Origin of the sequence: Tsukamurella hominis, assembly GCF_965137015.1 — a bacterium.
GTDB lineage: Bacteria > Actinomycetota > Actinomycetes > Mycobacteriales > Mycobacteriaceae > Tsukamurella > Tsukamurella hominis.
This window is the reverse complement of sequence record NZ_CBCRZG010000013.1, coordinates 1-108,743: the sequence shown is the minus strand read 5'-3', so window position 1 is coordinate 108,743 and position 108,743 is coordinate 1. Positions and strand designations below refer to the sequence as shown.

The window sequence follows — 108,743 nt, the reverse complement described above, 5'->3', positions numbered from 1 at the left end:
CCTCGAATCCGACCTCGCCGCGCGGGCCATGCGCCTCATCGCCGACGGGGTGGTCGACCGGTCCGGAGTGACGGGCCTGGCCGCGCGGCTCGGCTACAGCTCCCGGCAGCTCACCCGGGTCCTCACCGTCGAGCTCGGCGCGGGCCCGCTGGCACTCGCGCGGGCACACCGCGCGACCACCGCCCGGATCCTCATCACCGGAACCCCGCTCCCCTTCTCCGACATCGCCTTCGCCGCCGGCTTCACATCGATCCGCCAGTTCAACGACACGATCCGCGAGGTCTTCGCGCGGACGCCGTCGGAGCTACGGGCGCAGCGCGGACCCGACCCGGCGGCACCGTCGACCGGAGAACTGAGCCTGCGGCTCGCGCTGCGCGGACCGTTCGCCACCGGCTGGGTGCGGTGGTTCCTCGCCGCGCACGCCGTGGCGGGCCTCGAGTACGCCGACGGTGACCACTACGCCCGAGTCCTGAGCCTGCCGGGCGGCAACGGGATCGCCACCGTCGACCTGGGTTCCGCGCCGGACGGGTACGTGCGCGCCACGCTGTCGCTCGCCGCGATGAGCGACCTGTCGACGGCGGTGACGCGGCTGCGGCACCTGCTGGACCTGGATGCCGACCCCACCGCCGTGGACGAGGCGCTCGGTGCCGATCCGCAGCTGGCGGCGCTCGTCGCCGCGACGCCCGGCATCCGCCTGTTCGGCACCGTCGACCCCGCGGAGCTACTGCTGCGCACCATGATCGGGCAGCAGATCTCCATCGCCGCGGCGGCCACGCACCAGGCCAGGCTCGTCGAGGCGCTCGGGGCGGAGGTCGACGACCCGTCGGGCAGGGTGCGGCGCGCCTTCCCCACCCCGGCCGCCGTCGCCGAGCGGGGCGGCGAGGTGCTCACCGGCCCGCGGACCCGGATCGCCGCGATCCTCGGCGTCGCGGCCGAGTTGGCCGAGGGGCGACTCGTGCTGCACGGCGGCATGCCCCGGGAGGAGGCCCGCGCGGAGCTGCTGCGGCTCAAGGGAGTCGGGCCGTGGACCGCCGACTACGTGGCGATGCGCCTGCTCGCCGACCCCGATACCCTCCTCGCGTCCGACCTCGTCGTGGTGAAGGGCGCGGAAGCCCTCGGGCTCGACATCACCGAGAACCGGTGGAGCCCGTGGGGCAGCTACGTCTCCCTGCACCTGTGGAACCACTCGCTCACCACCGACCGGAGGATCACCCCGTGACCGCCCACTTCGCCACCGTCGCCACGCCCGCCGGGCCCTTCACCGCCGTCGTCGACGCCGACGGGGCCGTCCTCGCCTCGGGCTGGACCGCGGACCCCGGCGACCTACTGCCCGTCATCCACACGACGCTGCGGCCCACCGCCGTCGACGAGCGCGCCGAGCTCGGCGCCGTCACTCGGGCCGTCGCGGCCTTCCACGCCGGCGAGGTGGCCGCGATCGACGACATCGTCGTGCGCCAGCGCTCCGGCGCCTTCGTCGAGCACGCCTGGGACGTGCTGCGCACCGTCGAACCCGGGCGGCCCGTGACGTACACGGAGTACGCCGACCTGTCCGGCCGGCCGGCGGCGGTCCGGGCCGCGGCGATGGCCTGTGCCCGCAACGCGGCGGCACTGTTCGTCCCCTGCCACCGGGTGCTGCGGTTGGACGGCTCCCTGGGCGGATTCCGGTGGGGACTCGCCGTGAAGGAGTGGCTGTTGGCGCACGAGGCACATACGATCGCGACGTGAGCGAAGAGACGACGACCCCGCCGCCGGGCAAGAAGACCCGCAGCGAGGTCTATGGCGAGGCCGGCCGCTGGCTGGCCACCTGGAGCTGGCGGACCGTCGCGGTCGCGGCGTTGCTGTTCGTGCTCAGCTGGGTGATCGGCGAGTTCTGGTCGATCCTGCTGCCCGTGCTGCTGGCAATTCTTCTCTGCACGGTGCTGTGGCCGCCGGTGCGCTGGCTGCGGAGCAAGGGGCTGCCGCCCGCGCTCGCCACCGCGCTCGTGCTGTTGCTCTCGCTGGGCCTGCTCGGCGGGATCATCGGCGCCATCGCCCCGTCCATCGGCGGGCAGTCCAAGGAGATCGCCGATCGCGCCGTCGAGGGTGTCGGCAAGGTGCAGAAGTGGGCGCAGGGCCCGCCGCTGAACCTGCAGGACGAGCAGATCAGCAAGTTCGTCACCTCGATCACCAAGAAGCTGCAGGAGAGCGCCGAGACCATCGCGACGGGCGTCTTCACCGGCGTCAGCGCCGCGGGCTCCTTCGTGGTGGCGATCGTGATGGTCGCGATGCTGACCTTCTTCTTCCTCAAGGACGGCGACAAGTTCATGCCGTGGCTCAAGCGGCATTCGGGCACGCCGGTCTCGGAGCACTTCGCCGAACTGCTCAGCCGCATCTGGGCCACGCTGGGCGGCTTCATCCGCACGCAGGCGGTCGTCAGCTTCATCGACGCCCTCTTCATCGGCCTCGGCCTGGTGATCCTGCAGGTACCCCTCGCGGGCGCGCTGGCCGTGATCACGTTCCTGGGCGGTTTCATCCCGATCGTGGGTGCGTTCGTCGCCGGCGCACTGGCGGTGGTCGTGGCGCTGGTGACCAACGGCTTCGGCACGGCGCTCGCGGTGCTCGCGGTGGTCATCGCGGTGCAGCAGCTCGAGGGCAACGTGCTCTCGCCGATCCTGCAGTCGCGCTCCATGCAGTTGCACCCCGCGATCGTCCTGCTCGCGATCGCCTTCGGCAGCACTCAGTTCGGCATCATCGGCGCGTTCCTCGCCGTGCCCGTCGCGGCGGCCATCGCGGTGCTGTTCCGATACCTCGGAGAGCTCGTCGACGAGGAGACCGGCGAGACGCCGCCGCCCGAGGAGGAGCCGAAGCCCAGCTTCTGGGACAAGTTCCGGCGCAAGCCCGCGACGCCCGCGGCGGAGCCGGCGAACGAAGCCCCGGCCGAGACGGCCTGAAACTTGTCAGTGGGGGCGGCCATGCTGACGCCATGGACCTCTCGCATCTGATCGTCGCGCTGCTGGCGCTGCTGGTCGGCGGCGCCGTCGGGATCCTCCTGGCCCGGTCCCTGCCCGCGCCGCCCGGCCGGTCCGACGGTGCCGGCCCGCCACCCGACGCAGTGGCCGGACCGGTGAACGCGCTGCTCGCGCCACTGCGGCAGACCCTGGAATCCCTGGGCCACGAGTTCGCCGTCGCCGAGCGCAGCCGGGTCGCGGCCTTCGCGGGGCTGCGGGAACAGATCGGCACCGTCGCGCGCACGAGTGAGGCATTGCGCGCGGAGACCGCCACGCTGCGCTCGGCGATGAAGTCGTCCACGGTGCGCGGCCGCTGGGGCGAGTTGCAGCTCGAGCGGGTGGTGGAGCTGGCCGGGCTGAGCCGGCACTGCGACTTCTCCACCCAGGTGGGCGGCGCGGTCGGGGACACACGGGTGCGGCCGGACGTCGTGGTCCACATGGCGGGCGGCCGCGACCTGGCGGTCGACGCGAAGGTGCCGCTGGACGCCTACCTGCAGTTGCTCGAGGCGCCGCCCGCGGAGCACGCCGCCCTCCTCGCCGATCACGCCCGCCGGTTCCGCTCCCACGTCGTGCAGCTGGCGGGCAAGCGGTACTGGGAAGCCGTCGGCTCGCCGGAGCTGGTGGTGATGTTCGTGCCCGCCGAGGCCTTCCTCGACGCCGCCCTCCAGGCCGACCCCGAGCTGCTCGAGTTCGCCCTCGACCGGAATGTGGTGCTCGCCACACCCACAACCCTCGTCGCGATGCTGCGCGCCGTCGCGCTGAGCTGGCGACAGCACGCGCTCGGCGAGGACGCCGCGCGCATCCAGGCCCTCGGCCGCGAACTGAACGAGCGGTTCGACGTCCTCAACAGCCACTTCTCCTCACTGGGTACGGCGCTGGGCAGGACCGTGGAGGCGTTCAACGCCACGGTCGGCTCCTACAACGCGCGGGTGGGCGTCACCGCGCGCCGCCTGGCCGACCTCGACTCCCTTCCCGACGGTTCCCGCGAGGATCCGCTGGAGCTCGACCGCGCGCCGCGGGCCGTCCCCACGGCGGCAGATTCTCGGTTCTCACAGCCTTAACCGGTACGGTTCACCTGTGTCGAAGTTCCAACCGTCCCGCTCCCAGGTACCGGTCGACGAGCGTTCCGTGCTCGCGACGGTGCCCGGACTGCCGTGGTGGGGCGCTGTCCTGACCATGCTGGTCTTCACCGCGGCGGGCGCCCTCGCCTCGGGTGAGTTCGCGGGCGCGAACGCCGGCGTGCTCGCCATGGCCGTGGGCGCCGTCGTGGCCGTGCTCGCGGTACGCAACCGCGCCCTGTTCACCGCGATGGTCCAGCCGCCCCTCATCATCGCCACCGCGATCCCCCTCTATCGCTGGTTCTCCCTTCCGAGCCCGCGCAAGACCAGCCAGATCCTCACCGACGTGCTGTTCCCCATGATCTCGCTGTTCCCGTGGATGTTCTGGACCACGGTGATCGTGCTGGTCATCGGCGGCGCGCGCCTGCTGCAGTACCGCTCACTCACCGCGACCGCTCGCAGCGCGCAGCGCAGCAGCGCGGCGTCGGGGGCGAAGACGTCCGCCGCCAAGAGCGCCGTCAAGGCCGGTGCGGCGAAGCCGGGCACCGCGAAGCCCGCTGCCGCCGCGGCCGCGGGCGCCGCCGCAGGTGCCGCCGCAGCGAAGAAGCCCGCCGCCGCCGCATCCGCCGGCCTGCCGATCGGCGACCGGATCCGCGCGGCCTTCGCCCGCCTGCGTCCTGAGCCCGCCGCCGGTGCTGTCGGCGCCGCAGCCCTCGCCGGCGACGGCACCGGCCGGTCCGAGCGGCACCAGAGCCGGGCGACCGCGCACCGGTCCAGCCGCGCCGTCCGGGATCGCGCGGACCGCCGCGAGCCGGCCTCCGCCGCGGCCGACACCGCCGCCCGGGGCCGCAGTTCGGCCGCGCGCCGCGAGGACCCCCGTCGCGAGCTCCGCCGCAGCGAGGTGCAGCGGGACGAACAGCGCCGGGATTCGGCGGCGCGCCTCGCGCGGACCCGCGAGGAGATCGCCGCGCGCGATGCCGGCGCCCCCGCCACCCAGATCAACCGCGTGGTCCGGCCGGATTCCGGCCAGATCCCGCGGCCGTCGATGCCCCGGCGCCCCGCCGACGACGGTCGGGCGATGCCACGCGGTGCCCGGCCCCGTCCTGCTGTCGCGCAGGGCGACCGGCCCCGCCCCGGCATCCACGACTCGCGGGAGTTGCGGCACGACGACGAGCGGCGCCGGATCGGCGATCCGCAGCCCCGATGGCGCACCCCGCGCAGCGCGGAGGGCCGCGCGGACGTCCCCGTCGGAAGGGCCGCCGCCCCCGCTGACTCGCGCGACTACCGGCGTGAGGCCGGCGACATCGACCGCGCCCGCGGTATGGAGCCCGCGACGCCCCGCGCCGAGCGGCAGCGGCCGCGGATCCCGCGCGACGACTTCGCGTCGTTGCCTCGCATCTCCGGCAGCCGCGCCGCGCAGCCGGACCTGCCCAGCCTCACCGGCGAGGAGCGGACCGCCCGCCGCGGCGACGCACCGTCGAACCCGGGGCGCTACGAGCACTACCGGCCCCCGCGCTACCGGCCGCTGAGCGAGGACGCACCGGTGGAGACCAACTTCCGCGACGACTTCGCCGAGCCCGCGGAGGAGCCGCGGCCGATCCGCCGGCACCGCTACAAGGACTGACTCCCCCCACAGCACGCGACGAAGGGCGCGCCACCGGATCCGGTGGCGCGCCCTTCGTCCTCGGAGGTGCGGTCAGGCCTTGGCGCGGGGCCGCAGCTCGCGCGGGAGCGCGAAGACGAGCGTCTCGTTCGCGGTGGTGACGGGCTTGACGTCGTGGAAGCCCTCGCCGTCGAGGTACTCGACGACGCCCTTGACCAGGATCTCGGGCACCGACGCGCCGGAGGTGATGCCGACGGTCTCCACGCCGTCGAGCCATGCCGGATCGATCTCGCGGGCGAAGTCGATGAGGTGCGCGGCCCGGGCACCGGCCTGCAACGCCACCTCGACCAGGCGCACCGAGTTCGACGAGTTCCGCGAGCCCACGACGATCACCAGATCGCACTCCGGGGCCATCGCCTTCACGGCGACCTGCCGGTTCTGGGTGGCGTAGCAGATGTCGTCGCTCGGCGGATCCTGCAGCTTCGGGAACTTCTCCCGCAGCCGGCGGACCGTCTCCATCGTCTCGTCGACGGAGAGGGTGGTCTGCGAGAGCCAGACGAGCTTGTCCTCGTCGCGGACGACCACGTTGTCGACCGCGTCGGGCCCGTCGACGAGCTGCACGTGCTGCGGCGCCTCACCGGCCGTGCCCTCGACCTCCTCGTGCCCCTCGTGGCCGATGAGCAGGATGTCGAAGTCGTCGCGGGCGAAGCGCTTGGCCTCCTGGTGCACCTTGGTGACCAGCGGGCACGTCGCGTCGATGGTGCGCAGGCTGCGCTGCGCTGCGCCCTCGTGCACCGCCGGCGAGACGCCGTGCGCGGAGAAGACCAGGAGCGAGCCCTCGGGCACCTCGTCGGTCTCGTCCACGAAGATCACGCCCTTGTCCTGCAGCGTCTCCACGACGTGCCGGTTGTGCACGATCTCCTTGCGCACGTACACCGGGGCGCCGTGCTTCTCGAGGGCCTTCTCGACCGTTTCCACCGCACGGTCGACGCCCGCGCAGTAGCCACGCGGCTCGGCCAGCAGGACACGCTTGCCAGAACTCATGCCTCCAGGCTACGGCACCTGGCGGTGTGCCGGTGGGCCCGATGAGGCACCCTGGACACATGAGCCGTTTACCGTTCGTGGTCCGCGTCGCCGTCGGGGCCGTCGCCCTCGCCGCCGAGAAGGGCCAGGAGATCGTCGGGGGCGCCGTGAGCGCCCCGCTCACCCTGGGCAGCAAGTCCGCGCAGGCCTTCATCCACGTCCAGCAGGACCTCGCCGACCTCGCCATCCGCGGCGACCGCGCACTCGAGGCCGTCTTCCCCGCCAAGGAGGAGGAACAGGCGGCGTGGGCCACCTTCGACGACGACGAGGACGTCGACGTCGATCTGCCCGTCGCACGGCCCGCCTACGGCGAGGTCCGGCCGGCCACCGCTCCCGCCGCCTCGCCCGAGGCCGCGCCGGCCAACGCTGCCGCGCACGCCGAGGACGCCGCTTCGGGCGCCTCGGTCGCCACCGCCCCGCCGGCCGCGGACGAGCAGCCCGCTGCGGAAGAGGCACCGGCGGGCGCGGGTCGGTACGCGCTGTACAGCTCCCCCGCCCCGGCACCGTCGGACCCGGCGGCGCCCGCCGAGACGCCCGACGACCTGCCCGCCGCGGCTGTCCGCATCGACTACCCCGAGCTGACGCTCGCGCAGCTGCGCGGGCGGCTGCCCGGCCTGACCACGCCCGAGGTGGAGTCCCTCGTCGAGTACGAACGCGGCCACAAGGCCCGGCCCCCGTTCCTGACGATGCTCGAGAACCGCATCACGCGGTGACCGGACCGGCTTCGACCAGCGCGACCGGCGGCGCGGGCGGCCCGTCGAGCGCGGAGCACCCGTGGCCGGTGCGCGTGGTCTCCATGAAGATCGCGCAGTGGATCGACCGCCTCGGCGAGGTGTGGGTCGAAGGCCAGATCACCCAGCTCAACCGCCGCGGCGGGGGGACGGCCTTCCTCACGCTGCGCGACCCGTCGGCGAACGTCTCGGTGCAGGTCACGTGCCTGCCGGCCGTGCTCGACCGCTCCGAGGTGCCGCTCAACGAGGGCACGCAGGTCATCGTGCGCGGCAAGTTCACCTACTGGACGGGGCGCGGCAGCCTCTCGCTGCGGATCACCGAGATCCGCGCCGTGGGCGTGGGCGAGCTGCTCGCCCGCATCGAGCGGCTGCGTCAGCTGCTGCACGCCGAAGGCCTGTTCGACCCGCGGCTCAAGCGGCCCCTCCCCTTCCTGCCGCGCACCGTCGGACTCGTGACCGCGCGGGCCAGCGCCGCCGAGCGCGACGTACGGTCGATCGCCGAGGGCCGCTGGCCCGACGTGCGGATCCGCGCCGAGTACGCCACCGTGCAGGGGCCGACGGCCGTTCCGCAGCTGGTGGCGGCCCTGCGCGCCCTGGACGCCGACCCCGAGGTCGACGTCATCATCATGGCGCGCGGCGGCGGCAGCGTGGAGGATCTGCTGCCCTTCTCCGACGAGACGCTGTGCCGCGCCGTGCACGCCGCCCGCACCCCCATCGTCTCGGCCATCGGCCACGAGCCCGACAACCCGCTCTGCGACTTCGCCGCCGACGTGCGCGCCGCGACGCCGACCGACGCCGCCAAGCGCGTGGTGCCCGACGTGGTCGCCGAGCTGGAACGGATCGCCGAGCTGCGCGGGCGCGCGGCGGCGGCACTGCGCGGGTGGGTGCGCCGGGAGGAGCACACGCTGGACGCGCTGCGGTCGCGACCGGTGTTCGCGCACCCGCTACGCCTCGTCGACGACCGCGCCGACGATGTCGCGCGGCTGCTGCGCGACGTCCGGCGGGACGTGCGGCGCACCGTCGAACGGGAATCCGAGCGGACCGCGCACCTGGCCGCGCGGCTCACGTCGCTCGGGCCCGCCGCGACGATGGCCCGCGGCTACGCCGTGGTGCAGAAGGTGACGCCGGACGGCGAGAACCCCGTGGTCCGCGGCATCGACGAACTCGCGCCCGGCTCGCAATTGCGGGTCCGGCTGCCCGACGGTGCCGCCAGCGCAGCCGTCATGGGCGTGACGAAGATCTCCGTACGAACCGAGGATGAGGCATGAGCGACGAGACACCGGTGGCAGAGCTGGGCTACGAGCAGGCCCGCGACGAACTCGCGGTGGTGGTGAAGCTGCTGGAGCAGGGCGGGATCGACCTGGACGAATCGCTGAACCTGTGGGAGCGCGGCGAGGCGCTCGCCAAGCGCTGCGAGGAGCACCTCGCGGGCGCGCGGGAGCGCATCGAGAAGGCGATCGCAGCCGAGGAGTGAGCGGACGGGCCGCTGCCTACCGGGGCGCGGCCGGGGCCGGGGCCGCCGACCGCGGCAGCGGCTGCTGCGACTGGACCGCCGCCGCCAGCTCGGTGAACCGCGGCACGGTGCCGCCGCCGAAGACGACGAGGACGGCACCGTCGACCTGCAGCACCCAGGCGCTGCGGTTCTTGTCGTTCGGGCCGTACACGTCCCAGGTCCGCCCCTCGACGGGGACGGTGCCCGAGGGCTTCGCCTTCGCTCCGTACACGGACTCGAGCACCGCCTCGACGGGCGAGCCGGACTGCGAGAGCTGCAGCGAGTTCTTCTCGGGCGTCACGTAGTTGACGGAGAAGACCGTGCCGCCCACCACGTCGTCGTCGCGAGTCGCGGTGGCCTTCCAGCCCTCCGGCACCCCGTCGACCACGCCCGCGCCGCCGGGCATCCGCACCGGGAAGCCGAGCGTGTCCGCCGACACCTGGAAGACGCCCTTCGGGTTGATCGGCTCGACCGTCTCGTCCTTGGGGTCGGCGCCGAAGCCCAGCTTGAAGTTGCCGGACGCGAACAGCACGATCAGGCACAGGGCGAGCAGCGGAACCATCGTGAGCACCATGTCGCGACGGTTCTGCAGGATCCGGGGTTTGTCAGCCACGTCGTCCAGTATCCCGCGCGCGACGTCCGGCGGTGGAGGCGGGCATGGCGCGACGGGCCGCGGCCCGACCGGCCCCGTCGCCGACCGATAGGGCATGGAAGAATCGAGCGAGGCCCGCCGCGCCCACCCGCGCGCATCGAGATCCGGAGGAATCCATGTCCGATACCCACGCTGAGAAGAACCCCATCGCGCCGGACCGCAACCTGGCCATGGAGCTGGTCCGCGTGACGGAGGCCGGCGCGCTCGCCGCGGGCCGCTGGGTGGGGCGCGGCCAGAAGGAGTCGGGCGACGGCGCGGCCGTGGACGCGATGCGCCAGCTGGTCTCCACAGTGTCGATGAGCGGCGTGGTCGTGATCGGCGAGGGCGAGAAGGACGAGGCGCCCATGCTCTACAACGGCGAAGAGGTGGGCAACGGCTTCGGCCCGTCGACCGACGTCGCCGTGGACCCCGTCGACGGCACGACCCTGATGGCCAAGGGCATGCCCGGCTCGATCGCCGTGCTCGCGGTCGCCGAGCGCGGCGCCATGTACGACCCCTCGGCCGTCTTCTACATGAACAAGATCGCCGTGGGCCCCGAGGCCGCCGGCGTCATCGACATCCAGGCGCCCATCGCGGACAACATCGCCAAGGTCGCCAAGGCCAAGGGCATCAAGGTCACCGACGTCACGCTGACGGTGCTGGACCGCCCCCGGCACGAGCAGCTCATCGCCGACATCCGCGCGACCGGCGCGATCGTGCGCCTCATCTCCGACGGTGACGTGGCCGGCGCCATCGCCGCCGCCCGCCCCGAGGCCAAGACCGACATCCTCGTCGGCATCGGCGGCACCCCCGAGGGCATCATCGCCGCGGCGGCGCTCCGCTGCATGGGCGGCGAGATCCAGGGCACCCTGGCGCCGTCGAACGACGTCGAGAAGCAGCGCCTCGCCGACCTGGGCATCGACCCGAACCAGGTCCTCGGCACCACCGACCTCGTGCGCGGCGACCACGTCTACTTCGCCGCGACCGGCGTGACCGACGGCGACCTGCTGCGGGGCGTCAAGTACCGCGCCGACGGCGCGACCACGCAGTCGATCGTCATGCGCAGCAAGTCGGGCACGGTCCGCACGGTGGACGCGACGCACCGCCTGACGAAGCTGAAGACCTACGCGCAGATCTTCGACTGAGAGTGATCTTCTCCTCGGGCCCTGGGAATGATCCCGGGGCCCGAGTAGGTTTCTAAGGTATGGCTAACACCGCTGATACCCCGGAGACCGAGTACCGCATCGAGCACGACACCATGGGCGAGGTCCGGGTGCCGGTGAACGCGCTGTGGCGGGCGCAGACGCAGCGCGCCGTCGAGAACTTCCCGATCAGCTTCCGCCCGCTCGAACGCGCACAGATCCGTGCCATGGGGCTCCTGAAGGCCGCTGCGGCGCAGGTGAATCAGGACCTGGGACTGCTGGCGCCGGAGAAGGCCGCGGCGATCATCGCCGCCGCGCAGGAGATCGCCGACGGGCTGCACGACGACCAGTTCCCGATCGACGTCTTCCAGACCGGCTCCGGCACCAGCTCGAACATGAACGCCAACGAGGTGATCGCCTCGCTGGCCGGACGCGCCGGCGTGCAGGTGCACCCCAACGACGACGTGAACATGTCGCAGTCGTCGAACGACACCTTCCCCACCGCGACGCACGTCGCGGCCACCGAGGCGGCCGTGACCACCCTGATCCCCGCGCTGGAGCACCTGCAGGCGGCGCTGGCGGCGAAGGCCGATTCGTGGCGCGAGGTGGTCAAGTCCGGCCGCACGCACCTCATGGACGCCGTGCCCGTGACGCTCGGCCAGGAGTTCGGGGGCTACGCCCGGCAGGTCGAGGCCGGCGTCGAGCGGGTGCGGGCCACGCTCCCCCGCGTCGGCGAGGTGCCCATCGGCGGCACCGCGGTGGGCACGGGCCTCAACGCGCCGGAGCGCTTCGGCTCGCTCGTGGTGGCCGAGCTGGTGCGGCTCACGGGAGTCGAGGACATCCGGCTGGCGAAGGACAACTTCGAGGCGCAGGCGGCGCGCGACGGTCTCGTCGAGCTCTCGGGCGCGCTGCGCACGATCGCGGTCTCGCTCACCAAGATCGCCAACGACGTGCGCTGGATGGGCTCCGGCCCGCTCACCGGCCTCGGCGAGCTCGCCCTGCCGGACCTGCAGCCCGGCAGCTCGATCATGCCCGGCAAGGTGAACCCGGTGCTGCCCGAGGCCGTGACGCAGGTGGCCGCGCAGGTGATCGGCAACGACGCCGCGGTGGCCTGGGGCGGCGGCAACGGCGCCTTCGAGCTCAACGTCTACATCCCGATGATGGCCCGCAACGTGCTCGAGTCGATCGCGCTGCTGGCCAACGTCTCCCGGCTGTTCGCGGACCGCTGCATCGAGGGGCTCGTCGCGCACGAGGACCGGCTGCGCACGCTCGCCGAGTCGTCGCCGTCGATCGTGACGCCGCTCAACTCGCTCATCGGCTACGAGGAGGCCGCCGCGGTCGCCAAGCAGGCGCTGAAGGAGGGGAAGACGATCCGGCAGACCGTCATCGACCGCGGGCTCATCGGCGAGAAGCTGACTCTCGAGGAGCTGGACCGGCGGCTCGACGTGCTGGCGATGGCCAACGTCGACCGGGTCAGGTGAGACTGCGGCCGCCGGGTTCGGACGATCAGGTGAGGCTCGCCGCGCCGATGGCGCCGTAGGGCGCCGGGGCGGGCGCGCACTCACCGTCGGTCGCGAGGGCGGAGACGGTGACCGACCGGGCACCGTCGAGCGGGATCGAGAGGGTCTGCGGCGCGTCGTCGCGCACGAGGGTGGCGGCCAGCTTCGTCGCGCCGTCGACGATGAACGAGACGCGCACCCGTAGGCCCCTCGGGGTGTGCGGCTGGAGGCCCAGGACGCCCGTGAGCTTCGTGAACTCGCCGCCGAGCCGGTAGACAGCGGTCGCCGCGGTGCCCTCGCAGCCGATCCAGATCCCCGTCGCGCTGCGATAGGTCTTGCCCGCGAGGGTCGCGGTGAGGGCCTGGCCCGTGTCGCCGACGGCGCTGGAGCTGGCCAGGCGGGCGTAGAGCGGGGTGCCGGTGGGCGTGGAGCCCGCGTCCTCCGCCACGGTGAGCGACGAGGCCGTGGCCGCTGTGGCCTCGACGCTGTGCGAGCCCGGGTGCGTCTCGTTCGACGGTGCCGCCTGTGCGCCGCAGCCCGCGGTCAGGAGGCCGGCTACACAGGTCGCTACGGTGAAACTTGTTCTCAATCTCACCCGCTGAGGATAGCCCGTCGCCGGACCCGGGCACCTCGGGTCAGCGACGATCGACGAGCACGTAGGACGCGCCCGCGGCGATCGCCGCGACGGTGAGTACCGACGGCCACGCGCCGATCTTCTTCGCCAGCGGGTGCGACGCACCGAATCCGCCCAGGTAGACCGCGCCGAGCGCGGCTGCCGTCCCCGCACCGGCCTTGGCGTACCAGCCCTGGCCGGCCGCGGCACCCGCCGCCGCGAGCACGACGCCGCCGAGCGGGCGGATCCCGGTCTCCCGGGCGACGTAGTAGCCGCCCACGAGTCCCGCGGCGGCGATCGGGGCGGTTCCGATCCGGTCGATGATGTCGCTCATTCCTCGACCCTACCCACTACCGCGCGTAGTAGATCCGTGTGGCGCGTCGCACGATCGATTCCCTGCGGTTTCGGCGGCCGAATCGCAGGTCGGCGCCGCCGAAACCGCAGGGAACTGATCGAGGTGCTCTCAGCCGAACAACACTCGTCCCCCGGGGCCCGTCGCGGTAGGCGGAGCGGTACATCCTGGCCCTCGTCTCGATCGAAGAGAGCAACCCCTCGCTGCGCGCCCTCATCGCCAGCCGGGCCCACCGCGCACTACTGCTGCAGCGGAGCGCTCACCTGCGGCTCGATCAACGCGGTCGACGCGAACGGCGAACGGTTCTAGACGCCGTACATCGACTACGGCAACGACCTCGGGGCCGCCTGCTATGCGGTGCAGCACAGGGGCGGAGCGTACGTGCGCACCTTCCGCAACGGCGTCGCGATCGGCGCGAACCCCTGCGGGTAGCTTGGACGGCATGAGCACGCCGCGCTGGTTCACGGACACCAAGGAAGGCCACAGCGAGTGGTACATCGAGCGTTTCCGGACGATGGCGCGGGAGGGCGCGGACCTCGCGGGTGAAGGGCGCCTCGTCGACGCGATGGTGGCCCGCGAGTCGCGGATCCTGGACGCCGGCTGCGGGCCGGGCCGGATCGGCGGGTATCTGCACTCCGTGGGCCACGACGTGACCGGCGTGGACGTCGACCCGAAGCTCATCGCCGCTGCGCAGGAGGATCATCCGGGCCCGCGCTGGCTGGTGCAGGACCTCGCGGAGCTGGACCTCGACGGCACCTTCGACGCGATCGTCTGCGCCGGGAACGTGTTGGTCTTCGTCGCGGAGGGCACCGAGACGACGGTGCTCGCGAACTTCCGGAAGCACCTCACGCCAGACGGATTCGCGATCGTCGGCTTCCACACGAACCGCGGGCTCACGCCGGATCAGCTGGACGCCCACGCCGCCGAAGCCGGGCTGCGGACCGATCTGCGCCTGGCAACCTGGGACGTCAAGCCCTGGCACGACGGAGCCGATTTCGCCGTGTCGATCCTGCGGCCCGCCTGACGGGAAGAGCAGCGCACCGTCGAACCCGGCAACGGTGCGCCGGACGACCTACCGCTCCTTCGAGCGCACCCGGATCCCGCTGAGCGGCAGGGCGACCTCACCCGACGGATCGGTGAAGAAATCGTTGCCCTTGTCGTCGACCACGATGAACGCGGGGAAGTTCTCGACCTCGATCTTCCACACGGCCTCCATGCCGAGCTCGGGGTACTCGATGATCTCCTGCGACTTGATGCAGTCGAGCGCCAGCCGGGCGGCGGGGCCACCGATCGAGCCGAGGTAGAAGCCGCCGTGCGTATCGCAGGCCTGCGTGACCTGCTTGGAGCGGTTCCCCTTGGCCAGCATGATCATCGAGCCGCCCGCGGCCTGGAACTGGTCGACGTAGCTGTCCATGCGGCCCGCCGTCGTCGGCCCGAAGGAGCCCGACGCCATGCCCTCCGGCGTCTTCGCGGGACCGGCGTAGTAGACCGGGTGGTCCTTGAGGTACTGCGGCATGGGCTGACCCGAGTCGAGCAGGTCCTTGATCTTGGCGTGCGCGATGTCGCGCGCGACGACCAGCGGGCCGGTCAGCGACAGGCGGGTCTTCACCGGGTACTTCGACAGCTCGGCGAGGATCTCGGGCATCGGCCGGTTCAGGTCGATCTCGACGACCGCGCCGCCCTCGATGTCCTCCGCCACACCGGCATCCGGCATGTACTGCGCCGGATCGGTCTCCAGCTGCTCGAGGAAGACGCCGTCGGCCGTGATCTTGCCGAGAGCCTGACGGTCGGCCGAGCAGGACACCGCGATCGCGACGGGCAGCGAGGCGCCGTGCCGGGGCAGGCGCACGACGCGCACGTCGTGGCAGAAGTACTTGCCGCCGAATTGAGCGCCGATGCCGAAGGACTGGGTGAGCTCGAAGACCTTCTCCTCCAACTCCTTGTCGCGGAAGCCGTGCGCCGAGATCGAGCCGGTCTCGGGGAGCTCGTCGAGGTAGTGCGCCGAGGCGTACTTCGCGGTCTTGAGCGCGAACTCGGCGGACGTGCCGCCGATGACGATCGCGAGGTGGTACGGCGGGCAGGCCGCGGTGCCCAGCGAGCGGATCTTCTCGTCGAGGAACGTGAGGATGCGGTCCGGGTTGAGGATCGCCTTCGTCTCCTGGAACAGGAACGACTTGTTGGCCGAGCCGCCGCCCTTGGCCATGAACAGGAACTTGTACTCCGGCCCCTTCGGCCCCTGCTCGGTGGCGTAGATCTCCACCTGGGCCGGCAGATTGGTGCCGGTGTTCTTCTCCTCGTACATGGTGATCGGCGCGTTCTGCGAGTAGCGCAGGTTGAGCTTGGTGTACGCGTCGTACACGCCGCGCGAGACCCACTCCCCGTCGTCCACGCCGGTCAGCACGCCCTCGGACTTCTTGCCCATGACGATCGCGGTGCCGGTGTCCTGGCACATCGGCAGCACGCCGCCCGCGGAGATGTTGACGTTCTTGAGCAGGTCGAGCGCCACGAAGCGGTCGTTGCCCGACGCCTCGGGGTCGTCGATGATCTTCCGCAGCTGCTGCAGGTGCGCGGGCCGCAGGTAGTGGCTGATGTCGTGCATCGCCTCCGCGGTCAGCTGCTGCAGCGCCTCGGGCGCGACCTTGAGGAACTTCTGCCCGTCGACCTCGAAGGTCTCCACACCCTCGGCCGTGACGAGCCGGTACGGCGTCGTATCGGGGCCGATGGGCAGCAGGTCGGAATAGATGAATTCGGGGCTGTTCGAAGTCACGTATCGAGAGTATTCCCCGGCCTGACGCCGGTCCGGGTTAGGTTGCCCTACCTGCGGGGATCCGGGCCCGACGATGCCGAACCTGCGGTTCACTCCACGACCATCGCGGCGAGCGCGTCGAGTAACTGCCCCCACCCTGGTTCGAGCCCGGCGACCATGGGCGCGGCCCCCTCGCGGACGTCGGTGACGTGAATCGTCAGGGCGAGGGTCGTCGCCGCACCACCGCTCAGGACGACGGTGTGTCGCGCGGCGAAGTACGGGACGCCGTCGGCGTCGACGGGCGCGAGAGTGAAGACGAGACGGCGCGGTGCCGCAGCCTCGACGACCTGCCCCTCGGAGACGTACCGTGCACCGCCGCCCTCCCGGAGGACGAGCCGGACGGGCGCGCCCGGCGTCGGCGCCACGGCGACGTCCTCGACGGCGAAATGCCTGGGCGCCCACCACGTCGCGGCACACTCAGGATCGGTCCACGCGGCCCACACCCGCTCGATGGGCGCATCAACGACACGGTCGAGGGCGACCGCGCGGATGCCCTCGCCGCGGTCCTCCGCAGCGATCGCGAACGCGTACCGTTCGAGCGCCGTGTCGTCTTCGCCGGTGACCGCGAGCGCGGCGAAGTACTCGGCCAGCCGCCGCATCATCGCGCGGTCGATCCGCGCCACTCGCCGGCGCCCGAGCTTGTGCACCCGGACGACCCCCGCGGCCTCGAGGACCTGAAGGTGCTTGGTGGTCTGTGGCTGCCGCGCGCCGATCGCCGCCTGAACGTCGGAGACGGTTCGCGGGTGTTCCGCGAGGAGGCCGACGATCCGGAACCGAGTGGGCTCGGCGACCGCCGCGAGCGCTCGCTGCAGTCCCTCCGTCACTCCGCTGCGACCAGGGCGACGAGGTTGTCGAGCTCGTTCCCGCGGCCCACGACGAGCCGTTCGGTCCACACGTCGTCGTGCATGGGCTCGACGTGCATGACCACGCGCGTGCCGGCCGGGTCGCGGTGGAGCTCGACGACGGTCAGGTGCTCGTAGGGGTCGCGGCCGGGAACGAAGTCGATGACGGACCGGTAGGACAGGCGCGACGGTTCGTGGACTTCGGCGAAGTACTTGACGGACCGCGTAGCGAGCGGCAGGCCGTTCTGCTCCATGAAGGCGACCTGTTCGGGTGCGATCGCGGTCATCGTGTAGGAGAGTTCGCCGCCGGGCCGGAGATCGAGACGGGTGACGTCGGTGCGGAAGCCCTCCGGGGCCCACCATGCGGAGATCCCGGCCGGAGTGGTCCAGAGTTCCCAGACGCGAGACGGCGATGCGGCGACGATGCGTTCAAGAGTTGTGGTCATAGCCACCAGCATACATTCGTTTAAAGGAATGTATCAAGAGCGGGTTCCCGACGGCTCACCGCAGGGCCGGGAGCACTAGGCCGACCGCGCCGACGACGCACAACCAGGTGCGCACGACGTTCCACTTCCCCCAGGTGCGGGCGTACTCCACCCACTCCACGGTGCCGGCGGTCAGGCGCTGGTTGAGCGGCACGTTGATCGCGATCGTCAGCACCAGGGCCGCGACCGCGCACACCGCACCGAGCACGCCGGCCACCGTCCGGGCGTCGAACTCGCCCGCGACGACGAGCCAGATCGCCGCGATCACGGCGAGGAGCGGGGCCAGCAGGAAGACCGCGAGGAAGGGCGGCCGCTCGACCGCGATGTTCATCCGGCGCATGGCCTCGGCACCGTCGGGGACGGCGCGCTGGGCGGTGATGACGGTGGCATAGGCGAAGTAGAAGCCGGCCAGCACCCCGCTGAGCAGGGCCGCCGATCCGAGGAGGAGTTTGAGTGGCATGGTTCAAGGATCGCGGCCGCCACTGGCGTTTTCCATGGTTCAGACCCCCGAATCCATACGCATTCGTCTAATCTGGCGAAGTGGACCCGCTGTTCCGGATGGTGTCCGGCCTCCGCGCGCACGGCCTGTTCTCGCTGCGCCTGTCAATGGCGGCGCCGTGGTCCGTGGACATCGACGACCGAGCGCCGCTCACCGCGATCGCCGTCGACCGCGGCACCGCGTGGGTCACCGGCGCGGGCACCCGGATCCGGCTCGAGGCGGGTGCCGTCGCCCTCGTCGCGCACGGCCCGCGGTACCGAGTGGCCGACGAACCCGACCGTCCGCCGACGGTGCGCATCGACCCCGGTGGGGTCTGCGTGCCGCTCACCGAGTCGATGCGCTCGACCACCCACCGCGGGCTGCTCACGTGGGGCAACCACGACGACGGCCCCGATCAACTGCTCGTCGGGACCTACGCCTCGGCCTCCCAGGTGGGCCGGCACCTCGTCGAACAGCTCCCGGAGTTCACCGTGCTCCCGCCCGGCGAGGTCGACGAGGCGCTGCTCGGGCTGCTGCGGCGCGAGCTCGCGGACCCGCGCCCCGGACACAGCGTCGTGATCGACCGGCTCCTCGACGTCGTGGTCTGCGCCGCGATCCGCGCGGCGGCGCGCACCGCCCCGACGGGGTGGCTGTCGGGCACCGTCGACGACGCGGTCGCCGGCGCGCTGGACCTGATCCACGAGGCCCCCGAGCTGCCGTGGACGGTCGCCTCGCTCGCCGCCGCGCTGCACGTCTCCCGGGCGGGGCTCGCGGCGCGATTCCGCGCCGGCGTCGGCGAGCCGCCCGGCCGCTACCTCACGCTGTGGCGGCTCACCCTCGCGGCGGACGCGCTGACCTCGTCGGAGGACGGGCTCGAGGTGATCGCCCGGCGCGTGGGCTACGGCTCCGCGTTCGCCCTGAGCGCGGCGTTCAAGCGCCACCACGGCCTGAGCCCGTCGCAGTTCCGGGCCCGCGAGGCCGCCGTCAGCTGAACTCGAACAGCGGCGGGAAGGCGAGGGCGACGACCGCCGCCCACGCCGCGTAGGCGGGCAGCGTGCTCGTCTGCCAGCGCTCGATCGCGGCGAAGTCCCTGCTCCCCCGGACGAATCCGAGCCCGAGCCGGGCCGCGCCGGCGAGGATCACCAGCAGCACCAGGTTCAGGCCCAGCACGGCGGCCTTGTTCGGCGAGGTGCCGAACTCGGCCGTGCGGGTCACCATCGCGACGAGCACCACGAGGTCCACGGCGATCGCCGCGACGACCAGCGCCACCTGCAGCCGGTCGAAGACGTCCGGCCGGCGCCGCGGGTCGCGGGCGGAGACCGCGTACAGCTGCAGCCCGACGACGAGTACGAGGACCACCGTCATCAGGACCAGCAGGTCGCGGTCCGCGCCGATCAGGCCCGGGCGCGACGCGAAGGCGCCGAGCACCACCACGAGCATGACCAGCGTGATCGGGGTGAAGATCCGCGTGAGCACGGGCGCGATGTTCTCGATCACCTCCTGCTTCGCCTCGACCAACCACGCGGCCACCAGCACCGCTCCGCCGACGCACAGCGGCAGCGCCCACTCGGTGACCGGAGACTCCGCGTCCAATCCCACGGCGCCCAGCGCGGCGATCGTCAGGCCCGTGATCGCGCCGCCGCCGAGGGCGATGAGCAGGAAGTAGATGACGAACTCGCCGGTGAACCGCACGAAGTCCATCCGCCGGGGCGCCGAGCGCCATGCGCCGCCGGTGTAGGCGACGCCCACGCCGAACCACAGCACCACCGGCGCGGCGACGACGGCCAGGACCTCGGTCGAGCCGCCGGACTCGAAGGGGTACGCCGCGAGCAGGCCCGCGATCACCGCGAAGGCGCCGAGCACCACCGCCGTCGTCCGCCGGGGCATCGCGCGCTTCCACGCGAAGTACCCGACGAGGAAGGGCGCGACCGCGAAGCCGACGAACCGCGGCGCGGACTCGCCGAGCAGGTGCAGCACCGCGACGAGTGCGAGGCCCGCGGCGGCGCCCAGCGCCAGGACCACCGGCAGCTCACCGCGTCGCCCGGACGCGTCCTCGGCGCTACCCAGCACGAGTTGCTTCCACAGCCGGTCGGAGTGCTCGCGGGCGAACTCGTGCGCGACCGCGTCGGCGGCGCCCATGCGCTTGACCGCGACGAGGAAGGATTCGTCGCCGTCGAGGCCGCGGGCCTCGAGATCGGCGATCGACTCGCGCAGGTGGGACTCGAGCTCGTCCACCTCGTCGGCGCGCATCCGGCGACGTCCCTCCAGGTAGCCGCGCCACTGCCCGATCTGGGCGTCGATCGGGCCGGTCATGCGAGCCCCGCCTGCGGCGCACCGTCGGACCAGAGACCGTCCAGGGCGGCGCTGACGACCCGCCACTGGTCACGACGGTCCGCGAGCGCCTCCCGTCCGGCGGGCGTGATGGCGTAGTGCTTGCGCTTGCGGCCGGTATCGGCGACGCCCCAGCGCGATTCGACGTGCCCGAGCCGCTCGAGTCGGTGCAGCAGCGGGTACAGCATGCCGTCTGACCACTCGAGCCGTCCGCCGGAGAGCTCGCGGACGCGGGTGAGGATCGCGTAGCCGTAGCTGTCGCCGTCGCTGAGGATGCTCAGCACCAGCGGGGTCGCCGAGGCGGCGACCAGGTCCTTGTCGATGTGCATCGCACCTCCATACCTAGAACCACTAGGTACAGGTATACCTTGCGGTTCTAGGTACGACAAGGGCGCGTGGTGCCGCCCGGACCCGGCGACGCGGTCGCGCGCCTCCAGTACCCTGGTCAGACGTGACCGACCTCCCCCAGGTAGCCGCCCGGCAATCGCCGCCGCCCCTGCCGGCGTCCCGCGCAGGCGCCGGCGCGCACACCGGCGGCGAGCGGGTCCCCCTCCCCGAGCGCGAGTTCTTCGTCGAGGAGTTCCGCGGGATCACGATCGTCGTCGCCCTCCCGCAGATCGACGACGCGACCCTGGACGCGGCCAGCCGCACGGTCGACGCCTTCGCGGCCGGCGACACCCGCTTCGTCTTCGTGGTTCCGGCCGACCACGCCGCGGCCACCGTCGACGCGGTCGGCGGCCGGGCGGTGAACGGCGCGTCGACCTGGAACGACGACTTCGTCGCCGACCTCTGGCTCACCGTGACCGACGCGAAGCGCGTCGTCGTCGGGGCGGACCCCGCGACCCTCGCCCACACCGCGGGGGCCGTGTCCGCGAGCGTCCGCGCGTCCAAGATGGTGCTCACCGATCCCGCGGGCGGGTGGGGTGACCCACCCCGCAGCTACGCCGACATCGACCTGCACGGCGAACGCCTCGCGGCCCACCTGGCCGGGCGCGGACTCGACGACTACGCGCCCGCGGCGCAGGCCGCCCTCGTGGGCGGGGCGTACAGCGTCAACCTCTGCCGCGGCGAGGACCTCGACTACGAGCTCCTCACCTTCGATGGTCGCGGCACGGTGCTCACCCACGGGCGGTACCTGCACCTGGCGCCCCTCCAAGTGGACGACTTCGCCCGGATCGAAGCGCTGGTGTCACAGGGCGTCCAGGACGGCATCCTCAAACCGCGCAGCCGGGCCGAGATCGCGCGCATGGCGGCCGGCGGTCTCGGCGCCCGCGTGCTCCGCACCGGTCACCTGGCGGGCGTGGTCGGACTCGAAGTCGATCGATACGCCGGCACGGGCTACGCCGAGGTGTCCGGCCTGATCACCGTCGCCGAGTTCTCCGGGCTCGGCGCCGGAAGTCTTCTGATCGACGGACTGGTGGAGCTGTGCCGCAGCCGGGGACTGACGCACGTCTTCGCCGTGACCGTCAGCGACAGCGCCGCCGACTTCTTCCTCCGGCGGGGATTCCGCGAGGTCGAGCATCAGGACGTACCTGCGGCGAAGTGGGACGGCTACGACGCGGAGCGCCTCGCGGTCGCGCGCTGCTTCCTCCGCGCGATCGAGGCCCGTCCCGCTGCGTAGTCGCCGACGGGCGGCCACCCCGTTCCGAAACCGGGCTCCAGGGACCTCGCGGCGAAGTATTTCCGTCGTGGTCGCGCTGGAGACCGGTTTCGGATCGAGCTACGCGCCGGGCGCGAACTCCTCCAGCATCTCGGTGACCAGCGCCGCGATCGGCGAGCGCTCGGACCGGGTGAGCGTGACGTGCGCGAACAGCGGGTGCCCTTTGAGCTTCTCGATCACCGCGGCGACGCCGTCGTGCCGGCCGACGCGCAGGTTGTCACGCTGGGCGACGTCGTGCGTGAGCACCACCCGCGAACCCGAGCCGAGACGTGAGAGCACCGTGAGCAGCACGTTGCGCTCCAGCGACTGCGCTTCGTCGACGATGACGAAGGAGTCGTGCAGCGAGCGGCCGCGGATGTGCGTGAGCGGCAGCACCTCCAGCATCCCGCGCGACATCACCTCGTCCATCACCTCCGGCGAGGCGAGCCCGTCGAGGGTGTCGTAGACGGCCTGCGCCCACGGCCCCATCTTCTCGTTCTCGGAGCCGGGCAGATACCCGAGGTCCTGGCCGCCGACGGCGTAGAGCGGGCGGAAGACGACGACCTTACGCTGCGTGCGCTTCTCCAGCACGGCCTCCAGGCCGGCGCACAGCGCCAGCGCGGACTTGCCGGTGCCGGCCTTGCCGCCGAGGGAGACGATGCCCACCGACTCGTCGAGCAGCAGGTCGAGCGCGACGCGCTGCTCCGCGCTGCGGCCGTGCAGCCCGAAGGCCTCGCGGTCGCCGCGCACCAGCTGCAGCTGCTTCTCCGCGGTCACCCGGCCGAGCGCGCTGGACGTGCCGCCCAGCAGCCGCACGCCCGTGTTGCACGGCAGCTCGCGCGCGGCGTCGTGATCGACGACCCCGCCCGCGAACAGCGCGTCGATCACCTCGCGCGAGACCTCGAGCTCCTCCATGCCGGTCCAGCCGGAGGTCACCACGTCCTGCGCCCGGTACTCGTCGGCGTCGAGGCCCACCGCGCCCGCCTTGACCCGCAGCGGGATGTCCTTCGAGACCAGCACCACGTCGCGGCCCTCGGCGCGCAGGTTCAGCGCGCACGCGAGGATGCGGGCGTCGTTGGTCTCCGTGCGGAAACCGACCGGCAGCACCGTCGGATCGATGTGGTTCAGCTCGACCTGGACCGTGCCGCCGCCCGGGGTGGGGATCGGCTGGTCGAGGCGGCCGTGCTCGAGCCGCAGGTCGTCGAGCATGCGCAGGGACTCGCGGGCGAACCAGCCGAGCTCGGCGTGGTGACGCTTGCCCTCGAGTTCGCTGATCACCACGAGCGGGAGCACGACGTCGTGCTCGGCGAAGCGGGTGATGGCCCAGGGATCGGACAGCAGGACGGAGGTGTCGAGCACGTACGTGCGGGGGGTCTCACGGAAAGACACGGTGACGCTCCTAGCCTGCGCGGCGCCCGCGCAAGCGTGTAGCTGTGGCCGGCCGGTCCAAACGCCTCGGTGCGTGGTCTACGCCCCGACGACGAGGACCGGGGCCGGCCCTCTCGCGACGATGAGTCGAGTCACGGTTGGAACCTCCCGGGACGAACTGCTTCCCCGCAATCCGTCACCGCCAAACTAACGCCGAACGCGCCGCGCGGCCCGGAGGCTGCGCGGCGCGTTCGTGAACACTTCGTTACGGGCCGGGAACCGTTGTTACAGGGCGAGACCCCAGGTCGCGAGAAGACCGTTCAGGATCTCGCGATCGCGCTCGGGCGAGCTGATGCCGGCCTCGGTGACGATGCGGCGGGCCTCGTCCAGGCCGTCGGCGGTCTCGGCGCCGATGGGCGACGCGAGGCGCGCCTGGCCCACCAGGGCGTCCTTGACGTGCCCCTCGTTGACGTCGAGCGCGACGGTGAGCAGTTCGGTCCAGTACTGCTGCTGCACGCGGTCGTCGTTCGCCACCTTGCGCAGGGTGGTGACCAGGCCGGCCGGGGTGCCGTCGGCCTTCTCGGCGTAGTCGGCGAGGCGGTCGAAGTAGTCGGCGGACAGCGCCTCGTGGACGATCACCATGGCGATCTGCTCGGCCACGTGGATCTCGTCGCGCGTGCCCTCGTACTGCCGGTAGCCGCGGGTCACTGCCTCGAGACGCCACATCTCCAGCTGCTCGACGTCGCAGGTGCGGCTGACCACGACGTGGTCGCGCAGCGCGATGCCGTGGCGGTTCTCCTCGGCGGTCCAGTGGCCGACGAACTTGCCCCAGTCCGACTCGATGAGGTGGTGCTGCGCCAGGAGGCGGTGGAAGGACGGCAGGTGGTCCTTGGTCAGCAGGCCCAGGATGAGGCCGTTGCTGACCACCGCGTCGACCTTGACGTCGGCGGGAACGAAGTCCTCGCCGCCGAGGAAGGCGTAGTTGCGGCCGTCGTCCCACGGGATGTAGTCGTGCGGCTGCCAGGCGTCGCCGGCCTCGACGTAGGCCGCGCGGATGTCCGGCAGCGCCTTGTCGATGGCGAGCGTCAGGTCGTCCTCTGAAGTGCTGGAAGTCACCCGGACACTGTAAGGCAGCGCCCACCCGGCCTTCAAACCACGGTGACGACGACCCCGGCGACCGCGACCACGCCGGGCGAGCGGCCCGTCACCTCGACGTACCGATCGGTCTGGGTGATCCGGCAGCCGTCCGACGCGGCCGCCACTTCCCGATCCGCCAGTTCCACGACCCCGGCGGGACCGACCACGGTGTAATCGGCCGCCCGGCCGGCGAGCTGCTCCGACCGACCGACCCCGAGCGTGATCGCCCGCTGCGCGGGCCGCCCGTCGGGCTGTGTCGTGGGCGTCGCGGTCGCGCGACTGGTGAGGCCCTGTCCGTAGACGACGGCCGGATGGCCCCCGCTGTAGGCGCGGCCGCTGCACTCGACGTTCTCGTCGGACCGGAACCAGGTGAGCAGGACCGCGACGACCGCGACGGCGGCCACGGCGAGGACGGTCGCGATCCCGGCGATCACTCCCGTCCGCTTCATCCGACGATCCCTCCCCCGGCGTCGCCGGTCAGCGCGAGAGCAGGCCCCAGTCCTCGAGGCCCTCGTACAGCGGCACCTCGAGGGCCAGCGCGGAGACGCGGGCGCGCAGCGCGGCGGTATCGGCGGCCTTGCCCTGCGCGAGGGCGGTGCCGATGATGTCGGCGACCTCGGTGAACTCCTTCGCGCCGAAGCCGCGGCTCGCGAGGGCCGCGGTGCCGATCCGCAGGCCGGAGGTGACCATCGGCGGGCGCGGGTCGAAGGGCACCGCGTTGCGGTTGACGGTGATGCCGACCTCGTGCAGGAGGTCCTCGGCCTGCTGGCCGTCGAGGTCGCTGTTGCGGAGGTCGACGAGCACCAGGTGCACGTCGGTGCCGCCGGTGAGCACGGTGACGCCGGCGTCGGCCACGTCCTTGCCGCCGAGGCGCTCGGCGAGGATCTTGGCACCGTCGAGCGTGCGCTGCTGCTTCTCGCGGAACTCCTCCGTGCCCGCGACCTTGAGCGCGACGGCCTTGGCGGCGATCACGTGCATGAGCGGGCCGCCCTGCTGGCCGGGGAAGACGGCGGAGTTGAGCTTCTTGGCCCACTCCTGCTTCGCCAGGATGATGCCGGAGCGGGGACCGCCGAGGGTCTTGTGCACGGTGGAGCTGACCACGTCGGCGTGCGGCACGGGGCTGGGGTGCAGGCCCGCGGCGACGAGGCCGGCGAAGTGCGCCATGTCGACCCACAGGTGGGCGCCCACCTCGTCGGCGATGGAGCGGAAGGCGGCGAAGTCGAGCTGCCGCGGGTACGCCGACCAGCCGGCGACGATCACCTTGGGCTTGGAGTCGAGGGCGATCTTGCGCACCTCGTCCATGTCGACCCGGTGATCCTCCTTGGAGACGCCGTAGAAGACGTTCTCGTAGAGCTTGCCGGAGAAGTTCAGGCGCATGCCGTGCGTGAGGTGGCCGCCGTGTGCGAGGTCGAGGCCCATGAGGGTCTCGCCCGGCTCCATGAGGGCCTGCAGCACGGCCGCGTTGGCCTGCGCGCCGGAGTGCGGCTGGACGTTGGCGAACTCCGCCCCGAAGAGCTCCTTGGCCCGGTTGCGCGCGAGGTCCTCGACGACGTCGACGTACTCGCAGCCGCCGTAGTACCGGCGGCCGGGGTAGCCCTCGGCGTACTTGTTGGTGAGCACGGAGCCCTGCGCCTGCAGCACGGCGCGCGGCACGAAGTTCTCCGAGGCGATCATCTCCAGCGTGTCGCGCTGCCGCGCGAGCTCGCCGTTCATGGCGGCCGCGACCTCGGGATCGAGTTCGGCCAGGGACGCGGAGTTCACGCTGGAATCGCTCATGCGGTCATCCTAAGCCGCGAGCTCCCGCCGCAGCGCAGACGGGGTGAGGGGCTCGTCGAGCAGCCGTCCGAACCGGTCCAGCCGCGCCGGCCCGGAATCGGCACGATCGAGCCAGGCACCGAGCAGCGCGTAGCCCTCCACGTAGGTGCTGATGTACGCCCGCCACAGGGGCGAGCCGACGAAGCGCAGCGACTGCCGCGCGCTGCGCTCGGCCATGAGACCCCAGCGCTGCAGGTGGGCGGCCACGTCGTCCTCGCTCGCTCCGCGATCGTGCAGCAGCAGCGCGGCGTCCTGCCGCACGGGGAGCAGGCCCGACGAGGCCGCCGCGATCCGCTCGGCGAGCTCCCCGTCGAAGGAGAGACCGAGGTCGGCGTAGATCTCCTGCGCCCACGCTCCCCAGCCGGGGCCGATCGCGGCGCCCAGCGCGTGGTCGGCCAGGCCCTCCGCCATCAGGCACTGCGGGGTGTTGACCAGGAAGATGGTCTGCTCGGGTTGGTTCTCCCCCGCGACCAGCAGCTGTTCCTTGCGGCAGTGCTCGGTGTGGTGCCCCGGGTATGCCTCGTGCGCGATGAGGTGCGGCAGCGAGGAGAGGTACTGCGGCAGGTCGCCGTTGACCGCGACCCGCGACCGGTAGTCGCCCAAGTAGTAGTTGAAGCCGGACCACGGCTTGTCGATCTCGATCTCGAACGCGACCGTCTCCGCCTCGGGCAGCGGATACCGCCCGCGCACGACGTCCCGCAGGGCGCCGGCCAGCGCGTCCACCACCTCGGGCACGCGCTCGGCGGGCACCAGGAAGCGGTCGCGCTGGGCCTGCATGCGGGGCTGGAGCGGGCCCGCGCCGGGCAGGAGCTCGTCGAGCGCGGCGTGCGCCGCCTCGTAGTCGGCGGTGTCGCCCATGGCGATGTCGACGTCGAAGTAGGCCTTCACCTCGTCGACGAAGCCGATCGGCGCACCGTCGAACTTGCGCGCCGAGCACTCGAGCGCGGCGACGTGCCCGGCCAGGAACTCGCGGCGCGGCGCGGTGAGCGCCGTATCGGCGGCGACGTCGCGCAGCAGGGTACGGGCCTCGGCGGCGAGGCGGGCGGGTTCGGGCGCGTCCTCGGCCTCCACCGCCCGACGGTGCGCCGGGTCGCCGAAGTAGGCGTCCACGAAACCGGATTCGATGCGGTCGAACCGCAGGCCCAGCCGCAGGTAACGGTCGGTGACGCTCAGTTCCTCCATGCGTGCCAGACTAGAACCCATGTCCGACGCGGGGAGCGGAGTCCGGTGAGCGAACCGAGCCCGTACATCGAGCTCGACCGCGCTCAGTGGCGCGAGCTCCGGCAGTCGACGCCGCTGTCGCTGACCGAGGCCGACCTGTCCGACCTCCGCGGCCTCGGCGAGCAGATCGACCTGGCCGAGGTCGCCGAGGTCTACCTCCCGGTCTCCCGTCTGATCCATCTGCAGGTGGCGGCGCGGCAGCGGCTCTACGCCGCGACCGCGACCTTCCTCGGCGAGCAGCGGCACAACGCGCAGGTCCCGTTCGTCATCGGCGTCGCGGGATCGGTGGCGGTCGGCAAGTCCACCACGGCGCGCGTCCTGCAGGCGCTGCTCGCGCGGTGGGATTCGCACCCCCGGGTTGATCTGGTGACCACCGACGGCTTCCTGCATCCCACCGCGGAGCTGGAACGACGAGGCATCATGCACCGCAAGGGCTTCCCCGAGTCCTACGATCGGCGGTCGCTGTTGCGCTTCGTGACGGCCGTGAAGTCGGGCGCCGAGGACGCGACCGCGCCGCTGTACTCGCACCAGCTCTACGACATCGTGCCCGGCGAGTTCATCCACGTGCGGCGGCCCGACATCCTCATCGTGGAGGGCCTGAACGTGCTGCAGACCGGGCCGCGGCTCATGGTCTCGGACCTGTTCGACTTCTCCGTCTACGTGGACGCGCGGATCGAGGACATCGAGCGCTGGTACGTCGACCGCTTCCTGTCGATGCGGACCACCTCGTTCGCCGACCCGTCGTCGCACTTCCACCACTACGCCGGGCTCTCCGACACCGAGGCCCGCGACCGTGCCGAGGGCATCTGGGCGGGCATCAACCGCCCGAACCTGGTGCAGAACATCCTGCCGACGCGCCCGCGCGCGACGCTGGTGCTGCGCAAGGACTCCGATCATTCGATCAATCGCGTTCGGCTGCGCAAGCTCTGACGGTCCGCGTCCGGCCGCGCACCGTCGGGCCTACGATCGATCACCATGACCCGCCCCGGAGCCTCGCTGCCCGAACTCCTGCTGCAGGCGGGCGCGCACACGGACGTCGACGACGCCGACGCGCACGTCTACCGAGCCGCGTTGCGTGCCCTCAGCCGTGACGGCACCCGTCGCACGACCGTGGAGAAGATCGCCGCCGAGGCCGGCATGAGCCGGATGACGCTGTTCCGGCGGTTCGGCTCCAAGGACGAGATCCTGGCGGCCGCACTGGCGTGGACGCTGGGCCGGCTGTTCACCCAGACGGCCGACGTGGTCGCGACGACCCCCGACGTCCCGACGCGGATCGAGGAGGTGTTCGTGCTGTGCTGCCGGGCGGGGCGCGGCCTCGTGCCCGCGGATCCGCGGGAACGCGCGGAGCTGTTCGCCGACGAGCGCCTCGACACGGTGCGGCACGGCATCCGGTTCGTGCGCGCGATGATCGTCCAGGAGCAGGAGGCCGGGACGATGCCGGGGGACGCGACCGACGTCCGCGCCGACGCCCTGGTCCGCCTGACCACGGCGTGCTTCGCCGTCTCCCCTGCCCCGTTCGATCTGGAGGACGACGACGCCGCGCGTGCCTACGCACGCACGGCGCTCGTCCCCCTCGTGCAGTGACCCGGGCCCTCCGAACTCAGCCGAACGGGCACCGGGCCGCCGGCGCCATCGCGCGCTGCTCCGGCGTGCGCTCGCGCTGGAACGCGGTGAAGTCCGGCAGGTCCCGCTGCTTCATCGCCCGCAGGGCGCGGGCCTTCCCCCGGGCGTAGTACGCCAGCGGCGTGTAGCCCACCCGCTCGGGGATCACCTTGTACGCCTGGCGGATCGCAGCGGTCACGGCGCGGTACGAGTACTCCTCGCGGCGCGTCCACCCCACGCCGAGGATCTCGCGCACCTCGGGGCGCAGCACCCCGACCGTGAGCAGGTACACGGCGCGGTTCACCGAGACGCCGATCGGCTTGAGCGCCGGCTCGATCGCGCGGAGGAACGGGCCCGCCTCCGGCGGCAGCGGCGGGTTGCCGTGCGCGAAGTCGTCGAGGAACTGGAGCGCGCCGGGATGCGCGATCAGCTTGGTGAGCATGTCCTCGTAGTAGCGCGCGAAGGCCTCCGGCTCCCACGGGACGGCACCGTCGGGCACCTGGACGATCGCGGCGAGCTTGCGCGAGTCATCGAAGAGTTCGTGGACCTCCGCGTCGGAGAGCGGGCGACCGAGGCTGCGCGGTAGCGAATCGATGCCCGTGATCGTGCCGGTCGCTATCACCCAGCCGTACGCCTCCGGATTGAGCGCGCTGATGTGCTTGCCCTCGGCGTTGCGCATCTGCAGCGGCTGATGCTGGGCGCGGAGCCGGTAGCCCTCCTCGACCGCGGCGTCCTCGCCGAAGTACCAGCGCTGCACCGAGTCCATCGAGCGGATCGCGCGGCCGACGGGGTCGGTGTAGGCGACGCTGAACTCCCCCACGATGTCGCCGATGACCGGGTGCATCAGCTGCATCACGAACGCGGCGCCGTTGATCGGCAGGAAGGACCACTGCCCCGCCACGGTCCCACCGATTCCCAGCGGGTCGATGAAGCGCGACTCCGGCCCGTACCGCTCGGGCGCGGTCGACACCGCCGGACGTTCCGCGAGTTCCGTCATTCCAACCTCCTGTTACGACTGATAATCGAATCGTAACAGCGTGTGGTGCGCGTCACCAGGGGGCGGTGATAGAAATTTCTCGATCGCCACTCACATGAGCGGTCGACGCAGGTCAGACGGGTTCTACGCCCCGAACCGACGGTGCCGCGCGGCGTAGTCGCGCAGCGCGCGCAGGAAATCCACGCGCCGGAACTCGGGCCAGTAGGCCTCCGTGAACCAGATCTCGCTGTAGGCGCTCTGCCACAGCAGGAAGCCGGAGAGCCGCTGCTCCCCCGACGTGCGGATCACCAGGTCGGGGTCGGGCTGCCCCTTGGTGTACAGGTGCTGGTCGATCCCCTCGACGGTGACCGCGTCCACCAGCTCCTGCCCCGACATCCCGTCGGCGAGCTCGCTGCGCAGCAGCGACTGCACGGCGTCGACGATCTCCTTGCGCCCCCCGTACCCGACGGCCACGTTGACGTGCGTGCCCGTCCGGCCCTTGGTGCCCTCGGCGGCGGCGGTGAGCCGGCGCGCGGCGTCGGGCGGCAGCAGGTCCATCGCGCCGACGATCTTCACCGACCAGTTCTTGTCCGGGCCGGAGATCTCCTCGACGACGTCGGTGATGATCTCCAGCAGCGCCGCGAGCTCATCGGGATCGCGCTGCAGGTTCTCGGTCGACAGCAGGTAGATGGTGGCGAGCTCGATGCCCGCCTCGTCGCACCACTCGAGCATCTCGGCGATCTTCTTGGCGCCCATGCGGTAGCCGTGGCTCACGTCGGTGAACCCGGCGGCACGGGCCCAGCGGCGGTTGCCGTCGCAGAGGACCGCCACGTGGCGTGGCCGCTGCGCTCCGTCGCGATACGCGTTGGTGAGCTCGTTCACCAGCCGTCGCTCGTAGAGCGCGTAGGCCGGCGAGACGAGCTTGCGGGCCGCGTCCGTGGGCAGCGACACGGGCAGTTTGGGGGCACTCACCACGGTGGCAACACTACGCCGCGTGACCTGTGCTCCCGCTGAGGTTCACCCGTGCGCGGCGTAGATCGCGGCGGCGAGCTCCGTACGCAGGGCTTGGAACTCGGGCGTTCCGGTCACCGACGGGTCGCGCACGGTGTCGGGTCCGTCGCCCGGCAGCTCGACCTTGCGGTCGATCACCACGCGGCCCGGGCGGGCGCTCATCACCAGCACGCGGGTGCTCAGGAACACCGCCTCCTCCACCGAGTGGGTGATGAAGACGATGGTCTTGCCCGCCTCCCGCCAGATCTTGAGCAGGTCCACCTGCAGCCGCTCGCGGGTGAGCGCGTCGAGCGCGCCGTAGGGCTCGTCCATGAGCACGATCGCGGGATCGTTGACCAGCACGCGGGCGATCTGCGCGCGCTGCTGCATGCCGCCGGAGAGCTCGTAGGGCCGCTTGTCGCCGAAGTCGCCGAGGCCCACGAGGTCCAGCAGCTTCTGCGCCTGCTCGCGCCGCTCGGTCTTGCCGACGCCGCTCACCTTGGGCCCGAACTCGACGTTGCCGCGCACCGTCAGCCAGGGGTACAGGGTGGGGGCCTGGAAGACCACGCCCCGGTCGGCCGACGGTGCCGTCACCCGCGCGCCGCCGACCTCGACGACGCCCTCGGTGGGGTCCTCGAAGCCGGCGACTAGCCGCAGCAGGGTCGTCTTGCCGCAGCCCGAGGGGCCGACGATGGAGACGAACTCGCCCGGCTCGATCGTGAGGTCCGTCGGCTGCAGCGCGATGGTCTGCCCGCTCGCGGTGTCGTAGGTCTTGCCGACCCCCGTCAGCTCGACGCGTTCGGTCCCGGTCACTTGGAAACCCCCTGTGCGGCGGCGGCGTAGACGCCGTCGGTGTAGTGCTGCGCCGGCGCGACGCCCTGGACCTGCCCCTGCTGGAGCAGGAACTCGGCGGTCCGGCGGATGTCGGCGCCGAGCTGCCCGCCGAGATGGTCGGGGCCGCCCTGCGTCTTCGCGTCGAAGTAGGCGTAGCCCTTGATCTGCGTGAGGACCTGGTCCAGCGGCACGCCGAGCTGGCCCGCGATGTGCTCGGCCGCCTTGTTCGGATCGGTGTTCAGCAGGTTCGCCGCCCAACCCTGCGCGGCGGTCCAGATCTTGAGGAAGGCCGGGTTGTTCTTCACGAAGTCGCCACGGGCGCCCTCGAGGTCGTAGGTCGGCGCGCCCTGCTCGGCGACCTGGGCGCTCGTGGTGAGCACGGTCCCCTTGAGCTGGCTCAGCGTCGGCTCCCAGATGTAGGTCGCGTCGATCTGCCCGCCGCCCCACGCGCCGCGGATGGCGTCCGGGGCCAGGTTGATGACCTGCGCGTCGGTGACGCCCGCCTTGTCCAGGGCGGTGAGCAGGCTGTAGTGCGCGGTCGACGCGAAGGGCACGGCGATGCGCTTGCCCTTGAGGTCGGCGACGGTCTTGATGCCGTCGCCGCGCGCGACGAGCGACTCCGCGGCCCCGATCCGGTCCTGGATCCAGATGACCTTCATGTCGATGTTCAGCGGCGCGCTGAGCGCCTTCGCCGCGGGGGCGCTGCCGAGCAGGCCGACGTCGAGGCTGTTGGCGCCGTACGCCTGGATCACGTCGCCGCCGGAAGCGAACTTGCTCCACACGACGTTCACGTTGGGCAGGCAGGTCTTGAGCAGGCCGGTGTCCTTGACGACGAGGTCGCCGTTCGGGATCTCCTGCCAGCCGATCCGGACGGTGCCCGTCACCGTCGGGTCCGGGTCGACGGGGCACGCCGTGGTCCCGCCGATGGAGCGGGACTGTTCGGCGCGGCCGGATTCGACGATGCAGCCGGTCAGGGTGAGGCCGACGGTGCCGACCACGAGCGCCGTGCGCGCGAGGCGCTTCAGGCGGTTCATGCCTTCCCCTTCCACGGGACGGCCAGCAGGCCGATCCACTTGATGAGCGAGTCCAGCAGCAGCGCGGTGACGCCGATGACGATGATGCAGGCGATCGTCAGCGGGGTGTTGAGCTGCTGGCCGGCGAGGTAGGCGAGGCCGCCGATGCCGGGGATGCCGTTGTTGAGCTCGGCCGCGACGACGGTGGTCCACGCGAAGCCGACGGCGATGCGGATGCCGTTGATGACCTCGGGCAACGTCGCCGGGACGATCACGCCGCGGATGGTCTGCAGCCGGTTCGCGCCGAGGGCGCGGGCCGCGTTGATCTGATCGACGCTCACGCCCTGCACGCCGTTGACCGTCGAGATCGCGATCGCCGGGAAGGCGGCCAGGAAGAGCAGCCAGATCTTCGACGTGTCGCCGATGCCGAACCACACGATGAGCAGGCCGATGTAGCCCAACGGCGGCAGCGCGCGCAGGAAGTTCAGGTAGGGCTCGATGATCGTGTTGATCGTCTTCGAGGTGCCCATGGCGAAGCCCAGCAGCGGTCCGATGATGATCGCAGCGCCGACGCCGGCGAAGATCCGCTGCAGGCTCGCGACCAGGTGCTCCCACAGGAAGTAGTTCTGCTCGCCGAGCACCTCGCGCGGCACGCCCGGCGCCACCTGGTGCCACGTGCTCGCGCGCACCGCGGCGTCCCAGACCGCCTTCGGCGTGGGCAGGAAGGTCTCGTCGATCAGGCGCAGCCCGCTCACCAGCCACCAGACGGCGACGAAGACGAGCAGCGCGATGATGCGGACGAGCCACGACCTGACTGCCAGCGGCAGCGGTTCGATGACGGCGTTCTTGACCCTCAGTAGCGGGGGCTCCCCGGCCATGAATTCCTCTCCGGCGCCCCAGTGGGCACACGAACAGGAAACTCTGTCAGGCCGCGGTTCGCATCGGAACCGTTCGAATCGTGGTGATCGTTAGGTGCGGCGGTGCACGTTGCGGGCGGCGACCTGGTCCCGGGGCATGATCTGGATCGAGTCGATGTTCACGTGCGGCGGGCGGGTGACGGTCCAGGTCACGGCGTCGGCGATGTCGTCGGCCGTGAGGTTGTCGACGCCCTCGTAGATCTTGTCGGCCGCTGCTTGGTCACCACCGAGGCGGACCACGGAGAACTCGGTCTCCACGAGGCCGGGATCGATCTCGATGACGCGGATCGGCTCGCCTTTGAGCTCCAGGCGCAGCACGCGGGTCACCGCGCGGGCGCCGTGCTTGGCGGCGTTGTAGCCGGCGCCGGTCTCGTAGGCCTCGAGCGCGGCGACGGACCCGATGGTCACGACGCTCGCGGCCGGCGACGCCCGCAGCTTCGGCAGCAGCGCCTGGGTGACGCGCAGGATCGACAGGACGTTGATGTCGTACATGCGCGACCAGTCGGCCTCGTCGGCGGTCTCGATCCGGTCGACGCCGAGCGCGCCGCCGGCGTTGTTGACCAGCACGTCGACCTTCTCGATCGCGTCGGTGAAGGCCTTCACCGAGTCCACGTCGGAGACGTCGAGCGGTAGCGCGGTGACGATCCGCTCGGGGTACTCGGCCTCGAGCTGCCGCTTGAGGTCCTCCAGCCGCTCCACGCGACGGGCTCCGATCACCACGTCGAACCCCGCGCGCACCAGGTGCCGCGCGGTGGCGGCCCCGATCCCGCTGCTCGCTCCGGTGACGACGGCGACTTCAGCCATGCGTGTTCTCCATTCCCACGTCGATGCGGTGGTGTTCCAGGTCGTGCAGGGCGTAGACGGCGAAGGACTCGACGGTGAACGCGGAGCCGTTGGAGCGCAGGCCCGTCCGCGCCCAGTCCTCGTCGCCGACGGTGCGATAGGCCGCGGCGAAGGCCGCGGCCTCGGCGGCCAGCTGCGCGGCGACGGTGGCGGGGTCCTGCTCGCCGTAGGCGTCCTCGACGGCCGTCACGTCCTGGTCCCAGTTCGCGAAGGCGGCACCGTCCTGCGCCAGCATCAAGCCCAGGCGCTCGCGCATGATCCGGTGCACGTCGCGCAGGTGGCAGCCGTATTCGAGCACCGACCAGGTCTGCTCGTCGGGCCGGTCCCGCGCATCGGGGCGGGCGAGCGCCGCGTCCCAGCCCTCCGCCGACCGCGCGATGCGGTCGGCCACATCGTCGCGGCGGACCGTCGATGGGTCGAATCCGCAGGCCGGGCAGGCCCGCTCGATGACCCACGTCCAGTCCTTGGTGTCCGGTGTGATCGCCACGCCCACGAATCTACTGCGCGGCCGACGGCTCACGATTTCGGGTTCTGCGCAGGTACACCTGCTCTGACGCACGCGTACCGCACCAGAACACGAAATCGTGAGCCATCCGCTCAGCGCAGCGCGGCGGCCAGGTCGTGCAGCACCGAATCGGAGGTGGCGAAGTCCATGCACTTGTCGGTGACGGACTGGCCGTAGACCAGCGGGCCGGGGCCGGGCTGCTGCGCGCCGGCGACGAGGAAGGACTCGAGCATCACGCCGGAGATCCCCTTCTCCCCCGCGGCGAGGCGGCCCGCGATCTCGCGCGCGACCTCGGCCTGCCGGACGTGGTCCTTGCCCGAGTTGGCGTGCGAGCAATCCACCATCACCGACGGGGCGAGGCCGGCCTTCTCCAGCGCGCCGACGGCGGCGGAGACGGAGGCGGCGTCGAAGTTCGGCCCACCGCGGCCGCCGCGCAGGATGACGTGGCAGTTGTCGTTGCCGACGGTCTCGACCACGGCGGCGGCGCCCTCGTCATCGGTGCCGAAGAAGACGTGCCGGGCGGCGGCCGCCTGCACCCCGTCGATCGCGACGGAGACGTTTCCGTCGGTGGCGTTCTTGAAGCCGATCGGCATCGACAGCCCGGACGCGAGCTGGCGGTGCACCTGAGACTCCGTGGTACGAGCGCCGATCGCGCCCCAGGCGACGGTGTCGGCGATGTACTGCGGGCTGGTCGGCTCGAGGAACTCGCAGCCCACGGGCAGGCCGATCTCCAGGATGTCGAGCAGCAGCTGCCGGGCGGTGCGCAGGCCGCGGGGCACGTCGTAGCTCTCGTCCATGCCGGGGTCGTTGATGAGGCCCTTCCACCCGACGGTGGTGCGCGGCTTCTCGAAGTACACACGCATCACGACGAGCAGCTCGTCGGCCAGCTCGTCCGCGATCGGCTTGAGCCGGCGGGCGTAGTCGAGCGCGGCCTCGGGGTCGTGCACGGAGCAGGGGCCGACCACGACGAGGAGCCGCTGGTCACGGCCCGCGATGACGTCGGCGACCGCGGCGCGATCGGCCTCGACCTGCGCGGCCAGACGGGGTGCGAGCGGCAGCTCGTCGCGCAGCTGCGCGGGCGAGGGGATCGCGTGGAACGCCGAGACCCGACGGTTCGATGTCGACGCCGGTGTATCGAGTTCGATGGTCATGAGAAACCTTCCTGGTGGCGGCACCAGATCCCTTCCGGTGCCATAGAAAAAGGCAGCGAGTGATCTCGCTGCCTTCGGCTCCGGGTTCGTACGGTCGGGATTATCCGCGCATGCGCGCATCACCGCCGGCTCCACCCGGAGCCTCGGTAAAGCGCCAATACGCGTTCATACCCACGAGCCGAACATAGCACAGCTATCGCGCGATCTCTGTGGCGAGCGTCTCACCGTCGGTGACCGGCAGGGAGCAGACGGTGCCGTGGCAGACGTACGCCGCCGCCCGACCGTCGACGGGGCCGCGCCCCTCCAGCAGCGGATGCGAATCTTTAGCTCCGGCAATGACTACCGCGCCGCCGGGGGCGAGGCGGCGCGCCTCCGCCACCAGGGCAGCGGCGCCCGTGCCGTCGGCGACCGCGATCTGGAGCCCCGCCGCCGCCTGCTCGGCGACGGCGAGGTGGTGGCCCGCCCCGCGCGGCACCCGGCGGATGAGCTCTCCGGAGCGGGCCCGGGTGGCCGCGGCGAGCGGGGCGTAGCGCTCCCCGAGCAGCGCCTCCGCATAGGTGAGGGCCTCGGCGACGAGGCTCGCGCCGGCCGGGGTGGCGCCGTCCGCGGGGTCGCGCGGGCGGGTCAACAGCGTCTCGCCGTCCGACGGTGCGTCGTACCAGCTCCCGTCCGCCGCGGGGTCGGCGAAGCGCACGATCGCGGCGTCCAGGATCGCGGCCGCCGCTGCGGCCCAGTCGGACTCGTCCTCCCCGGAGTCGCCCGCGTGCTGCGCCAGCGCGAGCAGCCCGGTGACGAGTGCGGCGTAGTCCTCCAGCATGCCGTCGGCCTCGCCGACCGCTCCGCCGAGCGAGCTGCGACGCAGTCGTGTTCCATCCCAATGGCTCCCGAGCACGTACTGTGCGACGGCCGCCGCCTCGTCGACCCGGCCGGCCTCCGCGAGCGCGGTGATCGCGAGGCCGTTCCAGACGGTGACCACTTTGTCGTCGCGGCCGGGCTGCGGTCGCCGCACCCGGACGTCGTAGAGCCGGCGCCGCACGTCGGCGAGGCGCACCGGGTCGGGCTCGCCCCGCAGCTGCAGCGTCGAGGTGCCGTGCTCGAAGGTGCCGGCCGGGGTGACCGCGAAAACCTCCGCGGCCCAGGCACCGTCGGCCTCGCCGAGCACCTCGACGAGCTGCGCCGGCGTCCACACGTAGGTGGCGCCCTCGACGCCGTGCCCGTCGACGACGGTGTCCGCGTCGAGCGAGGACGCGAGCCCGCCGCCGTCGACCCCGAGGTCGCGGATCAGGAAGTCCGCGGTCTCGTCCGCGACCCGCAGGGCGAGCGGCGAACCGGTGCGCCGCCCCAGGTGGGCGTAGAAGCGGAGCAGAAGGGCGTTGTCGTACAACATCTTCTCGAAGTGCGGCACCACCCAGTCGGCGTCCACGGCGTACCGCGCGAAGCCGCCGGCGAGCTGGTCGTAGATGCCGCCGCGGGCCATCGCCTCGGCGCAGCGCACGGCGACGCCGTAGGAGGCGGGGTCACCGGTGCGCTCGTGGTGCCGCAGCAGGGCCTCGACGGTGGCCGACGGCGGGAACTTCGGCGCGCGGCCGAAGCCGCCCGACGGGTCCTCGTCGGCGCAGATCGCGCGCACCGCCCCGGCCAGGTCGTCGGCGGAGGGGGCGGCACCGTCGGGCAGGCCGGCGGAGGCCTGCCGCAGGTGCGCGGCCACCTGCCCGGAGACGCGGCTCACCTCGTCGCGCCGGTCGCGCCAGGTGTCGGTGATGGCATCGAGGAGCTGCGGGAAGCTGGCCTGCCCGTTGCGGGGCTCCGGCGGGTAGTAGGTGCCGCAGTAGAAGGGCTCGCCGGACGGGGTGAGGAAGCAGGTCATGGGCCAGCCGCCCTGCCCGGTCATGGCGACGGTGGCGTTCATGTAGATCGCGTCGAGGTCGGGGCGCTCCTCGCGGTCGACCTTGATGCAGACGAAGCCGGCGTTCATCTGCGCCGCGATGGCCTCGTTCTCGAAGGACTCGTGCGCCATGACGTGGCACCAGTGGCAGGCGGCGTAGCCGATGGAGAGCAGGATGGGCACATCCCGTTCCGCCGCCTCCGCCAGCGCGGCCTCGCCCCATTCCTGCCAGTGCACCGGATTGTCCGCGTGCTGGCGCAGGTACGGGCTGGTGGACGCGCCGAGACGGTTCATGTCCCCATCCTGCCTCACACCGCCGACCCGGCGCGTGGTCGACGAGCGGCGACTAGCGTCGGCCACATGAAGTGCACGACCTCGATCGAGATCGCCCGGCCGCTGCAGCAGGTCGCTCGGTTGCTCTCCGACCCGGCGCAGCTGCCGATGTGGCTGCGGGGCATGGAGGTCCACGAGCCGGTGCGCGGGGAGCACGGCGAAGTGGGCACGGTGTCGCGCGTCGTGCTGCGGTCGGGGAAGCAGACGATGGAGCTCACCGAGACCGTCACCCGCCGCGAGCCGGCGGACCTCCACGCGATCCCCACGGGCACCGTCGTGCGGTTCGAACGGGAGATCGAGGGCGCGGGGATGTGGAACGCCGCGCGCGAGCGGCTGACGGAGGCCGGCCCGGACCGGACCCTGTGGGAGAGCGAGAACGAGTACCGCTTCCGCAATCCCCTGATGCGGCTGATGGCGCTCCTCATCCCCGGCGTCTTCCGCAAGCAGCAGCTGCGGCACATGGAGGATTTCAAGGCGTTCGCCGAGCACGGGACGGACGTCCGCGACCACGGGGCCTGATCGTCAGGTGACCCGGTACCGGTCCGCGAGGATCTCCGCGCGAGCACGCAGGGCCGCCCGCAACTCTTCGGGCGCGAGCGCCTCAGCGGCGGTGTCGAGCTGCCAGAGGGCCCAGACCGCATGGCGCAGGTCCTCGAAGGACAGGTCGAGTCGGACCCGCCCGTCGGGCTCGACGACTTCGGCGCGCACGGCGCGCGCATGGTTCAGCAGCTCGTCGCGTCGCGCTGCCTCGACGCGGACGAGAACCGGAATGTGGTTCTCCGCGAGGAACTGCGCGCTGCGATCGGCCCAGATCCGGTCGAGGTCGACCTGCGCCGGGCGCTCCGCGGCGTCTGCGAGCACCTCGGCCGCGAGCATGCGCGACACCCGGTAGGTGCGGTCCTCCCCCGCCTTCGCCGCGAGCAGGTAGGTGCGGTCGCGCACGGTGACGAGGCCGATCGGGTCGACGGTGTGCCACCGCGGCTCCTTCTCGGGCGCGCCGTACCGGAAGCGGAGCACCCGGCCCGCGAGCACGGCGCGACGCACCTCGCCGATCACGTGCGGGTCGACGCTCTCGACCGCCGCGCGCCGCGACAGCAGATCCGCCTCGGGCTCGACGAGGAAGCGTGCCGCGGCCCGGTCCAGCTCCGCGCGGTTTCCCTCGGGCAAGGCGTCGACGACCTTGCGCATCGCGGACGCGAGGGCGCCACTGAGGCCGAAGGTCCTGCGCCCCGGGCCCGCCCCCGCGGTGAGAAGCGCGAGGGCCTCGTCGTGATTCAGGCCCGTCAGCTCGGTACGGAAGCCCGGCAGGAGGGAGTAGCCGCCGCGGCGCCCGCGATCGGCGTAGACGGGAACCCCGGCGGTCGAGAGCGCGTCGATGTCGCGCTGCACGGTGCGCGGCGACACCTCCAACTCCGCGGCCAGTTCATCGGCCGTCATCCGCCCGCGCCGGCGCAGCAGGAGCACCAGCGAGACCAGTCGATCGGCACGCATGCCTGACATTCTCGCCGAAAATCACGACACAAGGTGACGTGATTCGTTGCGAACCTGGTCGTACGGGTGTCGACGGGTGGTCACGGGACCGCCGGACGCCCGCCGCACCGATCGGAGAAGTGACATGGAACGTACGGCAGTCAACCCGGTGGCCTGGTCACAGGAGCTGGGGTTCAACCAGGGCGAGCTCGTCAGCGGGCACACCCGGACCCTGTTCGTCTCCGGACAGACCGCCATGAGCCCCGACGGTCGACCCGAGCACGACGGCGACGTCGCGGCGCAGCTCGCGCTCGCTGTGGACAACCTCGAGGCCGTGCTCGACGCGGCCGGGATGTCGCTCGCGAACCTGGTTCGCCTGAACGTCTACAGCACGGACATCGACGAGCTGTTCCCGCATTACGGTGTCCTCGCGGCGCGCCTCGGCGCCGCGGGCGTCGCCCCCACCACCACGATGCTCGGCGTGACGCGGCTCGCGATCCCGGGGCAGAAGGTGGAGCTGGAGGGCACCGCCGTCGCCTAGCCCGACGGTGCCGCCCGCGCCGGTCCCACCGGCGCAGGCGTCCGTCCGGCGTGACCGCCGCCGTGGGCGTCTCCCCCGCGAACCGCTCCGAGCCGCGGTTGATTCGGCTCTCGACCGACGTATCCTCGAAGCAGCCGCATTTCATCCGCGAAGGAGGCGCTCGTGACGGAACTTGTCGCGCCGTCGTGGATGCGCTCGCAGATCAGTGCCGAGCAGTACGACTCCTGGTCCGAGGAGCAGTGCGCTGGCATCGAGATCGTCGACGGAATGGTCGTCGTGAGCCCTAGAGCATCGAAACGCCACAACCGCCTCGCCCGCCTGTTGACGAACGCCCTTGATGCCGCAGCGGGCGAGGAGTGGAACGCCGACACCGATTTCGACGTCCGCCTGCAGGAAGTACCGCTGACCAACCGGCGCCCCGACGTGATCGTCTACCGCGCGGAATCGATCGACGTCTCCCCCACCCGTCCCGCTGACGTCCTGTTCGTGGTGGAGGTCGTCTCCCCGGGTTCGGAGACCACGGACCGCGTGGTCAAGGCGGACCAATACGCCAAGGCCGGAATCCGGTACTACTGGCGCGTCCAGCAGACCGCCGACGAACCCCCGATCGTGTACACCTACGTGCTCGACCCGGCGGCCCAGGCATATCGCGACGGTGACGTGTTCACCGGCACCGTGAACACGTCCCTCCCGTTCGCGGTCACCGTGGATCTCCGAGGCTGAGCGTCAGCCGAAGGGCGAAAGATGAACCGGAGAAGCTCACCGACCGACGTCGAACTTCTCGCCGAGGAGTCTGCGCGGCGGAGCATCCTCGCTGCTATCGCCCTGGCGTTGACCGAACATCGCACAGTGCACGAGCTCCTCTACGCGGCCGAGGACGTCGATACCGCAAAGGTCCGGCTGATGGAAAGATTCGAGTGGACCGAGCACCAGGCCCTTGCGGTACTCGACGTGCAGCACCGCCGCCTTCCCACAGCGGAACGACGCAGGATCTTCGAGGTGCTCGCCGACGTCGACGCGCGGGTAGCCGAATTGACGGCACGAGTGACGCGAGATCACGGCGAATGACTACACCACCAGCTTGTAGACCGTCGCGCTCCCGACCTTCGTGGCGGTGAAGTTCTTCTCCACCCAGCTCTGGATCTCGGACTTCCCGCCGCCGGGGCGGAAGCCGCCGGAGGCGACGTAGTACGAGACCTTCCCCTCCTTCACCCACTGCTGGAACTGCGCGAGTGTGGGCGCGGGGTCGGTGCCGATGAACCCTCCGATCGCGATCACCGGCCGCCCGGAGTTCAGCTGCAGCGACCCCTGGCTCTGCGCGCCGTTGACCGCGGCCGCCCACTGCGTGGTGGTGTCCTTGAGCAGGGCGATCAGCTCGGGGTCGGCCTTCTGCTCGCCGGGCCCCTTGCCCGCGTTGATGTCGTCAGCGCTCACGCCGTCCGGGAGCTCCACGCCCGCGGGCAGCTCGATCTTCGTTCCGCCGCCCGACGGTGCCTTCCCCTCACGCCCACCCGGCCCGCCGAACATGTCGCCGGACTTCGCGGTCTTCACGGCGGTCGGCACGCCGCCACTGTGGGCGGTACCCGCCGTCGAGACGGAGAACGCCGCCGTCGCAACGCCACCGGCGAGCAGCGCGAGCACCAGTGCGGCGGCGACCGCCCGGCCGGAACCGCGCCGGGTCACGACCAGCGCGACGATCGCCGCAGCCATCAGCACGCCCACGACGATTCCCAGCCACGGCCAGGCGTACCCCGCCCGCCACGCTCGGACGATGCCCCAGCCACCGGCGGCCACCACCAGAGAGACCAGCGCGAGCACGCCCGGCACCGTCGACCTGCGGCTCCACGCGCCGGCCGCGCCGCCGCCCACGAGCACCGCGATCGCCGGGACGAGTGCCACGGTGTAGTACGGATGCACGGTGCCACTCATGTAGGAGAAGACCACACCGGTCACCCCGAGCCAGGAGCCGAAGACGGTGAGCCCCAGCGCGAGATCACGATCCAGGCGACGCCGCGCCACCAGCACGAGACCGATCGCCAGCACGAGCAGCGCCGCGGGCAGCAGCCAGGAGATCTCGTTGCCGAACTCATTGCTGAACAGTCGCGCGATGCTGGGTGGCCCTCCGAAGGCGGTGCCCGTCGCGCCCATCCCGCCGGGCATGCCCGTTCCGCCGCCGAAGCCGGAGTCGCCGCCGCTGTTCCCGACGATCCGCGCGAGGCCGTTGTACCCGAGCACCAGGTCCATGAAGGTGCCGTCCTTCGAGCCGCCGATGTACGGGCGCGAGGAGGCGGGCCACAGCACCGTCAGGAGCACGTACCAGCCGGCCGCGACCACCACGGCCACGACACCCAGCACCAGATCCCGCGCCCGCCGCAGCCAGGAGGTCTGCGCGAACAGCAGGTACGCGAGGCCGAACCCGGGCAGCACCAGCAGGCCCTGCAACATCTTGGTGAGGAAGGCGAAGCCGAGCAGCGCGCCGCACGCCACGAGCCAGCGGCACGACGCGGCCTGGCACGCCCGCACGGTGCAGTAGGCGGCCGCGGTCATCAGCAGCACCAGCAGCGCGTCGGGGTTGTTGAACCGGAAGATCAGCACCGCCGCCGGGGTCAGCGCGCACACGGCTCCCGCCAGCAGCGCCCCTCCGGTCGCGATCCGCGACGGAAGCGAGCCGAGGAGCCGGCACGTCGTCAGGTACACCAGCCCGGCGGTCCCGACGCCCATCAGCGCCTGCGGCAGCAGGATCGACCAGGACGAGAGGCCGAAGACGCGCACGAACAGGCCCGTCACCCACAGCGCCGCGGGCGGCTTGTCGACGGTGATCACGTTGCCCGGGTCGAGCGAGCCGAACAGCCAGGCCTTCCAGCTCAGCCCGCCGGCCTGCGCCGCGGCGGCGTAGAACTCGTTGCCGTAGCCGCTGATCGACAGGTTCCAGCAGTACAGCAGCGCCGTAGCGGCGAGCAGGGCGGTCACGGCGCAGCGCCGTGGAGTCATGTACTTCACGGACGCCACCCTCGCGGGCGGAACTGGGCGCACCCGGCCCTGAGCCTGGGAGGTCGCTGTGAAGCCTTAGCGGAGCCCGTCGCCCCCGGCTCCGTCGCCGGTGTCCGACGGTCCGCGGTCGCCCTTGGTGAGCGAGGCCCCGTCGGCCTCGATCCCCGCGTGGTCGGTGCCGCCGGCCTCGTCGCCCTCGCCGGGCGCCTCGTCGTCGAAGGACTCGGGGAGGTTCTTGACGTGCTTGTTCATCGAGCGGATGAGCAGGAAGGTCACGGCCAGGAGCGCGACGATCACCGCGAGGCCGAGCGGGCCCGACTTGCCGAACTCGGGGCCCTTCGGCTTCTGCGGATCCTGCGCGAGGATCGCGACGTCGGTGGCGAGCTGCAGTAGTGGTCCCATCACTTCTCGATCCCGCTGAACAGGTCCTTCTCGGGCATCCTGCTGCTCACAGTGGTCTTCGCCAACTCGTACTCCTCGGTCGGCCACAGGCGCTGCTGCCACTCCATCGGCACCACGAAGAAGGGGCCGTTGGGGTCGATCTGGGTGGCGTGCGCGCGCAGCGCGTCGTCGCGCACGGGGAAGTACTCGCCGCACTCGACCTGCGTGGTCACGCGGGCCATCATGTCGTTCTTCTCGTCCTTCCACCGGGCGAGCCACTCGGTGTAGGGGTTCTCGAGGCCGTTCTTCTCGAACTCGTCCGCGAAGGCCTGGAACTTGCCGCGCAGGAAGCCGTGGCTGTAGTAGACCTTCGAGATCTGCCAGGGCTCACCGGCATCGGGGAACTGCGCGGGATCGGCCGCGGCCTCGTAGGCCGCCATCGAGACGGTGTGGGTCATGATGTGGTCCGGGTGCGGGTAGCCGCCGTTCTCGTCGTACGTGATCATCACGTGCGGGCGGAACTCGCGGATCAGGCGCACCAGCGTCTCCGTGGGCACCTCCACCGGCTCCAGCGCGAAGCAGCCGTCCGGGAGCGGGGGCAGCGGATCGCCCTCGGGCAGCCCCGAGTCGACGAAGCCGAGCCAGCGGTGCTCGACGCCCAGGATGGCGGCGGCCTTGGCCATCTCCTCGCGGCGCACCTCGGGCAGGCGGTCCTTGACACCCGCGACGTCCATCGCGGGGTTGAGGATGTCGCCCCGTTCGCCGCCCGTGAACGTCGCGACCAGCACGTCGTTCCCCTCGGCCGCGTACCGCGCCATGGTGGCGGCGCCCTTGCTCGACTCGTCGTCCGGGTGCGCGTGAACGGCGAGGAGGCGGTATCCGGTCATGACCCCCAGTGTTCCACGATCGGGCGCGGGCCCGCCGCGCCGGGTGTGCTTCGATGGAAGCATGTCGACCGCCCCTGTCCGCCCCTCCGATCGCTACCCCGACGAGCGCGATCCCGCGCGCACGCGTCGCATCGGCCTCATCGGGCTGGTGGTGGTCGTGATCCTCGGCGTGGGCCTCGCGTGGATGGGCTATCAGAAGTTCTCGCGGCAGCCCGTCACCGGCGAGACCGCGGGCTACGAGGTGCTGTCCGATTCGGCGGTGGACGTGCAGGTCACCGTGACCCGCACCGACCCGCAGCAGGCGGTCAGCTGCATCGTCTACGCCAAGAACAAGGCGGGCGACGAGATCGGCCGCCGCGAGTTCTACGTCGCACCGTCGCCGGACCCCGTCGTGGTGGTCAGCAGCGAGGTGCGCACCACCGAACCGCCCGCCGTCGGCGACGTCTTCGGTTGCGGGACGAACGTGCCCGCGTATCTTGACCGTGCGTGAGCACTGAAACCACTCCCGAGTCTGGGCGGCCGGCCCGCAACCGCGGTCCGGCCTTCGCCACGGTCAGCAGTTACTACTTCCCCATGCTCGTCGGCCTGTTCGTCGGCGTCATGATCATCAGCAACATCACGGGCACCAAGGCCGTGCTGTTCGCCCCGTCGTTGCACGTCGAGATCCTCGGCCTGCAGGTCGACGGCATCGCCACCGACGGCGCCTTCTACCTCTTCCCCCTCGCCTACGTCCTCGGCGACGTGATCTCCGAGGTCTACGGCTTCCGCGCCATGCGCCGCGTGATCCTCACCGGCTTCGCGATCCTCGCGCTCGCGGCGCTGTGCTTCTGGGTCACCACCCTGTTGCCGCCCGCTCCGGGGTGGCCCAACGACGAGGCCTTCAAGACCGTCGCCGGCGTCGTCCCGCGGTTCCTCATCGCCGGCCTCGCGGGCTATCTCGTCGGCGAATTCATGAACTCCTGGGTCCTCGTGCGGATGAAGGCGTGGACCGGCGAAAAACACCTGTGGTCGCGCCTCCTGGGGTCCACCGTGGTCGGAGAATTCTTCGACACCCTGGTGTTCTGCTCCATCGCGGCCCCCGCGCTCGGATTCACCAGCCCCGGCCAGTTCCTCAACTACCTGATCCTCGGTTTCGTGTGGAAGACGCTGGTCGAGATCGTCATCATGCCGCTGAGCTACGCGCTGTGCGGCTTCCTCAAACGCCGCGAGCCCACCTACCAGCAGGCACTCCTGGCCGCCTGAACCGAATACCTGTTTCCGTTTCCCATGCTAGAATCAGCGGATACACGGTTCCGCATGGAGCCGTGTATTGCTGCATTTACGGGCCCCGGGCGCCGTTCCGGGGCCGGTCGGCTGCGGGCTGGTGACATCCCGCAGCGGACCGTGCCGACTACGACGAAGGACGAAGAAATGACGGACACTCAGGTGACGTGGTTGACCCCCGAGTCCCACGAGCGCCTCAAGAACGAGTTGGACGCCTTGATCGCCAACCGCCCCGTCATCGCCGCCGAGATCAACGAGCGTCGCGAAGAGGGCGATCTCAAGGAGAACGGTGGCTACCACGCCGCGCGCGACGAGCAGGGCCAGCAGGAGGCGCGTATCCGCCAGCTGCAGGAACTCCTCAACAACGCGAAGGTCGGCGAGGCCCCCACGCAGTCCGGCGTGGCGCTCCCCGGCTCGGTCGTGAAGGTCTACTACGACGGCGACGAGAAGGACACCGAGACCTTCCTCATCGCCACGCGCGAGGAGGGCGGGGGCGACGGTGAGCTGGAGATCTACTCCCCCAACTCCCCGCTCGGCGCGGCCCTGATCGACGCGAAGGTCGGCGAGACCCGCGAGTACACGATCCCCAGCGGCGCGGTCGTCAAGGTGACTCTGGTCAGCGCGGAGCCGTACCACTCCTGAGCTTCCCAGCACCGTCGAAAGCGGGCCCGCCCCCCAGTGGGGACGGGCCCGCTTCCGCGTATCGGGGTCGCTGCTAACCGGCGCGGCTGCTCTGGAGCTGGCTGACGGTGACGAAGGCGTAGCCCTGGTCGCCGAGCTGCGTCATCATGCGGTCCATCGCCGTCGCCGACGAGACGAAGGTGTCGTGCAGCATCACGATCTGCCCCGGCTTCACCTTGAGCAGCACCTGCGTGAGGCCGTCGGGATCACCCTGGTAGTTGTAGTCCATCGAATCCAGGTCCCAGAGGACTTGGGTGAGCCCCAGCCGCTTGCCCGTCTCGACCACCGACGGCGATGTGTGTCCGCCCATCGGCCGGAACAGCGTGGGCGCGCTGCCCACGGAGCTGCGGATCGCGTCGTTGGTCTGCTGCAGCTGCGCGGTGCTGTCGGTCTCGGACAGCGTCGTCATGTCGGGCTGAGTCCACGTGCCGTTCGCGACCTCGTTCCCCGTGCCGGCGATCGCCGTCATGATGTCCGGGTTGAGGCCCACCTGCGCGCCGGTCACGAAGAACGTGCCCTTGGCTCCGTGATTGTCGAGGATCTGCAGGAACTGCCTGGTCGCGGGGCCGGGGCCGCCGGAGAAGGTCAGCGCGACGCACTTGCTCCTGGCGCAGTCGACGCTGCCGTCCGGCAGGTACACGGGCTTGGTCACCGGCTTCGCCGCCGCCTGCGGGGCGGGTGCGGGGCTCGACGCGCCGCCCTGGCCCGACGGTCCGCCCTCGTCGCGGTGCGCGGCGTCGCCGCCCCCGGCGGTGGGCGCGGGCGGGACCGCGGGCGCGGTGGGTCCGGCGACGGTGGGCTGCGGCTTCGTGGGCGCGTTCGGCGGCGGAACCACCACGGTCATCGTGGCCGGGGCCTGCGGAGACGGGGGCGCGGTGGTCTGCCCGGGCGGCAGCGCCCCCGGGTTGACCCCGGCGCCGGGCGCCGCGGAGGCGCCCGACGGGGCCGACGGCAGCGGGTCGAAGGTGAGGCTCGACCCGAGCCGGCTCGTATCGCCGCCGGTCACGCCGCACCCGACCGCGACCGCGGCCGCGATCACGAGGGCACTCCCCGCGACCGCGTAGTTGCGGACCTTCCGGCTCTGCTTCGGCCTCAAGAACTCACTCCAGCCACTTGTGTCACGTTCTACAACAAGAGCCACTTTAGTCCCACGAACCCTGAAGGGGAAGTCGAAGGTTCAGATGGTGACCGAGTCGTTACTCCACGACAAGGAGCCGACAAGGACGGCAGCGGACCATCGTGCCGTGCATCCGAACTGCTTCGAGCCGTGGCATCGGCGCCACCCGGCCGCCTTCGTCGTCCTCACTGTGACGGCGATCGTGCTGGTCATCCTCACGGTGGGCGCCGGGATGCTCCTCGGGCTGGGCGTGCTGTTCGTGCGCGCGCTGTCCGACCCGGTGCCCGTCGACGCCCACGACGAGCGCACGGTGCGAGCACGGTTCAGCATCTACGCCGACGACGTCGACGCGTCGCGCGACGTGTCGGACATGTGGTGCACGCGACTGAAGAACGGTGCCGGGAGCACCCGTTGGTTCCCGCCGGGCCCCCGATCCACCGGCGACGTCACCGTCGACGGCGAGGCCGCCACGATGGTCGTGCACTACTCGCCGCAGGGTGCCCGGAGCGACCCGGACGAGGATCCCGTCCGGGCGAAGACGCTGGTGCAGTTCCGCTACGAGTCCGGGATGTGGCGGTACTGCGGCGTCAGCTGAACGCGTTCTCCAGGTCGGCGACCAGGTCGCCGATGTCCTCGATGCCGACGGACAGGCGCACCAGGTCCTCCGGGACCTCGAGCTGCGAGCCGGCGGTGGACGCGTGGGTCATCGCGGCGGGGTGCTCGATGAGCGACTCGATGCCGCCCAGCGACTCGGCGAGCGTGAAGATCTCGGTCCGCGCGCAGAACCGCTGCGCCGCTTCGCGTCCGCCGGCGAGGCGCACGGAGATCATGCCGCCGAAGCGCTTCATCTGCTTGGCCGCGATCGCGTGGTTCGGGTGGCTCTCGAGGCCGGGGTACAGCACCGTCGACACCTCGGGGCGGCCGGCGAGGAACTCGACGATCTTCTCCGCGTTGTCGCAGTGCCGGTCCATCCGGACGCCGAGCGTCTTGATGCCGCGCAGCGCGAGGTAGACGTCGAACGGGCCGGGCACCGCGCCCGCGCCGTTCTGCAGGAAGGCGAAGTCGGTGTCGAGCTGCTCGTCGTTGGTCACGAGCGCGCCACCGACGGTGTCGCTGTGCCCGCCGAGGTACTTGGTCACCGAGTGGAGCACCACGTCGGCGCCGAGGGCGAGCGGGGTCTGCAAGTACGGGCTGGCGAAGGTGTTGTCCACCACCAGCTTCGCGCCGCCGGCGTGGGCCACCTCGGCGAGGGCCTCGATGTCGCCGATGTTGAGCAGCGGGTTGGTCGGCGTCTCGATCCACACCAGCTTGGTGTTGGGGCGGAGCGCGGCCCGCACGGCGTCGACATCGGTGACGGGCGCCGGGGTGTGCTCGATCCCCCACTGCGAGAAGACCTTGTCGATGAGACGGAAGGTCCCGCCGTAGGCGTCGTCGGGGATGATCAGGTGATCGCCCGGGCGCAGCGTGGCGCGGAGCAGGCAGTCGGTGGCGGCCATGCCGGAGGCGAAGCCGCGGCCGAAGGTGCCCTCCTCGATGGCGGCCAGGTTGGCCTCGTAGGCGCGCCGGGTCGGGTTGCCTGTGCGGGCGTACTCGAAGCCGCCGCGCATGCCGCCGACGCCGTCCTGGGCGAAGGTGGAGCTGGCGTAGATCGGCACGTTGACGGCACCGGTCAGCGGGTCGGGCTCGTAACCGGCGTGGATCGCGCGGGTCGAGAAGCCCTGCGCCGCATGCTTGTCGATGGCGCTCTTCTGCTCACTCATGTCGCTGGCCCTTCTACTTGCCGTGGGAGAGGAAGTTCAGCACGTCGTGCCGGGTGATCACACCGACGGGCTTGCCGTCGTCGATCACCATGAGGGCGTCGGACTCCCGCAGCGCGGTGTTGGCCGCCGAGATCGGCTGGCCCGCACCGATGAGCGGGAACGCGGGGCCCATGTGCTTGCTCACCGGGTCGGCGAGGTTCGCGCGGCCCTCGAAGACGGCCGAGAGCAGCTCGCGCTCGGTGACCGCTCCCGCCACCTCGCCCGCCATGATCGGGGGCTCGGCGCCGACGACCGGCATCTGCGAGACGTTGTACTCGGCGAGGATCTCGATGGCGTCGCGGATGGTCTCCGACGGGTGCGTGTGCACCAGGTCGGGCAGCTCGCCCTTCTTGCCGCGCAGGATGTCGCCGACGAGGGCCTCCTGCTCGTTGGGGTCGAGCGGCGCGCGCAGGAAGCCGTAGCTCGACATCCACTTGTCGTTGAAGATCTTCGACAGGTAGCCGCGGCCACCGTCGGGCAGCAGCACGACGACGACGGCGTCGGGGTCGCGCTCGGCGACGCGCAGGGCGGCGACGACGGCCATACCGCACGAGCCGCCGACGAGCAGGCCCTCCTCGCGGGCGAGGCGACGCGTCATCTCGAAGGAGTCGGCGTCGGAGACGGCGATGATCTCGTCCGGGATGTCGGGGTCGTAGGCGGTCGGCCAGAAGTCCTCGCCCACGCCCTCGACGAGGTACGGGCGGCCGGTGCCGCCGGAGTAGACGGAGCCCTCGGGATCGGCGCCGACGACCTTGACCTTCCCGCCGGAGATCTCCTTGAGGTAGCGGCCGGTGCCGGTGATGGTGCCGCCGGTACCCACGCCCGCCACGAAGTGGGTGATCTTGCCCTCGGTGTCGCGCCAGATCTCCGGGCCGGTGGTCTCGTAGTGCGACGCGGGGCCGTTGGGGTTGGAGTACTGGTTCGGCTTCCAGGCGCCGGGGATCTCGCGGGTGAGCCGGTCGGAGACGTTGTAGTACGAGTCCGGATGCTCCGGCGCGACGGCCGTCGGGCACACGACGACCTCGGCGCCGTAGGCCTTGAGCACGTTGCGCTTGTCCTCGCTGACCTTGTCCGGGCAGACGAAGACGCACTTGTATCCGCGCTGCTGCGCGACGATCGCCAGTCCCACGCCGGTGTTGCCGGACGTCGGCTCGACGATGGTGCCGCCGGGCTTGAGCTCGCCCGACTCCTCCGCGGCGTCGATCATCTTCACCGCGATCCGGTCCTTACTGGACCCGCCGGGGTTGAGGTACTCGATCTTGGCCGCGACCAGGCCCGATCCGGGCTTCACCACGGAGTTCAATCGAACCAGAGGGGTGTCGCCGATCAACTCACTGACGTGTCCTGCGATACGCATGCCTCCATGGTCCCATTCACGCTCCGCGGGGCGTGCGCCCGGTGCCCGCCTCGGTGGGTAGATTGGGCGGCATGGGGTACTCCCGGAGCCGGCTCGCCCGTGACGCGCTGTACACCTCGGCCGCCGCCGTCAGCGGCGCCGGAGCCACCTGGGGCGCCTACGCCCTGCTCACCAAGCAGGCGCGCACCGCGCGCACCGTCATCCCCCACCGCACCGACAAGGCACCGTCGAAGGACGGGATCTACTCCCCCGGCACCGCCGTGGTCGAGCGCCCCGGGCCGCACCATCCCGCCGACGTGAGCCTCATGGTCTTCGGGGACTCCACCGCCGCGGGCCTCGGGGTCGACGATGCCGAGCACACGCCCGGCGTCCTGATCGCGCGCGGCGTCGTGGCCGAGACCGGCCGGACGGTGCGGCTCGCGGTGAAGGCGATCGTGGGAGCGACGTCGAAGGGGCTGGCCGCGCAGATCGAGGCGGCGTTCATCGCGAAGCAGATCCCGGACGTGGCCGTGATCATCGTCGGCGCGAACGACGTGACGGCGCTCAACGCGATCGAGCCCTCGGCGCGGCGCCTCGGCGCGGCCGTGGCCCAGCTGCGCGGCGCGGGTGCCGAGGTGGTCGTGGGCACGTGCCCGGACATCGGCGTCGTGCAGTCCATCCCCCAGCCCCTGCGGTCGGTGATCCGCCGTTACGGGCTCCAGCTGGCGGCCCGGCAGCGGGCGCACGTGCTCGCCGCGGGCGGCCACCCCGTGCCCTTCGCCGACACCCTGACGCCGGAGTTCCTGGAGGCGCCCGAGCGGATGTTCTCGCCGGACAACTTCCACCCGTCGGCCGCGGGCTACGAGCTGGCGGCGCGGCTGCTACTCCCCGAGGTGCTGGCCGCGCTCGGCGAGTGGCACGGCCCTCTCCCCTCGCCGCCGGAGGTGTCCGAGGCGGCCGACGCGAACCGCCTGACCGCTCGCCTGTCCCGGGCATTGCACCGGGACTGAACCGGCCGCGAACGCCGAACGCCCCGCAGCCGGGGCTGCGGGGCGTTCGGACGGTGGTGACTAGTCGCTGCTGTAGAAGTAGCTGAGCAGGCGCAGGATCTCGACGTACAGCCAGACCAGCGTGACGGTCAGGCCCAGGGCCACGCCCCACGCCGCCTTCGACGGTGCGCCGGCGCGGATCAGCTGATCCGCCTGGTCGAAGTCCAGCAGGAAGCTGAACGCCGCGATCGCGATGACGACCAACGAGAAGCCGACCGCGATGACCGGGTTCTCCTGGAAGTTGCGCAGCGGGCCGGGGCCCGATCCGAACATGCCGATGACGGCGCTGCCCAGCATCATGACCAGGACACCGATCATGGCCGCGAAGAGCATACGGGTGAAGCGCGGGGTCACGCGGATGGCGCCGGTCTTGTAGACCACGAGCATGCCGATGAACACGCCGACCGTGGCGAGCACGGCCTGACCGATGAGGGCGCCGGCGCTGATGCCGCTGACCATGTAGTTCGCGAAGACGAACGAGATGGCACCGACGAACAGACCCTCGAGCGCCGCGTACGACAGCACGATGGCCGGGTTGTCCTGCTTGCGGCCGAAGCTCGCGACCATCACCAGGATGAAGCCGCCGATACCGCCGACGAGCGCCAACGGCATCGGGCCGACGATGCCGCCGGCGACGAGTGCGTAGGCCGCGACGGCGAAGGCGATGAGCACGCCGAGCGTGGCACCGGTCTTCGTGACCACGTCGTCGATGGTCATGGTGCCGCCGGCCGTGCCCTGCTGGTACGGGGCCTGCGGCGGCTGCTGGTACTGCTGGAACTGCATGCCCTGGGCGGCGCCTGCGGCACCCATCCCCAGGTTCATGCCCTGCGGGTATCCCTGCTGCTGACCGTAGCCCTGCTGCGGGTAGCCCTGCTGATAGCCGGCGGGCGCCTGCTGGCGGTTCTCCTTGGTCAGCCCGCGGAAGATCGGGTTGCTGCTTTCGCGCACCGTGGGGTCCTTTCCCTGGTCGTGCACCTGTACGTACTGTTCAACGCTCGAGTCCGCGGATGCGTTCCCGGTTTCGGCGACGTTCTTTACGAACAGCTTAACCGTGTCGGGCCGGATGCGCAGGTGCCTATGCCGCGGGACGGTCGAGCAGGTCGTAGAGGCGGCTCCGCAGCTCGTCGCGCGGCACGACGGATTCCACGGCCGCGAGCGAGTCGGCGTCGTCGCTGCGCAGTACCCCGAGCAGCATGTGGGCGCTCTTGATGCTCCGATCCTTGCGGTGCGCCGCCTCCCGCACCGCGAGCTGCAGTGTCTTCTTCGACGCGGGATCGAACGGGATGTGTCCGGCGCGGAACTTCTTGCGGATGGGCCGCAGGATGTCGAAGCCGAAGCGCTTCTCCACGGCGTCCGCGACCGCGCCCACGTCGATGCCGATACCGCGCAGCGCCTCGGCGTCCTTGTCGCTGAGCACGCGCCCGGCGGCGGAGGCACGCACCGCGTCGGGCGTGAGGCCCACGTCGGTCAGCTCGCGCTGCAGCGGACCGTCAACGGTGCCGAGCACGCCGAGCAGGAGGTGGGTGGGCGTGATCTTGTCGGCGCCGCCGTCGCGCGCCTCTTCCTGAGCGAGCACGACCGCGACGCGGGCGCTCTTGGTGAACCGTTCGAACACAGCAGTCCTGTTCCCGGCTTACTTGCCGTACTTCTTGTGCACCGCCTGGCGGCTGACCGCGAGGTGTTCCGCGATGTCCTGCCAGGACCAGCCGAGATTCCTGGCATTGGACACCTGGACCGCCTCGAGTTGGTCGGCCAGCTTCCGCAGTGCGACGACGGCCCTGAGACCCTCCGCGGGGTCCTCCGATGCCGCCGATCCGACGAGGGTGGGTGGTGAGCTCACGCCTGTCAATCTACGTTGACATCGTCAGGCTGTCAACGCATGTTGACAGGTTCGACGGTGCGCTGCCGCGCTAGGCTTCCTCACGCGCCCCTATAGCCCAATTGGCAGAGGCAGCGGACTTAAAATCCGCCGAGTGTCGGTTCGAGTCCGACTGGGGGCACCGATCAAGCGCAGCCGAACGCCCGTTCCACCGTGATCGAGCCTGCCAAAGGTTGCATTCCTCGCTGATACGGACTGACTGTCGGTTTCACGCTCTAGCATCGACATGAGCCGTCTACCCCCCCGGAGGATCCATGCTGCTAACTCGTGTGCTGGTTCGCTTCTACCGATCATTCAACTTCGACCAAGAAGCCAAGGCCGTCCGCGGCAAGGCGTATGACTGGGAGGTTATCGAGGGACGCGGATGGTTCCCATTCGTGGAAATTGACATCGACCCCGCGGTGACAGCGGTGGTTGGCGCCAACGAGTCCGGCAAGAGCCACCTGATCGGCGCGACAATACGCGCCCTGTCGGGCACAAGGATCACGTCTGCGGACTTCTGTCGTTACTCACAGCTGTATTCGGTTGAAGTCGGAGAGATTCGTAGCCCTGACTTCGGAGCGGAGTTCATGGTCACGACCCAGGAGGACGTCGAAGCGCTTGGCGCGGCCGGCGCAACGCTCGCGGTCGACGATCGGTTCACCCTCTTGCGGATGGGCGGCGGAGAGAACGTCATCGTTCGGAAGGACCAGGCACCACTACCGCTCGATGTTGACGCCCTCGCGAAAGTACAAGCAGTACTGCCCGTGCCGTACCAAGTAGAGACGCGAGCGAGAATCCCAGACATCATGTCGTTCGACGCTCTCTTGGGAAGAGAGCCTGGTCTACTCAGCCGCCGGCGTGATCGATTCGACTTTGACGAGAGTCTGCGAAACGGTGGGATCGCTTCATGGTCACAGCTGGTATCCGGTATCGGCGCCTTGGCGGTACCAAGTCAAGAACCGGAAGAACGCGCTGATGAGTCCGTGATTAAGTCCGAGCAACTGGGACGGGACCTGCTGCTCAACGTAGCCCGAATCTCACCCAGCAAGTTCGCCGAACTTGAGAGCGCAATCCGAGACGGTAAGGAAGGACAGGTTGGTGCGCTGATTGAGCAGATGAACCGCTCACTTGCGCTCCACCTAAATTTTCGTCGCTGGTGGCGCCAAGATCGCGACTTCGAACTGCGTCTGGCACCGCGGGAGCGAGAGGTAGCCTTCACTATTCGCGACAAGACTGGGACGGACTACTCCTTCAGCGAACGGAGCCGGGGACTCACGTACTTTCTCGGCTACTACGTGCAACTGCGGGCGCACCAGCGTTCGTTGACTCAGCCCGAGGTTCTCCTCATGGACGAGCCCGATGCGTACCTGTCGAGTGCCGCGCAGGCGGATCTCCTGCGCGTGTTAGACGACTTTGCGAGGCCAGAGGGCGGCTCCCGTGTCGACCAGGTCATCTACGTAACACATTCACCGTTCCTGATTAACAAGAATGCCGGTCACCGGATCCGCGTCCTGGACAAGGGAACTGACCAAGAGGGTACTCGTCTTGTGCGAGACATCGTCAACAATCACTACGAGCCCCTCCGAACGTCGATCGGTGCGCATGTTGCAGAGACAGCCTTCATTGGCGGCACAAACCTACTTGTTGAGGGGCCAACGGATCAGATCCTCATCACAGGCGCGCTAGCCGTCCTGCGGAGACGCGGCCTCCCGCCGAGCGAGTTGATCGACTTGAACGAGGTGACGATTGTTCCATGCTCCTCAGCTAGCCACGTCCCATACATGGCCTACCTCGCCAGGGGCCGGGACACCTTGAAGCCACCTTGCATCGCACTTCTCGACGACGATGATGCAGGGCGCGAGGCCATCGCGAAGCTGGCTCGTGGCGAGGCCGACGGGAAACGTATCCTTCAAGACCGTCACATCATCAACCTCGGAGAATGGGCACGCGGAGCCGACGTGACGGTCGCTCCAGAACTTGTGGTGACCGAACCAGAAGACCTGATACCGGCGCCTGTGGCAGTCGAAGGTGCGCGGTTATATGCTCGCCGCTTTCTGGGCATCCCCGAAGCGGAAGTACACGCGCTTCGGCCGGAAGACGTCACTGACGCGTTGAAGAGCAGCGGGGGAAGCTTATTTGCTGCTCTTCAGACGGCATTTTCAGCCGCATTCGGAGGCAGGAAGCTTCAGAAGGTCGGTTTCAGCAAGGAACTTGTTCACTTCCTCGAAAACGCAGTCACCGTCACCCCGAGACCAAACGGACTGCTCGCTTTTGAGGGCAACTTCGCGCTGTTGGTTCAGCATCTGAGTGAGGTCCTTGACGACGCTGCCTCGGCAGAGTCGAACGTTCGTGACCTGGACCGCGTTGAGCGCCTCGTCAAGGCCTTCACTCGTGATCATGCCGACGGAATGACACGTGATACGGCCGCTCGCCTGCTGCGCGACATTGACGCTGTTCTGGACGATAGCCGGGAGCATGATCCGATCCGCCAGCGCACTGCCGAACTGCGCCGCCATCACAAATTGGCCGTCGACCCGCTCACGGCCGTCCAGGACGGCGACGGCTTCCTCGAAGCGCTGCCCGGCCTCATGAAGTTGCCAAGGCAGTACTTCCGTGAGCAACTCGCGGTGCAATCGAACTCTTCTTCGGCCAGACCAGGTGGCCCTAGGGGGCGAAAGCGCGCGCAAGACAAGACGGCTTCCGGCAGCTAGCGGTTGGGCAGGCGGTGTTGACGATCTGAATCGGACTGGGTTGGTTGGAGCATCTGAAATTCGACGATGATTCGATCGTCCGCGGACACAAAGAGATTTGCAACCGTACTTGTAAAGAACTCGAACAGTTGGGAACCTTTCGGATGTCGATCGCGTCAGCGCAGCACGCGATAGTGCACGAAATCGACGCCGCAGGAGAAGGATCGGCCGCCCACCCGCTCCAAAGCTGTGGCGATCCCCTGCTGCGGGAAGTACGGGATGCCGCCACCGACGAGCACCGGGTAGACGCGGACGCGGTACTCGTCGAGCAGGCCCAACCTCGCGGCCTCAGCAGCCAGGCCGGCGCCGCCGACGCCGATGTTGCCGTCGCCGGGTTCGGCTCGCAGCCGCGCGATCTCCTCCGCGAGGTCGCCGTCGGCGAGGCGGGTGTTCGCGCCCTGCACCTCGGCGAGCGTGGTGGAGAAGACGACCTTGGGCAGGTCCTTCCACAGCGCGGCGAAGACGCGTTCGTCGGCGTCCAGCGGCTGGGTCTCGGCAGCGGTGTCCCAGTAGAGCATCGTCTCGTAGAGCTTGCGCCCCATCAGGTGCACGTCCAGCCCGCGCACCTCGTCGGTGGCGAAGCGGAACACCTCCTCGTCGGGCTGCGACCAGTCGAACGCCCCGTCCGGACCCACGATGTACCCGTCCGCCGACGTGCTCAGGGAGTAGGTGACGCTGCGCATCCGTCCATGATGACCGAATCGCCCGGTCCCCGCGGCACTCCCGGCAGAGACCCAGGTCAGTCCTGCACCCCGGCGGCCACCGGGAGTCCGCTGCGGTAGGGCGGGGCGATGTCGTGCTCGTCGAAGGCACGCAGGATGCGGCGGCGCAGCTCGCGCTCCACCGCCCACTGCCGGTTCGCGCGCACCCGCACGGTCAGCCGGATACTCACCCGGTCGGCGGTGGCACCGTCGACGCCCAGCATGTCGGGCGCGCCGAGGACGTCGTCCGACAGCGGCTCCTCGGCCACGGCCTCCAACGCCGCCTCGAGCGCGACGCGGCACGCGAGATCGACGTCGGCGGAGTACGAGATGGGCAACTGCAGGAAGGCGACCGCGTAGTCTTGACTGAAGTTGGCGACCCGCATGATCTCGCCGTTGCGGACGTACCAGAGCGTGCCCTGCACGTCGCGCACCGTCGTGATCCGCATGCCCACGGTCTCGACGGTGCCGGTGACCTCCCCGAGGTCCACGACGTCGCCCACGCCGTACTGGTCCTCGATCAGCATGAAGATGCCGGAGATGAAGTCCCGCACCAGGTTCTGCGCGCCGAAGCCCAGGGCGACGCCGACGACGCCGGCGGAGGCGATGAGCGGGGCGACGTTCACCCCGAGGATCGCCAGCGACTGGATCACCACCCAGATCAGCACCAGGAAGGACACAGCGGACTTGAGCACCGAGCCGATCGTCTCGGCCCGCTGCGCCCGCCGGGCCCGGGCCTCCCGGTCGCGCTGCGCCTTCGCCGGATCGTCGACGGTGCGCCTCCGCACCGCCGGCAGTCGACTACCGCCGAGCCTGCCGCGGAGTCTGTCGAGGCCGAATCGCCGTGGGGCCGAATCTCCGTCGCGCCGGTTGCCTCGGACCAGCCGATCGATGCCGCGGTGCAGCAGGTATCGGACGACAACGGCGAGGACGACGTAGAGGCCGATCTCCAGGGGCGTGTGGATCAGCCACTGTCGTCCGTTCTCATTGAGCTGGAAGGCTAGATCGGACATGCCTCCGACGGTACGGACGAGCGCCACACGCGCAAGTTCCCGAAACCGGGGATGCGCGGCGAACCGGTCAGCGAATCACGTCGTAGATCGCCTTGAGCACGCCGTTGGGATACGCCTGCGATTCCCGCAGCCGCAGCGCCGTGGCGTCCCGATCCTCGCGGCCGAAGATGCTCTTGCCCGCGCCCAGCAGGTACGGGAAGACCAGCAGGTTGTACCGGTCGATGAGGCCGGCGTCGGCGAGGTTGCGCGCGAGCTCGCAGCTGCCGTGGATGAAGATCGCGCCACCGTCGGTCTCCTTGAGCGCGGCGACGTCGTCCGCCGACCGCAGGATCGTGGTGCCGCCCCACCCCTCCACGAGCTCGCCGTCGCCGATCGTGGTGGACGCGACGTACTTCGGCAGGTCCCGGTAGGCGGCGTGGTCCTCGGATTGCGGCCACACCGCGCCGAAGGCCTCGTAACTGCGGCGCCCGAAGAGCAGCGCGGTCGTCTCCCCCAGCTCCTCGCCCTTGAGCGAGAAGGCCTCGGGGAGGAAGTCGTGCCGCGCCACCCAGCCGCCGCTGCGATGCCCCTCGACTGTCCCGCCGGGCGAGTCCGCCACCCCGTCGAGCGAGATGAATCCCGTGTACACCAATTCGCGCGTCATGCCGCTCACAGTAGTGCGCGGGTCAGATTCGTCACCGCCACTTGACCACCGAACCCCGTCGAGTAATCTGGTTGTCGTCGCGAAGGACATCCGGACGAGGCGCACCGTACCCGGCGAGCGAAAAGACGGTGCGAACCTGAGGAGGTTCGCATCATGGCATGGATCGTTCTGATCGTCTCCGGCGTTCTCGAGGCCGTCTGGGCCACCGCACTCGGCAAGTCCGAGGGCTTCTCCAAACTCACGCCGTCGATCGTCTTCGGCGTCGCGCTCGTCGCCAGCATGGCCGGGCTCGCGTACGCCATGCGCGATCTGCCCACCGGCACCGCCTACGCGGTCTGGGTCGGCATCGGCGCCACCCTCACGGTGGTCTACGCGATGGCCACAGGCGAGGAGTCCGCGTCGCTGGTCAAGGTCGTCTGCATCATGGCGATCGTCGGCGGCGTCGTCGGCCTCAAGCTGGCCCACTGACCGTCGCGCGGGCGTGCTCCCGCATCCGGGCGGTGCCGCCGTACGTCGCCACCCGCAGCACCCATTCGACGGGGCCGTACCGGAACCGCCCGGTGTACCAGCGCGCGACGGCGAGCTGCAGGACGAAGACGGCCGCGGCGAAGGCGAGCACTGCACCGTCGGACCACCTTCCGGCCTGCGCGAACCCGTAGCCCGTGAAGACGACGGCCGCGATCAGCGACTGCGACAGGTACACGGTGGCGCTGATCCGGCCGGCGGGCGCGAACGCGTCGGACACCACCGGGCGTGCGTGGATGATCCGCAGGAAGGTGGCGGCGTACGCGGCTGCGAGCAGGGGGCCGGAGACGTAGCCGAGCGCCTCGGTGTGCGGGATGCGCAGCAGCACCGGGAGAATCGAGAGCGGTAGGCCGAGTCCGAATCCGATCGCCTGCGCCCGCGGCAGGTGCGGGAGGTAGCGGGCCGGGTCCTCGAACAGGCGCACCTTTCCGGCGGCGAGGCCGACGAGGAACAGCGGCAGCACGTTGAGCAGGCCGAAGACCACCATCGGGGCCAATCCCGAGAGCCAGTAGTCGAGCCGGTACGCGGCGGCCCGCCCCCATCCCGCGCGGATCGCGTCGAGCGCTGCGGCGTGCCCCTGGTCCGCCGAGCCCGTGACGACCCGGGCCACCGTGAGGCCGGTGAGAAGGAGCAGGCAGCCCGCGTACAGCGCCGTCGCCAGTCGGAGGGCGGAGCGTGGGCGTATCCGGCTGAGCGCCAGCAGGGCGATCCCGATGACGCCGTAACCGAACAGCACGTCACCCGTGAACAGCAGGACCGCGTGGAGTGCGCCGATCACCGCCAGTGCCGCGAGCCGGCGGGCCGTTCGGGCCCGCGCGCTCGCCCCGTCGCGCTGCGCCGACCGGAACTGCAGGGTCAGCGAGTACCCGAATAGAAAGGAGAACAGCACGTAGAACTTGTGGTGGAAGAGCACGTCGACGAGGTCGCGAACGACGCCCGGTCCGAAGCCCTCGGGGTCCGCCATGAGGCCGATGTTGACGACGAAGATGCCACCCAGGGCGAAACCGCGCAGCGCGTCCAGCGGCGCGATGCGGTCGTCCGCCTCGGTGATCGTCGACATGCCGTGACCGTACGGTCCGGCAGGCGGGCGCCGCCTCCGTGAAGACCCGGAGATCGACCCCCACGTCGGCTCAGGCCGCGCGTGCCGCCAACCGGCCGGCCGGATCGAGCACGGTGTCGACGGTGCCGTGGCGCGCCTCGGCGCGGTCGACGGCCGTCGCCCACTGCTCCGGATCGGCGAGGTCCGCCACGAGCGCGTAGACGTCACCGGAGAGCACGGAGACCACGTCCCGGAAGTTGGTGCCCACCGCGGTCACCCGGTTTCCCGCCGCGGAGAGCTCAGCGACCAGTCGTGCCGTCGCGTCGGTGCCGTCCAGCACCACGATCACGCATTCGGTTGCCTTCGTCATCATCGACTTCCTTTCGCCGTCTGACGAAGACGTTAGGCTGCGAAACCGCTTCGTGCGCTGCCGAAAGGCTGTGAGTTCGTCAACAGTGCGTTAATTCCCGGGTTCGGCGAGCCCCATGGCCACGCCGTCGAGGATGTCGTGCTCGGAAACGGTGAGCTCGGTCACGCCGACGGTGGCCAGCCGCTCGGCGAGCCGCATCGCCACCAGCGCGCCGCCGCCGATCACGTCGGCGCGACCGGGGTGCATCGGGCCCAGAGCCAGGCGCTCCGCGGAGGTCATCCCCACCAGCCGGCGGCACAGCGCGACGAGATCGCCGAGCGGCACCCGCGAGCCGTGGATCAGTGCGGGGTCGTACTCGGTGAGGCCGTGTGCCAGCGCGGCCAACGTCGTGAAGGTCCCGGCCACGCCGATCCAGGTGCGGACGCCGTCCAGCGGCACGACGGCGGTGGCCTCGTCGAGGGCGGCGTCGATGTGGAAGGTCGCCTCCGCCACCTCGGCGGCGGTCGGCGGGTCCGCGTGCAGCGCACGCTCGGTGATCCGCACGCAGCCGATGTCGGCCGAATAGGCGCGCGCGACGGCGCCTCCGGAGCCGACGACGAGCTCCGTCGAGCCTCCGCCGAGGTCGACCACGAGGGCCGGGTCGTCGGCCGACAGCCCGGCGGTGGCGCCGCGGTAGGAGAGCTCCGCCTCCTCGGTGCCGGCGATCACCTCGGCGCGCGCACCCGGCGTGATCCGGCCCAGCGCGGCGGCGGTGAGGTCGAGGAACGCATCACGGTTGGACACGTCGCGGGCGGCGGAGGTGGCGACCATGCGGACCCGGGTCGCGCCCAGTTCCAGTGCCGTGGAGACGTAGTCGTCGAGCGCCACCCGGACGCGCTCGAGTGCCTCGGCGGCGAACTCGCCCGTGGCGTCCACGCCCTGACCGAGCCGGACGATCCGCATGTCGCGGTGCAACTCCACGAGTCCCGCGTCGGACGCGCGCGCGACGTACAGGCGGATACTGTTGGTACCGCAGTCGATCGCCGCGACGATCAGGGGATTCACTCACCACCCCAGGGGAACCGGGGCTCCGGCCAGTCGGCCGGGATCGCGCTCCCCCGCAGGCCCGCTGCCGCCGCGAGGGCGACGGCCTCGTCGCCCAGCCAGACGACCCCGGGACCCTCGGCGAGCGCGTAGGCGATGAGCACGTGCAGGCACTTCACCCGGTCCGGCATGCCGCCGCCGGTAAAGTCGGTGCCCAGATCCTCCAGGGCGTTGCGGGATTCGAGGTAGTGCCGGTGCGCCGCGCCGTAGTTCTCGGCGATGGCCTCGTCGGAGGCGAGCAGTGCCTCCATCTCGCGCATCACGCCCGCGCTCTCCTGCCGGCTGGCCTCGGCGGTGAGCCGCGGATCCGTGAGGTAGTAGAGCGTGGGGAAGGGCGTACCGTCGGGCAGCCGCGGCGCGGTCTTGACCACCGCGGGCTCGCCGTCCGGGGTGCGGTAGGCGATGGCGAGCACGCCGCGGGGCTCCCGGCCCAGCTGCGCGGCGACCCGGTCCAGATCCTCCTGAGCTACTGCGTCGCTCATCAGTGCGGCACCGCGATCGTGCGCCAGACATTGGTGTACCAGGGGTTCTGCTTCGCCTGCTCGGCCTCCACCTGCTCGGGGGTCGGCTTCGGCGCGCCGGGCACCTGCACGCGGTAGGGCGTCTCACGGGGCATCACGTACTGCAGCCGGATCCGGGCCTGCGCCTTGACGTACTCCGGATCGTCCTGCAGGCGCTTCTGCTCCTCGAGCCGCGCGATGTCGGCGATCAGCTGAGCGTGCTCGGCCGCGACCTTCTCCTCGCGCGCCTGCTCGGACATGTACGTCCGGACCGGCACCGCGAGGGTGAGGGCGAGGACGCACAGCACGAGGAACAGCACGACGGTCCGCCCCGCGCTCCGTCCGTCCGCACGGGCATCGCCGCCCGACGGGCTGCGCACGAGGCGGGACCTACTGCTCACTTCGGCTGTGCTCCTTCGACTCTCGGTGTACTGCGGGGACTAGCTGGTGAACTCGAAGCGGGGGAAGGCGGTGTCGCCGGCGTACCGTGCGGCGTCGCCCAGCTCCTCCTCGATGCGCAGCAGCTGGTTGTACTTCGCGACCCGCTCCGACCGCGCCGGGGCACCGGTCTTGATCTGGCCCGAGCCCACCGCGACCGCCAGGTCGGCGATGGTGGTGTCCTCCGTCTCACCCGAACGGTGACTCATCATGCTCTTGTAACCGTTGTTGTGCGCCAGCGCCACCGCGTCCAGCGTCTCGGTGAGGGTGCCGATCTGATTGACCTTCACCAGCAGCGCGTTCGCCGCACCGCGGGCGATACCGTCCTCGAGCCGCTCCGGGTTGGTGACGAACAGGTCGTCGCCGACGAGCTGAATCTTGTCGCCGATCGCGTCCGTCAGGTCGACCCAACCCTCCCAATCATCCTCCGAGAGCGGATCCTCGATCGACACCAGCGGGAACTCCCCGATCAGCTTCGCGTAGAACTCGCCCATCTCCGCAGCACTGAGCACCTTGCCCTCGAACCTGTAGCCCTCCGGCGTGTAGAACTCCGTCGCCGCCACATCCAGCGCCAGCGCCACATCCGAGCCGAGCGTCAGCCCGGTCTTGGCGATGGCCTCCGAGATCAGCTCCAACGCCTCCCGGGTGCCGGCGACCGACGGCGCGAAACCACCCTCATCGCCCAGGCCCGTGTTCAGCCCCTTGCTCTTGAGCACCGACTTCAGCGCGTGATACACCTCCGTGCCCCAGCGCAGCGACTCCTTAAAGGTCTCCGCACCGATCGGCGCGACCATGAACTCCTGCACATCCACACCACTATCGGCATGCGCGCCGCCGTTGAGGATGTTCATCATCGGCACCGGCAGGATGTGCGCGTTCGGGCCACCGATGTACCGGAACAACGGCAGCGCCGCCGACTCCGCCGCCGCCTTCGACGCCGCCAGCGACACCCCCAGCAGGGCGTTCGCCCCCAGCCGGCTCTTATCCGGGGTGCCGTCCAGATCCAGCAGGGTCTGGTCGATGATCCGCTGCTCATCCGCGGGGATGCCGATCACCTCCGGGGCGATCACCTCCAGGACGCCCTCAACGGCCTTCGTCACACCCTTGCCGCCGTACCGCTCACCACCATCCCGAAGCTCCACAGCCTCATGCTCACCGGTCGACGCACCCGAAGGCACCGCCGCACGGGCGAAGCTGCCATCGGCCAACACGATCTCCACCTCCACCGTGGGGTTACCACGGGAATCGAGGATCTCGCGGGCGCCTACCTGGATGATTTCGGACACGGTCTCTCCTTATGCACTGGCCGAGCTCGGGGGCAACTCAGCAGCCAGCCTAGTGCCCGGCACCCGCGACACGAAGCCCGGCGCGCACGAAGTCCCGATCACACTGATCGGATCCACTCATACCTGGAGCGGACGGCGCTACCCTGCGGTCATGTCCGTCCCGGTGCTCGACCTCGCTCTCCTCGACACCGACCCCGCGCAGTTCGACGGTGCCGTTCGCGCCGCCGCGCACGACGTCGGCTTCTTCTACCTGACGGGCCACGGGCTGCCGCCGGAGCGCATCGACGAGGTACTGGACGTCGCCCGCGCCTTCTTCGCGCTTCCGCAGGCCGAGAAGGACGCGATCGCGATGACGAACTCGCCGCACTTCCGCGGCTACACCCGCCTCGGCGGGGAGTTCACCCGCGGCGAGGTCGACTGGCGCGAGCAGATCGACCTGGGTCGGGAGGATCCGGCACCGTCGGGCCCCGGGCCGGACTACCTGAACCTGCTCGGCCCGAACCAGTGGCCGGCGTCCCTGCCCGAGCTGCGCGCGGTGATGGAGCGGTGGGACGCGGACCTGTCGCGGATCTCACTCGCGCTGTTGCGGGCGTGGGCGCGCTCGCTCGGCGCCGATCCGCACGTCTTCGACGAGGCCTTCGCCGATCGGCCGGCGACGCTGATCAAGGTCGTCCGCTACCCCGCGGGGACGGACACCGAGCAGGGAGTGGGGGCGCACAAGGACTCGGGAGTGCTGACCCTGCTGCTGGTGGACCCCGCGTCGCAGGGGCTGCAGGTGCTGCCGCCCGGGGCGGCCGAGTGGGTGGACGTGCCGCCGCTGCCCGGCGCGTTCATCGTCAACATCGGGGAGATGCTGGAGGTGGGCTGCGACGGCTACCTGCACGCCACCGAGCACCGGGTGCTGAACCGGAGCACCGGCGCCGATCGGATCTCCGTGCCGTACTTCTTCAACCCGTCGGTCACGGCGCGCATGCCGCACCTGCCGCTCCCCGCGGACCTGCGGACGGGCGTCTCCGTCGATCCGGACAATCCGATCTTCGACACCTACGGTGAGAACGCCTGGAAGAGTCGCCTGCGAGCGCACCCGGACGTGGCGGCGCGGCACTACCCGCAATCCGCTTCGTAACCCGACCGGCGTCCCTATCGTGGGGACCATGACCGGCGCTGCCCCGCTCGTCCTCGTCTACAGCTCCAACGCGCGGCACCGCGCGGAGATCACGGCCGCCCTGGGTTCCCGCCCCGCGCCGGACAGACCCCCGATCACGGTCCTCGAGGTCGCGACCGCGCCGGCCGTGATCGCCCGGCTCGACGAGGGCGGCGTCGCCCTGGTCGTGCTCGACGGGGAGGCCGCCCCGGCCGGCGGGATCGGACTGGCCCGGCAGGTGCGCGACGAGATCGAACCGTGCCCGCCCCTGCTGGTCATCACGGCCCGGCGCGCCGACGGCTGGTTGGCACGGTGGTCCCAGGCGGACGACTGGGTGAGTCACCCGCTCGACCCGTTCGAGCTGGCGGGCGCCGCCGGGCGGCTGCTCGCGACCGCGACGCTCTGAGAATCAGACACGCTCGCCCCAAAAGCCCACCCCGATCACACGTTGGACATATAGTCGTGATGTAGCTCACAACTTCACTCAGGGGAGCCTAACCGGTTCTGCTGACGGGGATTTCGCATACACCGCGAAGGGAGCACCGCCGTGAACCTGTACGTGCCCATCCTGGTACTCGGGGCGATCGCGGCCGCCTTCGCGGTGTTCTCCGTGGGCGTCGCCCGGTTCGTCGGGCCGCGCCGGATCAACCGCGCGAAGCTCGAGGCCTACGAGTGCGGCATCGACCCCTCGCCCACGCCGGCCTCGGGCGGCGGCCGGTTCCCGGTGAAGTTCTACCTGACTGCCATGTTGTTCATCATCTTCGACATCGAGATCGTCTTCCTCTATCCGTGGGCAGTGCACTTCGACGTGCTGGGCACGTACGGGCTGCTCGCGATGGCGCTGTTCCTGGTGAACGTCACGGTCGCCTACGTGTACGAGTGGCGTCGGGGGGGACTCAGTTGGGACTAGAAGACAAGGTTCCCGGTGGTTTCCTGCTGACGACGCTCGAGGGCGTGGCGGGGTACGCGCGGAAGGGATCGCTGTGGCCGGCCACGTTCGGCCTGGCCTGCTGCGCCATCGAGATGATGGCCACCACCGGTCCCCGCTTCGACATCGCCCGGTTCGGCATGGAGGCCTTCCGCGCCTCGCCCCGGCAGGCCGACCTGATGATCGTCGCGGGCCGGGTCAGCCAGAAGATGGCGCCGGTGCTGCGGCAGGTGTACGACCAGATGGCGGAGCCGAAATGGGTCCTCGCCATGGGGGTCTGCGCCAGCTCCGGCGGCATGTTCAACAACTACGCGGTGGTGCAGGGCGTCGACCACGTGGTGCCCGTGGACATCTATCTCCCCGGCTGCCCGCCGCGTCCGGAGATGCTGCTCAACGCTCTGCTGGCGCTGCACGAGAAGGTGGCCGAGACGCCGATGGGCGTGAACCGCGAGACCGCGCGCCGCGCTGCGGAGGAGGCGGCGCTCGCCTCGCGCCCCACCATCGAGTTCAAGGGCCTGTTGCGATGACCGACTCCCCCGAGCTGCCCGAGCCCGGCGGCACCGTCGAGCCCGCGGCGCCGCCGCCCGACGTGGTGCGCACCCGCACCGGCATGTTCAGCGGCGGCACCGGCGACACCTCCGGCTACGGGCGGATCACCCGCCCCGTCGCGATGCCGGGGCCCGGCGAGGAGCCCCTCCCCGAGGGGTACGACGGGGTCGTCGCGGGCCTGCGGTCGGCGCTGGACCGGTCCGACGGTGCCTCCTTCGCGGAGTACGTCCGCGCGGTGGTCGTGTACCGCGGCGAGGTGACGCTCCGGGTCCCGCGCGAGCACGTGGTGGCGGTGGCGCGGCTGCTGCGCGACGAGCCCGCGCTGCGGTTCGAGATGTGCCTGGGCACCTCGGGCGTGCACTTCCCCGAGGACGCCGGCGCGGAGCTGCGCGCGGTCACGCACCTGCAGTCGATCACGCACGGGCGCCGGCTGCGCCTCGAAACCTCCTGCCCCGATGCCGATCCGCACATCCCGTCCCTGTTTCCCGTCTACCCGACGACGGACTGGCACGAGCGGGAGACGTACGACTTCTTCGGCATCGTCTTCGACGGGCACCCGTCGCTGACCCGGATCGAGATGCCGGACGACTGGGAGGGCCATCCGCAGCGCAAGGACTACCCGCTGGGCGGCATCGGCGTCGAGTTCCACGGCGCCGAGGTCTCCGCGCCCGACACCCGGAGGTCGTACTCGTGACCACCGACTACACCGAGTTCACCGCCATGGGGTCCGACTGGGACGACATCGCCGCCGAGGCGATCGGCCAGGAGCGGATCGTGGTGAACATGGGCCCGCAGCACCCGTCGACGCACGGGGTGTTGCGCCTGGTACTCGAGCTCGACGGGGAGACGGTGACGGAAGCGCGGTGCGGGATCGGATTCCTGCACACGGGCATCGAGAAGAACCTCGAGTTCCGCACCTGGACACAGGGCACCACTTTCGTCACCCGGATGGACTACCTGGCCCCGCTGTTCAACGAGACCGCCTATTGCCTCGCCGTGGAGAAGCTGCTCGGCATCACCGAGGAGATCCCCGAGCGCGCGACGGTCATCCGGGTGCTGCTCATGGAGCTCAACCGCGTCACGAGCCACCTCGTCGCGCTGGCCACGGGCGGCATGGAGCTGGGCGCGGTCTCCCCCATGCTGCGCGGCTTCGAGATCCGCGAGCAGATCCTCGACGTCTTCGAGACCATCACCGGACTGCGGATGAACCACGCCTTCATCCGTCCGGGCGGCGTCGCGGCCGACCTGCCCGACGAGGCGATCCCGCAGATCCGCGAGCTGCTGCGGACGCTGCCGCCGCAGCTGGCGTCCATGGCGTCGATGCTCACCGAGAACCCCATCTGGATCGCGCGCACCAAGAACATCGGCTACCTGGACCTCACCGGCTGCATGGCGCTGGGCATCACGGGACCGGTGCTGCGGTCGACGGGCCTGCCGCACGACCTGCGCCGCAGCGAACCCTACTGCGGCTACGAGGACTACGAGTTCGACGTGATCACCGACAGCGGGTGCGACTGCTACGGCCGCTACCTGATCCGGGTGCTGGAGATGACCCAGTCGCTGCGCATCGTCGAGCAGTGCCTCGACAAGCTGACGCCCGGGCCGGTGATGATCGAGGACGCCCGGCTCGGGTGGCCGGCGGACCTGAAGGTCGGCCCCGACGGCCTGGGCAACTCGCGCGCGCACATCGCGGAGATCATGGGCGAGTCCATGGAGTCGCTGATCCACCACTTCAAGCTGGTGACCGAGGGCTTCGCCGTTCCGGCCGGGCAGGTGGCCGTCTCGGTCGAGGCGCCGCGGGGCGAGCTGTTGGTGCACGCCGTGAGCGACGGCGGCACCCGGCCGTACCGCGTGCACTTCCGCGACCCGTCGTTCACGAATCTGCAGGCGGTGGCGGCGATGTGCGAGGGCGGGATGGTCTCCGACGTCATCGCGGCCGTGGCCAGCATCGACCCGGTGATGGGAGGGGTGGACCGATGAGCGAGCCCGTCTTCCTCGAGTTCGGCGCGCGGCCGCAGGAGAAGGTGCAGCTGTACCGGGCGGGGGCGCCCACCGAGTACCCCGCGGCCGTCGCCGAGCGCCTCGCGGCGGACGCCGCACAGCTCATCGCCCGGTACCCCGAGAAGCGGTCGGCGCTGCTCCCCCTGCTGCACCTGGTGCAGTCCGAGGACGGCTACATCACCCCGGCGGGCATCGAGTTCTGCGCGGCCGCACTGGACCTCACCGCTGCCGAGGTGGTCTCCGTGGCCACCTTCTACTCGATGTACCGGCGCGGCCCCACCGGCGAGTACCTGGTCGGCGTCTGCACCACCACGTTGTGCGCCGTCCTCGGCGGCGACGCGATCCTCTCGTCGCTGTGCGAGCACCTCGGGATCGACCCCGGCGGCACCACGCCCGACGGTCGGGTCACCGTCGAGCGGATCGAGTGCAACGCGGCGTGCGACTACGCCCCCGTCGTCATGGTCAACTGGGAGTTCTTCGACGACCAGACGGTGGCGAGCGCCCGCGACCTCGTCGACGCGCTGCGCTCCGGCCGGCCACCGTCGCCGACGCGCGGCGCCCCGCTCGTCTCCTTCCGCGAGACCGCCCGCCTGCTGGCCGGTTTCGACGATACCCGGCCCGGGGCGGTCTCCGCCTCCGGCGCCGGCGGCGCCCCGACGATGGCCGGCCTGCAGGCCGTGCGGGAGGCGGAGTCATGACCGCGCACCTCACCCCCGTGCTCTCCGCCCGCTGGGGCGACCCCGAGCCCTGGACCCTCGCCTCCTACCGTGCGGCGGGCGGGTACGAGGGGCTCGACCGAGCGCTCGCGATGACGCCCGACGAGGTGATCGGGCTGGTGAAGGACGCGGGCCTGCGGGGCCGCGGCGGCGCCGGCTTCCCGACGGGCCTGAAGTGGAGCTTCATCCCCCAGCTGCGCGACGGCGAGGCCCCCAAGCCCGGCGCCGACAAGCCGCACTACCTCGTGGTGAACGCCGACGAATCCGAGCCCGGCACCTGCAAGGACATGCCGCTCATGTTCGCCACGCCGCACACGCTGATCGAGGGCGTCATCATCGCCTCGTACGCGATCCGAGCACGTCAGGCGTTCATCTACGTCCGCGGCGAGGTGCTGGGCGTGCAGCGACGGCTGCGCGCTGCCGTCGCCGAGGCGTACGCGGCGGGCTACCTCGGCAAGCCGATGGGCCCCAGCGGATTCAGCCTGGATCTCGTCGTGCACGGCGGCGCCGGCGCGTACATCTGCGGCGAGGAGACGGCGCTGCTGGACTCGCTGGAGGGCCGGCGCGGGCAGCCCAGGCTGCGGCCGCCCTTCCCCGCCGTCGCGGGCCTCTACGCCTCGCCCACGTGCGTGAACAACGTCGAGTCGATCGCCAGCGTGCCGGCGATCCTCGCCCGCGGCGCCGAGTGGTTCCGCACCATGGGCAGCGAGAAGTCGCCCGGGTTCACGCTGTACTCCGTCTCGGGGCACGTCGTGCGGCCCGGGCAGTACGAGGCGGCGCTCGGGGTCACGCTGCGCGAGATGCTGGAGCTCGCCGGCGGCGTCCGCCCCGGGCACGAGCTGAAGTTCTGGACGCCCGGCGGCTCGTCGACCCCCCTGCTCACGGCGGAGCACCTCGACGTGCCGCTCGACTACGAGGGCGTGGCCGGCGCCGGGTCGATGCTGGGCACCAAGGCCCTCCAGGTCTTCGACGACACCGTCTGCGTCGTCCGGGCGGTGCTGCGCTGGCTCGAGTTCTACGCGCACGAGTCCTGCGGCAAGTGCACCCCGTGCCGCGAGGGCACGTACTGGCTGGTGCGGCTCCTGCGCCGGCTGGAGGAGGGCGAGGGACGCGCCGAGGACCTGGACACCCTCGCCGAGGTGGCCGACGGTGTGCTCGGCAAGGCCTTCTGCGCGTTGGGCGACGGTGCCGCGAGTCCCATCCAGAGCTCGCTGCAGTACTTCCGCGAGGAGTACGAGCGGCACGTCGCCGAGGGCGGCTGCCCCTTCGACCCCGCGGAGTCGATGCGCGAGGCCCCGGTCCCCGGAGGTGCGCGATGACCGCCCCCGAGCCGGTGAAGGCCACCATCGACGGCATCGAGATCGAGGTCCCCCCGGGCACTCTCGTGATCCGCGCCGCCGAGGAGCTGGGGATCGCGATCCCCCGGTTATGCGACCACCCCCTGCTCGCCCCGGCGGGGGCCTGCCGACAGTGCCTCGTGGACGTGGAGGGCCAGCGCAAGCCGCTCGCCTCCTGCACCACGACGGTGACCGACGGGATGGTGGTACGCACGCAGGCCACCTCCGCCGCCGCGGCCGGCGCCCAGCGCAGCGTGATGGAGCTGCTGCTGGTGAACCACCCGCTGGACTGCCCGGTGTGCGACAAGGGCGGCGAGTGCCCACTGCAGAACCAGGCCATGTCCGCCGGCCGCGCCACGTCGCGCTTCCCGGCCGCCGACAAGCGCACCTATCCCAAGCCGATCCCCCTCTCGGCGGAGATCGTGCTCGACCGCGAGCGGTGCGTGCTGTGCGCGCGCTGCACCCGCTTCTCCGACGAGATCGCCGGCGACGACTTCATCGAGCTCATGGATCGCGGTGCGCTGCAACAGGTGGGCGTCGCGGGCGACCAGCCGCTCGACTCCTACTTCTCCGGCAACACCGTGCAGATCTGCCCCGTCGGAGCGCTCACCAACACCTCCTACCGATTCCGGGCGCGGCCCTTCGACCTGACCTCCACCCCGTCGGCGTGCGAGCACTGCGCGAGCGGCTGCGGCCTGCGCGTGGACCACCGCCGCGGGGAGGTGCTGCGCCGCCTCGCCGGCGACGATCCCGAGGTCAACGAGGAGTGGAGCTGCGACAAGGGGCGCTGGGCCTTCACCTACGCCGCCGCGCCGGACCGGCTCACCACGCCCCTGGTGCGCGGCGCCGACGGCGTCCTCGCCCCGACCTCGTGGCCGCAGGCGATCGCGGCGGCGGCGGAGGGGCTGACCGGCCGGGCGGCGGGTGTGCTCACCGGTGGGCGCGGCACCGTCGAGGACCTGTACGCCTACTCGGCCTTCGCGCGCATCGCGCTGCGCACCAACGACATCGACTTCCGGATCCGGCCGCACAGCGCGGAGGAGGCGTCGTTCCTGGCCTCCGGCGTGGCGGGCGGGGTCTCCTACGCCGACCTCGAGACCGCGCCGGTCGTGCTGCTCGCGGGCTTCGAGCCCGAGGAGGAGTCGCCGATCGTGCACCTGCGGCTGCGGAAGTCGGTGCGGGCCGGCGGCACCCGGGTGTTGTCGATCGCCCCGTTCGCCTCCCGCGGCCTGGGCCGCCTCGACGGCGAGCTCCTCACGTGCGCTCCCGGCGGCGAGGCCGCGACCCTCGCCGAGCCCACGCTGGCGCAGCGATTGTCGGCGCCCGGCGCCGTGATCCTCGTGGGCGAGCGGCTCGCCGAGACCCCCGAGGCCCTCGCCTCGGCGGCGGCGCTCGCGGCAACCTCCGGCGCCCGGCTGGCGTGGATCCCGCGCCGCGCGGGCGAGCCCGGCGCGATCGCGGCGGGGGCGCTGGCCGGGATGCTGCCCGGCGGCCGCCTCACCGCGAACTACGCCCACCGCATGGAGGTCGAGGCGCTGTGGGGCGTCACCCTGCCCGACGGCCCCGGCCGCGACACCGCCGGGATCCTCGCCGCCGCCGCGTCCGGCGACCTGCCCGCCCTGGTGTGCGGGGCGGTCGACATCGGCGACCTGCCCGACCCCGACGGGGCGCGCCGCGCCCTTGACGCCGCCTTCGTGGTGAGCCTCGAGCAGCGGGAGTCCGAGGTCACCGCCCGCGCCGACGTGGTGCTTCCCGTCGCCACTGTGACGCAGCGCGCCGGCACCTTCCGCAATTGGGAGGGCCGCGACCGCTCCTTCGCGGCGGCGCTCCCCTCGCCCGGTGCCCTCACGGACGCGCGGGTCCTCGCCGTCCTCGCGCAGTCGATGCGCGCCGACCTGGGCTTCACCGACGCCGACGGTGCCGCCGCCGCCCTCCGCACGCTGGGCTCGGTCCGGCCGCCACGCCGCCCCGTCGCCGGGCGCCCCGGCACCGTCGGCGTCCCCGGCGACGGCGAGGCACTGCTCGCGACGTGGCGGCAGCTGCTCGACCTGGGGCGCGGTCAGGACGGGGAGCCCGATCTCGCGGCGACGGCGAGGCGGCCCGTCGCGCGGATGTCGGCGGCGACGGCGACCGGCATCCTGGCCGCGGACGGCGCCGACGTGTCCATCTCCACCGACCGCGGCACGATCACGCTGCCGCTCGAGGTGACCGACATGCCCGACGGGGTGGTGTGGGTGCCGCGGAACTCGCCCGGCAGCGCCGTCGGCGAGACGCTGGGCGTCGGATGGGGCGCCGTGGTGGGGATCGGGGTGGCGCGATGACGCTCGCCCTCGGACCGCACGACCCCGTCGACCTCTCCACCTTCGGCCGCGATCCGTGGTGGCTGATCCTGGTCAAGGCGGTCGCGATCTTCGCCTTCCTGGTGCTGACGGTGCTCGCCGCGATCCTCATCGAGCGCAAGGTGATGGCCCGGATGCAGCACCGGTACGGGCCGAACCGGGTGGGCCCCTTCGGCATCCTCCAGTCGCTCGCGGACGGCATCAAGCTGGCGCTCAAGGAGGGCATCACGCCCTCCGGGGTCGACAAGCCCGTCTACCTCCTCGCACCGATCATCGCCACCATCCCCGCGTTCATGGCGTTCGCCGTGATCCCCTTCGGCCCGCAGGTCTCGGTGTTCGGGACGTGGACGCCGTTGCAGCTCACCGATCTTCCGGTGGCGGTGCTGTACGTCCTCGCGATCACCAGCATCGGCGTGTACGGCATCGTGCTGGCCGGCTGGTCCTCCGGCTCCACCTATCCGCTGCTCGGCGGCCTGCGCTCCACCGCCCAGGTGATCAGCTACGAGGTCGCGATGGGCCTGAGCTTCGCCGCCGTCTTCCTGTACGCGGGCACGATGGCCACGTCGGGCATCGTCGCGCGCCAGGAGGGCACCTGGTACGTCTTCCTGCTGCTGCCCTCGTTCGTCGTGTACGTGGTCTCGATGGTCGGTGAGACGAACCGCGCGCCCTTCGACCTGCCCGAGGCCGAGGGCGAGTTGGTGGGCGGCTTCCACACCGAGTACAGCTCGCTGAAGTTCGCGATGTTCATGCTCGCGGAGTACGTCAACATGACCACCGTCTCCGCACTCGCCACCACGCTGTTCCTCGGCGGCTGGCACGCGCCGTGGCCGCTGAACATGTGGGACGGCGCGAATTCCGGCTGGTGGCCGGTGGTCTGGTTCGTGGGCAAGGTGTGGTGCTTCCTGTTCGCCTTCATCTGGCTGCGCACCACGCTGCCGCGGCTGCGCTACGACCAGTTCATGCGGTTCGGCTGGCAGCTGCTGATCCCGACCGCGCTGGCCTGGGTGCTGGTCGCCGGCGCGGTGCAGGCGTGGGCCCTCGCCGGGCACTCGACGACGGTGCTGGCGCCCGCCGTCTCGCTGCTCTTCACCCTCGCCGTGCTCGCCGTCCTGGTGGTGCGGCACCGTCGGCAGAAGGCTCCCGAGCCCGGCCCGGATCCCGAGACCTTCTCGCTGCCCTTCGATCCGATGGCCGGCGGCTTCCCCGTGCCGCCCCTGCCGGGCCAGTACCTGTCCGAGCCCGCCCGGCGAGCCCTGCCGCGCGAGGCCGAAGCGAAGGAGGCCTCCCATGGCTGATCCCCTCGGGCTCAGCGGATTCGGCGTGACCCTGCGGACCATGTTCACCAAGCCCGTCACCGAGAACTATCCGGAGGAGCGCTCGCCCACCGCCGGCCGGTATCACGGGCGGCACCAGCTGAACCGGTACGCCGACGGGCTCGAGAAGTGCATCGGCTGCGAGCTGTGCGCGTGGAGCTGCCCCGCGGACGCCATCTACGTGGAGGGCGCCGACAACACCGAGGAGGAGCGGTACTCCCCCGGCGAGCGCTACGGCCGGACGTACCAGATCAACTACCTGCGGTGCATCGGCTGCGGCCTGTGCGTGGAGGCCTGCCCGACGCGCGCGCTGACGATGACGAACGACTACGAGATGGCCGACCGCGATCGCGGCGCGCTGATCTACGACAAGGACGACCTGCTCGCCCCGCTGCACGAGGGCGAGGTGCCGCCGCCGCACGCGATGCGCGAGGGCCTCACCGCGACGGACTACTACAGGGGGGCGGTGGACGAATGACCGGGGAGGAGTGGGCGTTCTGGATCGTCGCGGTGCCCGCGGTGGTCTTCGCCCTGGGCGTGGTGCTGGCCTCCAAGGCCGTGTACTCGGCGTTGTGCCTGGCCGCCACCATGATCCTGCTCGCGATCCTCTACATCTCCCAGGGTGCGACCTTCCTCGGCGTCGTGCAGATCGTGGTCTACACCGGCGCGGTGATGATGCTGTTCCTGTTCGTGGTCATGCTGGTCGGCGTCGACTCCTCCGACTCACTGGTGGAGACCCTGCGCGGGCACCGGATCGGCGCCGCCGTCGCCGGTCTCGCCTTCGGAATGCTGCTCATCGGCCTCGTGGCCCGGGCCTCGCTCCGGGACGTCGGCGCCGGGGCCGGGGCCGCGCAGGGAGCGGGATCGGGCGAGTACCCGCCGAACTCCGTGGAGGCCCTGGCCGACACCGTCTTCGTGCGCTACCTGTGGGCCTTCGAGCTCACCGCCGCGCTGCTCATCACCGCCACGCTGGGCGCGATGATCCTCGCCCACCGGGAGAAGCTGGCCACCGCGCTCAGCCAGCGCGAGCAATCGATCCGCCGGTTCCGCGAGGGCCGCCGCGCCACACCGCTGCCCAACCCCGGCGTCTACGCGCTGGGCAACGCCGTCGACCTGCCGGGCCGGCTGCCCGACGGATCGCCCGCGCTCGACTCCGTCAACCACACGCTGGCCCCGCGCGTGCCGGGCGAGCGGCGCGCGCTCCCCGACCGGTCCCCGTCGCTCGACGACGACGTTCCGCACGCGCTCCGCGACGAGGAGGTGACGCCGTGAACCCGCATCTCTACCTGTACCTCGCCGCGCTGCTGTTCGCGATCGGCTCCGCCGGCGTCCTGCTGCGCCGCAACGCCATCGTGGTGTTCATGTGCGTCGAGCTGATGCTCAACGCCGCGAACCTCGCGCTCGTCAGCGCGGGCCGGATGCACGCCGTGCCGCACGGGCAGGTGCTCGCCTTCTTCACGATGGTCGTGGCCGCCGCCGAGGTGGTGGTGGGCCTGGCGATCATCATCGCGATCTTCCGGGTCCGCAAGTCCGTGTCCGTCGACGAGCCGCACCTGCTGAGGCGGTGACCGGTGACCGTACTCATCGCGGCTCTGCCGCTGATCCCCCTCGCCGGAGCGGCGGTCCTGCTGCTCGGTGGGCGGCGGACGAACGCCTGGGGGCACCTGTTCGGCACCGCGGTGGCGGCGCTGTCCTTCGTGGTCGCGGCCGTCGCCTTCGGCCTGCTCCTGGCCCGGGACGGCGCGGACCGATCGGTGGGCACCGTGCTCTACCACTGGTTCTCGGGCGGCGACCTCTCGGTGGACCTGGCCTTCCGCCTGGATCAGCTGTCGGTGTGCTTCGCGCTGTTGATCACCGGCGTCGGCACGCTGATCCACGTCTACTCGATCGGCTACATGGAGGCCGACCCGGGCCGGCGCCGGTTCTTCGGCTACCTCAACCTGTTCCTCGGCGCGATGCTGGTGCTGGTCCTCGCGGACGACCTCGTGGTGCTCTACCTCGGCTGGGAGGGCGTGGGTCTCGCGTCGTACCTGCTCATCGGCTTCTGGCAGCACAAGCCCTCGGCGGCGACGGCCGCGCGGAAGGCCTTCATCGTGAACCGCGTCGGCGACATGGGCCTGGCGCTGGCGGTGGCGGTCACCCTCATGACCTTCGGCACCACCACCTTCGGCGAGTTCCTCCCCCGCGCCGGTGAGGCCGGCGAGGGCGTGCTCACGTGGCTCGGGCTGCTGCTCCTGCTGGCCGCGTGCGCCAAGTCGGCGCAGGTGCCGCTGCAGAGCTGGCTCGGCGACGCGATGGAGGGCCCCACTCCGGTCTCGGCGCTCATCCACGCCGCGACGATGGTCACCGCCGGCGTCTACCTCATCGTGCGCACCGGCCCCGTCTTCGAGGCGGCACCGGTGGCGCAGGGCTTCGTGCTCGCCGTCGGCGCGGTGACGCTGCTCTTCGGCGCCGTGATCGGCTGCGCGAAGGACGACATCAAGAAGGCCCTCGCAGCGTCGACCATGAGCCAGATCGGCTACATGGTGCTCGCCGCCGGGCTCGGACCCGCGGGCTACGCCCTCGCGATCGCGCATCTGTTGGCGCACGGCTGCTTCAAGGCCGGCCTGTTCCTGGGCGCGGGCTCGGTGATGCACGGGATGAACGACGAGACGGACATGCGGCGGTACGGCGGCCTCGCGAAGGTCATGCCGGTCACGGCGGTCACTTTCGGCCTCGGCTATCTCGCGATCATCGGCGTCCCGCCGCTGTCGGGCTTCTTCACCAAGGACGGGATCATCGAGGCCGCGCTGGGCCGCGGCGGCTTCTGGGGCGTCGTGCTGGGCGGCGCCGCGGTCCTCGGCGCGGGGATCACGGGCTTCTACATGACGAGGGTGATGGTGCTGACCTTCTTCGGCGCGCGCCGATGGCGCGAGGGCACGCATCCGCACGAGTCGCCGCGGGTGATGACGGGGCCGATGGTCGTGCTGGCGCTCGGCAGCGTCGGCGCGGGCGCGCTCCTGGTGATCGGCGGCACGCTCTCCGACTTCCTCGCTCCCGCCGTCGGATCCGCGCCCGAGGCGCACCACGCGATCCCCGCGTGGGCGGTCACGCTGCTGGTCCTCGGCGCCGTCGCGATCGGCGTCGCGGTGGCGGTCCGCCTGACGCGGACGGTGCCCGTGGAGGCACCGCCGGCGGTGAGTGCCCTGACGCGCGCGGCCCGCAAGGACCTGTACGGCGACGCCCTCAACGAGGCCGTCTTCATGCGCCCCGGGCAGGCCGCCACGGACGCCCTGCTCGTGGCGGAGCGCAAGGGCATCGACGGCGCGGTCGACGCGATCCCCGCGGGCGTGCACCTCGGCTCTCTCCTGCTGCGGCGGTCGCAGACCGGGTACGCGCGCAGCTACGCGCTGACCATGCTGGCCGGGACGGCGGTGCTCGTCGGCGCCGCGGCGGTGTGGCTCTCATGAGCGCGCCGTGGCTGACGCTGCTCTGGGCGGCGCCCGCGGTCGGTGCCGTCGCCGCCGCGGCCGTGCCCCGCGCCGCGCGCTGGATCGGGCTGGCGGCGGCACTCGTCGCGCTGGTGATCGGCATCGGGCTGGCGTTCGCCTTCGACCCCGCGGGCGGCTTCCAGTTCGTCGAATCGCATTCCTGGATACCGTCCTTCGGCGCGGGCTACCGCCTCGGGCTCGACGGGACCGGGCTGGTGCTGGTACTCCTCACCGCCGCCCTGCTGCCGGTCCTGCTGCTCGCCGCCTGGCGCGAGACCGCGCCCGAGAGCGCACGCGCCGGCACCTACGTCGCGCTCACGCTCGCGGTCGAGGCGATGGTGCTCGTCAGCTTCGTCACCACCGACGTGCTGCTGTTCTACCTGGTCTTCGAGGCCATGCTGATCCCGCTGTACTTCCTGCTGGCCGGGTTCGGCGGCACGGAAAGCGATACGGCGGTCCGCACCCACGCCGCCGTGAAGTTCCTGCTCTACAACCTCGCCGGCGGACTCGTGATGCTGGCCGCGGTGGTCGGGCTGTACGCCGCGTCCGGCACCTTCGACCTGCGCGCCCTGCTCGACGGTGCGCGGCCCGGCCCCGGCATCGCACAGGACCTGATGTTCCTGGGCTTCCTGTTCGCCTTCGCGGTGAAGGCGCCGCTGTGGCCGCTGCACACGTGGCTGCCGGGCGCGGCGGTGCAGACGAATCCCCCGACGGCCGTGCTGATGATGGCGATCGTCGACAAGGTGGGCACCTTCGCGATGCTGCGCTACTGCCTCACGCTGTTCCCCGACGCCGCGGCCCGCTTCGCGCCGTGGGTGGCGGCGCTCGCGGTGATCGGCATCGTCTACGGCGCGATCCTCGCGATCGGGCAGTCCGACGTGATGTCGCTCATCGCGTACACGTCGATCAGCCACTTCGGCTTCATCATCCTCGGCGTCTTCGCGCGCACCGGCGACTCGCAGGCCGGTTCGGTGCTCTACATGGTCAACCACGGCGTCGCGACGGCGGCCCTGTTCCTCACCGCCGGCGTCCTGGTGGCCCGCCGCGGGAGCCGCCGGATCGGCGACTTCGGCGGCGCCTGGTCCCGGGCGCCGAAGCTGGGGGCGATCTTCCTCATCGCGGGCCTCGCGACCCTGTCGCTGCCCGGGCTCGGGCCGTTCGTGTCCGAGCTCCTCGTCGTGGTCGGCACCTACCCGCGGTGGGCGGTCGCCGCGATCGTCTCGGTGGTCGCGCTGGTGCTGTCGGCGATGTATGTGCTGTGGACCTACCAGCGGATGTTCACGGGGCCCGTGCCGGAGGAGGTGGAGCGCACCGTCGACGATGCGCGGCCGGGTGAGCTGGTCGTGCTGGTCCCGCTGGTCGTCGCCCTGTTCCTGCTGGGCTTCTTCCCCGGACCCGCGCTGGACGCGATCAACCCGTCGGTCTCGCCCACGGTCGCGGAGGTCGCCCGATGAACCCGTCGATCGAGTACGCGCAGATCGCGCCGGCGCTCATCGTCTTCGTGGCCGCGATCGTCGGCGTGGTGGTCGAGTCGTTCGCGCCCGCGGCGGTCCGCGCCCGGGTGCACGCGGTGCTCGGCGGGAGCGCCGTGCTGGCGGCGCTGATCGCCGTGGCGGTGCTCGCGGACACCGGCGAGCGCCCGCGCGCGGTGCTCGCCGGTGCGGTCGCCGACGACGGCCTCTCCCTCGCGCTGCAGGGGTTGCTCCTGATCTCGACGCTCCCGGCGCTCGCGCTGATGGTGGCGCGCTACGACTCGTTGACGCACACCGAGGCGGTGCCGCTGACGCTGTTCGCGCTCGGCGGCATGCTGGCGTTCGTCTCGGCGCAGGACTGGCTGACGCTGTTCGTGGCGCTCGAGGTCTTCTCGCTGCCGCTGTACCTGCTCTGCGCGTTGGCGAAACGGCGCGGGCTGCTGCCGCTCGAGGCGGCGCTCAAGTACTTCCTGCTGGGCGCGTTCAGCTCGGCGATCCTCCTGTTCGGCATCGCCCTGCGCTTCGCGGCGACCGGCTCCACGTCGATCGCGGCGGTCCCGCGGGACGCGGTGTTCGGCACCCTCGGGGCGGCGCTGATCGGCGTGGGCCTGCTGTTCAAGGCCGGCGCCGTGCCCTTCCACTCGTGGGTGCCGGACGTCTACCAGGGCGCGCCGACGCCGGTGACCGCGTTCATGGCGGCGGCCACGAAGATCGCGGCGTTCGGCGTGATCGTGCGGCTCACCCTGGTCGCCTTCCGGGACGTGCCGTGGCGCCCGGTGGTCGCGGCGGTCGCCGTCGTCACCGTCGTGGTCGGTTCGGTCATCGCGGTCACGCAGTCGGACGTCAAGCGCCTGCTCGCCTATTCGGCGATCGCACACACGGGCTTCCTGCTCATCGGCGTCTTCGCGGGGACGGTCCGCGGGACGGGCGCGGTCTGCTTCTACCTCGCGGTCTACGGGCTCAGCACGGTCGGCGGGTTCGCGGTCGCCGCGGCCGTCCGCGAGACCCGGGCCGACGGCACCACCGCCGAGGTGGCGGAGCTGGACCGGTGGGCCGGCCTGGGCCGGACCCGCCCCCTGCTGGCGGGCGCTATGGCCCTGTTCCTGCTCTCGTTCGCCGGGATCCCGCTCACCGGCGGGTTCGCGGGCAAGTTCGCGGTGTTCGCGGCGGCGGCGCAGCGCGGCGGCGGGTGGCTCGTCGTAGTGGGTGTGCTCGCCAGCGCGCTGGCGGCGGTCTTCTACATCCGGGTGATGATGACCATGTACTTCGCACCCGCCCACGAGTTCGCGCCCGATGTGCCGCGGGTGGATCCGCTCACCGGTTTCGCGATCGGGCTCGGCGTAGTGGCGGTGATCGCGCTGGGTGTCTTCCCGCAGCCCCTGCTGGACCTGTTCGCCGATCTCACGGTGTTCACCGGGCGGTAAGTAGAATCGTCACTCATGAGTGACAAGCCGCTTCCGTTCAGCAACGGCCTGCAGTTGAAGTCGATGGGCGCCGTCCTGCTGCTGGTGCTCGGCGTGCTGATCTGGCGGCTGACCGATGCGACCACGACGACCGCGCGCGTGCTGTACATCGCCGCCATCGTCTTCGAGCTGCTGTTCTTCGTGGGCCTGATCTTCGCGAGCCGGTTCATCAAGAACCAGCACGACAAGGCCGAGGCCGCGTACCGGGCGCAGGTGGCCGCGCAGGCCGAGGCCGCGCGCAAGCCGTCCGGGGAGGACGGGGCCGCGCCCGAGCCCGGCCCGACGGACGCTCCGTGACCTCCTCCGCGGCCAAGCCGAACCGCGCGCCCGGCGCGCCGGTGCGGAAGCGGATGCCCGCCGCCGAACGCCGCAACCAGTTGGTGGACACGGCGCGCTCGGTGTTCGCCGACCGCGGCTACGAGGCGGCGACGATCGAGGAGGTCGCCTCGAAGGCGGGCGTCTCCAAGCCCGTCGTCTACGAACACTTCGGTGGCAAGGAGGGCCTGTACGCGGTGGTCGTGGACCGCGAGATGGAGATGGTCCTCGAGGTCTTCTCCCGGGCCCTGCTCGAGGACCGCTCCAAGACGCGGATCGAGCAGATCACCCTCGCGCTGCTCACGTACGTCGAGGAGCGCGCCGACGGCTTCCGGATCCTCACCCGCAACAGCTCGGCGGAGCACACCGGCGGCTATTCGACGCTACTCAACGACCTGGTCAGCCAGGTGGAGATCCACTTGGAGAGCGAGTTCGAGAACAAGAACCTCGACCCCGGCCTCGCACCGCTGTACGCCCAGGCCCTGGTCGGCATGGTCGCCATGACCGCGCAGTGGTGGCTGGAGGTCCGCGACCCGCCCAAGGAGGCGGTGGCCGCCCACATCGTCAACCTCTCCTGGTACGGCCTCATCGGCCTCAAGGAGAACCCCGTCGCCATCGAGCCGAGCCAGCTGGGCGGGCCCGACACCGTCGAACCCGCCCCCGGGGACTGACTACCGGGGCCCCGCCCCGATCGGCGCGCCGACCAGCGAGGCGAGGACGGTGCCGATGGCCTGGCCGAAGGTGCCGATCGCCGCGGGCTCGAGCCCGCTGCTGAAGACGTTGCGGATGTCGCAGCCCGACGGTGCCGGGCCGGTCGAGTCCATGCGCTGCTTGAGCCAGTCGAACGCGCCGCCCGCGCCGGTCACCACGACGGTGCCGTGCGTGGTCATGAGCTGCTTGACCGGGTTCGGCGGGAACTCCTCGCGGCGGTAGGTCACGGACGCCCCGCCCCTGCAGTAGGAGTTCACGAGCTTGTCGGTCCCCGTGATCGGGGCGACCTCCTCCGTGATGCCGTTGTAGACGTACGCGGGCACGGTCGGGACCCGGCCGCTCACGCCGCGCTCGCGAATGGTCTTGGCGATGATCGGGATCCGCAGCACCTCGTCGACCGGCTTGGTCAGCATCCGGTTGTAGTCGAACCACAGGTTGGCCACGACGTTCTGCGGCATGCAGTGCCGGCGGGTCTCGTTCACGCGCGCCCGGCCCTCAGGGGTGAGCACCTTGTCGAGGGCGCCGCGGAACTCCTCGGAGTCCTTACCGAGCGCGGAGAGGGCGAGCGGAATGAGGCCCGCGAGCAGCGACGTGTTCACGGCCTTGAGCGAGGCCTCGAGGTCGCGCTCCGGCGCACCGAAGGCGGCTCCGCGGATGTTGAGCTCCGGCGCGTAGGTCGGGTGCTCCTCGATGGTCCAGCTGCTGGCGATCGCGCCGCCCGAGTAACCCCACAGCGTGACGGGGGTCTTCGCGCTCAGCCCGAGGCGGGAGAAGTTCTCCACCGCACGGATGCCGTCGAGCACGGCCCAGCCCGGCTGGCGCGGGGTGAGGAAGCGGTCGTCGCCGCCGCCGTGGTCGGGCATCGCGACGGCCCAGCCCTCTTGCACGCCGAGGCCGGCGAAAAGCAGCTCGGCGGCGGGCATGCCGAAGGTGAGCGGGCCCTCCTTCGCGGCCAGGTCGATGGGGCCGCCCTTGGTGGTCGAGTACGAGGACTGGCAGATGCGCAGCGTCGAGTCGGCGGCCGCCTGATAGGAGAGCAGCTTGGTGGGCTTCTTGCCGCGCGGCACCATCACCGTGGTCACGCTGAGATCGGGCTCGCCGTTCATGCCCGTGGTCCGGTAGGCGAGCTGCCAGGCGTCCACGTTGAGGGGCATCACCTGCAGCGAGCGGATCGACGTGGTGCGGGTGCGCACGATCTCGCCGGGCTTGAGTGACGCCAGGTCCGCGGGGCGGTCGTAGAAGGCGTCGGCGGGCGGTGCCGGTTCGACGAGGGGCGGCAGCGCCCGGGCACTCGGGGCCGTCGCGAACCCGGTCGCGATCACGAGGACGGCGCCGATCAGCGCCGCGAGGGCACGCGATCCCATCCGGAACGCTGATGTTTCATTCACCACAAGCAAGGAACTTAAAGTGACCCCCGTCACCTGTCAAGGGGTGCTGTGACTCAGCTCAGGCGGCGCTCGAGGTGAACCGTGATCGCGTCGCCCTCCTCCTTGCCGATCTCGCGACGGATCTTCGCGGCGACCGGGAGCTTGTGCGTCCCGTCGCCCAGGGCCATGAAGGAGCTGGTGAACGGCACTCCGTCCATGGTCCCGGAGACCTTGACGAGGCCACGGGTGCCGAAGAACTCGGCGGACCCGTCGAGCACGACGTACGTCCACCCGCCCTTGGCCTCGCTCCGCCGGAGCACGGCGGTGAAGGTGGTGTCGAGCGGACCTGCGGTGGCGGACATGGCGTTTCCCTTCAATCAGTGGAGAAGGCCCAGCGCAACGGCGATGAGCACGAGCTTGAGGAGCCAGTCGCCGGCGTGGATCGCCGCGGTCTGCCACGGCACGCGCTCCCAGATGATCGATCCGGTGAGCAGCACGACGGGGAACGCGATCCAGAGCACGAGAGCGAGCGCGAGAGCGCCCGGGAGCCCGAGGAGGTCGGATCGCTCGGCGATCCAAGCGAACCCCGCTGCGACGACGACGGTGCGGACCAGTTCGGCGGCGACCTTCGGCGGCCCCGGCTTCCCGCGATCGAGAGCCCGCTCCCCGAGCGCCCGCTGCTCCACCGGCGAGAGGAGCACGTAGTAGACCGAGCTCAGAACGAATGCCGCGAACGCGGCGACGACGATACCTGCGACGATCACGACGTCCTCCTTTTAGTACTAATGAGTACCCTACGCCCGCGTCCGAGTACTGTCCAGTACTATTTCGGCATGAACACGGCACAGGGCACACCCCGGCTACGCGGTCGCCCGGGCGGCCGCAGCGGCGCCGACCTGCTCGCCGTCGCGCGGGACCTGCTCCTCGACCGCGGCTTCGCGGGCACGACGATGGACGCCGTCGCCGCCGGTGCCCGCATCTCCAAGCAGACCCTCTACCGGCAGTACCCGTCGAAGGACGACCTGTACGCGGCCGTCGTCCGGGATTGGGTGGACCGCGGCCGCGACGCGATGCGGCCGCACCTCGACGCGCTGATCTCGACCGACGACGCCGCCCGCGGGCTGCGCGCCCTCGCCGGCACTCTGCAGGCGGGCGTCCTCAGCGGCCCCGTCCTGCGGATGCGCGCCCTGGTCGCGGCCGAGGCGGAGCGCTTCCCCGAGGTCGCCGACGACTACGTGCGGCGCAGCTGGGATCGCAATCAGGAGCTCCTCGCCGACGCCTTCGCACGCCTGGCCGCCCGCGGCCTGCTGCGCATCGACGATCCCGCCGCCGCGGCCGAGCAGTTCACCTGGCTCGTCCTGGCGGCGCCGCTCAACCGGCTCACCCTCACCGGCGGCCGGTCGCGCCCTACGCAGCAGGAATTGGACGCCGTCGCCGACGAGGCGGTCGCGACGTTCCTGGCCCGCCACGCGCCGGCCGGCGCCGGTGCCTGAGCGGGCGCTCGGGCCCGTCGGCGCGTGTCGGACCGCGCCAATACACTGGATCGGTGCCTGACGCCGCCCCCTCCCCCGTCCCCGCCCTCGCCGGACTGACCAGGGCGGTCGCCGCCGATCCGGACATCGCCGCCTTCGCGGAGGCGGCGGGCAGGCCCGACCTCACCGTCACCGCGGTCGACGGTGCGCGTCCCTTCCTCGTCTCGGCGCTCGCGGACCGCGCGCCCGTCCTCGTCGTCACGGCCACCGGGCGCGAGGCCGACGACCTGACCTCCGAGCTGCGGGAGATGCTGGGCGACGGTGCCGTGGCCCAGTTCCCGAGCTGGGAGACGCTGCCGCACGAGCGCCTCTCCCCCGGCGCGGACACCGTCGGCCGGCGGCTGCAGGTGCTGCGCCGCCTGGCCCACCCGGAGGACGCGCAGTACGGCGAACCCCTGCGGGCCGTGGTGGCGACGGTCCGCTCCCTGGTGCAGCCGATGGCCCCGGGCCTGGGCGACGCACCGTCGATCACGCTGCGCGAGGGCGTCGAGCACGACTTCGACCAGCTCATCGAGACCCTCGTGGAGCTCGCCTACACGCGGGTCGACATGGTGGGCAAGCGCGGCGAGTTCGCGGTGCGCGGCGGCATCCTCGACGTGTTCCCCACCACCACGGATCTGCCGGTGCGCGTGGAGTTCTGGGGCGACGAGATCACCGACCTGCGCGCATTCTCCGTCGCCGACCAGCGCTCCCAGCCCGAGGTCGAGGTGGGCACCGTGCACGTCTACCCGTGCCGCGAGCTGCTGCTCACCGCCGAGGTCCGGGAGCGGGCAGCGGCCCTGAAGGCCGATCACCAGAACGATGCCGCCCTCCTCGAGATGCTGGAGAAGCTGTCCCAGGGCATCCCGGTGGAGGGCATGGAGGCGCTGATCCCCGCGCTCATCCCGGGCGAGCTGCAGCTGCTGACCGACGTCCTGCCCGCGGGCGCGCACACGCTGCTCCTGGATCCCGAGAAGATCCGCACCCGCGCAGCCGATCTCGGCCGCACCGGCCAGGAGTTCCTCGAGGCCTCCTGGACCGCGGCGGCGCTCGGCTCCGCCGCGCCGCTGGACCCGTCGGGGATGAACCTGGGCGCCAGCGCCTACCGCGCGCTCGACGAGGTGCACGACTCCGTGTCCGCCGCCGGGCGCCCGTGGTGGACAGTCTCGCCGCTGGCGGCGGGGCCGGACGAGGGACCGGACCACCTCACCGTCCGCGCCGAGCACGCCCCCGCGCCACGGGGTTCCGAGTCCGAGGCGGAGAAGCTGTTCGCGACGCTGCGCGCCCACGCCGCAGCCGGCGGCTCCGGCGTCATCGTCGTGGCCGGTCAGGGAACCCGCGCCCGCATCCTGGAGCGGCTGCGCGAGGCGGAGGTCCCCGCCACCGAGCTGGACGCGGGCGCCGCCCCGAAGCCGGGCACCGTCGGGGTGCTGCGCGGCAGCCTGCAGACGGGCCTCACCGTGCCGGCCGAGAAGCTCGTGCTGCTGGCCGAGCCCGACCTCACGGGCAACCGGGTCGCCGGCGTCGGCGACGGCCGGCGGCTGCCGGCCAAGCGCCGCAACCAGGTCGACCCGCTGGCCCTGACCGCCGGCGACCTCGTGGTGCACGACGAGCACGGCATCGGCAAGTTCGTCGAGATGATCGAGCGCACCGTCGCCGGCGCCCGCCGCGAGTACCTGGTGATCGAGTACGCCCCCGGCAAGCGCGGCCAGCCGGGCGACAAGCTGTTCGTCCCGATGGAATCGCTGGACCAGCTCTCCCGCTACGTCGGCGGCGAGATGCCGGCGCTGTCGAAGATGGGCGGCAGCGATTGGCAGAACACCAAGCGCAAGGCGCGCAAGGCCGTCCGCGAGATCGCGGGCGAGCTGGTGCAGCTCTACGCGGCCCGCAACGCCGCACCCGGCCACGCCTTCGCGCCCGACTCCCCGTGGCAGCGCGAGATGGAGGACGCCTTCCCGTTCACCGAGACCGTGGACCAGATGACGGTGATCGGCGACGTGAAAGCCGATATGGAGAAGGCGGTCCCGATGGACCGCGTGGTCATCGGCGACGTCGGCTACGGCAAGACGGAGATCGCGGTGCGCGCCGCCTTCAAGGCCGTGCAGGACGGCAAGCAGGTCGCGGTGCTCGTGCCGACGACGCTACTCGCGCAACAGCATCTGAAGACCTTCGAGGAGCGGATGCAGGGCTTCCCCGTCACGGTCAAGGGCCTGTCCCGGTTCACCGACAAGCTGGAGACGCGGGCCGTGCTCGAGGGCCTCGCCGACGGCAGCGTCGACGTGGTGGTGGGCACGCACCGGTTGCTGCAGACCGGCGTGCGCTGGAAGGACCTGGGCCTCGTGATCGTCGACGAGGAGCAGCGCTTCGGTGTCGAGCACAAGGAGCACATCAAGGCGCTGCGCACCAACGTCGACGTGCTCACCATGAGCGCCACGCCGATCCCCCGCACGCTGGAGATGAGCATGGCGGGCATCCGGGAGATGTCTACCATCCTCACCCCGCCCGAGGAGCGCCATCCGGTGCTCACCTACGTGGGCGCGTACGACGACAAGCAGGTCGCGGCCGCCATCCGTCGCGAGCTGCTGCGCGACGGCCAGGTGTTCTACGTGCACAACCGGGTCAGCTCGATCGACCGGGCCGCCAAGCACATCCGCGACATGGTGCCCGAGGCGCGCGTCGTGGTGGCGCACGGCCAGATGGGCGAGGAAGCCCTGGAGAGCACCGTGCAGGGCTTCTGGAACCGCGAGTTCGACGTGCTCGTGTGCACCACGATCGTCGAGACCGGCCTGGACATCTCGAACGCCAACACCCTCATCGTGGAGCGGGCCGAGAACCTCGGCCTCTCGCAGCTGCACCAGCTGCGCGGGCGGGTGGGCCGCTCCCGCGAGCGCGGCTACGCCTACTTCCTCTACCCGTCGGAGAAGCCGCTCACCGAAACCGCCTACGACCGGCTGGCGACCATCGCGCAGAACAACGACCTCGGCGCCGGCATGGCGGTCGCGATGAAGGACCTCGAGATCCGCGGCGCCGGCAACGTTCTCGGCGCCGAGCAGTCCGGCCACGTCGCCGGCGTCGGCTTCGATCTGTACGTGCGGCTCGTCGGCGAGGCGGTGGAGGCCTACCGCGCCGCCGCCGACGGCAAGCCGATCACCGTGCCCGAGGAGCAGAAGGAGGTGCGCATCGACCTGCCGGTGGACGCGCACATCCCGCCCGACTACGTCACCAGCGACCGGCTGCGCCTCGAGGCGTACCGCAAACTGGCCGCCGCGCACGACGATACGGCCGTCGCCGAGGTGCTCACCGAGCTCACCGACCGCTACGGCCCGCCGCCGGTGGAAGTGGAGCGGCTCGCCGCGATCGCGCGGCTGCGCTCCCTCGCGCGGGACGCGGGCGTCACCGAGATCACCGTGACCGGCACCAACCTGCGGATCGCACCGATGGAACTGCTGGACTCGCAACAGATGCGGCTCAAGCGGCTCTACCCCGGCGGCTCCTACCGCGCCGCGACCCGCACCATCACCTTCCCGCTCCCCCGCGTGGGCGGGGGCGGCGTCGGCAGCGAGCGGGTGCGCGACATCGACGTGCTGCAGGCCGTCGCCGACTTCCTGGCCGCCATGGCGGGCAAGGGCGCCGGCTACTGGCGGCTCGACCAGCCGCCCCGCGCCGTCGCGGCGGCGGAGGCCCCATGAGCGGCGGACGCGGCACCGTCGTGCTGCTCAACCCCGCTGCGCCCACGCTGCTGCCCGTCGCGGCCCTGGGCCGGCTCACCGGCCCCGTGCACTACACGGAGGAGCTGCCGGTGCGGCTCGCGTGGCACCTGCCCGACGGCCGTCCCGTGCTCGGCGCGGAGGCCCCGGCGGGCGCGACCCTGCTCACCTCCGACGAGGCGCATCCCGCCGCGGCCGCCCTGCGGGCGGCGGGCGCCGACGTGATCGTCGCGCCCCGGCCCGCCGGGCTGGCGGTGCTCGACACCGTCGACCTGATCGACCGGCTGCGGCGCGAGGGCCCGTGGGAGTCGGAGCAGACGCACGCGAGCCTGCTGCGCTACCTGGTGGAGGAGACGTACGAGGTGGCCGACGCCGTCGCCGCGCTCGACGCCCCCGAGGACGGCGCCGCCGCCGCGGCCGAACTGCGCAGCGAACTCGGCGACCTGCTGCTGCAGGTGGTCTTCCACTCCCGGATCGCCGAGGAGGGGGCGCACCCCTTCGACATCGACGACGTCGCCCGCACCCTTGCCGCCAAGGTCCGTCGGCGCACGCCGCACCTGGCCGACGGTGCCGAGGTCGACGTGGCGACGCAGGCCGAGAACTGGGAGCGGCAGAAGCGGCTCGAGCGCGGCGAGCGCGCCTCCGTCCTCGACTCGATCTCCCTGGCCCAGCCCGCGTTGGCGCTGGTGGCGAAGGTCTTCGAGCGCCTGCGCACCGTGGACTTCCCGGCCGAGCTGGTCCCGGACGACGTGCGCACCGTCACCGTCGACCCGGCGGAACCCGACGCGGCGTACGAGCTGGACTACCGGCGGCGCGTCCTGGCGTTCATGGATCGGGTGCGCGAGGCCGAGGCCGTGATGGCCGCCGACGGGGTAGAATCGTGGGTCACCGCCTGGGGCGACGGCCACGCCGGGAACCCCGAGGCACAGCCCGGACGTTGAGATCGCGTCCCCAGTTTTCGGCGAGAGAGTTCACGGCGAGGTCATGGTCAGTTCCCGTATGCGCGCGGCGTTCGTCGTCGGTGTCGCGTCGACGGTGCTCGCCGGGTGCGGCGCGATCGACCCGCGCCCCGAGATCCCGCAGGGCATCCCGCCGGGCGCGGGCGCTCCCGTGCCGCTGATCAACGTGAACGGCCCCGGCCGCACGTCCGATCTGCTCCGCGACTGGGCCACGCCCATCAGCGTCGCCACCGGCATCCCGGTGATCTCGCTGGAGGCGTACGGCAACGCGGCCGAGGCGCTGCGCCAGCGCACGCCCGAGTGCGGGATCGCGTGGACCACGCTGGCCGGCATCGCCTTCATCGAGAGTAAGCACGGCACCTACCACGGCGCGACGATCGCGCCCGACGGCAAGGTCTCGCCGCCCATCCGCGGCGTGCCGCTCGACGGGACGAACGGGAACATGGAGATCCGGGCGACCGGGACCGACCCGCACCGCCCGAACGCGAAGTTCGACGCGGCGATGGGGCCGTTCCAGTTCATCCCGGAGACCTGGCAGCGGTTCGGCGTGGACGCCAACGGCGACGGCAAGGCCGACCCGGACAACATCGACGACGCCGCGATGACCGCGGCGCGGTACCTGTGCGTCTCGGGCAAGGACCTGACCACCGCGAGGGGCTGGGAGAAGGCCGTGATGGTCTACAACCAGTCCCGCCAGTACGTCCTGGACGTGCGCGACGCAGCGGCCGCGTACTCGGTGAACGTGCAACCGTAGCCGCTAATCGGCTGCTACCCGGGTGGATTCGAGTTCCGCACGCAGGGCTGCGCACTCGTCCTCGAGGGCCAGGATGCGCTCGACGCCCGGGAGGTTGACGCCCGTGGCGACGAGCTCCGTGATCCGGCGGATGCGGGCGATGTCGTCCTCGCTGTAACGGCGGGTGCCGCCCGCGGTGCGCTGTGGCCGGATCAGGTGTCGCCGCTCGTACAGGCGCAGCGTCTGGAGGCCGACCTGAGAGAGCTCGGACGCCACGGAGATGCTGTACACGCCGAGATCGGAGCGCACGCGATGCGTCTGGGTCATCGCACTCCTCCTTCGCACCCGTCTGCGTCCCGCTCCCACTACTGTGTCACGCGGGAGCGAAAACCTGATGCCTTCACTGTAGATCCTGCGGGCCGCCGCCGGTGGGACCACCCGCCGTCCCCCGCGGATCCGATCCACGGGGGACGGTCAGGTGTGCGGGACCTCGGCCAGGGGCGGCAGGTCCCCGACGGCGGCGTCGAAGGCGTCGATCAGCCACGCCGCGGAGCGGTCGGCGATCAGCACGGCCGCACCGTCGTCCAGGGCACCGTCGAAGAACCGGACTCGCCACGGCGCTCCGGCGTCCTCGTCAGCGAGGCCGATGACGGCGTCCGTGTTCGTCGCGAGCAGGTACCGCCCGAGTTCGAAGTCGACGCGCAACGCGTACTGACCGTCGAGGTTCTCGACCCGCGCGCTCCGCTGCGTCGACACCTCCAGCGCGTGCAGCGCGTCGGTGTAGCGCCCGGTGAACTCTGGCCTGCGGGGCACGGCGTCTCGATTCTGCTCGACCTACCGCGGCCGCGATCCGGGCCGGGCGGCCCACGTTACGCGACCCGCGCGCGCTTCTTCCTGTCCGCCACCGCGGCGGACGCCTCGTCCCGCAGGGCGTGCAGGCGATCCCCGGCCTTCTCGGCGAAACCGGCGGCGGCGTCCGCCGCTTCGGCGAGCACCGGCCGCGCGCGGTCGACGGCGTCGTCGACCACCGGCTTGACCTTCTCCGCCGCGTCGGCGATCGCGGGCCTCGCCTTGTCGACGGCGTCGGCGATCGCCGGTTTCGCCTTCTCGACGGCGCCCGTGACCGCGGGCTTCGCCCTGCCGATCGCAGTGGCGCCGTATTCCTGGGCCGCGTGCGCGCGATCCTGCCAGGTGGCGGGGTCGTCGTGGCCGCCGGGCGTGATCGCCGCGACGGTGTCGGAGACCCGCTCGGAGGCGCGTTCCGCGGCGCGGCGGGCACGCCACGTGACGCCCGGCCTGCCCTCGGTGTCGAAGCCCGCGATCAGCAGGCCGCCGAGCAGTGACAGGTTCTTCACGAAGTGCAGCTGCTGCTCGCGCCGGGCCTCCGGGTCCGACTCGGCCCAGAACGGGTGGTCGACGGCGGTCGCGGGCACCAGGGTGCCCGCGAGGGCCAGCGCGGCGGCCCGCGGAGCCCGCCCGGTGGCGAGCAGCAGGCCGCCGCCGAGCTGGACACCCGCATTGATCCGCACCCAACTCCGGGCGCTCGTCGGGATCGCCGCCGAATCGGGCAGGGACTCAGTGGCCTTCTCCACCAGCGGGGCGACGGTGTCCGCCTTCCGCCCCGGGTCGCTCGTCAGGCCGGTGTACCCGGTGTAGACGAAGATCGAACCCAGCAGGGGTCGCGCGATCCGTCGAATCATGTCCAGCTCCCATCGTCGGTCTCGGGCCGTCACTTGCCCGAGAGCTTGTCCTTCACCTCGTCGACGCCCTCCTTGACCTTGTCGGCGGCGCCGGCGATCTTGTCCTTGATCGAGGCCTCGGCCTGGTCGCCGCGCCCCTCCTGCTTGAGCTCGGGGTCGTCGAAGGCGGTGCCGACGGTCTCCTTGGCCCGGCCCTTGATGTCCTGTGCCTTGTTCTTGGCGTCATCGGCGAAGCTCATCGTGCTCTCCTTCATGTCGGGGATTGCCTGTGCTGCTCGACGGCCGGATCAGCCGATCGGGGCGGCTGCCGTGTACAGGACGAGGGGAACCATCAGCCCCAGCGCCAGTAGCAGCAGTGCCACGATCACGACCCCACCGCGGGGGTGGACGACCAGCGGCGGAGCCGCCTCGACGGGGTGGCGCGGGACTCGTGCCGGGGTGGCTCGGAGGTCGTTCATCTCGCACTCCCATCTGAAAATCTATGTCGTGTCGAACAGATTTCACGTTATGGGCGATGCCTATTCCTGTCAACGGTTGCACCAGAAAAGACGATTCAACGCCGGCAGAACGCGCCGCCACCTGCGGTTTGTCGACGATGTGCGCCTCGTCACACGGCCTGACAGCGCAGTCCCACGGCCCTGGCACCGGATCCCCAGGTTCGGGGCGCACCGTCGAACCATGACCATCAGCCGAAAGACCCTCGCCGCGGCCGGATTCCTCGCGATCTCGGCCCTCCCCCTCAGTCCCGCCGTCGCCTCCGCCGACACTCCATCGATGTACGACACGTGCTCCGCCGAACAACAGGGACGGGACATCACAACCGCCGACGGCGACACGCTCCGGTGCGTGAACATCGACTCGGGCTCCGGCTACTACTGGGAGGAACCCAACTGACCTGATCGCCGCGCTCCCGTCCCCCGGCGCGCGATCCCGCCGAGGCGCGGGCCGCTAGACCTCGAGTCCGGCGGCCCGCGCCTGCTGCTTGATGCGGCTCATCTCGGAGACGTTGCCGATGATCGCGATCCAGTTGTAGACCAGCAGGGAGATCAGTCCCCACCAGCCCGCAAGCAGGTTGTGGGTCTGCGCCGCTCGGTAGGCGGCCCGGATCTGCTCGTAGTCGCCGGTGGCGTAGGAGTCCTGCCACTGCGCCAGGATGAGCAGCCCGGTGTGCTTGCGGAACTTCGCCTGGAAGACGGGGCCCTGCGGGTAGGTCTGCGGTTGGGCGTAGGGCTGCTGTGGATGCCCCTGCTGGGCGTAGGACTGCTGGGCGTAGGGCCGGCCGGCGGGCTGCTGCGCCGGGTTCTGCTGGTACGGATTCATGGACTCATCACGCCACGTCGGACTTGCGGTCGCCTTGCGCCGGGGTTGGTGCGCGGGACATTTCGGGCGAACCGGCACCGGTTCCGGAACCCGTTGCGGGCCGGATAGCGTGGAGCCATGCGCATCTGGTCCGTCCACCCCCGCTACCTCGACCGGCAGGCACTCATCGCGTGCTGGCGCGAGACGCTGCTCGCGCAGGCGGTGCTCGCGGGCCGCACCAAGGGTTACACGCGGCACCCGCAGCTGGAGCGCTTCCGCGCGACGCCGGATCCGCTCGCCGCGGTCGGTGCGTACCTCGCGGCCCTCGCCGACGAGGCCGACGCCCGCGGCTACACCTTCGACCGCACCCGCATCGACGAGCCGGACGCGACCGTCGCACCCATCGACGTGACCGACGGGCAGCTGGACCTCGAGTGGGCGCACTTGCGGGCGAAGCTGAAGACGCGGAGCCCCGAGGTGGCGGAGCGGTGGGCTGCGGTCGAATCACCGGAAGGGCACCGCAGCTTCCGGACGGTGCCGGGCCCCGTCGAGCCGTGGGAGCGGGCACAACTGCCCTGACGCCGCGTACTGCTCTCCCGCCAGGACTCGAACCTGAAATGTCTGAACCAAAATCAGAAGTGTTGCCGATTACACCACGGGAGACCGGGCCCGGGCTGGCGCGCGGAACCGTCGCCCAGCATTGTGCCACGGACGCTCCACCGCGGCGGTTCTCGTAGGATTGCGCCGACTCTCGACGCGAACGCACGACACGGACGACACCTCAGGAGCAGCGATGGCGAACGGAACAGCGGTGGTGATCCTCGCCGCGGGCGCGGGAACGCGGATGCGGTCGAAGACACCGAAGGTGCTGCACGCGATCGCGGGCCGCACCCTGCTGGGGCACGCGCTGCACGCCGCCGCGGGCACGAAGCCGGAGCACCTCGTCGTGGTCGTCGGCCACGACCGGGACCGGGTCTCCGAGGCCGCCCTGGCCACCGCCGGTGAGTTGGAGCACGAGATCCTCGTCGCGGTGCAGGAGCAGCAGCGCGGCACCGGCGACGCCGTCCAGGCGGGCCTGAGCGCCCTCCCCGCCGACTTCGCCGGCACCGTCATCGTGACGGCCGCCGACGTCCCCCTCCTCGATGCCGCGACGCTGCGGGAGCTCCTCGCCACACACACCGGCGGCCACGGCGCGGCGGTCACCGTGCTGACCACCGCGGTCGCCGACCCGTCCGGCTACGGCCGCGTGCTGCGTACACAGGACGGGCAGGTCACCCAGATCGTCGAGCAGAAGGACGCGACGCCCGAGCAACTCGCGATCACGGAGATCAACTCCGGCGTGTACGCCTTCGACCACGCGCAGCTCGTCGCCGCGCTCGCCCAGCTTCGACCCGACAACTCGCAGGGCGAGCTGTACCTGACCGACGTGATCGGCATCGCCCGCGCGGCCGGCCAGCTGGTACGCGGCGACCACGTCGACGACGACATGCTCGTCGCCGGCTGCAACGACCGGATCCAGCTCTCCCAGCTCGGCCGCGAACTGAACCGGCGGATCGTCGAGCGGCACCAGCTCAACGGGGTCACCGTCGTCGACCCCGCGAGCACGTACATCGACGTCGACGTCGAGATCGCGCCCGACGTCGTGATCCAGCCGGGCACGCACCTGCGCGGCGCCACCGTCGTCGCCGAGGACGCGGTGATCGGCCCCGACACCACGCTGGTCGATACCGAGGTGGGCGCCGGCGCGACGGTGCTGCGCAGCGAGGTGCACCTGTCGGTCATCCGCGAGAACGCGACCGTCGGGCCGTTCAGCTACCTGCGGCCGAACACCGACCTCGGCCCGAAGGGCAAGATCGGCGCCTTCGCCGAGACCAAGAACGCGCAGATCGGAGCGGGCAGCAAGATCCCGCACCTGAGCTACATCGGCGACGCCACCATCGGCGAGGGCAGCAACATCGGCTGCGCGACGGTGACGGTGAATTACGACGGGGTGAACAAACATCGAACGGTGATCGGCGACCACGTGCGCATCGGATCCGACACGATGCTCATCGCGCCGGTGGAGGTCGGCGACGGCGCGTACAGCGGAGCGGGTACCGTGATCAAGCGCGACGTGCCGCCGGGAGCCCTGGCGGTCTCCGCCGCGGATCAGCGGAACATCGAGGAATGGGTCCTGCACCGGCGTCCGGGCACGAGCTCGGCCGAGGCGGCCCAGCAGGCTATCGCGAGGATTGACGAGCAGTGAGCAACTGGATCGATAACCAGAAGAACCTGATGCTGTTCTCGGGGCGTGCCCACCCCGAGCTGGCGCAGCAGGTCGCCGACGAGCTCGGTGTGCAGGTCACCCCGCAGACGGCTCGCGATTTCGCCAACGGCGAGATCTTCGTGCGCTTCGAGGAGTCGGTGCGCGGCAGCGACGCCTTCGTCCTGCAGAGCGCCCCGTACCCGGTCAATCAGTGGATCATGGAGACGCTGATCATGATCGACGCGCTCAAGCGCGGCTCGGCGAAGCGGATCACCGCGATCCTGCCGTTCTACCCGTACGCCCGCCAGGACAAGAAGCACCGCGGCCGCGAGCCGATCTCGGCGCGCCTGATCGCGGACCTGTTCAAGACCGCGGGCGCCGACCGGATCATCACGGTCGACCTGCACACCGACCAGATCCAGGGCTTCTTCGACGGCCCCGTCGACCACATGCACGCGCAGACCATGCTCGCCGACTACGTGCGCGAGCACTACGGCACCGAGAACATGGTGGTCGTCTCCCCCGACGCCGGCCGCGTCAAGGTGGGCGAGAAGTGGGCCGACGCCCTCGACGGTGCGCCCCTGGCCTTCGTGCACAAGACCCGCGACCCCAACGTCGCGAACCAGGTCAAGAGCAACCGCGTCGTCGGTGACGTCGCCGGCCGCACCTGCGTCCTGATCGACGACATGATCGACACCGGCGGCACCATCGCCGGCGCCGTGGGTGTGCTCAAGGAGGCCGGCGCGAAGGACGTGATCATCGCGACCACGCACGGCGTCTTCTCCGAGCCCGCCACCGAGCGCCTCGCGAACTGCGGCGCGCGCGAGGTCATCGCGACCAACACGCTGCCGATCCCGCCGGAGAAGCACTTCGAGACGCTGACCGTGCTCCCGATCGCGCCGCTGCTGGCCCGCACCATCCGCGAGGTCTTCGAGAACGGCTCGGTCACGAGCCTGTTCAACGGCAACGCGTAACGACTCGTTCGAGGGCGGCGGTCACGGGATCATCCCGTGACCGCCGCCTTCGTTCGTCACGGACTAGATTGGCCGGTATGGACGCGACGATCTACCACAACCCCCGCTGCACCAAGTCCCGCCAGGCGCTGGCCCGGCTGGAGGAGGCCGGCGCGACGGTGACGGTGGTCAAGTACCTCGACCAGGTGCCGTCGAAGGCGGAGCTGACGAAGCTGATCGCCGACGCGGGGCTCACCGTCCGGCAGGCCGTCCGCACCCGCGAGGCGGAGTACAAGGAGCTCGGCCTCGCCGACGCGACCGACGACGCCCTGCTCGACGCGATGGTCGCGCACCCGAAGCTCATCGAGCGCCCCTTCGTGGTGACCGCCAAGGGCACGCGCATGGCGCGGCCCACCGAGGCCGTCGACGAGATCCTGTAGCGAAGGGCGATGCTCTTCCGGCAGCTCGAGTACTTCGTCGCCCTCGCGCGCGAGCGGCACTTCGCGCGCGCGGCCAGCGCCTGCTACGTCTCCCAGCCGGCGCTGTCCGAGGCGATCCGCAAGCTCGAGCACGAGCTCAAGGTGCCGCTCGTGCTGCGCGGCTCCTCCTTCGAGGGACTGACCCCCGAGGGCGAGCGGCTCGTGCCCTGGGCGCGCCGCATCCTCGCCGACCGCGACGCCCTGGAGCACGAGGTCACCGCCCTGCGCACGGGCCTCACCGGGGAGCTGAGCCTCGGTGTGATCCCCGCGGCCGCCACCTCCGCGGCGCTGCTCACCGACCCGTTCTGCGCCGCCCACCCGCTGGTCCGGGTCCGGGTGTGGGCCGGCCTGCGCTCCGCCGACGTGGTCGAGCGCATCCGCCGGTTCGAGCTGGACGCCGGCATCATCTACCCCGAGGGCGTCGACGTCCGCGATCTGTCCGTGACGACGCTGTACACCGACCGGCTCGCCCTCCTCGCGCGCGAGGATCTCCTCCCCGACGGTGACGGACCTTGTTCGTGGGCGGACGCCGCGCAGCTGCCGATGTGCCTGCTGCACGAGGGCATGCACGGGCGCGACCTCGTCGACGCCGCAGCGCGGGCGCACGGGGTGCGGCTCTCGCCGCGGCTCGAGGCGGACTCGGTGGCGACGCTCCTCGCCATGGTGGGCGCCGGTCGCTGGGCGTCGATCGTCCCGCGCGCGTGGATCGCGACGTACCGCGCACCGTCGGGGACGCGGACCGTCGAGCTGGAGGGCACGGAGGATCTCGCCACCTCCGTGGCCCTGGTGCGGAGCGCGAGCGAACCGGAGTCGCCCCTCGCGCGCGCCCTGGCGGAGAGCGCGCACCGCGCCGACTGAGCGCCCGCCTGCGGTGATCGGCGGCGCCTATCGGGCGAGCGGATCCCCGTATTGGACGCGCGCGACGGGACGCGCGACAGTGGATGCAGAGGGACGAAATCCATTCTCCCCCTCGCCCATTCAAGGAGTAGTCATGGCGAAGATCCTGTGTGTCCTGTACCCCGACCCGGTGACGGGCTACCCGCCCGAGTACGCCCGCGATTCCATCCCGATGATCGAGGCCTACCCCGGCGGGCAGACCATCCCCTCCCCCGCCGCGATCGACTTCACGCCGGGCGAGCTGCTCGGCTGCGTCTCCGGCGAGCTGGGCCTGCGGAAGTACCTCGAGGCGGCCGGCCACGAGCTGATCGTCACGTCGGAGAAGGACGGCCCCGAGTTCGAGCGGCACCTGGCCGAGGCCGAGGTCGTCATCTCGCAGCCCTTCTGGCCCGCGTACCTCTCCGCCGAGCGCATCGCGAAGGCCCCGAACCTCAAGCTGGCGCTCACCGCAGGCATCGGCTCCGACCACGTCGACCTGGACGCCGCCATCAAGGCCGGCATCACCGTCGCCGAGGTCACCTACAGCAACTCGATCAGCGTCGCCGAGCACGCCGTGATGCAGATCCTCACGCTGGTCCGCAACTTCGTGCCCTCGTACAAGTGGGTCGTCGAGGGCGGCTGGAACATCGCCGACTGCGTCGAGCGCGCGTACGACCTCGAGGGCATGGATGTGGGCATCATCGCCGCCGGCCGCATCGGCCAGGCCGTCATGCGACGCCTCGCCCCCTTCGGCGTGCGGCTGCACTACTTCGACACCCGCCGCCTGCCGCTGGAGCTCGAGCAGGAGTTGAACCTGACCTATCACGAGTCGGTGGAGTCGCTGGTGCGCTCGGTGGACGTCGTGGACATCCACGCCCCGCTGCACCCGAAGACGTACCACATGTTCGACGCCGAGTTGCTGTCGACGATGCGCCGCGGCTCGTACATCGTGAACACCGCGCGCGCCGAGATCGTGGTCCGCGACGACGTCGTCGCCGCGCTCGAGTCCGGACAGCTCGCGGGCTACGCCGGCGACGTCTGGTTCCCGCAGCCGCCGGCCGTCGATCACCCGTGGCGCACCATGCCGCACCACGCCATGACCCCGCACGTCTCCGGCACCACGCTCTCCGCGCAGGCCCGGTACGCCGCGGGCACCCGCGAGATCCTCGAGGACTTCTTCGCGGGGTCGGCGATCCGCGACGAGTACCTCATCGTCGATGGCGGCGCACTGGCGGGCGTGGGCGCGAGCTCGTACACGTCCGACGGTTCCGCGAGCCCGGGCGCGCAGGTCTGATCGCCGACGGTGCGCGGCCCCGGCCCGGGCGGCGGCTCAGCCGCGCCGCTCCGCCGGGCTGCGCACCAGGAGCGCGACGGCGACCCCGACCACCACGCCGATCACGGTGTCGACGCCGCGGTAGAGCAGCATCCGCACCGGATCGGTGGGGTCGGCCAGCTCGGTCATCAGCATGATCAGCGGGGTGAAGAAGCCGATCGCGACGGCGTAGTGCCGCGCCATGTAGAGCTCCGTCGGGAACAGCAGCGCGATCGCCACGAGCGCCAGCGCGGTGGGCCCGGGGTCCAGCGCCAACAGCGCCGCGGCCACGGCGAGCCCCACGAAGGTCCCGATGGTGCGGTGCGTCGCGCGGGTGATCACCAGCCCCGTCTCCGCGTCGGAGGGCCGGCCCGCGTCGATCACCGCGAGCGGGACGGCGGCGGCGGCCATCGCCCAATTGGCGTGGTCGACGCCGATCAGCACGCCCGCGGTGCCCGCGATGCCGACGGCGAGGGCGTAGCGCAGCGCGTGGATGCCCACCCCGGGCGCGGGGCGCCGGAGGACCATCGCGATGCCGTCCCACCAGGGGCGGCCCCGGAAGGGATCGGGCCGGCCGATCGCGCCGACGACGATGGCGAAGACCACCGTCGCGGCGCAGATCGCCAGCGCCTGCCAGGGCGGGGCGAGGCCCGCCGGGAGGGTCGCGGTCGCGCCCATCGCGAACAGGAAGAAGAACGGTCCGGCGGGGCGCAGCCGCACCGCATCGGACAGGACGGAGCAGACGGTGGCGAAGACGACGCCGACGGCCACCAGCACCCAGGGTGGTGCCTGATGGTGCGCCAGGGTGATCCCGAGCGCCTCCCCGGCGATGAGCAGGCCGCCGGCCTGCACCTGGTGCACGATCCGCGGCCGGCCCTGCTCGCCCCGCCCGTACATGCCCGCGAAGGCACCGAACTCGGCGTAGATCAGCAGCTCGGGACGCCCCCAGGCGATGAGCACCAGGCCCGGGACGAGGAGCGCGATCGCGACACGGAGGGCGTGGCCGCCGTCGCGCAGGTCCGGGCGGTAGCGCTCAGGAAGACTCATCCGAGCCGGACGCCGCACGCGGGGTCAGGCGTACGCGGCGAACACCGCGGCGAGGATCGCGCACACGGCGGCGCCGCTGACCGCGCCGGCGGCGAGGAGCGCGTTGGTGGTGTAGGTGGCATCCGAGGCGGGCCGGCGGGGCGTGGAGATCACGCACGCGGCGACGACGCCCGCGAGCGCTGCCACCGCCAGTACCACCACTACGATCCACGTCATCTTCGACTCCCTCCGGTCCTGTGAACACCACCCATTACCGTCGAATCGGATTCGACGACGGGGCACGGACCATCATCGCACGCGCGGCTTTTCGCGTCCCGCTGCGCCGATCGTTCTTCCCCACCGCACCGTCCAGACCTGAGTTAGGGTGAAAAACGTGGTCCCGAATCAAGTAGTGATCTCGCCGTTGACCCAAGCCGCGATGTTCGTCGTGGTGACGATCGAGCGGGGCCGCGAGGGCGACGTCCACGACGCCCTCGACAACCTCTCCGGGCTCACCCGCTCGGTGGGCTTCCGGTACCCCGAGAAGCTTCTCTCGCTCACCACCTCGTTCGGCTCCGACGCCTGGGACCGGCTGTTCTCCGGGCCCAAGCCGAAGGGCCTGCACCCGTTCGCCCCGCTCGACGGTCCGCGGCACCGCGCACCGTCGACCCCCGGCGACATCCTGTTCCACGTCAAGGCGAGCACCCTGGACATGTGCTTCGAGCTGTCCTGGCGGATCCTCGAGGCGCTCGGCGACGCGGTCACCGTGGTCGACGAGGTGCACGGCTTCCGGTTCTTCGACGACCGCGACCTGCTCGGCTTCGTCGACGGCACCGAGAACCCCGCCGGCGCAGCGGCCGTCGCCGCCACCGCGATCGGCGACGAGGATCCCGATTTCGCCGGCGGCAGCTACGTGCACGTGCAGAAGTACCTGCACGACATGGCCGCGTGGCGCGCGCTCTCCGTCGAGGAGCAGGAGCGCGTGATCGGGCGGAGCAAGCTCGAGGACATCGAGATGGCCGACGACGTGAAGCCGGCGAACTCGCACATCGCGCTCAACGTGATCGAGGACTCCAGCGGTGAGCAGCTGCAGATCGTGCGGCAGAACATGCCCTTCGGCGAGCTCGGCAAGGGCGAGTTCGGCACCTACTTCATCGGCTACTCGCGTGACCCCGGCGTCACGGAACAGATGCTGCACAACATGTTCATCGGCTCCCCGGCGGGCAATACCGACCGGATCCTCGACTTCTCGACCGCGCACACGGGATGCCTGTTCTTCACCCCGTCGGGCGACTGGCTGGACGCGCCGCCCGACCTCCCCGCCGCCGACGGCGCACCGTCGGCGGAACCGACCGCAACGACCATCTCCGCCCATACCGAGGGCTCGCTCGGCATCGGCGGCCTCAAGGAAGGCACACGATGAACAACCTGCACCGTCACCTCGCACCCGTCACCCCCGAGGCCTGGGAGGAGATCGAGACCGAGGCCTCCCGCACGTTCAAGCGGAACATCGCCGGCCGCCGCGTCGTCGACGTCACCGGCCCCGACGGGCCCGAGGCCGCCGCGGTCGGCACCGGTCGCCTGCTGCCGGTCGACGGCCCCGCCGAGGGCGTGCAGGCGCAGCTGCGCGAGAGCCGGCCGCTGGTGCGGCTGCGCGTCCCCTTCACCGTCTCCCGCGACGCCGTCGACTCCGTGGAACGCGGCGCGCAGGACGCCGACTGGGACCCGGTGAAAGCCGCCGCGAAGCAGCTCGCCTACGCCGAGGACCGCGCCGTCTTCGAGGGCTACGCCGCCGCGTCGATCGCCGGACTGCGCGCCTCCTCGTCCAACAAGGCCATCGCGCTGCCGAGTGACCCGATCGACGTGCCCGACGCCGTCGCGAGCGCGCTGGAGGACCTGCGGCTCGCGGGCGTCGACGGGCCGTACTCGGTGCTGCTCTCGGCCGACGTCTACACCTCGATCAGCGAGACCACCGACCACGGCTACCCGATCCGCGAGCAGCTCAAGCGGCTGGTGGACGGCGAGATCATCTGGGCGCCCGCGATCGACGGCGGCTTCGTGCTCACCACCCGCGGCGGCGACTACGAGCTGCGGCTGGGCACCGACGTGGAGATCGGCTACCTCAGCCACGACGCGACGACGGTGCAGCTGTACCTGCAGGAGACCTTCACGTTCCTGGCCTACACCGCGGAGGCGTCGGCCCCGCTGACCTCCTAGAACACCGCTCCACCCTCCCCACCGATAACCGAAGAAAGGCACCCCCATGAGCGAACTCGACGGCGTTTTCGACGACATCTTCCAGCGGTTCTTCGGCAATTCGGTGGGGAGGCCCGCGACGGCGCGCGTGGACCTGAACCGCCTGCTCAACGAGCAGGCGAAGACTCTGCTCGCCGAGGCGCAGGTGGCGGCGTCCGACTGGGACACCCCGGAGATCACCCCCGAGCACCTGCTCTACGCGGCCGCGATGAACGAGCCCACGCGGGACGTGCTCGTCCGGCTCAAGCTGGACCCCGACAAGGTGGCCGCCGCGATGCAGGCCGCCGCGCAGGCGAGCGCGAACCCGTCCACCATGGACGGCGCACCGTCGCTGAGCCCCGCGTCGCGGCGAGCGCTGCGGGTGGCGCAGCAGCACGCCGCGCAGAACGGGCAGTCCTACGTCGGGCCCGAGCACATCCTGCTCGGCATCGCCGACAACCCCGACACCGTTGCCGCACAGGCGCTCTCCGGCGGGGGCATGGCCGCCGGCCAGACCCCGGGCAAGCCCGGCAAGGCGGGGAAGCCCGGCAAGGCCGGCACCGCCGGGCAGGCCCCGCAGCAGGAGAGCACGACGCCGACGCTCGACGAGTACGGTCGCGACCTCACCGCCGAGGCCCGCGCGGGCAAGGTCGATCCCGTGGTCGGCCGCGCCGAGGAGATCGAGCAGACCATCGAGATCCTCTCCCGCCGCCGCAAGAACAATCCGGTGCTCATCGGCGACCCCGGCGTCGGCAAGACGGCCATCGTCGAGGGCCTGGCGCAGCGGATCGTCAACGACGACGTGCCGAAGACGCTCGCCGGACGGCGCGTGATCGCCCTCGACGTGAGCTCCATGGTCGCGGGCAGCAAGTACCGCGGCGAGTTCGAGGAACGGCTGACCAAGGTGCTCGACGAGGTGCGCGAGCACTCGGACGAGCTCGTGGTGTTCATCGACGAGCTGCACACCATCATCGGCGCGGGCGGTGGCGGCGAGGGCTCCATGGACGCCGGCAACATGCTCAAGCCCGCGCTCGCGCGGGGCGAGCTGCACGCCATCGGCGCCACCACCATCGACGAGTACCGCAAGTACATCGAGAAGGACGCCGCCCTCGAACGCCGCTTCCAGCCGGTGATGGTCAGCGAGCCCTCGGTGGACGACACCATCGAGATCCTGCGCGGCCTCATCGACGTCTACGAGGAGCACCACCAGGTGCGCTACGAGGACGCCGCCCTCGTCGCCGCCGCGGAGCTCTCGGACCGCTACATCACCGACCGGTTCATGCCGGACAAGGCGATCGACCTCGTCGACCAGGCCGGCGCACGGGTCCGCCTGCGCACCAAGACCCCCGACGCCGACACCCGCTCGATCGAGGACGAGCTCGGCGCGCTGCGCCGCGAGAAGGACAGCGCCGTCGAGGGCGAGGACTACAAGGCCGCCGACGAGCTCAAGGAGAAGATCGCCGACGCCGAGGAGCGGCTCGCGGCCGCGGGCGGCGGCGAGGCCGAGCCGGAGGTCACCGTCGTCGACATCGCGGAGGTCGTCTCGCGGCGCACCGGCATCCCCGTGGCGGACCTGACCTCCGAGGAGCGGGAGAAGCTGCTGCGCCTCGAGGACGACCTGCACGACCGCGTGATCGGCCAGGACGAGGCCGTGCTCGCCGTCTCCGAGGCCGTGCGCCGCGCCCGCGCCGGGCTCAAGGACCCCGGCCGGCCCATCGGCTCTTTCCTGTTCCTCGGCCCGACGGGCGTCGGCAAGACGGAGCTCGCGAAGGCGCTGGCCGCCACCGTCTTCGGCGACGAGGACCGGCTGATCCGGTTCGACATGAGCGAGTTCCAGGAGAAGCACACCGTCTCGCGCCTCGTGGGCGCCCCTCCCGGCTACGTGGGCTACGAGGAGGCCGGGCAGCTCACCGACAAGGTGCGGCGCCAGCCCTACTCCGTGATCCTCTTCGACGAGGTCGAGAAGGCCCATCCGGACGTCTTCAACGTGCTGCTGCAGCTGCTCGACGACGGCCGCGTAACCGACGCGCAGGGCCGCACCGTCGACTTCAAGAACACGATCGTGATCCTGACGTCGAACATCGGCGCCGACCTGATCCTGGACGCGCCGGAGGACGACTTCGAGTCGGTCATCCCCCAGGTCAAGGACCGGCTGCGGGCGCACTTCCGGCCGGAGTTCCTCAACCGCATCGACGACACGGTGATCTTCCACCGCCTCGACAAGGCGCAACTGCGCAACATCGTGGAGCTGATCCTCGACGGCACCCGACGCCTGCTGCGCGCCCAGGACGTGGAGCTGGACGTGACGACGACGGCGGAGGACTGGCTGGCCGACGAGGGCTTCCAGCCCCAGTTCGGCGCGCGCCCGCTGCGCCGCACGGTGCAGAAGGAGCTCGACAACCGCCTGTCGTCGATGCTGCTGCGCGGCGACGTCCGCACCGGAGACACCGTCCGCGTGGACGCCGACGACGACGGCCTCGTGCTGTCGGTCGTGGAGAAGCACGCCGACGGGTCGGTGTCCGAGGGCTCCCTGCCCGCGGACGACGCGAAGGAATCGGAGAAGGAGAAGGCATGAGCGACAACGACGATCTGTCCTCGCTGGCCGAGACGCCGGACGAGGCCGCCGCCGAGGCGCAGCAGGCGGAGCTCGACGCCCGCGAGGCCGTGGGCGCCGACCTCGATGACGACGGCGAGAACGTCATCGCCGAGGAGGAGGGCATCTCCTAGGGGTGAGCTGGTTCGACGCGTGGTGGCGGCTCGAGGTGATCGGCGCCGGGAAGGGGCCGCTCCTACTGAGTTTCGTCGCGTTCGTGGTGACCTTCGTCGCGACGCGGTCCGTCACGCGGATGATCCGCGCCGGTCGCGGTCCGTTCCACAACCTGAGCAGCGGCGGGGTGCACCTGCACCACTCCACTCCCGGGATGGTTCTGCTCGTGGCCGGCGCGTTCACCGCCGTGGGCGCCGCCGGGCGCGCGCCGTGGGCCTACCTCGCCGCGCTGCTCGTCGGCGTGGGCGCGTCGCTCGTGCTCGATGAGTTCGCGATGATCTTCCACCTCAAGGACGTGTACTGGTCGCAGGAGGGGCAGCTGTCCGTCAACGTGGTGACGCTGGCGGCGGCCTGCGTCGGGCTGGCCGTGGTCGGGGTCTCCCCCGCGAACGTCCCCGGGCTGGGCGACACCGAGCGGTGGGTTCGGGGCGGCGTCGCCACGCTGCTCGTGGCGCACCTGTTGCTCGTCGCCGTGACCGCGCTCAAGGGCAAGTACCCGACGGCCCTCGTCGGGCTGTTCGCCTGGCCGGTGGCGTGGGTCGCCGCCGCCCGGATCGCCCGCCCGACCGCACCCTGGGCCCGGTGGTTCTACTCCCCCGCGAAGACGGACCGGGCCCGGCGGCGTGACCGGGAGTTCGCCGCGCGCTGGGGTCCCGTCCGGCAACGCTGGGACGACCTCATCGGCGGGCGGCCGTCCAGCTAGCCCGAGGGGTGGTCGTCGCGATGGACGGTCGTGCGGCCGCCACCCGACTCCTTGCTCCGCCGGAGGGAACCGTCCGCCGACTCGATGACCGAGACGAAGAACCTGCTCCGGTCGTCGAAGGTCCGTAACACCGCGGGCTCCGGGAGCAGTACCGAGGCGATGCCCGCGCTGAACGACATCCGTTCGCCGCCCGCCAGCGTGGGCAGTCGCTCCTGCACGTCGTGCAGGACCGCCGCCACGGCGGGCGCACTCAGGGGCGACACGACGGCGAATTCGTCCCCGCCGACTCTGGCGACCAACGACTCCCGGAGGGCCGATCGCTGCAGCGCGACCGCCACCGCCCGGAGCGCGGCATCGCCCGCCAGATGCCCGTAGGCGTCGTTGACGTGCTTGAACCGGTCGACGTCGATCATGCACACCGAGAACCGCCCGACCGTCGACCGCATCAGCTCATCGACCGAATCCCGGAACCCGGTCCGGTTGAGCAGTCCGGTCATCGCGTCGGTCGACGAGGCCGTCAGGCTCGCCCGGATCAGTTGCTTGAGCTGCCAGGTGTACAGGTAGTTGAGGATCACGACACCGCCGATCCCGAGGATGCTCACCGCGACCTGGGCGCTCACGGCGAGCGGGGTCGCGCCGTACACCTGGATCACACGAATCCCCAGGTAGATGATGACGATGCTGGAGAAGGCGAGATGCAGCGCCAGGGCGCGCGTCGTCAGGAAGTGCGCCGCGTAGGCGCCGACGGTCGCGAACAGCACGGTTCCCGCCAGCGCCGCGGCCGGGCTCTCGTACAGGACCAGGATGCTGGACACCACGACGTCCGCGTACAGGACGAACACCCTGCTGATCATCTTCCGGCGCGGGCACGGATTCCACCACAGGGACGTGATCGGAAAGCGACTGACGGCGATGGCGGCGGGGACCCCCGTCAGGCAGAGCAGGGCGAGCGCGACCGCCCGGGCGGTCGAGTCACCCGCCCCCTCGGGGGTGAAGATCATGACGGCGCCGAAGACTCCGACGCACAGGGTGAAGCCGGCCACCGAGTAGCGCCAGACGACGTCGCTGACGACCGCGTGACGCCTCAGCCGATTGAACGCCAGCCCGAGCTCGTCGGCGTTGCCGTCGGGGTGGCTACCGGAGGTCTCCATGATGGCGCCGAGGGTAGCAAAGGTAAACGCTTGGTAATGACACGTAAAAGTTTTCTTGACCGTTATGGGAAGGTTCGCCCGACCAGCGGGAACCTGTCACGGCCGACTCAGACCAAGGTGTCGCGGAAGAGCTGGATGACGTCGTCGAGGGCCTGGCGGGTGGGCTGGCCGGGCTCGTCGATGAGGTGCTCGGTGAGCACCGAGTGGGGCGGCGTCAGGGCTTCGGGGTTGGCGTCCGCGTCGTCGATCTCGACGGCGATGAAGCCGTCGCCCAGCTGCTCTCGGAGGAAGTCGAAGCGCTCGCCGGGCACCATGAAGTCGCCCTTGAACCGCAGGCCCATCACCTTCAGCCCCTGCTTCGCGCACCGAACCTTCACGGTGTCCAGGTCCTGCGGCGAGATGTCGATGGTGCGGCCGGTTCCGGGGATGGGCCGGAAGGGCAGCGACGGCTGGCTGAGCACGGGAGCGAGCATGACGTCGTCGACGGCCATGCCGAGCGCGAAGCCGCCGGTGAAGCACATACCGACCGCGCCCACGCCCCGCCCGCCGCAGCGCTCGTGTTCCTGCCGCGCGAGGGCGCGCAGCCAGGTCACCACGGGCGAGGACTTACCCGTGGCGAGGATGGTGAACTCGCGGCTGACGCACAGGTTCGCGGCGAGCTTCGCCATGCTCTTCGCGGTCCCCGCGTAGCCGATCGCCTTCGGGTTCGCGGCATCCAGGCCGGGCGTGCCGAAGAGGTGCGGCAGCACGGCCGTGAATCCGGCGTCGACGACCTTCCGGGCGAAGTCGAGCACCTTGGGGGTGATCCCGGGGATCTCGGCGATCACGATCACCGCCGGACCCGTGCCCTTCCGGTAGACGTCGTGGGTCACCCCGACGTCGGTGAACGACTCCTTCGTGAAGTCGGTGAGGTTGGCGGCGGCTTCTGCTTTCAGGTCCACCGCACCATCGTGCCCGACTGTCAGAGAAGACGCTGCGCGACGGCCTCCAACGCCGGCCACGGGTCGTCGCCGAGCGCCTGGACGGCGACGTGGTCGGCGCCGGCGTCCAGGTGCGCGCGCACGCCGGCGGCGACCGTGTCGCCGTCGCCGTGCACCGCGAGGACGTCGACGAGGCGGTCGCTGCCGGGCCGCTCGAGGTCGGCATCGTCGAATCCGAGGCGCCGCAGGTTCGCGACGTAGTTCTGCAGCCGGAGATAGAAGTCGACGGTCTTGCGGCCCAGCTCGCGGCCGCGGGCGTCGTCCTCGTCGAGCACGATCTTCTGCTCGGGAGCGAGGAGCACCCCGTCGCCGAGGATCTCGCGCGCGCTGCGCGTGTGCTCGGGCGAAGTCAGGTAGGGGTGGGCACCGGCGGTGCGGTCGGCGGCGAGCCGCAGCACCTTCGGGCCGAGGGCCGCGAGCACCGTCTGCGCCTTCGGCACGCCCTCGGCGGCGAGCACGTCCAGGTAGTCGACGAGCGCCTGGTACGGGGTGCGGTAGTCGGCACTGGCCTCGCGGTGCCCGGCGCCGATGCCGAGCACGAACCGGCCCGGATACTTCTTCTCGATGCGGTGGAAGGCGGCGGCCGCGGACCGCGCGTCGTCCTGCCAGATGTTGAGGATGCCCGTCGCGACGACGAGATCCTCGGTCGCGTCGAGGAGCGGGTCGACCACCGCCAGGTCGCCGCCGGGCGAGCCGCCCAGCCACAGCGTGCCGTAGCCCAGTTCCTCGGCCCGCGCCGCGAAGGCCCCGTCGACCAGTGCGGCGCCGCGCCAGATCCCCAACTCACCGAAAGCCGTCATGGCCGGTGCAACACCACCCACGGCGGGATCCATTCCCTCTCGGATCACGGCGCGTCAGATCACGGCGCGCGGCAGGGTGGGCCGGGCGCCGTGATC

117 protein-coding genes, 2 tRNA genes and 1 riboswitch (1 of these 120 running past the window's edge) are annotated in these 108,743 nt (G+C 71.1%); of the genes, 61 read left to right on the top strand and 58 right to left on the bottom strand.

Translation table 11 applies throughout. The features are described 5' to 3' along the window. The 5 genes in view from ACM9LD_RS16505 to ACM9LD_RS16485 are tightly spaced (at most 32 nt apart) and all read left to right on the top strand, a layout consistent with a single transcriptional unit that may run on beyond the window. A protein-coding gene (locus ACM9LD_RS16505) for an AlkA N-terminal domain-containing protein (RefSeq protein ID WP_415677665.1) crosses the window boundary here: on the top strand, positions 1 to 1,219 show its 3' portion. The gene continues 254 nt to the left of window position 1, outside the view; the window shows 1,219 of its 1,473 coding nt (coding positions 255-1,473); its start codon lies off the left edge, out of view; it ends in the stop codon at positions 1,217 to 1,219. Beyond that, positions 1,216 to 1,725: a methylated-DNA--[protein]-cysteine S-methyltransferase gene (locus ACM9LD_RS16500; protein ID WP_415677664.1), complete on the top strand. Its 510-nt coding sequence runs from the start codon at positions 1,216 to 1,218 to the stop codon at positions 1,723 to 1,725. The genes ACM9LD_RS16505 and ACM9LD_RS16500 overlap by 4 nt, the downstream gene beginning before the upstream one ends. Further along, positions 1,722 to 2,930, top strand: coding sequence for an AI-2E family transporter (locus ACM9LD_RS16495; RefSeq protein ID WP_415677663.1), 1,209 nt, complete (start codon positions 1,722 to 1,724; stop codon positions 2,928 to 2,930). Before ACM9LD_RS16500 ends, ACM9LD_RS16495 begins: the two co-directional genes overlap by 4 nt. Positions 2,931 to 2,962: 32 nt before the next feature. Then, positions 2,963 to 4,048 (top strand): DNA recombination protein RmuC, encoded by a 1,086-nt coding sequence (locus ACM9LD_RS16490; protein ID WP_415677662.1) that lies wholly within the window; start codon positions 2,963 to 2,965, stop codon positions 4,046 to 4,048. A gap of 16 nt (positions 4,049 to 4,064) precedes the next feature. Then, positions 4,065 to 5,669, top strand: a complete 1,605-nt coding sequence (locus ACM9LD_RS16485) for a DUF6542 domain-containing protein (RefSeq protein ID WP_415677661.1) — start codon at positions 4,065 to 4,067, stop codon at positions 5,667 to 5,669. Between the two features lie 72 nt (positions 5,670 to 5,741). On the opposite strand, the gene ACM9LD_RS16480 is transcribed toward ACM9LD_RS16485, so the two are convergent. Then, positions 5,742 to 6,692 carry a 4-hydroxy-3-methylbut-2-enyl diphosphate reductase gene (locus tag ACM9LD_RS16480; protein ID WP_415677660.1) on the bottom strand — a complete coding sequence of 317 codons (951 nt, stop codon included), beginning with the start codon at positions 6,690 to 6,692 and terminating at the stop codon, positions 5,742 to 5,744. 59 nt (positions 6,693 to 6,751) lie between these two features. Between ACM9LD_RS16480 and ACM9LD_RS16475 the strand changes: the two genes are divergently transcribed. From ACM9LD_RS16475 to ACM9LD_RS16465, 3 genes are read left to right on the top strand one after another with little or no spacing between them, the layout of a single operon-like run. Further along, complete coding sequence (locus ACM9LD_RS16475) at positions 6,752 to 7,444, top strand: lipid droplet-associated protein (protein ID WP_415677659.1); 693 nt, start codon at positions 6,752 to 6,754, stop codon at positions 7,442 to 7,444. Then, complete coding sequence (gene xseA, locus ACM9LD_RS16470; protein ID WP_415677658.1) at positions 7,441 to 8,730, top strand: exodeoxyribonuclease VII large subunit; 1,290 nt, start codon at positions 7,441 to 7,443, stop codon at positions 8,728 to 8,730. Before ACM9LD_RS16475 ends, xseA begins: the two co-directional genes overlap by 4 nt. Then, complete coding sequence (locus tag ACM9LD_RS16465) at positions 8,727 to 8,936, top strand: exodeoxyribonuclease VII small subunit (RefSeq protein ID WP_068532691.1); 210 nt, start codon at positions 8,727 to 8,729, stop codon at positions 8,934 to 8,936. The genes xseA and ACM9LD_RS16465 overlap by 4 nt, the downstream gene beginning before the upstream one ends. Positions 8,937 to 8,952: 16 nt before the next feature. Here ACM9LD_RS16465 and ACM9LD_RS16460 read toward each other — a convergent pair whose 3' ends face one another. Then, positions 8,953 to 9,567, bottom strand: coding sequence for a DUF4245 domain-containing protein (locus ACM9LD_RS16460; RefSeq protein WP_415677657.1), 615 nt, complete (start codon positions 9,565 to 9,567; stop codon positions 8,953 to 8,955). A 155-nt stretch (positions 9,568 to 9,722) separates the two neighbouring features. Here ACM9LD_RS16460 and glpX point away from each other — a divergent pair, with 155 nt between their 5' ends. Continuing rightward, entirely contained in the window at positions 9,723 to 10,730 is a 1,008-nt protein-coding gene (gene glpX / locus ACM9LD_RS16455) for a class II fructose-bisphosphatase (protein WP_415677656.1), read from the top strand. A gap of 59 nt (positions 10,731 to 10,789) precedes the next feature. Next, on the top strand, positions 10,790 to 12,208 hold the full coding sequence (locus tag ACM9LD_RS16450) for a class II fumarate hydratase (RefSeq protein WP_415677655.1): 1,419 nt from the start codon (positions 10,790 to 10,792) through the stop codon (positions 12,206 to 12,208). 25 nt (positions 12,209 to 12,233) lie between these two features. Here the strand turns inward: ACM9LD_RS16450 and ACM9LD_RS16445 are convergent, their stop codons facing one another. Together ACM9LD_RS16445 and ACM9LD_RS16440 are read right to left on the bottom strand one after the other, a co-directional pair. Then, a complete protein-coding gene (locus ACM9LD_RS16445) occupies positions 12,234 to 12,821 on the bottom strand; it encodes an NPCBM/NEW2 domain-containing protein (protein WP_415677654.1) in 588 nt (195 codons plus the stop codon). Positions 12,822 to 12,861: 40 nt separating this feature from the next. Continuing rightward, positions 12,862 to 13,173, bottom strand: a complete 312-nt coding sequence (locus ACM9LD_RS16440; RefSeq protein WP_415677653.1) for a hypothetical protein — start codon at positions 13,171 to 13,173, stop codon at positions 12,862 to 12,864. A 460-nt stretch (positions 13,174 to 13,633) separates the two neighbouring features. Here ACM9LD_RS16440 and ACM9LD_RS16435 point away from each other — a divergent pair, with 460 nt between their 5' ends. After that, a complete protein-coding gene (locus tag ACM9LD_RS16435; RefSeq protein ID WP_415677652.1) occupies positions 13,634 to 14,215 on the top strand; it encodes a class I SAM-dependent DNA methyltransferase in 582 nt (193 codons plus the stop codon). A gap of 48 nt (positions 14,216 to 14,263) precedes the next feature. Here ACM9LD_RS16435 and ACM9LD_RS16430 read toward each other — a convergent pair whose 3' ends face one another. The 4 genes from ACM9LD_RS16430 to ACM9LD_RS16415 form a co-directional block, all read right to left on the bottom strand. Continuing rightward, positions 14,264 to 15,958: a fumarate hydratase gene (locus ACM9LD_RS16430; RefSeq protein ID WP_415677651.1), complete on the bottom strand. Its 1,695-nt coding sequence runs from the start codon at positions 15,956 to 15,958 to the stop codon at positions 14,264 to 14,266. A gap of 89 nt (positions 15,959 to 16,047) precedes the next feature. Beyond that, positions 16,048 to 16,821 carry a metalloregulator ArsR/SmtB family transcription factor gene (locus tag ACM9LD_RS16425; protein WP_415677650.1) on the bottom strand — a complete coding sequence of 258 codons (774 nt, stop codon included), beginning with the start codon at positions 16,819 to 16,821 and terminating at the stop codon, positions 16,048 to 16,050. Further along, positions 16,818 to 17,285 (bottom strand): SRPBCC family protein, encoded by a 468-nt coding sequence (locus ACM9LD_RS16420; protein WP_415677649.1) that lies wholly within the window; start codon positions 17,283 to 17,285, stop codon positions 16,818 to 16,820. The genes ACM9LD_RS16425 and ACM9LD_RS16420 overlap by 4 nt, the downstream gene beginning before the upstream one ends. Before the next feature lie 55 nt (positions 17,286 to 17,340). After that, positions 17,341 to 17,784: an anthrone oxygenase family protein gene (locus tag ACM9LD_RS16415; RefSeq protein WP_415677648.1), complete on the bottom strand. Its 444-nt coding sequence runs from the start codon at positions 17,782 to 17,784 to the stop codon at positions 17,341 to 17,343. A gap of 80 nt (positions 17,785 to 17,864) precedes the next feature. On the opposite strand from ACM9LD_RS16415, the gene ACM9LD_RS16410 reads away from it, so the two are divergent. Next, on the top strand, positions 17,865 to 18,794 hold the full coding sequence (locus ACM9LD_RS16410; RefSeq protein ID WP_415677647.1) for an AraC family transcriptional regulator: 930 nt from the start codon (positions 17,865 to 17,867) through the stop codon (positions 18,792 to 18,794). Here ACM9LD_RS16410 and ACM9LD_RS16405 read toward each other — a convergent pair. Both ACM9LD_RS16405 and ACM9LD_RS16400 read right to left on the bottom strand, forming a co-directional pair. After that, positions 18,787 to 20,115 (bottom strand): permease prefix domain 1-containing protein, encoded by a 1,329-nt coding sequence (locus ACM9LD_RS16405; protein ID WP_415677646.1) that lies wholly within the window; start codon positions 20,113 to 20,115, stop codon positions 18,787 to 18,789. The two genes, ACM9LD_RS16410 and ACM9LD_RS16405, sit on opposite strands and share 8 nt — an antisense overlap. Next, positions 20,112 to 20,462 carry a PadR family transcriptional regulator gene (locus tag ACM9LD_RS16400; RefSeq protein WP_415677645.1) on the bottom strand — a complete coding sequence of 117 codons (351 nt, stop codon included), beginning with the start codon at positions 20,460 to 20,462 and terminating at the stop codon, positions 20,112 to 20,114. Before ACM9LD_RS16400 ends, ACM9LD_RS16405 begins: the two co-directional genes overlap by 4 nt. A gap of 122 nt (positions 20,463 to 20,584) precedes the next feature. On the opposite strand from ACM9LD_RS16400, the gene ACM9LD_RS16395 reads away from it, so the two are divergent. After that, positions 20,585 to 21,754, top strand: a complete 1,170-nt coding sequence (locus ACM9LD_RS16395) for a GNAT family N-acetyltransferase (protein ID WP_415677644.1) — start codon at positions 20,585 to 20,587, stop codon at positions 21,752 to 21,754. A gap of 99 nt (positions 21,755 to 21,853) precedes the next feature. Here the strand turns inward: ACM9LD_RS16395 and ACM9LD_RS16390 are convergent, their stop codons facing one another. From ACM9LD_RS16390 to ACM9LD_RS16370, 5 genes are all read right to left on the bottom strand, one after another. Beyond that, the gene (locus ACM9LD_RS16390; RefSeq protein ID WP_224645860.1) at positions 21,854 to 23,161 is read right to left on the bottom strand and encodes a PhoH family protein; all 1,308 of its coding nucleotides are present in this window, start codon (positions 23,159 to 23,161) and stop codon (positions 21,854 to 21,856) included. A 264-nt stretch (positions 23,162 to 23,425) separates the two neighbouring features. Further along, a complete protein-coding gene (locus tag ACM9LD_RS16385; protein WP_415677643.1) occupies positions 23,426 to 24,256 on the bottom strand; it encodes an acyl-ACP desaturase in 831 nt (276 codons plus the stop codon). A 32-nt stretch (positions 24,257 to 24,288) separates the two neighbouring features. Beyond that, positions 24,289 to 24,726: a hypothetical protein gene (locus ACM9LD_RS16380; RefSeq protein WP_415677642.1), complete on the bottom strand. Its 438-nt coding sequence runs from the start codon at positions 24,724 to 24,726 to the stop codon at positions 24,289 to 24,291. Between the two features lie 28 nt (positions 24,727 to 24,754). Further along, positions 24,755 to 26,053, bottom strand: a complete 1,299-nt coding sequence (gene glyA, locus ACM9LD_RS16375) for a serine hydroxymethyltransferase (protein WP_415677641.1) — start codon at positions 26,051 to 26,053, stop codon at positions 24,755 to 24,757. Positions 26,054 to 26,062: 9 nt separating this feature from the next. Further along, positions 26,063 to 27,274, bottom strand: a complete 1,212-nt coding sequence (locus tag ACM9LD_RS16370) for a DUF885 domain-containing protein (protein WP_415677640.1) — start codon at positions 27,272 to 27,274, stop codon at positions 26,063 to 26,065. A gap of 45 nt (positions 27,275 to 27,319) precedes the next feature. Between ACM9LD_RS16370 and coaA the strand changes: the two genes are divergently transcribed. Continuing rightward, positions 27,320 to 28,243, top strand: a complete 924-nt coding sequence (coaA, locus tag ACM9LD_RS16365; protein ID WP_415677639.1) for a type I pantothenate kinase — start codon at positions 27,320 to 27,322, stop codon at positions 28,241 to 28,243. 45 nt (positions 28,244 to 28,288) lie between these two features. Continuing rightward, positions 28,289 to 28,897, top strand: coding sequence for a TetR/AcrR family transcriptional regulator (locus tag ACM9LD_RS16360; RefSeq protein WP_415677638.1), 609 nt, complete (start codon positions 28,289 to 28,291; stop codon positions 28,895 to 28,897). A gap of 16 nt (positions 28,898 to 28,913) precedes the next feature. Here the strand turns inward: ACM9LD_RS16360 and ACM9LD_RS16355 are convergent, their stop codons facing one another. From ACM9LD_RS16355 to ACM9LD_RS16315, 9 genes are all read right to left on the bottom strand, one after another. Further along, entirely contained in the window at positions 28,914 to 29,912 is a 999-nt protein-coding gene (locus ACM9LD_RS16355; RefSeq protein ID WP_415677637.1) for an oxygenase MpaB family protein, read from the bottom strand. Between the two features lie 123 nt (positions 29,913 to 30,035). Then, on the bottom strand, positions 30,036 to 30,836 hold the full coding sequence (locus tag ACM9LD_RS16350; protein ID WP_415677703.1) for an isoprenyl transferase: 801 nt from the start codon (positions 30,834 to 30,836) through the stop codon (positions 30,036 to 30,038). A gap of 72 nt (positions 30,837 to 30,908) precedes the next feature. Further along, positions 30,909 to 31,694, bottom strand: a complete 786-nt coding sequence (locus ACM9LD_RS16345; RefSeq protein ID WP_415677636.1) for an ABC transporter ATP-binding protein — start codon at positions 31,692 to 31,694, stop codon at positions 30,909 to 30,911. Next, the gene (locus ACM9LD_RS16340; protein ID WP_415677635.1) at positions 31,691 to 32,749 is read right to left on the bottom strand and encodes a taurine ABC transporter substrate-binding protein; all 1,059 of its coding nucleotides are present in this window, start codon (positions 32,747 to 32,749) and stop codon (positions 31,691 to 31,693) included. Before ACM9LD_RS16340 ends, ACM9LD_RS16345 begins: the two co-directional genes overlap by 4 nt. Continuing rightward, positions 32,746 to 33,606 (bottom strand): ABC transporter permease, encoded by an 861-nt coding sequence (locus ACM9LD_RS16335; protein WP_415677634.1) that lies wholly within the window; start codon positions 33,604 to 33,606, stop codon positions 32,746 to 32,748. The genes ACM9LD_RS16340 and ACM9LD_RS16335 overlap by 4 nt, the downstream gene beginning before the upstream one ends. A gap of 90 nt (positions 33,607 to 33,696) precedes the next feature. Continuing rightward, positions 33,697 to 34,449, bottom strand: a complete 753-nt coding sequence (locus ACM9LD_RS16330; RefSeq protein ID WP_415677633.1) for an SDR family NAD(P)-dependent oxidoreductase — start codon at positions 34,447 to 34,449, stop codon at positions 33,697 to 33,699. Further along, positions 34,442 to 34,975: a DinB family protein gene (locus ACM9LD_RS16325; protein ID WP_415677632.1), complete on the bottom strand. Its 534-nt coding sequence runs from the start codon at positions 34,973 to 34,975 to the stop codon at positions 34,442 to 34,444. The genes ACM9LD_RS16330 and ACM9LD_RS16325 overlap by 8 nt, the downstream gene beginning before the upstream one ends. A gap of 110 nt (positions 34,976 to 35,085) precedes the next feature. Next, a complete protein-coding gene (locus ACM9LD_RS16320; protein ID WP_224645844.1) occupies positions 35,086 to 36,144 on the bottom strand; it encodes a 3-deoxy-7-phosphoheptulonate synthase in 1,059 nt (352 codons plus the stop codon). A gap of 193 nt (positions 36,145 to 36,337) precedes the next feature. Beyond that, a complete protein-coding gene (locus tag ACM9LD_RS16315; protein ID WP_415677631.1) occupies positions 36,338 to 38,323 on the bottom strand; it encodes a thioredoxin domain-containing protein in 1,986 nt (661 codons plus the stop codon). A gap of 66 nt (positions 38,324 to 38,389) precedes the next feature. Between ACM9LD_RS16315 and ACM9LD_RS16310 the strand changes: the two genes are divergently transcribed. Beyond that, positions 38,390 to 38,881: an SRPBCC family protein gene (locus ACM9LD_RS16310; protein WP_415677630.1), complete on the top strand. Its 492-nt coding sequence runs from the start codon at positions 38,390 to 38,392 to the stop codon at positions 38,879 to 38,881. A 3-nt stretch (positions 38,882 to 38,884) separates the two neighbouring features. Here the strand turns inward: ACM9LD_RS16310 and ACM9LD_RS16305 are convergent, their stop codons facing one another. Beyond that, positions 38,885 to 39,853, bottom strand: coding sequence for a helix-turn-helix transcriptional regulator (locus ACM9LD_RS16305; protein WP_415677629.1), 969 nt, complete (start codon positions 39,851 to 39,853; stop codon positions 38,885 to 38,887). A gap of 124 nt (positions 39,854 to 39,977) precedes the next feature. On the opposite strand from ACM9LD_RS16305, the gene ACM9LD_RS16300 reads away from it, so the two are divergent. From ACM9LD_RS16300 to ACM9LD_RS16290, 3 genes are all read left to right on the top strand, one after another. Further along, positions 39,978 to 40,373, top strand: a complete 396-nt coding sequence (locus ACM9LD_RS16300; protein WP_415677628.1) for a RidA family protein — start codon at positions 39,978 to 39,980, stop codon at positions 40,371 to 40,373. A 162-nt stretch (positions 40,374 to 40,535) separates the two neighbouring features. After that, on the top strand, positions 40,536 to 41,096 hold the full coding sequence (locus ACM9LD_RS16295; RefSeq protein WP_415677627.1) for a Uma2 family endonuclease: 561 nt from the start codon (positions 40,536 to 40,538) through the stop codon (positions 41,094 to 41,096). A gap of 21 nt (positions 41,097 to 41,117) precedes the next feature. Then, positions 41,118 to 41,441, top strand: coding sequence for a hypothetical protein (locus ACM9LD_RS16290; protein WP_415677626.1), 324 nt, complete (start codon positions 41,118 to 41,120; stop codon positions 41,439 to 41,441). Here the strand turns inward: ACM9LD_RS16290 and ACM9LD_RS16285 are convergent, their stop codons facing one another. The 3 genes from ACM9LD_RS16285 to mca form a co-directional block, all read right to left on the bottom strand. Then, positions 41,442 to 43,364, bottom strand: coding sequence for an ArnT family glycosyltransferase (locus ACM9LD_RS16285; protein ID WP_415677702.1), 1,923 nt, complete (start codon positions 43,362 to 43,364; stop codon positions 41,442 to 41,444). A 75-nt stretch (positions 43,365 to 43,439) separates the two neighbouring features. After that, a complete protein-coding gene (locus ACM9LD_RS16280; protein WP_415677701.1) occupies positions 43,440 to 43,766 on the bottom strand; it encodes a hypothetical protein in 327 nt (108 codons plus the stop codon). Further along, entirely contained in the window at positions 43,766 to 44,632 is an 867-nt protein-coding gene (mca, locus tag ACM9LD_RS16275) for a mycothiol conjugate amidase Mca (protein ID WP_415677625.1), read from the bottom strand. The genes ACM9LD_RS16280 and mca overlap by 1 nt, the downstream gene beginning before the upstream one ends. Before the next feature lie 61 nt (positions 44,633 to 44,693). Between mca and ACM9LD_RS16270 the strand changes: the two genes are divergently transcribed. The 3 genes from ACM9LD_RS16270 (at position 44,694) to greA (ending at position 46,537) form a co-directional block, all read left to right on the top strand. Then, the gene (locus tag ACM9LD_RS16270; protein WP_224645833.1) at positions 44,694 to 45,122 is read left to right on the top strand and encodes a DUF4307 domain-containing protein; all 429 of its coding nucleotides are present in this window, start codon (positions 44,694 to 44,696) and stop codon (positions 45,120 to 45,122) included. Continuing rightward, positions 45,119 to 45,874, top strand: a complete 756-nt coding sequence (locus tag ACM9LD_RS16265; protein WP_415677624.1) for a queuosine precursor transporter — start codon at positions 45,119 to 45,121, stop codon at positions 45,872 to 45,874. Before ACM9LD_RS16270 ends, ACM9LD_RS16265 begins: the two co-directional genes overlap by 4 nt. Before the next feature lie 168 nt (positions 45,875 to 46,042). After that, positions 46,043 to 46,537, top strand: a complete 495-nt coding sequence (gene greA / locus ACM9LD_RS16260; RefSeq protein WP_415677623.1) for a transcription elongation factor GreA — start codon at positions 46,043 to 46,045, stop codon at positions 46,535 to 46,537. Between the two features lie 73 nt (positions 46,538 to 46,610). Here the strand turns inward: greA and ACM9LD_RS16255 are convergent, their stop codons facing one another. Then, entirely contained in the window at positions 46,611 to 47,672 is a 1,062-nt protein-coding gene (locus tag ACM9LD_RS16255) for a polysaccharide deacetylase family protein (protein ID WP_415677622.1), read from the bottom strand. Between the two features lie 148 nt (positions 47,673 to 47,820). On the opposite strand from ACM9LD_RS16255, the gene ACM9LD_RS16250 reads away from it, so the two are divergent. Beyond that, positions 47,821 to 48,288 carry a hypothetical protein gene (locus ACM9LD_RS16250; RefSeq protein ID WP_415677621.1) on the top strand — a complete coding sequence of 156 codons (468 nt, stop codon included), beginning with the start codon at positions 47,821 to 47,823 and terminating at the stop codon, positions 48,286 to 48,288. Here the strand turns inward: ACM9LD_RS16250 and ACM9LD_RS16245 are convergent. Together ACM9LD_RS16245 and ACM9LD_RS16240 are read right to left on the bottom strand one after the other, a co-directional pair. Then, positions 48,281 to 49,453 (bottom strand): cystathionine gamma-synthase, encoded by a 1,173-nt coding sequence (locus ACM9LD_RS16245; protein WP_415677620.1) that lies wholly within the window; start codon positions 49,451 to 49,453, stop codon positions 48,281 to 48,283. The two genes, ACM9LD_RS16250 and ACM9LD_RS16245, sit on opposite strands and share 8 nt — an antisense overlap. A 13-nt stretch (positions 49,454 to 49,466) precedes the next feature. Continuing rightward, the gene (locus ACM9LD_RS16240) at positions 49,467 to 50,849 is read right to left on the bottom strand and encodes a cystathionine beta-synthase (RefSeq protein WP_415677619.1); all 1,383 of its coding nucleotides are present in this window, start codon (positions 50,847 to 50,849) and stop codon (positions 49,467 to 49,469) included. Positions 50,850 to 50,920: 71 nt separating this feature from the next. On the opposite strand from ACM9LD_RS16240, the gene ACM9LD_RS16235 reads away from it, so the two are divergent. Further along, positions 50,921 to 51,838 (top strand): SGNH/GDSL hydrolase family protein, encoded by a 918-nt coding sequence (locus tag ACM9LD_RS16235; protein WP_415677618.1) that lies wholly within the window; start codon positions 50,921 to 50,923, stop codon positions 51,836 to 51,838. Positions 51,839 to 51,898: 60 nt separating this feature from the next. Here ACM9LD_RS16235 and ACM9LD_RS16230 read toward each other — a convergent pair whose 3' ends face one another. From ACM9LD_RS16230 to ACM9LD_RS16220, 3 genes are all read right to left on the bottom strand, one after another. After that, entirely contained in the window at positions 51,899 to 52,825 is a 927-nt protein-coding gene (locus tag ACM9LD_RS16230; RefSeq protein WP_415677617.1) for a Bax inhibitor-1/YccA family protein, read from the bottom strand. Positions 52,826 to 52,952: 127 nt separating this feature from the next. Further along, the gene (locus ACM9LD_RS16225; protein WP_415677616.1) at positions 52,953 to 53,492 is read right to left on the bottom strand and encodes a Clp protease N-terminal domain-containing protein; all 540 of its coding nucleotides are present in this window, start codon (positions 53,490 to 53,492) and stop codon (positions 52,953 to 52,955) included. Between the two features lie 18 nt (positions 53,493 to 53,510). Beyond that, complete coding sequence (locus ACM9LD_RS16220; protein WP_068524404.1) at positions 53,511 to 53,717, bottom strand: RNA polymerase subunit sigma-70; 207 nt, start codon at positions 53,715 to 53,717, stop codon at positions 53,511 to 53,513. Positions 53,718 to 53,803: 86 nt separating this feature from the next. On the opposite strand from ACM9LD_RS16220, the gene ACM9LD_RS16215 reads away from it, so the two are divergent. After that, positions 53,804 to 53,877 (top strand) — tRNA-Leu (locus tag ACM9LD_RS16215). Between the two features lie 133 nt (positions 53,878 to 54,010). After that, a complete protein-coding gene (locus ACM9LD_RS16210) occupies positions 54,011 to 56,449 on the top strand; it encodes an AAA family ATPase (RefSeq protein ID WP_415677615.1) in 2,439 nt (812 codons plus the stop codon). A 155-nt stretch (positions 56,450 to 56,604) separates the two neighbouring features. Here ACM9LD_RS16210 and ACM9LD_RS16205 read toward each other — a convergent pair whose 3' ends face one another. The 3 genes from ACM9LD_RS16205 to ACM9LD_RS16195 form a co-directional block, all read right to left on the bottom strand. Next, positions 56,605 to 57,171 carry a dihydrofolate reductase family protein gene (locus ACM9LD_RS16205; RefSeq protein ID WP_415677614.1) on the bottom strand — a complete coding sequence of 189 codons (567 nt, stop codon included), beginning with the start codon at positions 57,169 to 57,171 and terminating at the stop codon, positions 56,605 to 56,607. A 56-nt stretch (positions 57,172 to 57,227) separates the two neighbouring features. Continuing rightward, positions 57,228 to 58,202 (bottom strand): mechanosensitive ion channel family protein, encoded by a 975-nt coding sequence (locus ACM9LD_RS16200; RefSeq protein ID WP_415677613.1) that lies wholly within the window; start codon positions 58,200 to 58,202, stop codon positions 57,228 to 57,230. A 67-nt stretch (positions 58,203 to 58,269) separates the two neighbouring features. Next, entirely contained in the window at positions 58,270 to 58,845 is a 576-nt protein-coding gene (locus tag ACM9LD_RS16195; protein ID WP_415677612.1) for a dihydrofolate reductase family protein, read from the bottom strand. Between the two features lie 68 nt (positions 58,846 to 58,913). After that, a riboswitch (guanidine-III (ykkC-III) riboswitch) is annotated at positions 58,914 to 58,980 on the top strand. A gap of 18 nt (positions 58,981 to 58,998) precedes the next feature. On the opposite strand from ACM9LD_RS16195, the gene ACM9LD_RS16190 reads away from it, so the two are divergent. Continuing rightward, positions 58,999 to 59,313: a DMT family transporter gene (locus ACM9LD_RS16190; protein ID WP_068524399.1), complete on the top strand. Its 315-nt coding sequence runs from the start codon at positions 58,999 to 59,001 to the stop codon at positions 59,311 to 59,313. On the opposite strand, the gene ACM9LD_RS16185 is transcribed toward ACM9LD_RS16190, so the two are convergent. The 6 genes from ACM9LD_RS16185 to eno all read right to left on the bottom strand — a co-directional run bounded on the left by ACM9LD_RS16185 (position 59,297) and on the right by eno (position 64,086). Continuing rightward, positions 59,297 to 60,430, bottom strand: a complete 1,134-nt coding sequence (locus tag ACM9LD_RS16185; protein ID WP_415677611.1) for a DUF418 domain-containing protein — start codon at positions 60,428 to 60,430, stop codon at positions 59,297 to 59,299. The genes ACM9LD_RS16190 and ACM9LD_RS16185 overlap by 17 nt on opposite strands. A 70-nt stretch (positions 60,431 to 60,500) precedes the next feature. Next, the gene (locus ACM9LD_RS16180) at positions 60,501 to 60,779 is read right to left on the bottom strand and encodes a hypothetical protein (protein WP_415677610.1); all 279 of its coding nucleotides are present in this window, start codon (positions 60,777 to 60,779) and stop codon (positions 60,501 to 60,503) included. A 90-nt stretch (positions 60,780 to 60,869) separates the two neighbouring features. Continuing rightward, a complete protein-coding gene (locus ACM9LD_RS16175; RefSeq protein WP_415677609.1) occupies positions 60,870 to 61,823 on the bottom strand; it encodes a Ppx/GppA phosphatase family protein in 954 nt (317 codons plus the stop codon). Further along, positions 61,820 to 62,344 (bottom strand): DUF501 domain-containing protein, encoded by a 525-nt coding sequence (locus ACM9LD_RS16170; protein WP_415677608.1) that lies wholly within the window; start codon positions 62,342 to 62,344, stop codon positions 61,820 to 61,822. The genes ACM9LD_RS16175 and ACM9LD_RS16170 overlap by 4 nt, the downstream gene beginning before the upstream one ends. Next, complete coding sequence (locus tag ACM9LD_RS16165) at positions 62,344 to 62,763, bottom strand: FtsB family cell division protein (RefSeq protein ID WP_415677607.1); 420 nt, start codon at positions 62,761 to 62,763, stop codon at positions 62,344 to 62,346. The genes ACM9LD_RS16170 and ACM9LD_RS16165 overlap by 1 nt, the downstream gene beginning before the upstream one ends. A 39-nt stretch (positions 62,764 to 62,802) precedes the next feature. Then, positions 62,803 to 64,086: a phosphopyruvate hydratase gene (gene eno, locus ACM9LD_RS16160; protein ID WP_415677606.1), complete on the bottom strand. Its 1,284-nt coding sequence runs from the start codon at positions 64,084 to 64,086 to the stop codon at positions 62,803 to 62,805. 151 nt (positions 64,087 to 64,237) lie between these two features. On the opposite strand from eno, the gene ACM9LD_RS16155 reads away from it, so the two are divergent. From ACM9LD_RS16155 to ACM9LD_RS16070, 18 genes are all read left to right on the top strand, one after another. Beyond that, positions 64,238 to 65,212 (top strand): isopenicillin N synthase family dioxygenase, encoded by a 975-nt coding sequence (locus ACM9LD_RS16155; RefSeq protein ID WP_415677605.1) that lies wholly within the window; start codon positions 64,238 to 64,240, stop codon positions 65,210 to 65,212. Positions 65,213 to 65,240: 28 nt separating this feature from the next. Beyond that, positions 65,241 to 65,636, top strand: a complete 396-nt coding sequence (locus tag ACM9LD_RS16150) for a DNA-binding transcriptional response regulator (RefSeq protein ID WP_415677604.1) — start codon at positions 65,241 to 65,243, stop codon at positions 65,634 to 65,636. Between the two features lie 141 nt (positions 65,637 to 65,777). Beyond that, entirely contained in the window at positions 65,778 to 66,140 is a 363-nt protein-coding gene (locus ACM9LD_RS16145) for an NADH-quinone oxidoreductase subunit A (protein ID WP_068524392.1), read from the top strand. Continuing rightward, the gene (locus ACM9LD_RS16140) at positions 66,131 to 66,685 is read left to right on the top strand and encodes a NuoB/complex I 20 kDa subunit family protein (protein ID WP_415677603.1); all 555 of its coding nucleotides are present in this window, start codon (positions 66,131 to 66,133) and stop codon (positions 66,683 to 66,685) included. Before ACM9LD_RS16145 ends, ACM9LD_RS16140 begins: the two co-directional genes overlap by 10 nt. Next, positions 66,682 to 67,401: an NADH-quinone oxidoreductase subunit C gene (locus ACM9LD_RS16135; RefSeq protein WP_415677602.1), complete on the top strand. Its 720-nt coding sequence runs from the start codon at positions 66,682 to 66,684 to the stop codon at positions 67,399 to 67,401. Before ACM9LD_RS16140 ends, ACM9LD_RS16135 begins: the two co-directional genes overlap by 4 nt. 26 nt (positions 67,402 to 67,427) lie before the next feature. Further along, on the top strand, positions 67,428 to 68,687 hold the full coding sequence (locus tag ACM9LD_RS16130; RefSeq protein WP_415677700.1) for an NADH-quinone oxidoreductase subunit D: 1,260 nt from the start codon (positions 67,428 to 67,430) through the stop codon (positions 68,685 to 68,687). Beyond that, positions 68,684 to 69,406: an NADH-quinone oxidoreductase subunit NuoE gene (nuoE, locus tag ACM9LD_RS16125; protein WP_415677601.1), complete on the top strand. Its 723-nt coding sequence runs from the start codon at positions 68,684 to 68,686 to the stop codon at positions 69,404 to 69,406. Before ACM9LD_RS16130 ends, nuoE begins: the two co-directional genes overlap by 4 nt. Then, positions 69,403 to 70,743, top strand: a complete 1,341-nt coding sequence (gene nuoF, locus ACM9LD_RS16120) for an NADH-quinone oxidoreductase subunit NuoF (protein ID WP_415677600.1) — start codon at positions 69,403 to 69,405, stop codon at positions 70,741 to 70,743. Before nuoE ends, nuoF begins: the two co-directional genes overlap by 4 nt. After that, a complete protein-coding gene (locus ACM9LD_RS16115; RefSeq protein WP_415677599.1) occupies positions 70,740 to 73,082 on the top strand; it encodes an NADH-quinone oxidoreductase subunit G in 2,343 nt (780 codons plus the stop codon). Before nuoF ends, ACM9LD_RS16115 begins: the two co-directional genes overlap by 4 nt. After that, positions 73,079 to 74,395 carry an NADH-quinone oxidoreductase subunit NuoH gene (gene nuoH / locus ACM9LD_RS16110; RefSeq protein WP_415677598.1) on the top strand — a complete coding sequence of 439 codons (1,317 nt, stop codon included), beginning with the start codon at positions 73,079 to 73,081 and terminating at the stop codon, positions 74,393 to 74,395. The genes ACM9LD_RS16115 and nuoH overlap by 4 nt, the downstream gene beginning before the upstream one ends. Then, positions 74,388 to 74,891 (top strand): NADH-quinone oxidoreductase subunit NuoI, encoded by a 504-nt coding sequence (gene nuoI / locus ACM9LD_RS16105; RefSeq protein ID WP_415677597.1) that lies wholly within the window; start codon positions 74,388 to 74,390, stop codon positions 74,889 to 74,891. The genes nuoH and nuoI overlap by 8 nt, the downstream gene beginning before the upstream one ends. After that, positions 74,888 to 75,685: an NADH-quinone oxidoreductase subunit J gene (locus ACM9LD_RS16100; protein WP_415677596.1), complete on the top strand. Its 798-nt coding sequence runs from the start codon at positions 74,888 to 74,890 to the stop codon at positions 75,683 to 75,685. Before nuoI ends, ACM9LD_RS16100 begins: the two co-directional genes overlap by 4 nt. Next, positions 75,682 to 75,981 carry an NADH-quinone oxidoreductase subunit NuoK gene (gene nuoK, locus ACM9LD_RS16095; protein WP_415677595.1) on the top strand — a complete coding sequence of 100 codons (300 nt, stop codon included), beginning with the start codon at positions 75,682 to 75,684 and terminating at the stop codon, positions 75,979 to 75,981. Before ACM9LD_RS16100 ends, nuoK begins: the two co-directional genes overlap by 4 nt. A gap of 3 nt (positions 75,982 to 75,984) precedes the next feature. Further along, positions 75,985 to 77,862, top strand: coding sequence for an NADH-quinone oxidoreductase subunit L (nuoL, locus tag ACM9LD_RS16090; RefSeq protein ID WP_415677594.1), 1,878 nt, complete (start codon positions 75,985 to 75,987; stop codon positions 77,860 to 77,862). Next, a complete protein-coding gene (locus ACM9LD_RS16085) occupies positions 77,859 to 79,337 on the top strand; it encodes an NADH-quinone oxidoreductase subunit M (RefSeq protein ID WP_415677593.1) in 1,479 nt (492 codons plus the stop codon). The genes nuoL and ACM9LD_RS16085 overlap by 4 nt, the downstream gene beginning before the upstream one ends. After that, a complete protein-coding gene (nuoN, locus tag ACM9LD_RS16080; RefSeq protein WP_415677592.1) occupies positions 79,334 to 80,779 on the top strand; it encodes an NADH-quinone oxidoreductase subunit NuoN in 1,446 nt (481 codons plus the stop codon). Before ACM9LD_RS16085 ends, nuoN begins: the two co-directional genes overlap by 4 nt. A 15-nt stretch (positions 80,780 to 80,794) precedes the next feature. Further along, complete coding sequence (locus tag ACM9LD_RS16075) at positions 80,795 to 81,115, top strand: hypothetical protein (protein ID WP_415677591.1); 321 nt, start codon at positions 80,795 to 80,797, stop codon at positions 81,113 to 81,115. A gap of 53 nt (positions 81,116 to 81,168) precedes the next feature. Beyond that, positions 81,169 to 81,804 carry a TetR family transcriptional regulator gene (locus tag ACM9LD_RS16070; RefSeq protein WP_415677699.1) on the top strand — a complete coding sequence of 212 codons (636 nt, stop codon included), beginning with the start codon at positions 81,169 to 81,171 and terminating at the stop codon, positions 81,802 to 81,804. Here ACM9LD_RS16070 and ACM9LD_RS16065 read toward each other — a convergent pair whose 3' ends face one another. The 3 genes from ACM9LD_RS16065 to ACM9LD_RS16055 form a co-directional block, all read right to left on the bottom strand. Next, entirely contained in the window at positions 81,805 to 83,208 is a 1,404-nt protein-coding gene (locus ACM9LD_RS16065) for a lipase family protein (protein ID WP_415677590.1), read from the bottom strand. 77 nt (positions 83,209 to 83,285) lie between these two features. Beyond that, complete coding sequence (locus ACM9LD_RS16060; RefSeq protein WP_224645800.1) at positions 83,286 to 83,573, bottom strand: DUF1905 domain-containing protein; 288 nt, start codon at positions 83,571 to 83,573, stop codon at positions 83,286 to 83,288. Positions 83,574 to 83,588: 15 nt separating this feature from the next. After that, a complete protein-coding gene (locus tag ACM9LD_RS16055; protein ID WP_415677589.1) occupies positions 83,589 to 83,975 on the bottom strand; it encodes a DUF1761 domain-containing protein in 387 nt (128 codons plus the stop codon). Positions 83,976 to 84,044: 69 nt separating this feature from the next. On the opposite strand from ACM9LD_RS16055, the gene ACM9LD_RS16050 reads away from it, so the two are divergent. From ACM9LD_RS16050 to ACM9LD_RS16035, 4 genes are read left to right on the top strand one after another with little or no spacing between them, the layout of a single operon-like run. Then, positions 84,045 to 84,704: a TetR/AcrR family transcriptional regulator gene (locus ACM9LD_RS16050; protein ID WP_415677588.1), complete on the top strand. Its 660-nt coding sequence runs from the start codon at positions 84,045 to 84,047 to the stop codon at positions 84,702 to 84,704. 53 nt (positions 84,705 to 84,757) lie between these two features. Next, the gene (gene mfd, locus ACM9LD_RS16045) at positions 84,758 to 88,411 is read left to right on the top strand and encodes a transcription-repair coupling factor (protein WP_415677587.1); all 3,654 of its coding nucleotides are present in this window, start codon (positions 84,758 to 84,760) and stop codon (positions 88,409 to 88,411) included. Beyond that, positions 88,408 to 89,370, top strand: coding sequence for a nucleoside triphosphate pyrophosphohydrolase (locus ACM9LD_RS16040; protein ID WP_415677586.1), 963 nt, complete (start codon positions 88,408 to 88,410; stop codon positions 89,368 to 89,370). The genes mfd and ACM9LD_RS16040 overlap by 4 nt, the downstream gene beginning before the upstream one ends. Positions 89,371 to 89,413: 43 nt before the next feature. Beyond that, a complete protein-coding gene (locus tag ACM9LD_RS16035; protein WP_415677585.1) occupies positions 89,414 to 90,142 on the top strand; it encodes a lytic transglycosylase domain-containing protein in 729 nt (242 codons plus the stop codon). Positions 90,143 to 90,145: 3 nt separating this feature from the next. On the opposite strand, the gene ACM9LD_RS16030 is transcribed toward ACM9LD_RS16035, so the two are convergent. From ACM9LD_RS16030 to ACM9LD_RS16010, 5 genes are all read right to left on the bottom strand, one after another. Further along, entirely contained in the window at positions 90,146 to 90,448 is a 303-nt protein-coding gene (locus ACM9LD_RS16030) for a MerR family transcriptional regulator (protein ID WP_415677584.1), read from the bottom strand. Between the two features lie 147 nt (positions 90,449 to 90,595). Beyond that, positions 90,596 to 90,934 carry a hypothetical protein gene (locus tag ACM9LD_RS16025; RefSeq protein WP_415677583.1) on the bottom strand — a complete coding sequence of 113 codons (339 nt, stop codon included), beginning with the start codon at positions 90,932 to 90,934 and terminating at the stop codon, positions 90,596 to 90,598. A gap of 56 nt (positions 90,935 to 90,990) precedes the next feature. Further along, positions 90,991 to 91,821 carry a DoxX family membrane protein gene (locus ACM9LD_RS16020; protein WP_415677582.1) on the bottom strand — a complete coding sequence of 277 codons (831 nt, stop codon included), beginning with the start codon at positions 91,819 to 91,821 and terminating at the stop codon, positions 90,991 to 90,993. A gap of 29 nt (positions 91,822 to 91,850) precedes the next feature. Beyond that, on the bottom strand, positions 91,851 to 92,060 hold the full coding sequence (locus ACM9LD_RS16015; protein WP_415677581.1) for a CsbD family protein: 210 nt from the start codon (positions 92,058 to 92,060) through the stop codon (positions 91,851 to 91,853). A gap of 48 nt (positions 92,061 to 92,108) precedes the next feature. Continuing rightward, entirely contained in the window at positions 92,109 to 92,279 is a 171-nt protein-coding gene (locus ACM9LD_RS16010) for a hypothetical protein (protein WP_415677580.1), read from the bottom strand. Between the two features lie 220 nt (positions 92,280 to 92,499). Here ACM9LD_RS16010 and ACM9LD_RS16005 point away from each other — a divergent pair, with 220 nt between their 5' ends. After that, positions 92,500 to 92,715 carry a hypothetical protein gene (locus ACM9LD_RS16005; RefSeq protein WP_415677579.1) on the top strand — a complete coding sequence of 72 codons (216 nt, stop codon included), beginning with the start codon at positions 92,500 to 92,502 and terminating at the stop codon, positions 92,713 to 92,715. Between the two features lie 54 nt (positions 92,716 to 92,769). Here the strand turns inward: ACM9LD_RS16005 and ACM9LD_RS16000 are convergent, their stop codons facing one another. Beyond that, the gene (locus tag ACM9LD_RS16000; RefSeq protein ID WP_415677578.1) at positions 92,770 to 93,141 is read right to left on the bottom strand and encodes a hypothetical protein; all 372 of its coding nucleotides are present in this window, start codon (positions 93,139 to 93,141) and stop codon (positions 92,770 to 92,772) included. A 117-nt stretch (positions 93,142 to 93,258) separates the two neighbouring features. Here ACM9LD_RS16000 and ACM9LD_RS15995 point away from each other — a divergent pair, with 117 nt between their 5' ends. Then, on the top strand, positions 93,259 to 93,699 hold the full coding sequence (locus ACM9LD_RS15995) for a pyrimidine dimer DNA glycosylase/endonuclease V (protein WP_415677577.1): 441 nt from the start codon (positions 93,259 to 93,261) through the stop codon (positions 93,697 to 93,699). Between the two features lie 12 nt (positions 93,700 to 93,711). Here ACM9LD_RS15995 and ACM9LD_RS15990 read toward each other — a convergent pair. Beyond that, a tRNA-Gln gene (locus ACM9LD_RS15990) sits at positions 93,712 to 93,783 on the bottom strand. A gap of 130 nt (positions 93,784 to 93,913) precedes the next feature. On the opposite strand from ACM9LD_RS15990, the gene glmU reads away from it, so the two are divergent. The 5 genes from glmU to ACM9LD_RS15965 all read left to right on the top strand — a co-directional run bounded on the left by glmU (position 93,914) and on the right by ACM9LD_RS15965 (position 98,967). Next, positions 93,914 to 95,365, top strand: a complete 1,452-nt coding sequence (gene glmU / locus ACM9LD_RS15985; protein WP_415677576.1) for a bifunctional UDP-N-acetylglucosamine diphosphorylase/glucosamine-1-phosphate N-acetyltransferase GlmU — start codon at positions 93,914 to 93,916, stop codon at positions 95,363 to 95,365. After that, positions 95,362 to 96,339 carry a ribose-phosphate diphosphokinase gene (locus ACM9LD_RS15980; protein ID WP_415677575.1) on the top strand — a complete coding sequence of 326 codons (978 nt, stop codon included), beginning with the start codon at positions 95,362 to 95,364 and terminating at the stop codon, positions 96,337 to 96,339. Before glmU ends, ACM9LD_RS15980 begins: the two co-directional genes overlap by 4 nt. Before the next feature lie 77 nt (positions 96,340 to 96,416). After that, positions 96,417 to 96,758, top strand: a complete 342-nt coding sequence (arsC, locus tag ACM9LD_RS15975) for an arsenate reductase (glutaredoxin) (RefSeq protein WP_415677574.1) — start codon at positions 96,417 to 96,419, stop codon at positions 96,756 to 96,758. 9 nt (positions 96,759 to 96,767) lie between these two features. Further along, a complete protein-coding gene (locus ACM9LD_RS15970) occupies positions 96,768 to 97,655 on the top strand; it encodes a LysR family transcriptional regulator (protein WP_415677573.1) in 888 nt (295 codons plus the stop codon). A gap of 133 nt (positions 97,656 to 97,788) precedes the next feature. Continuing rightward, positions 97,789 to 98,967, top strand: coding sequence for an NAD-dependent formate dehydrogenase (locus tag ACM9LD_RS15965; RefSeq protein ID WP_415677572.1), 1,179 nt, complete (start codon positions 97,789 to 97,791; stop codon positions 98,965 to 98,967). A gap of 36 nt (positions 98,968 to 99,003) precedes the next feature. On the opposite strand, the gene ACM9LD_RS15960 is transcribed toward ACM9LD_RS15965, so the two are convergent. After that, positions 99,004 to 100,032 carry an FUSC family protein gene (locus ACM9LD_RS15960; protein WP_415677571.1) on the bottom strand — a complete coding sequence of 343 codons (1,029 nt, stop codon included), beginning with the start codon at positions 100,030 to 100,032 and terminating at the stop codon, positions 99,004 to 99,006. Between the two features lie 24 nt (positions 100,033 to 100,056). Beyond that, positions 100,057 to 100,248, bottom strand: coding sequence for a hypothetical protein (locus tag ACM9LD_RS15955; RefSeq protein ID WP_415677570.1), 192 nt, complete (start codon positions 100,246 to 100,248; stop codon positions 100,057 to 100,059). A 148-nt stretch (positions 100,249 to 100,396) separates the two neighbouring features. On the opposite strand from ACM9LD_RS15955, the gene ACM9LD_RS15950 reads away from it, so the two are divergent. The 5 genes from ACM9LD_RS15950 to ACM9LD_RS15930 are packed head-to-tail and all read left to right on the top strand — an operon-like array spanning position 100,397 to position 105,716. Continuing rightward, positions 100,397 to 101,434, top strand: a complete 1,038-nt coding sequence (locus tag ACM9LD_RS15950) for a Dyp-type peroxidase (protein ID WP_415677569.1) — start codon at positions 100,397 to 100,399, stop codon at positions 101,432 to 101,434. Then, entirely contained in the window at positions 101,431 to 102,228 is a 798-nt protein-coding gene (locus ACM9LD_RS15945; RefSeq protein ID WP_415677568.1) for a family 1 encapsulin nanocompartment shell protein, read from the top strand. Before ACM9LD_RS15950 ends, ACM9LD_RS15945 begins: the two co-directional genes overlap by 4 nt. A 46-nt stretch (positions 102,229 to 102,274) precedes the next feature. Then, entirely contained in the window at positions 102,275 to 104,821 is a 2,547-nt protein-coding gene (locus ACM9LD_RS15940) for an ATP-dependent Clp protease ATP-binding subunit (protein ID WP_415677567.1), read from the top strand. Continuing rightward, positions 104,818 to 104,973: a hypothetical protein gene (locus tag ACM9LD_RS15935; RefSeq protein WP_415677566.1), complete on the top strand. Its 156-nt coding sequence runs from the start codon at positions 104,818 to 104,820 to the stop codon at positions 104,971 to 104,973. The genes ACM9LD_RS15940 and ACM9LD_RS15935 overlap by 4 nt, the downstream gene beginning before the upstream one ends. Positions 104,974 to 104,975: 2 nt before the next feature. After that, positions 104,976 to 105,716 (top strand): hypothetical protein, encoded by a 741-nt coding sequence (locus tag ACM9LD_RS15930; RefSeq protein WP_415677565.1) that lies wholly within the window; start codon positions 104,976 to 104,978, stop codon positions 105,714 to 105,716. Here ACM9LD_RS15930 and ACM9LD_RS15925 read toward each other — a convergent pair. The 3 genes from ACM9LD_RS15925 to ACM9LD_RS15915 all read right to left on the bottom strand — a co-directional run bounded on the left by ACM9LD_RS15925 (position 105,713) and on the right by ACM9LD_RS15915 (position 108,647). Then, a complete protein-coding gene (locus ACM9LD_RS15925; protein ID WP_415677564.1) occupies positions 105,713 to 106,867 on the bottom strand; it encodes a GGDEF domain-containing protein in 1,155 nt (384 codons plus the stop codon). The two genes, ACM9LD_RS15930 and ACM9LD_RS15925, sit on opposite strands and share 4 nt — an antisense overlap. Positions 106,868 to 106,974: 107 nt before the next feature. Next, positions 106,975 to 107,802: a dienelactone hydrolase family protein gene (locus ACM9LD_RS15920; RefSeq protein ID WP_415677698.1), complete on the bottom strand. Its 828-nt coding sequence runs from the start codon at positions 107,800 to 107,802 to the stop codon at positions 106,975 to 106,977. Positions 107,803 to 107,828: 26 nt separating this feature from the next. Continuing rightward, positions 107,829 to 108,647 carry an LLM class F420-dependent oxidoreductase gene (locus ACM9LD_RS15915; RefSeq protein ID WP_415677563.1) on the bottom strand — a complete coding sequence of 273 codons (819 nt, stop codon included), beginning with the start codon at positions 108,645 to 108,647 and terminating at the stop codon, positions 107,829 to 107,831. Positions 108,648 to 108,743 lie beyond the last annotated feature (96 nt).

What these genes read in the sequence shown, in the direction of transcription:
- ACM9LD_RS15935 (WP_415677566.1), top strand. Translation starts at nt 104,818, where the DNA reads ATGAGCGACAACGACGATCTGTCCTCGCTGGCCGAGACGCCGGACGAG.
- ACM9LD_RS16070 (WP_415677699.1), top strand. Translation starts at nt 81,169, where the DNA reads ATGCCCGCCGCCGAACGCCGCAACCAGTTGGTGGACACGGCGCGCTCG.
- ACM9LD_RS16155 (WP_415677605.1), top strand. Translation starts at nt 64,238, where the DNA reads ATGTCCGTCCCGGTGCTCGACCTCGCTCTCCTCGACACCGACCCCGCG.
- ACM9LD_RS16235 (WP_415677618.1), top strand. Translation starts at nt 50,921, where the DNA reads ATGGGGTACTCCCGGAGCCGGCTCGCCCGTGACGCGCTGTACACCTCG.
- ACM9LD_RS16065 (WP_415677590.1), bottom strand. Translation starts at nt 83,208, where the DNA reads ATGGGATCGCGTGCCCTCGCGGCGCTGATCGGCGCCGTCCTCGTGATC.
- ACM9LD_RS16010 (WP_415677580.1), bottom strand. Translation starts at nt 92,279, where the DNA reads ATGAACGACCTCCGAGCCACCCCGGCACGAGTCCCGCGCCACCCCGTC.
- ACM9LD_RS16340 (WP_415677635.1), bottom strand. Translation starts at nt 32,749, where the DNA reads ATGAACCGCCTGAAGCGCCTCGCGCGCACGGCGCTCGTGGTCGGCACC.
- ACM9LD_RS16475 (WP_415677659.1), top strand. Translation starts at nt 6,752, where the DNA reads ATGAGCCGTTTACCGTTCGTGGTCCGCGTCGCCGTCGGGGCCGTCGCC.
- ACM9LD_RS16245 (WP_415677620.1), bottom strand. Translation starts at nt 49,453, where the DNA reads ATGAGTGAGCAGAAGAGCGCCATCGACAAGCATGCGGCGCAGGGCTTC.
- ACM9LD_RS16330 (WP_415677633.1), bottom strand. Translation starts at nt 34,449, where the DNA reads ATGGCTGAAGTCGCCGTCGTCACCGGAGCGAGCAGCGGGATCGGGGCC.
- nuoN (WP_415677592.1), top strand. Translation starts at nt 79,334, where the DNA reads ATGAACCCGTCGATCGAGTACGCGCAGATCGCGCCGGCGCTCATCGTC.
- ACM9LD_RS16040 (WP_415677586.1), top strand. Translation starts at nt 88,408, where the DNA reads ATGAGCGGCGGACGCGGCACCGTCGTGCTGCTCAACCCCGCTGCGCCC.
- ACM9LD_RS16380 (WP_415677642.1), bottom strand. Translation starts at nt 24,726, where the DNA reads ATGAAGCGGACGGGAGTGATCGCCGGGATCGCGACCGTCCTCGCCGTG.
- ACM9LD_RS16465 (WP_068532691.1), top strand. Translation starts at nt 8,727, where the DNA reads ATGAGCGACGAGACACCGGTGGCAGAGCTGGGCTACGAGCAGGCCCGC.
- ACM9LD_RS16180 (WP_415677610.1), bottom strand. Translation starts at nt 60,779, where the DNA reads ATGACGAAGGCAACCGAATGCGTGATCGTGGTGCTGGACGGCACCGAC.
- ACM9LD_RS16005 (WP_415677579.1), top strand. Translation starts at nt 92,500, where the DNA reads ATGACCATCAGCCGAAAGACCCTCGCCGCGGCCGGATTCCTCGCGATC.
- ACM9LD_RS16210 (WP_415677615.1), top strand. Translation starts at nt 54,011, where the DNA reads ATGCTGCTAACTCGTGTGCTGGTTCGCTTCTACCGATCATTCAACTTC.
- ACM9LD_RS15965 (WP_415677572.1), top strand. Translation starts at nt 97,789, where the DNA reads ATGGCGAAGATCCTGTGTGTCCTGTACCCCGACCCGGTGACGGGCTAC.
- ACM9LD_RS16405 (WP_415677646.1), bottom strand. Translation starts at nt 20,115, where the DNA reads ATGACCGGCCCGATCGACGCCCAGATCGGGCAGTGGCGCGGCTACCTG.
- ACM9LD_RS16450 (WP_415677655.1), top strand. Translation starts at nt 10,790, where the DNA reads ATGGCTAACACCGCTGATACCCCGGAGACCGAGTACCGCATCGAGCAC.
- ACM9LD_RS16015 (WP_415677581.1), bottom strand. Translation starts at nt 92,060, where the DNA reads ATGAGCTTCGCCGATGACGCCAAGAACAAGGCACAGGACATCAAGGGC.
- glmU (WP_415677576.1), top strand. Translation starts at nt 93,914, where the DNA reads ATGGCGAACGGAACAGCGGTGGTGATCCTCGCCGCGGGCGCGGGAACG.
- ACM9LD_RS16335 (WP_415677634.1), bottom strand. Translation starts at nt 33,606, where the DNA reads ATGGCCGGGGAGCCCCCGCTACTGAGGGTCAAGAACGCCGTCATCGAA.
- ACM9LD_RS16060 (WP_224645800.1), bottom strand. Translation starts at nt 83,573, where the DNA reads ATGTCCGCCACCGCAGGTCCGCTCGACACCACCTTCACCGCCGTGCTC.
- ACM9LD_RS15940 (WP_415677567.1), top strand. Translation starts at nt 102,275, where the DNA reads ATGAGCGAACTCGACGGCGTTTTCGACGACATCTTCCAGCGGTTCTTC.
- ACM9LD_RS16440 (WP_415677653.1), bottom strand. Translation starts at nt 13,173, where the DNA reads ATGAGCGACATCATCGACCGGATCGGAACCGCCCCGATCGCCGCCGCG.
- ACM9LD_RS16400 (WP_415677645.1), bottom strand. Translation starts at nt 20,462, where the DNA reads ATGCACATCGACAAGGACCTGGTCGCCGCCTCGGCGACCCCGCTGGTG.
- ACM9LD_RS16285 (WP_415677702.1), bottom strand. Translation starts at nt 43,364, where the DNA reads ATGACTCCACGGCGCTGCGCCGTGACCGCCCTGCTCGCCGCTACGGCG.
- ACM9LD_RS16480 (WP_415677660.1), bottom strand. Translation starts at nt 6,692, where the DNA reads ATGAGTTCTGGCAAGCGTGTCCTGCTGGCCGAGCCGCGTGGCTACTGC.
- ACM9LD_RS15945 (WP_415677568.1), top strand. Translation starts at nt 101,431, where the DNA reads ATGAACAACCTGCACCGTCACCTCGCACCCGTCACCCCCGAGGCCTGG.
- ACM9LD_RS16150 (WP_415677604.1), top strand. Translation starts at nt 65,241, where the DNA reads ATGACCGGCGCTGCCCCGCTCGTCCTCGTCTACAGCTCCAACGCGCGG.
- ACM9LD_RS16035 (WP_415677585.1), top strand. Translation starts at nt 89,414, where the DNA reads ATGGTCAGTTCCCGTATGCGCGCGGCGTTCGTCGTCGGTGTCGCGTCG.
- ACM9LD_RS16130 (WP_415677700.1), top strand. Translation starts at nt 67,428, where the DNA reads ATGGGGTCCGACTGGGACGACATCGCCGCCGAGGCGATCGGCCAGGAG.
- ACM9LD_RS16075 (WP_415677591.1), top strand. Translation starts at nt 80,795, where the DNA reads ATGAGTGACAAGCCGCTTCCGTTCAGCAACGGCCTGCAGTTGAAGTCG.
- ACM9LD_RS16000 (WP_415677578.1), bottom strand. Translation starts at nt 93,141, where the DNA reads ATGAATCCGTACCAGCAGAACCCGGCGCAGCAGCCCGCCGGCCGGCCC.
- glyA (WP_415677641.1), bottom strand. Translation starts at nt 26,053, where the DNA reads ATGAGCGATTCCAGCGTGAACTCCGCGTCCCTGGCCGAACTCGATCCC.
- ACM9LD_RS16320 (WP_224645844.1), bottom strand. Translation starts at nt 36,144, where the DNA reads ATGACCATCGAACTCGATACACCGGCGTCGACATCGAACCGTCGGGTC.
- nuoF (WP_415677600.1), top strand. Translation starts at nt 69,403, where the DNA reads ATGACCGCGCACCTCACCCCCGTGCTCTCCGCCCGCTGGGGCGACCCC.
- ACM9LD_RS16370 (WP_415677640.1), bottom strand. Translation starts at nt 27,274, where the DNA reads ATGGAGGAACTGAGCGTCACCGACCGTTACCTGCGGCTGGGCCTGCGG.
- nuoI (WP_415677597.1), top strand. Translation starts at nt 74,388, where the DNA reads ATGGCTGATCCCCTCGGGCTCAGCGGATTCGGCGTGACCCTGCGGACC.
- ACM9LD_RS16115 (WP_415677599.1), top strand. Translation starts at nt 70,740, where the DNA reads ATGACCGCCCCCGAGCCGGTGAAGGCCACCATCGACGGCATCGAGATC.
- ACM9LD_RS16360 (WP_415677638.1), top strand. Translation starts at nt 28,289, where the DNA reads ATGACCCGCCCCGGAGCCTCGCTGCCCGAACTCCTGCTGCAGGCGGGC.
- glpX (WP_415677656.1), top strand. Translation starts at nt 9,723, where the DNA reads ATGTCCGATACCCACGCTGAGAAGAACCCCATCGCGCCGGACCGCAAC.
- ACM9LD_RS15995 (WP_415677577.1), top strand. Translation starts at nt 93,259, where the DNA reads ATGCGCATCTGGTCCGTCCACCCCCGCTACCTCGACCGGCAGGCACTC.
- nuoE (WP_415677601.1), top strand. Translation starts at nt 68,684, where the DNA reads ATGAGCGAGCCCGTCTTCCTCGAGTTCGGCGCGCGGCCGCAGGAGAAG.
- ACM9LD_RS15970 (WP_415677573.1), top strand. Translation starts at nt 96,768, where the DNA reads ATGCTCTTCCGGCAGCTCGAGTACTTCGTCGCCCTCGCGCGCGAGCGG.
- ACM9LD_RS15960 (WP_415677571.1), bottom strand. Translation starts at nt 100,032, where the DNA reads ATGAGTCTTCCTGAGCGCTACCGCCCGGACCTGCGCGACGGCGGCCAC.
- ACM9LD_RS15915 (WP_415677563.1), bottom strand. Translation starts at nt 108,647, where the DNA reads ATGACGGCTTTCGGTGAGTTGGGGATCTGGCGCGGCGCCGCACTGGTC.
- ACM9LD_RS16020 (WP_415677582.1), bottom strand. Translation starts at nt 91,821, where the DNA reads ATGATTCGACGGATCGCGCGACCCCTGCTGGGTTCGATCTTCGTCTAC.
- ACM9LD_RS16190 (WP_068524399.1), top strand. Translation starts at nt 58,999, where the DNA reads ATGGCATGGATCGTTCTGATCGTCTCCGGCGTTCTCGAGGCCGTCTGG.
- ACM9LD_RS16310 (WP_415677630.1), top strand. Translation starts at nt 38,390, where the DNA reads ATGAAGTGCACGACCTCGATCGAGATCGCCCGGCCGCTGCAGCAGGTC.
- ACM9LD_RS16420 (WP_415677649.1), bottom strand. Translation starts at nt 17,285, where the DNA reads ATGACCACAACTCTTGAACGCATCGTCGCCGCATCGCCGTCTCGCGTC.
- ACM9LD_RS16030 (WP_415677584.1), bottom strand. Translation starts at nt 90,448, where the DNA reads ATGACCCAGACGCATCGCGTGCGCTCCGATCTCGGCGTGTACAGCATC.
- ACM9LD_RS16170 (WP_415677608.1), bottom strand. Translation starts at nt 62,344, where the DNA reads ATGAGCGACGCAGTAGCTCAGGAGGATCTGGACCGGGTCGCCGCGCAG.
- mca (WP_415677625.1), bottom strand. Translation starts at nt 44,632, where the DNA reads ATGACCGGATACCGCCTCCTCGCCGTTCACGCGCACCCGGACGACGAG.
- ACM9LD_RS16135 (WP_415677602.1), top strand. Translation starts at nt 66,682, where the DNA reads ATGACCGACTCCCCCGAGCTGCCCGAGCCCGGCGGCACCGTCGAGCCC.
- ACM9LD_RS16185 (WP_415677611.1), bottom strand. Translation starts at nt 60,430, where the DNA reads ATGTCGACGATCACCGAGGCGGACGACCGCATCGCGCCGCTGGACGCG.
- ACM9LD_RS16490 (WP_415677662.1), top strand. Translation starts at nt 2,963, where the DNA reads ATGGACCTCTCGCATCTGATCGTCGCGCTGCTGGCGCTGCTGGTCGGC.
- ACM9LD_RS16355 (WP_415677637.1), bottom strand. Translation starts at nt 29,912, where the DNA reads ATGACGGAACTCGCGGAACGTCCGGCGGTGTCGACCGCGCCCGAGCGG.
- ACM9LD_RS16085 (WP_415677593.1), top strand. Translation starts at nt 77,859, where the DNA reads ATGAGCGCGCCGTGGCTGACGCTGCTCTGGGCGGCGCCCGCGGTCGGT.
- ACM9LD_RS16270 (WP_224645833.1), top strand. Translation starts at nt 44,694, where the DNA reads ATGTCGACCGCCCCTGTCCGCCCCTCCGATCGCTACCCCGACGAGCGC.
- ACM9LD_RS16205 (WP_415677614.1), bottom strand. Translation starts at nt 57,171, where the DNA reads ATGCGCAGCGTCACCTACTCCCTGAGCACGTCGGCGGACGGGTACATC.
- ACM9LD_RS16315 (WP_415677631.1), bottom strand. Translation starts at nt 38,323, where the DNA reads ATGAACCGTCTCGGCGCGTCCACCAGCCCGTACCTGCGCCAGCACGCG.
- ACM9LD_RS16100 (WP_415677596.1), top strand. Translation starts at nt 74,888, where the DNA reads ATGACCGGGGAGGAGTGGGCGTTCTGGATCGTCGCGGTGCCCGCGGTG.
- ACM9LD_RS16200 (WP_415677613.1), bottom strand. Translation starts at nt 58,202, where the DNA reads ATGTCCGATCTAGCCTTCCAGCTCAATGAGAACGGACGACAGTGGCTG.
- arsC (WP_415677574.1), top strand. Translation starts at nt 96,417, where the DNA reads ATGGACGCGACGATCTACCACAACCCCCGCTGCACCAAGTCCCGCCAG.
- ACM9LD_RS16415 (WP_415677648.1), bottom strand. Translation starts at nt 17,784, where the DNA reads ATGCCACTCAAACTCCTCCTCGGATCGGCGGCCCTGCTCAGCGGGGTG.
- ACM9LD_RS16195 (WP_415677612.1), bottom strand. Translation starts at nt 58,845, where the DNA reads ATGACGCGCGAATTGGTGTACACGGGATTCATCTCGCTCGACGGGGTG.
- ACM9LD_RS15925 (WP_415677564.1), bottom strand. Translation starts at nt 106,867, where the DNA reads ATGGAGACCTCCGGTAGCCACCCCGACGGCAACGCCGACGAGCTCGGG.
- ACM9LD_RS16290 (WP_415677626.1), top strand. Translation starts at nt 41,118, where the DNA reads ATGAACCGGAGAAGCTCACCGACCGACGTCGAACTTCTCGCCGAGGAG.
- ACM9LD_RS16280 (WP_415677701.1), bottom strand. Translation starts at nt 43,766, where the DNA reads ATGGGACCACTACTGCAGCTCGCCACCGACGTCGCGATCCTCGCGCAG.
- ACM9LD_RS16240 (WP_415677619.1), bottom strand. Translation starts at nt 50,849, where the DNA reads ATGCGTATCGCAGGACACGTCAGTGAGTTGATCGGCGACACCCCTCTG.
- greA (WP_415677623.1), top strand. Translation starts at nt 46,043, where the DNA reads ATGACGGACACTCAGGTGACGTGGTTGACCCCCGAGTCCCACGAGCGC.
- ACM9LD_RS16050 (WP_415677588.1), top strand. Translation starts at nt 84,045, where the DNA reads ATGAACACGGCACAGGGCACACCCCGGCTACGCGGTCGCCCGGGCGGC.
- ACM9LD_RS15955 (WP_415677570.1), bottom strand. Translation starts at nt 100,248, where the DNA reads ATGACGTGGATCGTAGTGGTGGTACTGGCGGTGGCAGCGCTCGCGGGC.
- nuoH (WP_415677598.1), top strand. Translation starts at nt 73,079, where the DNA reads ATGACGCTCGCCCTCGGACCGCACGACCCCGTCGACCTCTCCACCTTC.
- ACM9LD_RS16305 (WP_415677629.1), bottom strand. Translation starts at nt 39,853, where the DNA reads ATGCGTGCCGATCGACTGGTCTCGCTGGTGCTCCTGCTGCGCCGGCGC.
- ACM9LD_RS16435 (WP_415677652.1), top strand. Translation starts at nt 13,634, where the DNA reads ATGAGCACGCCGCGCTGGTTCACGGACACCAAGGAAGGCCACAGCGAG.
- ACM9LD_RS16300 (WP_415677628.1), top strand. Translation starts at nt 39,978, where the DNA reads ATGGAACGTACGGCAGTCAACCCGGTGGCCTGGTCACAGGAGCTGGGG.